Below are 115,343 nucleotides of genomic sequence, written 5' to 3'. Positions count from 1 at the left end.
TGTATTCGCCGGTCACTACAACGATCGTGATCGGGTCGCCGGTCAGGTTGTGCAGCACCTCCTGCAGAGGAGCGATAAATTTGGATTCGATAAATTCTTTCTTAAAGGGCACCGGAGAGTGCAGCACCAGCCGATTATCCCCAAAGGAAACGACCGTTACGTCGTCAAACCAAGCGGAAATGGTGGAAGGAGGGAAGTCCAGCTGTTCGAGCGCCATCTCCAATATATTGTTTGCCATAGGGCGCCTCCTGTCGATAATGATTCTATTTTATAATAGCATATTTTATCCACAAGTTCAATGCGTCGATGTGGATAACTGTCCGGCGGCGTGCCGCGCGGCAGCATGATTTTGAACAGCCGAACCGGTTTATTTACTTCGCAGAATTTAAAAAAATCGGCGTTTTTTGCGTCGAAATCATCGAAAATTAAGCCGGCTGGAAAAAATGCACGGCGTTTTTTATGAAAACTGCGGAATTTATGCAAAAATTCATCGAAAATTGGCGGCTTTTCCGCGGAAATCCGAAAATCCGCAGATTGCCGAAAACCGTGATTACGCAAGACATTGAGCAGATGCTTCTATTTATCCACAACATGTTGACAACCTGTGCAAACTGCTGAAATTCGTTTCGAGGGTCGGAAAAAATGCTTGACAAAATCGAACCTATATAGGATAATAAATATCGTATCCTATCATGCAGACAGGCAGCGGCATATGCCCGCGTCTTGCGCCGGACCTATGCCGGTGCCCATCTGTAAATTTTAGAACAGGGAGGTGCACAAAGTTATGAAGAGAACGTTCCAGCCGAAGAAGCGTCAGCGCTCCAAGGAGCACGGCTTCCGTAAGCGTATGTCCACGTCCAACGGCCGCAAGGTACTTGCACGCCGTCGCGCTAAGGGTCGCGCTAAGCTGTCTGCTTAATGACAGCCTATAAAGGAAGTATTCAGACTTCCCGAAAATTCGCGCCAGCGGCGCAAAAGAGTTCGTAACGAGCCGCATTCGTGCGGCTCGTTTTTTCGTTTACGGGCAATACCACTCAAGCAATCGTTGTCTGGAGCGGTGTCACTCTGTTTAGGGTGCAGTCCATGCAGCGAAAATACGGTATTCAGGTTTGGATTTTACTGACCGAAACGAACGAAATAGTAAAATCAGCTTTGCAAACCATCAGATGCAAAGAAAAAATACGTTTTTTTCGAGGGCATCAGGAAAAAACGGGAGCATCAGAAGATGAAAAAAACAGTATCCTTAAAGGAAAACCACGAATTCCGCCGATTGTATCATCGTGGTGTGTCCACGGCAGGAAAACACGTTGTGATCTACTGCCGCAGGAACAAGCTCGGCTACAACCGGCTGGGACTCACCGTCAGTGCCAAGCTGGCGTGTGCGGTGAAAAGAAACCGCATCAAGCGTTTGTTTCGTGAGGCGTACCGTCTCAACGAGGACAAATTTGCCGACGGCATCGACCTTGTGCTGGTCGCACGGGTACGGGCCGTAGGCGCAAGCTATCAGGAAATCGAAAAATCGCTGCTGCGCGCCTTGAAGGACAACAAGGTTGCGGCAGCTCGGACATGAAGCGGCTGCTGCTGGCGATGATCCGGTTTTATCGCCGGTATATTTCTCCAAACAAACCGCCCTGCTGCCGGTATATCCCGACCTGCTCGCAGTACGCGATCGAGGCCATCGAGAAATACGGCGCGATCAAGGGCGGCTGGCTGGCGTTTAAGCGCATCTGCCGCTGCAATCCTTTCTCTAAGAGAGGACCCTATGATCCGGTTCCATAATAGGAACGGGATCATGTTTTATACTGCCTTACGGCGGTAAAGTGAGGATTTTGCTTTGCAAAATCCTTTTCACTGTGTCGTTTTACAATTTAACATGGAGGTTTTTATGACCCTGGATCAACTTTCTAACCTGGTCAAAGATCCGAAACTGTTCGGTATTTTGATCGTTCGACCGTTCGGCCTGCTGCTGCAGTGGCTGTACAGCATCGTGCAGAACTACGGTATTGCCGTTATCCTGTTCGCGCTGCTGGTAAAGCTGGTCTGCATCCCGCTGACCATCAAGAGCAAGAAGAGTATGCTCGCCATGAGCGCGATGAACGCCGAGCTCCAGCAGCTGCAGAAGAAGTACGCGAACAACCGCGTCAAGCTGAACGAAGAGATGCAGAAGCTGTACGAAAAGCACGGCGTCAGCCCGATGAGCGGATGTCTGCCCAACCTTATCCCGCTGCCGATCATGATGGGCCTGTACTACGCGGTTCAGCAGCCGCTGCAGTACATCGTCGGCCTGAGCCGCGAGACAGTTATCGCATTGGCGCAGATGATCGGTCTGGATCAGCTCGCAGGCGCGAACTACACGGTTCAGATTCTGATCGCAGAGAAGCTGAACGCATTTGTTGATGCAGCAGGCAATTTCTCTTCTGACGTAATGAACTGCCTGCAGAGCGGCGAGACCATTTTCCCGCTGGATTTCCACTTCTTTGGTCTGAATCTGGCTGATACGCCGTCTATCTCTCATCCGAGCATTATCTGGATCATCCCGATCCTGTCCGGTCTGACCGCATTCCTGTCCTCCTACATCATGCAGAAGATGCAGGGCACGCAGAACTCTGCGGCAGCAGGTCAGATGAAGATGCTCAACTTTATGATGCCGCTGATGTCGCTGTACTTTGCGTTCATCCTTCCGGGTGCAATCGGCATCTACTGGATCTTCAACAACGTATTTACCTGCGTACAGGAGATCATCCTCACCAAGACGCTCCGCGGCAAGCAGGAGGCCAAGCAGGCTGCTGAGGCTGCCCGCATCGAGGCAGAGAAGCAGGCTAAGCGTGAAGCACACAAGGCTGCACAGAAGCAGCAGTCCCAGAACGCAAAGAACAAAAAGGGGGACAAGTAAATCATGCAGAAGTTTTTAGAGGCTACCGGTGAAAACCGTGACGCAGCAGTCGAGAATGCCCTCGAGCAGCTCGGTCTGGAGCGCGACGATGTATCGGTAGAGGTACTCGAGATCGGCAAAAAGGGCTTTCTGGGTATCGGCGCAACGCCGGCACGCGTGCGCGTGACCTATGAAGCACCGGATATTCCGGCGGCAAAGCCGGAGGTAAAGCGTGAGGAGCGCAAGCCCGCTCCCAAGGCTGAGCCGAAGCAGGAGAAGCCTGCTGTCAAGGCAGAAAAGCCGGCTCCGAAGCAAGAGAAACCCGCTGAGAAGCCGCAGAAGCTGTCCATCACCACGGATGATAACACGCCTCGTCTGGTAAAGGCTGCTCCGGCAGACTTTGTACCGGAAAAGCTGGAGTTTGAGCGTCCGCCGCGCCGTGAGCGCAGCGACCGTCCGCGCCGTGACCGCGGCGACCGCAATGGCCGTGACCGCCGTCCGCGCCGCCCGCGTGAGGACCGTCCGATCACGCCGTCCGTTCCTAAGGAGCGTGAGCTGATCCCGGTTTCCGAAGCAGGCATGCAGCAGGCGGAAAAGCTGGCTACCGATTTTGTAACCGGTCTGCTGGCAAAGATGGGCGTTGAGGGTCAGGTTAAGACCCTGCCGCAGGTAGAGTGCGACCAGCTCCGTCTGGAGATTTCCGGTCCGGATATGGGCCCGATCATCGGCCGCCGCGGCGACACGCTGGATGCCATCCAGTACCTCGGCTCTCTGGTGCTGAATAATGCACTGGATGAGCACGTTCGTTTGTCTGTCGATACCGAAAACTACCGCGAGAAGCGCGCGGAAAGCCTGGAGCGTCTGGCCCGCAAGATGGCGATGAAGGTTGTTAAGGCGCATCGCTCCATGACGCTTGAGCCGATGAACCCGTATGAGCGCCGCATCATCCATGCCGCGCTGCAGGACTTCAACGGTGTGACCACCTATTCGACCGGCACCGAGCCGGGTCGCCGCGTTGTTATTGCGCCGGATAACAGCTATCGCAACCGCGACCGCGGTTAAATCGGGGTATTCGTTATGAACGATACGATTGCCGCAATTTCCTCCTCCGGCGGACCGATCGGTTTGATCCGCGTGTCGGGTGAACGCGCAATCGAAGCGATAAATGCCGTTTTTCAGGCGAAGAACGGCAAGCCGCTTACGGAAGCACCCTCGCAGAAGCTGGTTTACGGCACACTGACGGACAAGTCCGGCAATGTGATTGACTGCTGCTACGCTGTCGCGCTGCACGCACCGCACACCTATACGGGTGAAACGATGGCGGAGCTGCAGTGCCACGGCTCGACAGCCGTGCTGTGTGCCGGCCTGGACGCTCTGTTCGCGCAGGGCGTGCGGCAGGCAGAGGCAGGTGAGTTTACTCGCCGCGCCTTCTTAAACGGCAAAATGGGCCTTTCTGAGGCTGAAGCCGTGCATGATCTGATCACCGCGCGCACCGCAGAGGCGGCGCAGAATGCGGCGGCACAGGTCATGGGCGCGGTCGGCTCTCCCGTGCAGCAGATGCGCGATGAGCTGCTCGGCATGGTGGCGCATTTCCACGCGGTCGTGGATTTCCCGGACGAGGACATTGATCCGGTGCTGTTCGAGGATGCCGCGGCGCTGCTGCACCGCACGACAAGCCGTCTGTACAGCATGGCAGAAAGCTATGAGCGCGGCCGTATTCTTAGAGAAGGCGTACCGTGCGTTATCCTCGGAAGGCCGAATGCCGGCAAGTCCACACTGCTGAACACGCTGCTCGGCCGCGAGCGGGCGATCGTGACCGATATTCCGGGCACGACCCGCGATCTCATCGAGGAGAATGTCAAGGTCGGACAGATTCTGCTTCGCGTGACCGACACCGCCGGTCTGCGCAACACGGACGATCCGGTGGAGCAGGCGGGCATTGATCGGGCGATGGCGGAGGCTTCGGCTTCCTCACTCATCCTGGCTGTGTTCGACGGCTCCAAGCCCATCAGCGACGAGGATATGCTCGTGCTGGCACGCTCGGCAGGCCACCGCGCGATCGCGGTTGTGAACAAGGTCGATCTGCCGCAGCAGCTGGATGAAAAGCTGCTGAAAAAGCACTTCCTGCATATCGTGCCGCTTTCTGCGAAAACCGGTGACGGACTGGATAAGCTGCTCAATCTTATCCCGCGAACCGTGGGTCTGGGCGACGGTGCGTTTGACGGTGCGCTCATCACTAACGCAAGACAGGCGGCGGCGCTGGCGCGTGCTGCCGAACGCTGTGAAGCAGCGCTGTATGCGGCGCAATCCGGTATGACGCCGGACGCGGTCGTGATGGACGCCGAGGGCGCGATTACCGCACTGGGCGAGATCACCGGCGAAACCGTGACCGATGCCGTTGTCACCCGCATTTTCAGCGACTTCTGCGTCGGAAAGTGACGCTGCTGCAGCTGTTATTAAGAGAAATTGCACTTAAAATTCAGAGAGGACGTTTGCAATCTGTGCAAACGTCCTCTTTTATTTTGCGCTGAAATCGTGTATGATATATACTGTATGTCCGCAGGTAAAAATGAGGTAAAAACCACTTGTGCACAACTTCTATCCGGCGATATACGAGATATAGTGGATAACCCGGAAAATTGCCCTATATTCAACTACTTATTGTAATAATAAAACGGAAATAAAACCGTGCGTATAAAAATATGGTCAAAAACTCACAAGTTATCAACAGTATCCACAGAGTTATCAACAGTTACGCACAGGTTTCACACAACCGAAATCACAGGAATTTTTTGAAAGGGGAGAGAGCGCCAATGACGGTTTTTTCGGCAGAGAGCTTTGATGTAGCGGTGATCGGCGCCGGTCATGCCGGTATTGAGGCGGCGCTGGCTGCAGCACGTTTGGGTGCAAAAACAGCGTGTTTTTCGATCAATTTGGACGCCGTAGGCAATATGCCGTGCAATCCGGCGATCGGCGGTACAGCTAAGGGACACCTTGTACGCGAGATAGATGCGCTCGGCGGTGAGATGGCGCGTGCGGCTGACGCGGCCTGTATCCAGTACCGCATGCTCAACCGCGGCAAGGGTCCGGCAGTGCACTCGCTGCGTGCACAGGCCGACCGCATTAAATACAGAGAGTATATGAAGCACACGCTTGAGCGGCAGGAAAACCTGTTTCTCATGCAGGACGAGATCGTGTCCGTTGAGGTGGAGAACGGTGCCGTTTCCGCGGTTGTTACCGCCATCGGCGCGCGCCATCCGGTCAAGGCGGCTGTCATTGCGTCCGGCACATTCCTCGGCGGACGTGTGATCATCGGCGAGTACACCCGTGAATCCGGTCCGGACGGCATGGCGGCAGCCAAGCCGCTCACTGAGTCGCTGCGCGGTCTGGGACTGAGGCTGCAGCGGTTTAAGACAGGTACGCCGCCGCGTATCAATCGCCGTTCAATCAATTATACCGATCTGGCGGAGCAGGCCGGTGAGGATGAGATCATCCCGTTTTCGTTCGAGACCGACCACCCGCCGGACAACCGCGCGGTGTGTTATCTGACCTACACGACCGCGAAAACACATGAAATCATCCGCGCAAATCTGAGCCGTTCGCCGCTGTATGGCGGCCAGATTGAGGGCGTGGGACCGCGCTATTGTCCGTCTATCGAGGACAAAGTGGTGCGCTTTGCGGATAAGCCGCGCCATCAGCTGTTCCTTGAGCCGATGGGTCTGGACACCGAGGAGGTCTATGTGCAGGGCTTCTCGTCGTCCATGCCGTTCGACGTGCAGCGCGAGATGCTGCGCTCGGTCAAGGGATTGGAGAACGCGGAGATTATGCGGCCGGCGTACGCCATCGAGTATGACTGCATCGACCCGCTGGAGCTGCGGCCGACGCTCGAGACTAAAAAGGTGCCCGGACTGTACGGCGCAGGCCAGTTCTGCGGCTCGTCCGGCTATGAGGAGGCGGCGGCGCAGGGACTGGTTGCGGGCATCAATGCTGCGCTCAAAATCAAGGGGGAGGAGCCGCTTGTACTCGACCGTGCGGACGGCTACATCGGTACGCTGATCGACGATCTGGTGACGCGCGGCACGAGCGAACCCTATCGCATGATGACCTCACGCTCGGAATACCGCCTGCTTCTGCGGCAGGATAACGCAGATGAACGTCTGGTGCCGATCGGTGTTCGAGTTGGCTTGAATTCGCCGGAACGCGGCGAAAAGGTGCGTAAAAAGTACGAAGCAGTGCAGGCAGAGATCGACCGCATAGCCTCGGTCGGCGTGGCGCCGAGCGATAAATTGAACGGCTTTCTTGCGGGTAAAAACTCTACACCGCTCAAGGCGGGCTGCAAGCTGATCGACTTGCTGCGCCGCCCGGAACTCAGCTATGCGGACCTTGCAATGTTCGATCCTGAGCGTCCGGAGCTGCCCGCTGTTATCCGTGAACAGGTGGAAATCCGCGTCAAATACGCGGGTTATATCGAGCGCCAGATGCGCGATGTGGAGCAGTACCGCAAGCTGCAGAGCCGCCCGCTGCCGCTCGATCTGGACTACAACGAGGTGGACTCGCTGCGACTGGAGGCACGTCAGAAACTGAACGCCGTCAAGCCGCTGAATTTCGGTCAGGCGGCTCGTATTTCGGGCGTTTCACCGGCGGATATCACGGCACTGATGATCTACATCGAGACCCATAAAAAGGAGGAAAAGGCATGACAGAACGCGAGCTTTTGATCGCCGGTCTACGCGAGCTGGGCGTCGCAGAGTGTCCGTCTGCAGCGGACAACTTACTGCGTTATTCCGAGATTCTGCGCGAGAAAAACAAGGTTATGAATCTGACTGCCATTACCGATCCGACCGAAATCGTGACCCGGCATTTCCTCGATTGCGCGGCACTTGCACCGTATATGCCGCAGGATGGACGCGTGCTCGATGTGGGAACGGGAGCCGGTTTTCCGGGCATGCCGCTGGCGATTCTGTGCCCGCAGACCGAGTTTGTGCTGCTCGATGCACTGCGCAAGCGCATTGATTTTCTAAATGAAGTCATCGCCGAACTGGGCCTGACCAACGTTACGGCGGTGCATGCCCGTGCGGAGGATTACGCCAGAGACAACCGCGGCACGTTTGATCTGGCGGTGTCGCGTGCGGTAGCCGATCTGCGCGTGTTGAGTGAACTGGCGCTGCCAATGGTCAAGGTCGGCGGTGCGTTCCTCGCCATGAAGGCCGAGGACTGCACAGAGGAAGTTGAAACAGCGGCAAACGCCCGAACGGTTCTCGGTGCGCCGGACGCTGAAGTGCTGCACTACACTGTGCCGTTTGATGAGGTTTCCCGCGCCATCGTGCGCCTGCAGAAAACGCAGGAAACACCGGAAAAGTATCCGCGCCGCTTCAAGAAAATACAGACTTCGCCGCTGTAAATCAGGCGAGAAATATACGGAAAGTACCCCTCTGTACGGAAAATTACAGAGGGTATTTTTTGTCCGAAAATAGGGGAAAATATAGATATCAGGTAGAATTTGTCATGTTTTCGTCGAATTTTGCAGATTGTGCGGTCGATTTTACTTGTCAATATGTAATTATATGGTAATCTATTACCAAGGGCGACATTTCTGCTGGTGGTGCGGCAGAGATAAGCGCGAATGAAATGAACGAATAAGACGAATTGGAGAGTGGTTGACCATGATGTCTGTATTAACACTGGTTTCCGGCAAAGAGGATCGCACGCTGCGGCGTATTCGCGTGAGTGAGATTGCGCGCAATCCCAATCAGCCGAGAAAATACTTTGATCCGGAGGCAATCGCGCAGCTGGCAGAGAGTATCCGGCAGTACGGCGTGCTCAATCCGCTGACCGTACGGCGTGCTCCCGGAGGCGGTTACGAGCTTGTGGCAGGGGAGAGAAGGCTGCGCGCGGCGCGTGTTGCGGGGCTTAACGATGTACCGTGTCTGCTGATTGCGGCGGATAACGAGGATTCCTCGGCGATTGCGCTCGTGGAGAACCTGCAAAGGCGTGATCTGGATTTTTTCGAGGAAGCCTACGGCTTCAAGCGTCTGATCGATCAGTACGGACTAACGCAGGAGGAAGCCGCGCGCAAAGTGGGGAAAACACAGTCTGCGGTGGCGAATAAGCTGCGTCTGCTGCGGCTTTCTCCGCAAAATATGGAATTGATCCGCAGTGCGAACCTTACAGAGCGGCACGCGCGCTGTCTGCTGCGTCTGCGTGATGACGAGGAACGGATGAACGCCACACACTATATTATCGAGAACGAATTAAACGTCAGCCGATCGGAGGAGTATATCGAGAACCTGCTGGAGCAGAAAAAGCATCCGGAGTTGACCGAGCCGCCGCATAAGGATAATGTTGTGCGGCTTATTAAGGATGTGCGTTTTTTCCTGAATACGCTCAATCGGGCGGTCGGCGTGATGGTGGACGCCGGAATCGGTGCAACCGTAGACCGGCAGGAAAACGAGGATGGGATTACGCTGACAATCAATATTCCGCACGCAAAAAGCTGATGTTTCACGTGAAACACTTTTGTTCCACAGGAGGGCGGATTTTGTTTCACGTGAAACATGGGATAGTTGCTTGCGAAGCAAACGGAATCTGCGCTGACGCCGCGCGGGCGCACAAGAGGGTAGACACCAAGGTTTGCCCGTAGGCCACTAAACCTTTTTTCCGCGCCGTGCGCGGATTAAATGAGTACCACCCTCTTGTGAATTACCCCTTTCCCTTTAGGAAGCACGGCGAAAATCGGAGAGCGGCGACCGCTGCGAAAAGGAGAACGGCAGTCGGGTTACTCTTGCGTGACTTTCGTAGACTATCGCAGTTTACAGATATATGTACTGCTACACATGTCGGCTACTCTACGCAGGGTCGGCATAACAGTGCCGACCAACGGTTTTACTGTGTATGATGCACGGCAATTCTGGGTAGGGCGGGAGCAGATTGGAGAGCGTGTAAATGTATATATAATAAGGTAAGAGAGCCGAACGGCTCTCTTTTGTTTCACGTGAAACAAAAGTCAATGAATTTACCAGTTGTATCCTGCAAAACGGCAAAATACTTGATGTTTCACGTGAAACAGCTGTAAAAATACTGTGATTGCTTTGCAATTAAAAGTGCAATGTGATATAATGAAATCCGTAGAAAAAACCATGGACGAGAGGAAATGACTATGGGGAAGATTATCGCGTTTGCCAATCAAAAGGGCGGCGTGGGAAAAACTACAACCGCCATCAACCTCGCGGCAGCGTTGTCAGAGCGCGAAAAGCGCGTTCTGCTGTGTGATTTCGATCCGCAGGGCAATGCAACCTCCGGTTTTGGCGTGGATCCGCGCTCACTGGGAACCTCGATTTACGATTTGATTGTAGCCGATCAGCCGGATGTCAAGAGCGCAATCGTATCGACCAAGTGGGTTGATCTGCTGGGCGCGAACGTCAATCTGGCGGGTGCTGAGTTGGATTTGATTGGAATGTCCGACCGCGAGTACCGTCTGAAAAACGTACTCGATCAGGTGAAGGACGATTACGACTATGTATTTATCGACTGTCCGCCGTCACTCGGTCTGCTGACGCTCAACTGCCTGTGTGCGGCCGACAGCTTTCTGGTGCCGCTGCAGTGCGAGTATTACGCGCTTGAAGGTCTGAGTCAGCTGATGACGACCGTGCGTATGGTAAAGAAGGCGCTCAACCGCAAGCTGGTGATGGAAGGCGTGCTGCTGACCATGTTTGACGGACGCACCAATCTGTCGATTCAGGTGGTTGAGGAAGTGAAAAAGCACTTCCCGGGCGAGGTGTTTTCGGCTGTTGTGCCGCGCAACGTGCGTCTGAGTGAAGCGCCGAGCCACGGCAAGCCCATAACGGCATACGACAGAATGTGCCGCGGCGCAGAGGCTTATCTGGCTCTCGCGGACGAGATTCTGAAGAAAAATGACCGAAAGGGGAGAAGCTGATGGCAGGCGCAAAAATGGGTCTGGGCGGCGGCTTGTCCAACCTTTTCGGCAGTGATACCAGCGATTTAATGGAAGAAAGTCTGGATAACGGCACAAAAAACCTGCCTTTGGCAAAAATCGAGCCGAATCCCGATCAGCCGAGGAAGGTCTTTGATCAGGTATCTCTGGACGAGCTGGCAGAGAGCATTCGCCTGCACGGCGTCATCACACCAATCACGGTACGCAAGGGCGAGAAGAACGGCTACTACCAGATCATTGCAGGTGAGCGCCGCTGGCGTGCAGCACGTCAGGCAGGTTTGGAAGACATTCCTGCGATGGTGCTTGAGGCTGAGGAAAACGAGGTCATGGAGCTGGCACTGATCGAAAATCTGCAGCGGCAGGACCTGAACCCGATCGAAGAAGCCGAAGGCTATGAGCGTCTGATGAAGCAGTTCGGACTGACGCAGGAGCAGGTGGCCAAGCGCGTGGTCAAGTCCCGTTCGGCGGTAGCGAACGCACTGCGTCTGCTGGCTTTGCCGACCGAGGTGCGGACGATGGTCAGCGAAGGCGAAATCTCCGGCGGTCACGCGCGGGCAGTCCTTGCAGTAAACGAAGCGGATAAGCGCGTAGAGGCAGCCAGACAGATGGTCGGCCTGTCGGTCCGTCAGTCGGAGGCGCTGGCCAAGCGCATGAACAAAAAACCGGTCGAGAAGCCTGAGCAGTCGCCCGAGGTTTCCGTGGACTATATTGCCGAGCTGGAGAAGGAGCTGGAGGGCGCCCTCGGACGCAAGATCAGCATCCAGCAGGGCAAGCACAGCGGCCAGCTGACGCTGGAATATTACGGCGCAGAAGATTTGGAGCGGCTCAGTGAAGCACTCCGAAACCTGCGTGTATAAAGGAGGCAAGCAATGGACGAGCAGAATAAGCAGCCGGAACAGAACAAGCCGGAGAAAAAGCTCAGCCGCACCACGCTGACCTTTTATATCGTCGGACTGTTTTCTGTAGCGATTGCGCTGATCCTGATCAGCTATGTGGCACAGTCGCGTGCGGACAAGCAGGTCGAAAATCTAAGCTCGCAGCTGACACAGCAGCAGACCGTGGCACAGGGCGCAACCCAGAAAGTGGAAGATTTGCAGAAGCAGTATGACATACAGAACACTGCACTGGATAAGGTCCGCAAGACGCTGGACAGCGAGCAGGCGGCAACCGATGTAGTCGGTGCGACCGAGCAGCGTATGGAGGAGCGTGAGGTGTATCAGTACCTTGCGCAGATCGGCGTTTCCCTGGCGGCAAAGCAGACCGCAGATGCCCGCAAGACCTGCGACGAAATGCTGACGAAATACAGCGAGGAGCGTTTGCTGGGCAGCAGCGAGGATGGCTTTGATGAGAACATCAGCAAACTGTTCCAGTCGGTCAAAGCTGCACTGGAGCAGGCTGAGCAAGCGCAGGATGCAGAGCCGAACGACACGGAAGAATAACACGTATATAATGTAAAAGGAGATATAGACACAATGCTGGATATCAAATTTGTCCGCACCAATCCGGATGCGGTAAAGGAAAACATCAAGAAGAAGTTCCAGGACGAGAAGATCCCGATGGTTGACGAGGTCATCGAGTTTGACGCGAAGTACCGTGCAGCCAAGACCCGCTGTGATGAGCTGCGTGCACAGCGCAACAAGAAGTCCAAGGAAATCGGCGGTCTGATGGCCAAGGGCCAGAAGGAAGAGGCCGAGAAGATCAAGGCCGAGGTTAAGGCAATGGCCGATGAGATGACCAAGCTCGAGGAGGATGAAAAGACCTTCGCTGAGGAAGTCAAGAACCGTATGATGGTCATCCCGAACATCATTGACCCGTCCGTTCCGATCGGCAAGGACGACTCCGAGAATGTTGAGATTGAGAAGTTTGGCGATCCGGTCGTTCCGGATTTCGAGGTTCCGTATCACGTTGATATTATGGAGTCCTTCGACGGCATCGACCTCGATGCTGCACGCCGCACCTCCGGCAACGGCTTCTACTACCTGAAGGGCGATATTGCCCGTCTGCATTCCTCCATCCTGTCCTACGCACGCGACTTCATGATCGACCGCGGCTTTACCTACTATATTCCGCCGTTCATGATCCACGGTGATGTCGTTAAGGGCGTTATGTCCTTTAAGGAAATGGAGAACATGATGTACAAGATCGAGGGCGAGGACCTGTACTTGATCGGTACCTCCGAGCACTCCATGATCGGCAAGTTCATCGACACCATCAACGATGAGGAAACCCTTCCGCAGACCCTGACCAGCTACTCTCCGTGCTTCCGTAAGGAAGTCGGCGCACACGGCATCGAGGAGCGCGGTGTATACCGTATTCACCAGTTCGAGAAGCAGGAAATGGTTGTTGTCTGCAAGCCGGAAGAGAGCAAGATGTGGTATGACAAGCTGTGGCAGAACACGGTTGACTTCTTCCGTTCGATGGACATTCCGGTTCGCACGCTCGAGTGCTGCTCCGGTGACCTGGCTGACCTGAAGGTTAAGTCCTGCGACGTAGAGGCATGGTCTCCGCGTCAGAAGAAGTACTTCGAGGTCGGCTCCTGCTCCAACCTTGGCGACGCACAGGCTCGCCGTCTGGGCATCCGTGTCCGCGGCAAGGAGAATCCGAAGGAGCTGTACTTCGCACATACGCTGAACAACACCGTTGTTGCACCTCCGCGTATGCTGATCGCATTCCTCGAGAACAACCTGCGTGAGGACGGCTCGGTTGCAATTCCGAAGCCGCTGCAGCCGTATATGGGCGGCATGACTGAGATCCGCAGAAAGTAATTTACCTTACTATAGAAAAAAGGAGAGATTCCAATGCAGGTTGGTATTAAGGGCGAGAAGAAGTTCACCGTAACCAAAGATCAGCTGGCATGCAATGTCGGCAGCGGTCTGGTATCCGTGTTTGCAACCCCGATGATGATCGCAGCCATCGAGAACACCGCTGCAGGCAGTGTAGCCGGTGAGCTGGAAGAGGGCAAGACCACGGTCGGCACGCTGGTAAACGTAAGCCACGTTGCCGCTACGCCGGAGGGCATGGAAGTCCGCATCGAGACCGAGCTGACCGAGATCGCGCCGAACGGCAAGATGCTTACCTTCAAGGTTGCCGCATACGATGAGGCAGGTCTGATCGGTGAGGGCACGCACCAGCGCGCCATCGTAGCCAAGGAGCGCTTTGAGCAGAAGGCACAGAGCAAGCTGTCCAAGTAAAAATCGGCAAAAGAAAAACGCTGTGGAGAGATTCCACAGCGTTTTTTGCTGGTGCGGGTAACAGGACTTGAACCTGCACGTCGAGGACACCAGAACCTAAATCTGGCGCGTCTGCCAATTCCGCCATACCCGCGGGTGAGATTAGTATACCCTTTTTGCGGGTATTTGTCAATCTTGATGATGGTGCTCATCGGGAGTGGGGCGCTTGCGAAGCGAGCGGAATCTGCGCTGACGCCGCGCGGGCGCACAAGAGGGTAGACACCTGCGGTTTCCACCCACATGAGAATCACCCCTTACCCTTGGATAGCCTGGCGCAGACCAGAGACCGGCGACCGCTGCGAAATAAGGGGAACGGCAGTCGGGGTACCGTTGCGTGGCTTCCTCCGCCTTTTCGCAGTTCACAGATACACATACGGGCAACTCACCTTGTGCCGCTCCTGCGTAAAGCAGCCGGTCTGTGTAGCAGCAAAGTATCTGGCACTGCGTAGAGGTAAAGAAATGGGAGCACACTGTGCTCCCCTACGGTAGAAAAAAACCTCTGCCGTTCCCTATTTTCGAAGCGGTCGCCGGTCTCCGGTCTGCGCCAGACTAAGAAATAAAGGGAAACGGGAGTTAAGAGGGTAGAAACCGTAGGTGTCTACCCTCTTGCCCCTGCCGCGGGTGCGGCGAATCCTGCATGAGCAAACTCCTACGCAAAACTAAGGATTCCCCCTTGCAATCTGCGCTATTTCGTGATATATTGTTAGTTAGTAAAAGCTAACCAGCTCGGGTACAAAAGGAGCATTACACCCATGTTGAAAATCACTCTCGGCGTTGACGGCATGATGTGTGGCATGTGCGAAAGCCATGTCAACGATGCGGTTCGCAAGGCATTTCCCGTGAAGAAGGTCACTTCCTCTCACGGCAAGGGGCAGACGGTTATCCTCACTGAGCAGGATCTCGATGAGCAGGCTGTCCGCGATGCGGTAAACGCTACCGGCTACACCGTTACGTCCTTTTCCAAGGAGCGATATGAGAAAAAGGGACTGTTCTCCTTTCTGCATAAATGAACAGAGTAAGGCCGCCTTGCAGCGGCTTTGCTTTTCAACATAGGTTAGCAAAATCTAACCTAATAAACCGATATATACCAACGGAGGAAATCGCAGTGCTGGAAACTCTGCTCAAACCGAATACCGGCGCATCGCTGTCCGGCTGCGTACGCTGGACCCAGCCGATGGATGGTGTGCGCGTGTGCGATTTTGACTGCGCGCTGACTGTGCCGCCGGCCATGCCTGCGGAGCCATCCGAGGTGCCGTGCGAGGTGCTGTTCTGCCGGCAGGGCGGTCTGCGGCTGACCATGACCGATGGGCGGCAAGTGTTCCTGCATGAGCACGAGGTACTGCTGCTGCTCGGCGCAAGTGTGCAGAGCCTTTCGGTCGCGGACGGATTGTTCAGCGGTGAGCTGGTGCTCATCGAGCAGAGCGCAGCGGCACCGTGCCGTCTGACGGTCAACGCAGCACGAATCAAAGCACGAGTCACTCCGCATCTGGGCTGCGTAGTGCTGCGCAGCGCGGTGTGGATTGATAATCTGGCTGCGGCACTGCAGTCCGTTCCGGAGCGGGACAGAGCCGCCTACAGTGCAATCAAAGCCATTGAGCTGCTGTACCTCATCAGTACAGACAGTCCGCTGCTGACGATACCGCCGGAATCCGTCTCCCGCGATCACTATCTGACCGATACAGTGAGGCAGGTACAGGAGTATATGGTATCGCACCTGTCCGACCCGCTTACAATCGACCAGCTGTCTGCACGGTTCCGCATTTCGCCGACCGCCTTGAAGGATATATTTCGGCAGACCTACGGTCGGCCGATTCACCAGTATCTGCTTGAAAAGCGGGTGCAGCATGCTGCCGAATTGCTGCATCGGAGTCCGCTCTCCATCGTGGATATTGCGGCGGCGGTCGGCTATAACAGCGCCAGTCAGTTCGGTGTGGCGTTCAAGCGCCGCTATCAGCTGACGCCCTCGCAGTACCGCCGACAAGCTCGAAAAAGTTAGCAAAATGCAACTATTTTGATGATAAAACTAAAAATTAGCGGCAACAAACTGCGAAAATGTCCGATTCCGTGCGTTTCATGTCTAAAGCTGTGCGACAAGCAGGGAAAATTGTGATATGATAATCGCAAACAAAAAAACACACCATGTTTGGAGGTGTACTGTATGAAGCAGCATCGTTTTTGGGCATGGGCCGCACTGTTCTGCATGGTAATGACGATGATTACCGGCTGTAAGCGCAAGTGAGATTAATAGGAGGAACATATTATGAAGAAGATTTACAAGGACATCGCCGTATTTGTTGGTGGCACTCTGTTCGGTTCCGCAGGTATCAAGCTGCTGAGCAGCAAGGATGCTAAGAACGTATATACCCATGCTACCGCAGCGGTTCTTCGCATGAAGGATACCGTTATGAACACCGTTGACTGCGTTAAGGAGAACGTCGGCGACATCCTCGCTTCCGCAGAGGAGATCAACGAGAAGCGCGCTGCTGAGGCAGAGGCTGCTGCTGTTGAGGATGCAGACATTGAGGTTGAGCTGACCGATGAGGACCCGACTGCTGCTCCGGTTGAGGCATAAGAACCTGTCGCCAAACCGTGGTTTGGCGGACAGGAAGAACGGACTGTGAGCCGTTCCAAAGTCATCCGAAAGTTCCCATTCGGAAGCTTTCTCCCTCTTAGGGAATGAAAACCGAGGCACATGTTCCCGGTTTTCATGGGACGAATATCAAAGAGGGGCAGAGCCCCTCTTTTCCTATCTACCGGAAGTAAGCTGGAGGTAATTTTACTATGAAAGCATTCATTGAACACGAAAGCCGCGGACGGCTTCGCGTGCGCATGAAGCAGTACCGCATGACGCTGGAGCAGGCTGATCTGCTGGAGGCGTATCTGCAGAATCAGCCGGGTGTACTCAACGCAGCCGTGCACGAGCGCACCTGCTGTGCTGTCATCCGCTACATCGGTGACCGCGAGAATATCATCCGCGCGATCGCTCAGTTTAACTATACTGCACCGTCTGTTACGGCGCTGACGCCGACCCACAGCGGCCGTGCGCTCAACCGTGAGTATCAGGAAAAGCTGGTCGGCAAGGTTATTACGAAGTTTGCCTGCACGCTGTTCCTGCCAACGCCGCTGCAGATAGCACGCACGATCTGGCTGTCGCTGCCGTTCCTCGGCCGCGGTCTCAAGCGCCTGATTCACAGAGAACTGAAGGTTGAGCTGCTCGATGCGCTGTCCATCGGTGTTTCGATGGTACGCCGGGACTTCTCCACGGCAGGCTCGGTTATGTTCCTGCTCGATATCGGTGAGCTGCTCGAGGAGTGGACGCACAAAAAGTCGGTTGACGATCTGGCACGCTGTATGTCGCTCAACGTAAAACGCGTATGGCTCAAAACCGATGACGCAGAGGTACTTGTACCGCTGTCAAACATCGCTGTCGGTGATCACATTCTGGTTCGCATGGGCAGCGTCATCCCGCTGGACGGTGAGGTTGTTGAAGGCGAAGTCATGGTTAATCAGGCATCGCTTACCGGAGAATCCATGCCGGTTGCAAAGCGTCCGGGTACGCAGGTTTACGCCGGCACGGTCATCGAGGAAGGCGACTGCGTGATCGAGGTCACCCAGTCCTCCGGCGAGAGCCGCTATGACAAGATCGTTTCTATGATCGAGCAGTCCGAGCAGCTCAAGAGTGCTGCTGAGAGCCATGCCGCCAATCTGGCGGACAAGCTGGTGCCGTACACGCTGGTCGGCAGTGCGCTCAGCTACGCACTGACCCGCAATGTCACCCGTGCACTGTCCGTGCTGATGGTTGATTTCTCCTGTGCGCTCAAGCTGGCTATGCCGCTGGCGGTTCTGTCCGCCATGCGTGAGGCAAGCATGTATCATATCACGGTCAAGGGCGGCAAGTTCCTCGAGGCTGTCGCACAGGCGGATACCATTGTATTCGACAAGACCGGCACGCTGACGCACGCCTGCCCGGTGGTTGCCAGGGTTATTCCGTTCGGTGGTCGTTCCGAAGACGACATGCTGCGCGTTGCAGCCTGCCTGGAGGAGCATTTCCCACACTCCATGGCGAACGCCGTTGTCCGCGCTGCGCGTGAGCGCAATCTGGCGCACGAGGAAATGCACTCGCAGGTTGAGTATATCGTAGCGCACGGCATTTCCAGCATGGTTGAAAACAAGAAGGTCGTTATCGGCAGTGCACACTTTATCTTCGAGGATGAAAAGTGTACGGTTCCGGCCGGTGAGCAGGAGAAGTATGATGCACTCCCGCCCGAGTTCTCGCATCTGTATCTGGCCATCGGCGGTGAGCTGGCGGCCGTTATCTGCATCGCAGACCCGCTCCGTCCGGAAGCCCGCGATGTGATGAAGGCGCTGCGCGCCCTCGGCATCAAGCGCACAGTCATGCTGACCGGCGACAGTGAGCGCACGGCAGCGGCTATCGCGGCTGAGGTCGGCGTGGACGACTACCGCGCTGAGGTTCTGCCGGAGGACAAGGCAAACTTTGTCGAGCAGGAACGCGCGGCAGGCCATACGGTTATCATGCTCGGCGACGGTATCAACGATTCTCCGGCGCTGTCGGCGGCTAACGTTGGCGTAGCCATCAGCGACGGCGCTGCCATCGCCCGTGAGATTGCGGACATCACTATCGCAGCGGAGAATCTGTTTGAGCTGGTTGCGCTGCGCCGTATCGCACAGGGTCTGATGAGCCGCATCAACTCCAATTACCGCTTTGTAATCGGCTTTAACGGTTCGCTGATCGGTCTGGGCGTTGCCGGCGTGCTGGCTCCCGCAACCTCTGCGATGATGCACAACCTGTCTACGTTGGGCATCAGCCTGCGCAGCATGACCAATCTGATCGATTCTTCCGAGACGACCCGCCTGCTGGAGAGCAAGTAATTTTAATAGAGTTAAGAGTGGAGAGTGAAGCGCTTTCCACTCTTTCTTTTCAGGCATAGAAAAACCCCGCCTTTGACGGGGTTTTGTGTTTCTATAACTGTTTGAAAAACTGTATTTTTACTTCTGCTGCCACGCCATTCCATAATCTTTTTCCCCGGTAGCTTCATCCAGGCCGCTGTACTGAATTTCAAATCCTTCTCTTTGATAAAAAGATATTGCTGGTGTGTTTTTTTGATATACATTCAAAATCAGTTTGCTTCTTGTATTCTTTACATAATTCAGCAGTATTTTACCGATACTCTGCGACTGCATTGCCTCAGAAACAAAAATGCCTTCAATATATTCGCCATTCAGCCCGATAAATCCTTGTATCTTCTGATTGTCCTCATAGACATAGACAGTTGCCTGCAGCAGCAGTTCTTTCACAAGCTCCAAATTACTTTTCCAATATTGGGCAGAGATAAAATAATGTGCCTTTATATTGGTGTCCAGCCATATATCGGCAACTTGATTGATATCTGCTTTTCGTAATTCTCTAATCATAGCGGGGGACTCTCCTGCAAATTTGATTGTTACACAATAGAAGGTAATGTCAGATACGTTACCGGATGCGGAAACGTAAACAGCGGGCGCTGTTCGCCGCTGGCGTTGATCAACGTGAGGGACAGCGTGCGCAGGTCATTCGTCGGCAGCGGCACAAGCTGTGTCCACTCGGTGCGGATAAACCGGTCCGGATCGGTCTCGGTCAGCGTGTAAGTTCCGTTATGGTATGCAAAGAACAGGGGCTGTCCCAGAGCAGGCTGCATTTCCAGAGAAATGGCAGCATTCCGATCTCGATGGATTGCAAAAAAGCGCGTCAGCAGCGCATACGGCGGCTTGAGTTTGTTCTGTCCGGTCAGGCGCAGTGTACCGCAGTCGCGCCAGCGCGGCATGGAACAGATATGCCGGGCGTCCCACTCGGTCACCGGATCAAAAATGTGCTGCCCGATGTCGGAATTGGACATAAACCATTCGGTGTAGGGGAGACCATAGGCGTTTTCGCCGTCTGCGGAAAACAAAACCGGATAGGTGAATTCGTCGGTCTGTCCGCACGGCTGCAGGTGATACTCTGTGCCGTCAAATGTCAGAGAACCGGTTTCACCGTCCGGTGTGCGCAAGGTGAGCGTGCTGGGTTCGTCCGCTTCGGCAAGCTCATACAGTACAGAATCATCTATGACCTCGCGGTCAGAGGAGATTGTCAGCGTGCCGAAATCAGCCGCCATAGCGGGATAAGCACACAGAACCAGCGCTAAAACGGCAGATAACAGGCGTTTCTTCATATAATTGCCTCCTTGGATGCTGCTTTATCTGCAATCGCTTTCTTTTCGTTTTCCAATTCCTTTTCTGTAATCTTCCATGAGTCTAATACAATGACCTGCTATATCGTGCATTCCAAGTTCCTGAAAAAAGGTAATTTGCAGTTTCATCAGTTCTTCGCAAACCGTCAACTTCTGTTCATCCATATTGCCGATAGCAAGCCATGGGAAAGCCTTATATTTCCTCGTGTCACCAATGAGAAAATTGTACCCTATTAACTGATTTTCACGGAGAACGAAATAGAATTGTGGACCCGAATTCGGAACTGACTTTTCCATAATCCGCTGCATTGTTTTCACACCGCCGTATGCCGGGAAAAAACCGATTTGCGCAAGAGCATTTAATATGTCAAGCCGTTGATCCGTGGGTATATCTCTGTAATTGAAAATCTGTTCCATTTGCTTTGCCCTCATTAAATTCCGATTTGCCATTCTGTTATGGCTTCACTATACCATGAATACCCCTGAAACACAATCACCCATTGACACCACCGATATTCCGATAGATAATATAGGCAATAGGAAAACTTTACGCAAGAAGGGAAGTGCTTCAACGAATGAAACGCAGCTACGAGATGGACCTGTGCAGCGGTCCGCTGCTGAGCAAAATCCTGCTGTTTTCGCTGCCGCTGATTCTTTCGGGTGTGCTGCAGCTGCTGTTCAACGCGACCGACATTGTCGTAGTCGGCAAATTTGCGGGCAGCAATGCAATGGCGGCGGTCGGCTCGACCACCTCGCTGTTCAACCTGCTGGTCAACTCATTCATCGGTATTTCGGTCGGCGCGAACGTACTTGTCGCGCGGCATTACGGCGAGCGGGATTACGACGGCGTGCAGCAGACCATCCAGACGGCGCTGCTCACCGGCTTAATCGGCGGCGCGATACTGATCGTGCTCGGCGTTGTGCTCGCACGTCCCATGCTGACGCTGATGGCCACACCGGATGAGGTTATCGACCAGGCTGTGCTGTACATGCAGGTGTATTTCATCGGTATGCCGGCAACCATGATCTACAACTTCGGTGCCGCCGTGCTGCGTGCCGTGGGCGATACCCGGCGTCCGCTGTACTTCCTGATGGCGGCAGGCGTGATGAACGTCCTCGGTGACCTGCTGTTTGTGTGCCTGCTCGGCATGGGCGTTGCCGGAACTGCGATCGCCACCGTGCTCAGCCAGTGTGTCTCTGCGGCGCTGACCGTGCTGTGCCTTGTAAAATCGGACGGCATGTGCCATCTCGACTTGCGCCGTCTGCACTTCCACATGGATAAGTTCCTGAGAATCATGCAGGTCGGTCTGCCTGCCGGTATGCAGAGCGTTATCTTCAATATCTCGAACGTACTCATTCAGTCTTCGGTCAACAGCTTCGGCGCAGTAACGGTTGCGGGCAACACGGCAGCCGCCAACATTGAGGGGTTTGTGTACATTTCGATGAACGCGCTCTATCAGACCTCCATCAGCTTCACCAGCCAGAATCTCGGTGCAAAGAATTATCACCGCATCGACCAGACACTCGTGCGCTGCATGTGCATCGTCACACTGATCGGTCTGGTGCTCGGCAACGGCGCACATCTGCTCGGCAATCATCTGCTGCACATCTACTCGGATGATCTGGAGGTCATCTCGTTCGGTATGCAGCGCCTGTCGGTCATCAGCGTCACCTACTGCCTGTGCGGCATGATGGATGTGCTCGCGGGCACAATACGCGGTCTGGGCTATTCCATGCTGCCAATGATCGTCTCGCTGATTGGCGCATGTGTGTTCCGTATCATCTGGATTTTTACGGTCTTTCGCGTGCAGCATACGCTGTTCATCCTGTATGCGTCCTACCCAATCTCGTGGATACTGACCATCCTGGCGCACTTTGTGTGTTACCTGATCGTGCGGAAAAAGGTTTTCCGGCCGCAGGAGATATAAGCGCGCGTTTTTCTCCGGAAAACGGTTGTAATTGACGGTTAAATATAGTATAATACTCGTGCAATGCGGGAATTTCCCGCGTAATAAGTAAATAAGCGAACAGTCGGTGCCGCTGTATGTTTTCGAACAGGACAGCGGGTAAAAGGGAAGCAGGTGCAAATCCTGCACGATCTCGTCACTGTAAGCGGGGAATGGACTGCCATTTACGTCACTGATATTGCAGTATCGGGAAGGCGGCAGTTCTAAGGCAACATCGCATGATGAAAGCTGCGGCGCTTTGCGGAAACTTTGTGTCCTGACTTCGTTGTGATTTCACGGTCATACATCAAGTATTACCGCAAAACCACGCCTCGTCAGTACGCGAGAATTGACTCGCAAATCGCTCTTGTGCAATTATGCGGTATTGCCTTAAGAGCCGCAAGTCAGGAAACCTGCCGGTCTGTTGGTACGGGAAGCTGCTTCCGGGTCACGAGTTATTGATTGTACTGATACCGCATGATTTTTGATTCAGGCAGTCCCTTTCATCATATATTGATGGGGGACTGTGTGTTTTCCGTACCCTTTTTCTTTCAAAGTGTGCGCTTTCGCTTTGCAGGCAAAATGAAGGAGGAAAACCATGAGCAAAGTAAGCAAACTGAAGAAGCTTGGCATTATGCTGATCGTTTCCGGCATGCTGATGTCCATGCTGACCGCTTGCGGCGGCAGCAAGACCGCAGCTGCGGATGACACGAAGGACAATAACACCACTGCACAGACTGATGCGCAGGATCAGACCGATCCGGACGAAAACTATGAAACGGGTGACGCTTCCTTGGACGATCCGCTGAATCAGGATGAAATTGGCGATACCGAGCTGCTCGTAGTCAGCTTCGGCACCAGCTATAACGACAGCCGCCGTGAGACCATCGGCGCCATCGAGAAGGCGATGCAGAAGGCGTTCCCGGATTACGCGGTACGCCGCGGCTTCACCAGCCAGATCATCATCGACCATGTAAACAAGCGTGACGGCGAGAAGATCGACAACGTAACCGAGGCACTGGACCGCGCCGTAGACAACAAGGTAAAGACCCTGGTTGTTCAGCCGACCCATCTGATGAACGGTCTGGAGTACAACGACCTCAAGGATGAGCTGGCAGGCTATTCGGATTCCTTCGAGAAGATCGTGCTCGGTGATCCGTTGCTGACCTCTGACGATGACTTCCAGAAGGTTATGAATGCCATCGTAGACGCAACCAAGGAGTACGACGACGGCGAGACCGCAATCTGCTTCATGGGTCACGGCACCGAGGCAGAGTCCAATCAGGTTTACACCAAGATGCAGGAGACCCTCAAGGCCGCAGGCCACGACAATTACTTTGTCGGCACTGTTGAGGCAACTCCGTCCCTCGATGACGTAATCGCAGCCGTTAAGGCAAGCGGCTATAAGAAGGTTGTTCTGCGTCCGCTGATGATCGTTGCAGGCGACCACGCCAATAACGATATGGCAGGTGACGAGGACGGCTCCTGGAAGACCGAGTTTGAGAAGGCAGGCTTCGAGGTAACCACCGTAGTTGAGGGCCTTGGCTCTGTGCAGGCAATCCAGGATCTGTTTGTTGCACACGCACAGGCAGCGATTGATTCCCTGAAGTAAATCAAGTAAACAGCAGGGTCCGAACCGTGGAATGCGGACGGACCCTGTTTTTGTGGAAATTTTGATTTGTTTAATCGGTTTGATAAGTGAACTTGGCGCTTGAGAAGCGAACGGAACTCGCTTACGCGGCGGAGCGCATAAGAGGGTAGACAACCTGCGGTTTTCCACCCTCTTATGAATCTTCCCTTTTCCCTTAGAAAGCACGGCGGCAATCAGAGAGCTGAGACTATAAAGGAACGGCAGTCGGGTTACCACAGCGTTTATTGCGCAAAATATGCGCAGTTCACAGACAGCGTACTGCTACACATATCGGAAAGCCTACGCAGAGGGCGGCACGGCTATGCCGCCCAAAGGATTACGCCTGCGATAACGGTGTGGCACGCACTGTCTGACGCAGAAGAGACCCTTGTCAGCGTGTAAGGGTAGGCTGACTGCCGTGGTGCCTATCCTTTTGGACCTCCCAGCCAAAGGTTGGCTCCTGTTCCTGCTGCTTTAGCAAATAGATAAATCAAAATCCCGTTTTTATATCGCAAAACAAAGGAGAAGCCACAATGAAGAACAAAAAAGCACTGTTAAGCGCCGTATTTGCGGCATTCATGCTCCTGTCCGCCTGCGGCGGCAGCACCCAGAAGGACACCTCCGCGCAGGACAGCAGCACCACCTCTCAGGTCGCTTCTGCGTCCGATATGGCCGATGTCGAGGACGTTGTTGAGGACGGCATGACGCCGATCACCGGCGACAAAGTGAAGGACGGCACCTACGATGTAACCGTCGATTCCAGCTCCAACATGTTCAACGTTACCGCATGCGAGCTGACCGTCAAGAACGGCGAAATGACCGCTAAGATGCACATGGGCGGTACCGGTTATCTGTACGTCTACATGGGCACCGGCGAGGAGGCTGCCGCTGCCAAGGAGGCCGATTACATTCCGTTTACCGAGGAAGCCGACGGCACACACAGCTTTACCGTTCCGGTTAAGGCGCTCGATGAGGGAATTGATTGCGCAGCCTTCAGCAAGAAGAAGGAGAAGTGGTACGACCGCACCCTGGTGTTCCGCGCGGACTCTTTGCCGGCAGACGCACTGGCAGACGGCGTAATGACCACCGCTGAGAGCCTGTCTCTCGCAGACGGCACCTACACCGCTGACGTAACGCTTTCCGGCGGCTCCGGCCGTGCAAGCGTGGAATCTCCTGCAGCGCTGACCGTTTCGGGCGGCAAGGTGACGGCTAAGATCATCTGGAGCAGCAAAAACTACGATTACATGAAGGTGAACGACGAAAAGTACGATGCTGTGATCGAAAATGAGCACTCCACGTTTGAAATTCCGGTTGCGGGCTTTGACTGGGCGATGCCGGTCGTAGCCGACACTACCGCAATGAGTGAGCCGCACGAGATCGAGTACACGCTGCGTTTTGACTCTGCGTCCATCGCTCCGGCAGCAAAATGAGAAGAATTACAGCATGGTGCCTGAGTGCGGCACTGCTGCTCGGCGGTCTGTCTGGCTGCGGAACTGCCCGGCAATCGACCGCACAGACGCAGGCGGCGGTCTCGTGGAGCGACATGCAGCCGACCGACAGCGTGGATTTGGAGTATGCCGAGTGCTTCTCGGTCGATCACTATGACGGCGGCTATTCGCTCATTACCGTGAAGGACGACGCACGTTATCTGGTCGTTCCGGAAACTGCGTCCGTGCCGGACGGTCTGGACGCGGATATTACGGTGCTGCAGCAGCCGCTGGACAGCATTTATCTGGTCTCCTCGAGTGTCATGGACCAGTTCGTTGCACTGGATGCGCTGGACAGTATTTCACTGTCCGGCACCAAGCAGGACGGCTGGTACATCGACGAAGCCAAGCAGGCGATGGCGGACGGAAAAATCGTCTACGCGGGCAAGTACAGCGCGCCGGATTACGAGACCATCTACTCCGCTGACTGCAATCTTGCTATTGAGAATACCATGATCTACCATACGCCTGAGGTCAAGGAGCAGCTCGAAAAGCTGGGTATCCCGGTGTTTGTCGAGCGTTCCAGCTACGAGCCGCACGCACTCGGCCGCATGGAGTGGATCAAGGTGTACGGCACGCTGCTCGGCTGCGAGGACAAGGCGGAAAAGCTGTTTGCGGATAAGGTGGACGGCATTGTGGACATCCTGCAGAAGCCGGCAGCCGGAAAGACGGTTTCGTTCTTTTACATCACGTCGAACGGTGCGGCAAATGTTCGCAAATCCACGGATTATATCGCGGAAATGATTAGTCTGGCAGGAGGAAAATACATTTTTGACGATCTGACAGACGATACGGCAAAGTCCACCGTCAACATGCAGATGGAGAGCTTTTACGCCGGAGCCAAGGACGCGGACGTGATGATCTACAACGCCACCATCGACAGTGAGCTGCAGACGCTTGACCAGCTGCTGGAAAAAAGCCCGCTGCTTGCGGACTTCAAGGCCGTGAAAACCGGCAATGTGTGGTGTACGGAGAAGAACCTGTACCAGTCCACAATGGAGCTGGACGAGCTGATCCGCGACTTCCATACCGTCATTGCAGACGGCGACCCGTCCACACTGAAATACTTACACAAGCTGTCCTGAAAGGAGAGGATTTCCCATGAAACCGCAGCCTAAAATGCGTTATGCGGGCGCGTTTGCCGTGCTTCTGGCACTGCTGGCCGTGCTGTTCGTGTGGAATGTCAACTCGGGCAGCCTGCACCTGTCCGTCCGAGAGGTCGCGCAGATTCTGCTGACGCACAGCGGCGACAATGCGGTCATCGTGTGGGAGATTCGCCTGCCGCGTATCTTCGCGGCCATCCTGCTCGGCGGTGCGCTGTCTGTCTCCGGCTTTCTGCTGCAGACCTTTTTCGCCAACCCGATCGCGGGACCGTTCGTGCTGGGTATTTCCTCGGGGGCTAAGCTGACGGTCGCGCTGACGATGATAGGCGCACTGTCCTGCGGGCGCGTGCTCGGCTCTGCCGTCATGATAACAGCCGCCTTTGCGGGAGCCATGCTCTCGATGGGCTTTGTGCTGCTCATCGCGCAGCGCGTGCGGCAGATGCCGCTGCTGGTCGTGAGCGGCGTGATGATCGGCTACATCTGCTCGGCGGTGACGGATTTCGTCATTACCTTTGCTGAGGATTCCAATATTGTCAACCTGCATAACTGGTCTATGGGCAGCTTTTCGGGCATTTCCTGGGACAATATCCGCGTGATGACGCCGGTCGTGCTCGCGGCGCTCGTGTGCGTGTTCCTGCTGTCCAAGCCGATCGGCGCGTACCAGCTCGGAGAGGGGTATGCCCGCAGTATGGGCGTCAACATCACCGCGTTCCGCGTGGTGCTGATCCTGCTGTCGAGCGTGCTCTCGGCGTGTGTAGCGGCGTTTGCCGGACCGATTTCGTTCGTTGGCATCGCGGTTCCGCATCTTGCGAAAAGCCTGTTCGGCACGGCAAAGCCGATCCTGATGATACCGGCGTGCTTTCTCGGCGGTGCGGGATTCTGCCTGCTGTGCGATCTCATCGCGCGGACGGTGTTTGCACCGACGGAGCTGAGTATCAGCACCGTGACCGCCCTGTTTGGTGCACCGGTCGTTATTTATATTATGGTTCACCGGAAGTCCTCCCGATGGTGAGTCTGCGTCCTCACGCAGAGGGAGTGGGAGCCAACCCTTGGCTTGGAAACCAAAAGGATAGACACCAAGGTTTCTATCCTCTTGAAACTCCAGTTTCCTATTGTTAGATAGTCTGGCGCATACCAGAGACCGGCGACCGCTTCGAAAAGGGGGAACGGCAGACGATTTTTCCTATCGTAGGGGAGCGCAGTGTGCTCCCATGTCGTAACATATTCGCAGTGCCAGATTCCTTGCTGCTACACAGGCGGTTCAATCAGCGCAGGCGCGGCATGACAGTGCCGCGCAAGTCGTTAGCCTGGAGTATATAGACAGCACCTGCGGATTTATCGGTTTGATATAATCTATCTGCGCAGGTGTTGTCTGGAATAACGCGTAAAAGAGTTGCGCGACACGGTTATGTCGCGCCTATCGTAGAGTAACCCGCATGTGTAGCAGTATGTTATCTGTGAACTGCGAAAAGGCGGAGAAAGGCACGAAAGAGTAACCCGACTGTCGTTCCTTGGCGAGTCTCAGCTATGCAAATTTCGCCGTGCTATCCCAAAAGGAAACGGGATTCATAAGGGTGGAAACCTTGGTGTCCACCCTTATGCCCCTCGCCGTGGGCACGGCGCCCCTGCCGGGAAGGCAAGATTCTCTTGCTTCGTAAGCAATCATGTTAAAGAAGAAGGTACAAAATGTCCCATCCTTTCGTCGAAACAAAAGAAATGACCGTCGGCTACCGTGGTGTGCCGCTCATCCGCGACATCGCCCTGCGTGTTCACCGCGGTGAGATTTTAACGCTCATCGGTCCGAACGGCTCGGGTAAATCGACCATCCTCAAAAGCCTCATCCGTCAGCTGGCGCTCATCGGCGGTACGGTATATCTGGATGGCAAATCGCTGCAGACTCTGCCTGAACGTGACCTTGCGCGCACGATGTCCGTGCTGCTCACCGAGCATGTGCGGCCGGAGCTGATGACCTGCTGGGATGTGGCGGCTGCAGGCCGCTATCCGTACACCGGACGGCTTGGTCTGCTCAGCGACGAGGACCGCGCCAAGGTGGACGAGGCGCTGGCGCTTGTCGGCGCGGATGAACTTGCCGACCGCGATTTTTCCTGCATCAGCGATGGACAGCGGCAGCGTGTGCTGCTGGCCCGCGCCATCTGCCAGGAGCCGGAGGTCATTGTGCTCGATGAACCCACCTCCTTCCTCGACATTCGCTACAAGCTGGAACTGCTGACCGTGCTCAAGCAGCTGGTGCGCGAAAAGCAGGTGGCGGTCATTCTCTCGCTGCACGAGATTGATCTGGCGCAGAAGCTGTCCGACCGGCTCATCTGCGTTCACAACGGCAGAATTGAGCGCTGCGGCACGCCGGAGCAGGTATTCACCGGCGACTACATCCGCACCCTGTATGACCTCGAGCGCGGCACTTATAACGAGCAGTTCGGCAGTCTGGAACTCGAGCGGGTGACAGGCGAGCCGCGCGTGTTCGTTATCGGCGGCGGCGGAAGCGGAACGGCACTGTACCGCAGACTGCAGCGGCGCGGCATTCCGTTCGCGGCAGGCATTCTGCCGGAGAACGATGTAGAGCTGCCGACGGCTCGTGCTCTGGCGGTCGAGACCGTCACCGAGCGGGCGTACCAGCCGATCGGTGAGGACGCTTACGCGCGTGCGCAGGCGCTTGTACGGCAGTGCGGAAATGCGGTCTGCTGTCTGGATTTGTTCGGTCCGGTCAACGAAAAAAACCGCGTGCTGCGCGACTGGGCACAGCAGGAGGGGCTGCTGCGGAGCAAATCAGAGTTGGAAAATATTACATGATGATCGCCTGAAATGTTGCTCAAAACGCAATGTTGTGGTAAAATAGCCAATAATGCCAATGGTGACAGGGAAGGTTCCGCCCGGTCACCGGTGAGAGCAACCACTTTGTCACAGGAAAGTGATAACATGGCAAGAAAGCAACAAAAACGACATAACAGAGGCAGCGATCGGCGGAAAACCGCCCATGCACATCGCAGTACGCGGCATATGCAGCCGGTAAGAACGCAGAAAACGGTCAGACGCCGTCTGCCCGAGGCGGAAGTGCGCCGCAGACAGCGGGCACGCCGTCGGCAGTTTGCGCTGCTCGGGCTGGCAGTCCTGCTCATTGTGCTTATTTTTGCCTTTCGGCATTTGATCAGCACACCGCAGCAGAGCGGTGCGGACGGTGATACCGGCAATTCCGGCACGAGCGCGACCGAGGAGGTCAAGCAGGTAGCCAAGGCAGTGAATGTCTATCAGTCGGTTATGTATTATCAGCCGGTGGTGCAGAAATATGCCGAGCAGAACGGCATTCCGGAGTACACGGATGTACTGCTGGCCATTATGCAGGTGGAGAGCGGCGGCAAGCTGACCGACATCATGCAGTCCTCCGGCAGCGCCGGACTGCCGAACGATTCACTCGAGGAGGAGAGCTCGATCCGGCAGGGCTGCACCTATTTTGCACACCTGCTGAGCAAGGGCAAATCGCTGGACTGTGATCTGGACTGCATCATTCAGGCGTATAATTACGGCAGCGGTTTCCTCGATTACGCGGCTAAGTTCAACGGTGTGTACAGCACCGAGCTGGCTGAGAAATTCGCGGAGAAGCAGTCCGGCGGCAATACCATCCAGTATGATAACCCGATGGCAGTCCAGGAAAACGGCGGCTGGCGGTATGCCTACGGCAATATGTTCTATGCCCGTCTGGTTAAGCAGTATTTGATCGAGTGATCGTATTTTACGCTCTGTTTGGACAAAACTACTTGACAAACCGCCTGTAAAAAGCTATACTTATCCCACAGCTTAGAGTATTTAAACCGCAGGAAAAGGAGGAAATCACCGTGCGTGCAGTTCGAATGGAAATGTGCATGATGTGTGGTTCTGCTCGTTTTTCTGCGAAGCAGCCGTAAGGCTGAAACGCATAGGCGGGCCGCTTTTCATGCGGCTGATACAGAAAACGGGCGGAAAGCAGAAACCTGCTTTCCGCTTTTCTTTTGAAAATGTAAGGAGGAATGAATGTGGCACAGGATGTGATCGTCCGGATTCAGGGTCTGAACAAGACCTTTCGCGGCAGAGCCGGAACGGTAGTTGCGCTGAACGGTATCGACCTTGATATCTATCGCGGCGAGATTTTCGGCATTATCGGTCTTTCGGGCGCAGGCAAGTCCACACTGGTACGCTGTATCAACTTTTTGGAGAAGCCCACCGAGGGCACGGTAACGGTGGATGGACAGGAGCTCGGCAGACTGAGCAAAAAACAGCTGCTCGAGGCTCGCCGGTCGATGGGTATGATCTTCCAGCAGTTCAACCTGCTGCAGCAGAGAACCGCACTGCAGAATATCTGTTTTCCGCTCGAGATTGCGGGAACGAGCAAAGCCGATGCGGAAAAGCGGGCGCGTGAGCTGCTTGAGATCGTCGGTCTGTCAGACCGTGCGGATAACTATCCGAGCCAGCTGTCCGGCGGTCAGCAGCAGCGTGTGGCGATTGCACGAGCACTTGCGACCAACCCGAAAATCCTGCTGTGCGACGAGGCGACAAGCGCACTCGACCCGACGACAACGCGGTCGATCCTCGCACTGCTTAAGGAGATCAACAAGACGCTCGGCATCACCATCATCGTTATCACGCATGAGATGGCAGTCATCGAGGAAATCTGCCAGAGAGTTGCGATCATTGATTCCAGCCGTATTGCCGAGGTCGGCACGGTGGACGAGGTGTTCACCCGACCGAAATCCGCAATGGCCAAGCAGCTTATCTATCCGGACGGCAAGCGCAATTCTCTTGCGACCGGCAAGCGGTACTGCCGCATTGTATTCGACGGCAATTCGTCGTTTGAGCCGGTGGTATCCAACATGGTGCTCGAGTGCAAGGCGCCGGTCAATATTATGTTCGCGGACACCAAGAACATCGATGGCAAGGCTTACGGTCAGATGATCCTGCAGCTTCCCGAGGACGAACGCGCAGCAAAACGCGCACTGGCGTACCTCGAAACCCAGAACGTACACGCAGAGGAGGTAGCCGATTATGCTTCCGTTTAATGTTTGGGCGCAGAGCCTTTGGGAAACCCTGTATATGGTCATTGTTTCGACCGTTATCTCGTATGCGATCGGTCTGCCGCTCGGTCTGACGCTGGTTGTTACCGATAAGGGCGGCATCCGTCCGATGCCGATCGTCAACACGGTTCTGGGCGTGGTTGTCAATATCCTGCGCTCTATCCCGTTCCTGATTCTTGCCGTTATGATTACGCCGATTACGCGCGCGATCGTCGGCAAGGCCATCGGCACCACTGCGATGATCGTTCCGCTGACCTTTGCGGCAGCACCGTATGTAGCCCGCATGGTCGAGTCCTCCATCAAGGAGGTGCCGTTCGGTGTGATCGAAGCCGCACAGTCCATGGGTGCAAGTCCGTGGCAGATCGTGTGGAAGGTGCTCGTGCCGGAGGCAAAGCCGTCCCTGATGGTCGGCGGCGCGATTTCGGTCGTTACCATCCTCGGCTATTCCGCAATGGCAGGCTTTATCGGCGGCGGCGGTCTGGGTACCGTAGCCGTAAACTACGGCTATAACCGCTATAATTTCCCGATTATGCTGGTAGCGGTTATCATTATCGTTATCGTTGTTCAGATTTTCCAGGAGGTCGGCATGCGTCTTGCACACCATCTGGATAAGAGAAACAGATAATCGTTTTTCATTCTCAATTTTATTTTGTTATCATTAAAAATGATATATATCAGAAAAGGAGCGAATTCCCATGAAGAAGACAATCGCAGCAATCCTGGCAGGCGCCCTGTGCCTGACCGCCCTGACCGCTTGCGGCGGCAGCAAGACCGACAGCGCTGCAGCTGACAGCAGCAGCGCAGCAGCAGGCGACGACAAGACGATTACCGTTGGCGCTACCCCGACTCCGCACGCAGAGATCCTGAATGCGGCAAAGGACGCACTCAAGGCTGAGGGCTACACCCTGAATGTAGTCGAGTTCACCGACTATGTGCAGCCGAACACCGCACTGGTTGACGGTGATCTGGATGCAAACTACTTCCAGCACACTCCGTACCTGAACAACTTCAACAAGGAGAACGGCACGGATCTGGCTGCTGCATTCGATATGCACTACGAGCCGTTTGGCATTTACGCCGGTAAGACCGCTTCCATCGAGGAGCTGAAGGACGGCGCTTCCATTGCCATCCCGAACGACGGCTCCAACGAGACCCGCGCACTGCTTCTGCTGCAGGATGCCGGTCTAATCAAGCTGAAGGACGGCATTGACCCGACCTCCGACGCTACCAAGCTGGATATCACCGAGAACCCGAAGAACCTGGACATCCAGGAGATCGCTGCAGAGCAGCTGCCGCGTTCTCTGGCAGACGTTGACCTTGCTGTTATCAACGGCAACTATGCGCTGCAGGCAGACCTGAACGCCGCTGAGGACTCCCTCATCACCGAGAACCCGGACTACGCTAAGGTCTATGTAAACGTAGTTGCTTGCCGTTCCGGTGAGGAGAACAGCGATAAGATTCAGGCGCTGAAGAAGGCGCTGCAGAGCGACGACGTTAAGAAGTACGTTGACGAGACCTATAAGGGTGCAGTCGTAACCGTATTCTAACTTCGATCACGACCACGCTCGTGATCGAGGAGGACATGCCGAGCAATAGCTCGGACATGTCTGGGGCGGGATTCTGCGCGTCCGCTTTGCGGGCACACAGAATCCCTTACTTGTATAAAATCCCACGCACATGTCGCGGGATTTTATGAAAAGAGGCGGCATAGACCGCCTTTTTCTATTATATGCGCGCTTACGCGCTGTCCGCTGCGGCGGAGCCAATGGCTCGGATTTCTGGACGAAATCCTGCCATGCGGGTGCGGCTTGCAAGCAAGCCGGAATAAAAAGAAAACCGAGGCACATGCCTCGGTTTTTGTTTTGCCTGTTACTGTACATTCAGCGTAAACGCCGGATTTTCGGCGGCCGCGTCCGCCAGCACGCGGAGCACCAGCTCGCCGTAATTGCCGAGATGCGCGACCAGCATCTCCGGGTGCCGCAGCGTGAGCCGCGCCGCCGGATAGGCGGTCAGCAGGTCGTACAGCGCGTCCAGATTGCGGCCGTAGTCGGCAGGAAAGCCACACACCTTGGCCAGCACATCGTGCAGCTGCTCGCGCGTGTACAGCGTTTCCGCGTCCAAAAGCAGTTCTTTCATTCTCATTTCCCCCGAAATTGAATTATTGTAAAAGCTATTCTGTGATTTCCTCAAAACTTTCGTAATGGTCGGCGGTGTAGTAGATTCGGCCGTCGTCCGCGTAGACCAGCCGTTCCGCGCCGCGCTTGTCGGCTCCGCGGGTGTTGAGGTCGCACTCGTGATAGCTGCCGTCCGGCAGGGTGCCCTCGTAGTTGCCGAACCGGTCGCCGCCGATCGAGCAGCCGGGTGCATACGGCTCGAGCGAGCCGCCCTGCCAGCCGAGTGCCTGCGCCTGCTTTTTCGTGATGTAGTTGGAGGGTAAGTGCCCGTATTCAGTCAGATAGGCGGAAACCTCGTCCTTGCTGTCGTACTGCCCATCCTCGGTGACGGAAACAGCGGAAGCGCTGTCTGAGGTGATGATGGCGGTCGGTCCGTCCTCACCGCCGATGATGCCGATTTGACCGGCACAGCCGGTCAGCGTGCCGAACGCCAACAGCAGAGACAGCCATAAAGCGGTTAATTTTTTCATATTCTGTTACTCCTTCGCCGTAGGATAGAACAGAACGAACAGATCGTGGTACAGATTGCGTCCGTCACCGCTCTTGATGGCGCGCAGCTTGCCGTTGACGAATACATAGCCGTCCGTATTCACGCCGATCGAGTTGCCGTTCTGGAAGGTCACGGTCAGGCGGTTGGCAGTCAGCTTGTTCTGGCTGGGCTTGATAAAGTGCGGATAGGCGGTGTAGGTCTGCTCACTGAGAAGCTGTATGATAGCGGTTTTCTGGTTGTCGTCGGTTTGCGGTACCTCCACGTCATTCTCGGTGAGGGTGATGGTGGATTGCGGTCCGGTCTCCGCGATGTCGGAAAAGTCCTGGCTGTAAACGTGGGTATAGATCAAACGTCCGGTGGCGAACAGCAGCAGAAGCAGCAGCGTGCCGCAGATGGCCAACATGAGCGAAACGGTTTTTCGCATGGGAAATTAACTCCTTTGGGTTTTATATAAAACAGGTTTTTGATTGTGAAGATAGGTTTTTGCCTGAAATCAAGCGGAGAGCTGCGCTCTGCGGAGCGCGGAAGTTCGCCGCGTCCCGCGGCGGGGGGAGTGCGCTGACGCCGCGCGGGCGCACAAGAGGGTAGACACCTGCGGTTTCCACCCTCTTGTGAATCACCCCTTTCCCTTGGATAGTCTGGCGCAGATTGCCGACATGTGACCGCTGCGAAAAGGGGAACGGCAGAGGATTTCTTCTACCGTGTTTTTTTAACCTATTCGCAGTGCCAGATACTGTTCTGCTACACAGGCGGTTTACTCTGAGCAGGCGCAACATAACAGTGTTGCGCAACTCGTTAGTCTGGAGTTTACGGACAGCACCTGCGAATGTAGGCGTTTGGTACAATTTATCTTCGTAGGTGCTGTCTATCATAACGCGCTATCGAATTGTGCGGCACTGTTATCCCCCAGGGGACCCTCTCTTGCCCTTCGGGCAATTCACCTTGTGCCGCACCCAGCGTAGAGTAGCCCGTATGTGTAGCAGTAATCTATCTGTGAACTGCGAATATGTTGCGAAACAAACGCTGAGGTAACCCGACTGCCGTTCCCCTATTTTCGAAGCGGTCACATGTAGGCAATCTGCGCCAGATTAGGAAGCAAGGGAAAGGTAGGAGTTCAAAGAGGAAGGGAAACCGCAGGTGTCCCTTCCTTTTTGCCCCCGCGGCGGGTGCCGCAACGTTCCCGCCGCAGCGGCGGCGAATCCCCCGCTGAGGTTCAGCGAAAAACCTCCCGCCCGTTAGGGGCGAACCCGCCTGCGGCAGTTCGCGTGCCCCACTCAGCCGGTGCAGAAAAATCCGTGCCGAATTGATAAATCAAACTCATCTAATTAAAGCATATCCTAAAAAAACAGCACTGTCAACGCAATAAAAATTACAAAATGTAAACAATTTGTATATGTCAGCGCACTTTGCGGGAATTTGTGAAATAAGGATTGACAATCATCTTCTACTATTGTAGAATATAAGCAATAAAAGGTGTTTTACATTTGTAGAATAAAAGGAGGGTTAGACTATGCGAAACGACAAGCGATTGCCCGATGCGGAGCTGGAGGTCATGCAGACCATCTGGTCTCTGGGCACACAGGTCACGGCGGCCGAGGTGCAGCAGCACGCGGATAAGGACTGGAAAATGACCAGCGTGCTCACGTTCCTGTCCCGCTTGTGCGACAAGGGATTTCTTTCCTGCACGAAGGAGGGACGGCAAAACCTGTACACGCCGCTCGTCAGCGAGAAGGACTACCGTCAGCGTGAGAGCGTCGGCTTTCTGCGCCGGCTGTGCGGCGGCTCGGTGAAGAATCTGGTCGCGAGCCTGTCGGATGCGGGCGCGCTGACCGAGCAGGACATCGACGAGCTGCGCGCGTTCCTCGACAGGCAGACGCACTAAGGAGGGGATCTTATGCTGCAATTCTCGGAAAAACTGCTCAACAACCTGATGCAGATCGGTCTGACCGTATCGCTGGCGGCGCTCGTGCCGCTCATTCTGCGGCGGCTGATGAAAAAGCGTTATCCGGCCCGTATGGTATGTGTGGTGTGGGCGATTCTCGCGCTGCGGCTGCTCATTCCGGTGCAGTTGACACTGCCGCAGGCGCCGGTGCAGGTCATGCCGCGCACTAGCTATGTGGTGCAGAGCGACCAGACGGCGTTTCGGCAGGCCGGACTTCCGGTTGGGCAGAACCCAACCCGATGGGTGACGGGCACGCAGGCGCAAACGCTCAGCGCGGCAGACACCGGCACGGTCAAGACCGTGGATATTACCGACATTCTGCTGACGCTGTGGCTGGCAGGCGTGATTGCCTGCGTACTCTGGCAGGGGATTGGCTATTACCGGCTGATACACAGCCTGAAAGGTACGTCCCGTTCGGTCGAACGCGCGGATCTGCACACGATTTTGCAGGAGCAGTGCGCCGACCTGGTTATTGACCGGGAAATCCCGTTGCGGGTATCCTCGGCGGCGGACTGCCCGATGCTGGCCGGATTTATCCATCCGACGCTGTATTTGCCGGATGAGCGCATTTCCCGGACGGATGCGGCGTTCATTTTCCGCCACGAGCTGACGCATTACAAGCATGGCGATCTGTGGCTCAAGCTGCTGCTTCTGGCGGCACGCTGCCTGCACTGGTTCAATCCGCTGGTGCATCTGATCGAGCGATTCGCGCAGGAGGATATTGAGGCGGCGTGCGACGACGCGGTTGTTCGCGGACACGACGGCGCGTACCGCAGAGCCTATGGCGAGACCATCCTGCGGTCGGCTATTGCGCAGGTGCAAAAGAGAAAGGCTTTGGTGTCCTGCTTCGGCGATGACAAAAAGACGCTCATGCGTCGGTTTGAGGGACTGTTTGACAAGTCGGTCAAAAAACGCGGTGTCGCGCTCGTTGTGATGATCGCGCTGCTGGTCGGCTCGCTTAGCTGCACGATCGCGGTCGGTGATAACGATAAGGGTTTAACGAAAGAGCTGCGTATACAGCTGGCACAAAAACAGGCGAATGAGGCGGAAAACCTCGGCTATACGGTCAAACTGGATGGGAAAGACACCTATTTGATCACGGATAGAGAGTTCAGCGATAATCCGGGCGAAACCATTCCCGGACGTGTGGTACAAAAGCTGACCTTTGCAAAACAGGATGGAGAGTGGGCCGTATCGAACAGCGAAATTGTGCCGGAAAACGGCCGCGTGACTTCTCTGGATGAATTTAAGCTGTTGTATGAGAATGACCTCGGTCTGCCGGATTTTCTCTCGGACAGCAACCAGTGGAAAATCACAAACGGCTACAATATCAGCGACCCGACCGAGGCGGCAGAAGTGCTGCTCGGCATTGCTCCGGCGGTCAGTCAGGTGGAAGGCAGCAACCAAGATGCCGCACCGTACAACGACATCCGCAAGGTGACATTCACGTTTAAGGATAACAGCAAGGTTGTTGTCACCATGATAAACCAGTTCGGTCAGGGCTGGCTGCCGCAGGACTGGACGGACGGCAGCGGCGTTCGTTCCCGCACGGCGGCGGATCTCGCGCAGCAGTACGCACGCGGCGTGCTGCACAAGAGCGCACAGTATATCTTCCCGATCTTGACGCCGGACGGTCAGAAAGACCTTATCGCGCAGCAGATGGCTATGACTGGCGGCGAGCAGTGGACGTGGAAATACGGTCCGTCCTCGCCGTCTGCAACGGATTTCGTGCTTGTACCCACCGATGACGAAAACAGCTGCCGCGTTGTATTCCGTCTGTCGGGCAGCGGCGTGAATGATGCGCGCTCGGCGTACATCGTGCAGACCATCCGCGAGAACAAAAACAGCTCGGTGATCGGCTATATCCGCGAACTCAGTACGGACAGCATGACGCAGAGCGAATTGTTCCGGACGTACTATGCGACCGGTCTGTCGTGGCCGGATTTGCCCGATGAGGTCGGCAATTTCAGCGGCAAGGATCGCCTGAACGCGGAAGAAGCCGCTAAGGACGCATTTTACTATTTCGGCAGCAATCTGGAGCAGGACATGAGCGACTGGGAAACCCCGTGGATCAGCAGCACGGAACTCGACTGGCAGGTCACCTCTACGGACGGCTATCAGAGCAAAATCGTGCAGCTGAACTTTGCGGACGGCAGTACACCGGTTAAAATCCAGATGGTGCAGAATGATTCTGGTTACTGGAAACCGATCGGCATGGTGGATTCCGTCACCGCCAAGAGCGGAGACCGGGAACTGGGTATCGGCGCGGATGCGCGTTCTGCGATGGCACGCGGAAAAATGCCGAATCTGGCTGTCGGTGACAAAATTACCCTTACGTTTGAGACCGAGCCGGTCGGCGGTGTGCAGATCACCAATCGGTTGGTGAACTGGGAGGACGGCTCGCAGTTTGGTGTGATTGATGAGCAGATCACGCTGCAGAAATCCGGCGATGGCTGGGTCTATACCGTGCCGACGAGCCTTGGCGAAATGCTCTCGAGCACCATCAGCTATCCGTATTACCACGCTATCATGCTGGAATACACAGACGCAAGCCATATTCAGCATAAGGCGACTGCGGTGTATACAAGCGGTAGCGACAGTGCGGACGAGAACGAGGACAGCGATATTACCTCAACGGATTACTACAACGATTCGCTGAATTACAGTCTCAAGCTGCCGCAGTCCTTCGTTGATAACGGCTACGCCAAGCGCAATCCGGAAGACGACAGTATCCTGTTCGGCATGAAGAACGCCATGGGCGATGCCAGCCGCGACCCGACCGAGGACGGCGCAATTATGACAGTATGCGTGGATGCAACCGCCGTTTTGCACAGCGAATACGGCGAAAACTGGACGAAAAACTATCCGTCTCCGGTCAAGCAGCTTGCCGAAAAGGACGGTTTGACCTATTATCTGGCGTATGTGTCCGATGTGCAGTATGACCCGGCCAATCAGGAGATTGCCGCCAAGTACAAGGAAATGTTCACTGCCGCGCAGAATATCACTGCGGATGATTTTGTACTCGACGACCTGACGGATAAGGACGGTACCGTTCGCCGTGCGCAGCTGCTGACAAGTCTTGGTGCACATTATGCGGTACTGCATATGGGCGCACAGCATGACCAGCCGTATCAGGTTGCTGTTAATACGGATAATAATTCCTGTGAGGTCTATGTCAGCCGTATGGTTTTCCCGGTGAACGTAAAAGAATACGCCGTGGATCGTGTAACTTTCGAGGATATAACAAACACAGAGCCGATAAAGGTAGAGCATCTGGCGGATTCGACCGATGGCGCCACAGCGGAGCAGTTCGACCTGCTGTATGGCAAACTCGATTTGCCGGTTTATACTGATGATGAACTGAAAAATCTGCAAAACGACTGGAAGGACCATCCGGAGACCCTCGGCAATCCGCACTGGTGTGCATCGACGATACTTGCACTGGGCGGCATGTACAGTAAACCGGATGAGAAATCCGAGTATTATTTCGGCGATAATAATGAGTATGCTGCGCTTTTGTACCGGTTTACCGACCCGAATACCGGTAAAGAGAACGGCAAATACGTCAAGCTGACCATGCACAAGGCAACAGCCGACAGCAGTCTGCCCGCACTGTGGATTCCGTATAGCTACGAGTTGTTCACGGCTTAATCCAACGGTGCCGTGCACAATAACGTGCAAACGAGTTGCGCGACACGGGTATCCCCCAGGGGACCTTCTCTTGCCCTTCGGGCAATTCACCTTGTGTCGCGCCTGCGTAGACTAAACCGTATGTGTAGCAGCAGAGTATCTGACACTGCGTAAAGGTAGAGAAATGGGCGGACATATTGGTCGCCCCTACGGAAGATAAACAATATGGCCGTTTCTCTGGCGAGTCTCAGTTCTATGACAGGCAGACGCTAAGAGGAAGCGGGGAGATTCACAAGAGGGGTGGAAACCATAGGTGTCCATCCCTCTTGTGCCCCTCGCCGTGGGTACGGCGCCCCTGCCGGGCAGGCAAGACCCGTTCGCTTCTCAAGCAGCAACCTCCCGTTCAACAAAAATTGAAAACCCATGATTTTGTTCACACAACGAACAAACACCGGCGGTATACTTGCGGTATTATAAGAATGTAAGGTGGAATTATATTGTCTACTATTTTAATCGCAGACGATGAGGCGCGTATCCGTCGTCTGGTCAGCGACTTTCTCAAGCGGGACGGTCATATCATCGTCGAGGCCGCCGATGGCAAGGAAGCGCTGAATATTCTGGAGAACCGCCGTCCGGGACTGGATATGGCCATTCTGGACGTGATGATGCCGGGAATGGACGGCTTTGAAGTCCTGCGGGAGCTGCGCGAGCAGGAGCACGGCGAAACCCACCTGCCGGTTATGCTGCTCACCGCCCGTGCCGAGGACGCAGATCAGGTGCGCGGTCTGGAAGGCGGTGCGGACGATTACGTCACCAAGCCGTTCTCGCCGATCGTGCTGGCGGCCCGCGTGCGCACACTACTCAAAAGAGAAGGCCGTGCCGGTGCACCGCTCGAACAGCTTGGCAAGCTGTCGGTCAATGAGCTGCGCCGTGAGGTCATGGTGGAGAACAAGCCGATCGACCTGACCCCCAAGGAGTACGAGTTGCTCATCTACTTTAAGAACAACCGCGCGATTGCGCTGTCGCGCGAGAGCATCCTCAATGCTGTCTGGGGTTACGACTACTTCGGCGACCTGCGTACCGTGGATACGCACGTCAAAAAGCTGCGCGCCAAGCTCGGGGAGTGCGGCACCATGATCGAAACCGTGCGCGGCTACGGTTACCGCTTTGAGGTATGAAGCTGAAGCATCGGTCAATCCGGTTTAAGTTTTTTGCCGCGATCAGCATTATCGCGCTGGTGTTTATCGGTATTCTGGTGCTGCTCAACGTGTTTTTTTATCAGGATTACTATATGATGACACGCCGAAGCGAGCTGCGTGATGCCTACGGCAGCATCTGCACCAGCTACGCGAGTGATTCCTCGGATGTTGCCGCGCTGCTGGACAGCTATGAGAGCCGCAGTGCCATTCGTCTGGCGGTGGTGACCGATAACGGCGATGTGATGACCTCGTCTGCCATGCAGGAGGGCGACGTAGGGTTTGATTTTGGGCACATGGAGCAAAAGTTCCGCAGCTTTGCGGTGCTGGCGTCCGTGGTCCAGAATCGTGACTGGGTAGATTTGGGTAAAAACGAATACCGCTTTATGACGATCAGTCTGCGCGATAATGACCAGTATCTGTGTCTGATCGGCGTGCTGAATGCGGAACACGGTGAATATCTGATCGCATATATGCCCTATGCGTATATCGAACAGAATTCTTCGCTGAATCTGGTGTTTCTGCTGATTGCCGGCGGCTGTGCGCTGCTGATTTGTCTGGGGTGCGGCTATGTTATCTCGCGTCAGTTTACGCGCCCGCTTATTCAAATGGCGGGACTGGCCGACCGAATGAGTGAGCTGGATTTCTCTATGCAGTACACCGGCAAGGAGGACGGCGATGAGATTGACCAGCTGGGACAGTCGCTCAACCGTCTGTCTGCGTATTTGGAGCAGGCGATCGGTGAGCTGAAGGAGTCCAATGATCAGCTGGCGCAGGAGATCGAGGAGAAGGAGCGTATCGACAATATGCGGCAGGAGTTTATCGTCAACGTGTCGCATGAGCTGAAAACGCCGATTGCGCTCATTCAGGGCTATGCCGAGGGCCTGACGGCTGGCGTGGCCGATGACCCCGAGGACCGCAAGTTCTACTGCGACACCATCGCCGATGAGGCCGACCACATGAACAAACTGGTCATGCAGCTGCTCAGTCTTTCACGGCTGGAGCTGGGTGCAGAGCAGACGTTCGACGAGGATATTGATCTGCATGCACTTTGTGCGGAAGCGGTGCGCAAAACCGCTGTTTTGTGTGAAAACCGAGGTTTGACCGTGGAATATGAGAACACGCATATTACGGTCCGCACGGACGGTGATCTGCTCGATCAGGTGCTGATGAATTACCTGTCCAACGCCATCCGCTACACGCCCGAGGGCAAGCACATTGAGATTTCGGCGGCAAGAACCGGAAACAGCGTGCGCCTGTCCGTGTTCAATGAAGGTGAAGGTCTGCCGGAGGAGGAGCTGCCGAAGATCTGGGAGAAATTCTACCGCACCGATCGCGCCCGCACCCGAGAGGCCGGCGGCACCGGCATCGGTCTGTCGCTTGTCCGCGCCATCGCGGATACCCTGCACGGCGCCTGCGGCGCGGAGAACGTCGAAGGCGGTATCTGCTTCTGGTTTGAACTGCCGGATCTGCTGCCCGCAGAGGACAGCGAGATAAAAGACTGAATTTGTCGAATAGAAAATTGAAAATCATGCTTGACAACTGCTCTATCCTATGGTATAGTATATAAGCACTCTGAGAGAGAGTTGCGATAAAATCTATATCGCGGGGTAGAGCAGTTGGTAGCTCGTCGGGCTCATAACCCGGAGGCCGCAGGTTCAAGTCCTGTCCCCGCAACCATGTTTAACCGCTGATTTCGTAAGAAATCAGCGGTTTTTTTGTATTTTTCGGAGCACTTAGAAAACCTCCGGGTAGGAGACCCCGAAATTGGAAAGTCGTATGGAAAGGCAGTGGTATCAAAAAAATGCACGACGTGAAGGTGCTTTTTTTGATACCTGAAATCAAAATTCTGAGTATACTTCGAGCAGCAGGCGAAAGGGGAATGCATCAACACCTACATAACTTTCGATTCCAACAGCAGTAGTGAGGTAACGTCAAAGACCAGACTGTCATCTATGAGGCGCTTGCTCTGAACCTTATGCCGACACGGTGAGGCAGCGTCTTTGTCGGTTGGTATGATGCCGGTGATGGCGACAGCAATGAAAAAAGCACCAACGATTATAACAAGGCGGAGAATTGTACACTGTATGCATAGGTGGCGCGAATGCGATCATGGCAGTAGCACTGCTCGATTGCGCACGGCACAGCAGGTCCAGCGGATGCAGGCTGGGCAGCCCAGAAGAAAACGCCCCCGTAAAGCCCTGGCTCAAATGCAGGAACTTTTCAGAGGCGTCAAGGCCGGGCGCAAGGCGCACCGCCTGGCAGAGCTTGTCAAAGAGATAGACAAACAGAAGATACTGGAGGTTGGGGAGCAGCTTTTTCTTCCAGTCAACCGTCATAATTCCACACCCCGGTCTTTGGTCTTGACCTTCTCCCGCTGGCGATGCTGTGCTTTGGTCTGCTGCTTCGCCTGCTCCAGCTCCTTGCGGATGGAGGGCTTTTTCTCTTTCTCCAGGTTCTTTGCGGAGAACTCCCGGAAGGCCGTCGTGATGACATCGGCATCCCGGCCCTTGAAGAACACCAGGTAGCGGGGTATCTCGCCACTGGTATCCTTTTTCAGTGCGAAGTCAATGCCGTACTTCTTGGCGGTGGCGGAAAAGGCCCGGATGTTCTGATTGGTAATCTCGATGTTGGAAACGCCGGTGTTGTGCTTCATCAGCTGCCGGAGGGTCTGCTTGCCGTGGTGCAGCTTGGTCTTGTGGCCGGTCACGCCTTTCTGCATTTCGTCCAGCACTTTTTTCATGGCCTGCTGCAGCATCCCGGCGGAGAGCTTGGTGGCCTCCACGCAGAGGGCAACGGTGCGCTGGGTGACTTCTTCCTGCATAAGTCATCATCTCCTTTCTCCGCTGCCGTACAGGTCGTGGTTCACCAGGGACGCATAGTAACTGTCGATGGTGGCCGAGGCGTTATGCAGGGCAGCCAGCAGGTATTTCTTGATGTTGCGGACATAGGTGGTGTTCTCCCGCATCCGGTCCAGCACATACTCGATGTGGGAACTGTTCAGCTTCAGGAACCGGGATTTGACCACTTCCGCCGGATAGTCGTCCCCGGCAATGCGGATCGTCTCTCTGCGGGAACAGACGGTATCCACCATGAGCTCCACCAGCTCATTCAGCATATCCCGATCCAGCCGGTCATCCCGGCATAGATAGTCATACTCGATATTCTCCAAAATCAGCTCCCGATAACTCTCTCGCTCCCGCATCCAGTCCCGTCCGGTCCGTTTGCCCCCTGCGGGGGCTTGGGGGCTTGATTGGATAGGATTTGATTCTTCCGTACTTGGTGAATTAGTTTTTTGTTCTTCAGGATTTCTTTTCTCTTTATTTAATTGCCGCCGGTTTTCCAGACATGGGTTATCCATATCCGGGTTTTCCGTATCTGGACAAGCCGTATCCGGCGCGTCCTCACACGGCTGGCCCGTGTCCGGGGGATGGGGCGTCTCGTAGATGACATACTCCACATCCACGATCTTGCCCTTGCTGTCCCGGAGCCGATTGCGGACTATGTACCCGGCTCGCTCCAGCTCTTTTAGGGTGGAGCCAATGCTGTCCGTGCCCTCCTTGCAGATTTTCGCCAGGCCCCTGGTGGTGTAGTTCCAGTCCTCCGGCAAGGACAGCATCATGGAGAGCAGCCCTTTGGATTTCAGGGACAGCCCCGTGTTGCGCAGGTGGTGGTTAGACATCACCGTGTAGTCGCGGGTTTTCTCAATGCGAAATACCGCCATGGTATCACCTCCTTTCGGCGGTTTGAAAAAGTGTTCGTTTTGAGGAAAAAGACGGCCTCTATGCTGCACAGATGCCTCGGAGGGGAAAAACTATGAGCGACGGTCTCTCGGTTGATTGCGGAAGAAAAATCATTGGATTTTCCACTCCTTTCGGGACAGTTTTGACCATAAAAATGTCCCCGTGGCGTGACATAGCAAGGAAATTTCATATCGTCTTATTGCTACAAAAAACCGATAGTGGTATACTTAAAATACAAGTTTATAATAAAATATTACATCTATAGTGGTTTTACAGAAAATCATGTATATACCTAAAAGGCCGAAAGAAATTGATACCTAATACGCTGAAATACAAGGAGGTATATTTATGGGCATCCACTTTACTGAAGAGCAACTTCAGAAATTAGGATATTACAATCCACAACCCAAACTAGAATTCACCGAAGATACTATTCGTGAAATTTTTGGACACGAAGCAGCAGAAGATGAGACTATTGAACGTCTAAAAGCGTATTATTTAAAAACCAGTATTTACAACAGCATGAAAAGCCAAATTCCTTTGTTGATTCTGGTTGGGCACAAAGGAGTTGGCAAGTCTGCATTACTGAAAGTTTTATCATCAGAAGATAACGATGAGGAGAAAATACCTATATCTGTCCAACCAAACGATATTTTTAATTTGGATGTGTCCTCCACAAATTTTTTAGAAAAAATTGAAACCTGGAAAAATGGACTGTCCTCAATAATTTTTAACAAACTAGTACTTTCAATTAACACATCTCTACTTGACAAAGTTCCTAGCACATCTTTTAAAGATTGGATAGGGCGTTTTAATGAATTGCTGTTAAACGCACTTGGTAAAAAACTTGAAGATTTTCAAAAAGAAAAAATACAGTTGTCAAGTTCTGATTTTACAGCCTTGTTTAAAAATTCACTTTTTGAAGAAAAGCAAATTACAATTTACTTGGATGATTTAGATCGAGGTTGGGAAAACACCAAAAATGATGTGAAGAATTTGTCTGCGATGTTAAATGCCGTGCGGGATTTGAGTCGTGATATTCGAAATCTAAAATTCCGTATTGCATTAAGAAGCGATGTGTACTATGCAGTGCGAACTTCTGATGAAACAACGGATAAAATTGATGGAAGCGTAATATGGCAAAGTTGGACAAACCACGAAATTTTGGTTATGCTGATTAAGCGTATTGAAACCTACTTTGGACGCAATATCAATGAGGAACATTTGCTTACCCAGCGTCAAAGGGATATTGGAGATTATCTTAATAGCGTGTTCGAGGAACGATTCCAGGGAAATGGTCACTGGGAAAATGCACCTATGTACCGCGTTCTTATGTCTCTGATAAGAAAACGACCGCGTGATTTGGTTAAACTGTGCACATTAGCTGCTAGAAAAGCTTATACAAATAAGCATAGTTTGATTTTAACTAACGACCTTGAAAGCGTTTTTAAAAACTATTCAAATGATCGTTTAACAGATACGAGTACAGAATATAAATCTGAGTTGCCGCAAGTACAGGAATTGTTGCTTAAAATGAAGCCGTCACAAAAAGAACTGGCATCGGGGACACCTTGTCTCTTTTCTCGCCAACAGCTTATCAAAAAACTGGAAGATATATTATCAATGAGCCATTTTACGTTTAAAGATGGTAAAGAGGTTACAGCTCAAAGCTTAGCTGCTTTTCTGTATAAGATCAATTTCATTACAGCAAGAAAAACTGTTGGTGACGAAATTTTGCGAGTGTATTATGATGAAAATCAGTACATCTATAATGACTTTGCTGATTTCGGCTACTCATATGAGATTCATCCAGCTTATCGTTGGGCTCTACAACCAAGCAACATTGGCACTTTGTTTAATGAGATTGAACTTCTTGAAAGCGAATGATTTCAGCCTAGTACATATTGAAATGCCATCCATCTATTTTGGGCAAAAGACACCGTAGGTTTTAAACCTACGGTGTCTCCATGGGTTTTATTCAGTTTTGTCCTCTAAATCCTCCATAGCCAACCAGTCCTCAAACGACTTCCTGGAATGCGGATCGCATAACCGATGCGAATTGTTTTAAACTCTCCAGAGTTCACCAAGCGGTATGCGGTGGATTTTGCAATACCGAGGATTGCTGCAATATCATCCACGGTGTAGGTTCTGTTGCTCGGCAGCTTCTTCTCCTGCGATGTACTCATAATTTTGCCTCCCATTTTTCGTAGGCATTTTGACTATGCCTATCTAATTTTCCTTGTGGCGAAGGGGCTTTCTGCCATTATCCGTGCTAAGAATTTGCTAATTTGACATTCTGAACAGGCCATAATGAGGCGGCATTTTACGGATTTTTGTGCAGATTGACCAGTAACCACACAATGCCATAACGAATCAAAAATAATGGAAAGTTATGATGGGTATATCGTACCAAAAGAAACGCCAAACTCCCGGAGCACAGTTTGTTGAGTCTGTGCTCCGGGATTGTTTTGCTGCAAAGCGGTTCGGAGTTAATCGTTTTTAGGATCGGTTTGGGATACTGGTATGCATAAAGGTGGCAGAATAAGAGTAGAACAAAGTGGAACACAGGTAGAATCACTTGGAACCAAAGAGGGATTGTCAAGAGAATCTTACGGGTGTATAATAATAGTATCGAAAAGTGGGTAAAGTAGCTCTGCTGTCGCAAAAAGATGCGATAGTGGAGCTTTTTGTATATCAAAAAAGTTAAGAGAAAGACCAATAAGTAAATTTCTTATTGGTCTTTTTTTATACCTATTTTTCGAGAGTATATACGAAAAGAGTGGGAATCGTGGGAAGAAAATGCAAAAATTCGCCTAATATGAAGGTATATGGAGTGCCATTCCGTGTGACAGAAATGGAGATGACAGCTAAAGGGCAGGATAGATGCTACATCAGTATGAGGCAGCCAGATGGGAGTATACTGCACGATAAAGGTGTAAATAAACTGATCACAGCAAAAGGTATAAAAGATGCGGCCGTCATAAAAGCAGCGGAAAACATTATACGAAAGCATAGCGGACAGGTGCTCGGATGGTTACGAGCCGGTCAGATGAAAGAAGCGACACCAGAGCTGCTGTTGCTAGTGCTGCCGGAAGAAAGCATAGAGCGCGTATACGGAAAGAGTGATGAAGAGCATCGAGAGCTGGTGCGGCAGGTAGTAAGAATTCTCCCACCATTGCCTGAGCTACAGGAAAAGATGGAGACCATGACTTTACGCGCGGTAAAAGAAGTAGCCGCGAATAAAGAGAAAGGCGATGTACTAAAGCGTGCATTGAATCGATTGTATGATGAAGCTGCAATCTGGGGAGTAATTAAAGAAAATACGGCGAAAAATGTACTGATTACTGTGCGCAGTGAGGGAGAAAAGGCAGACAAAAATCTTAACCAACGTGCCCTTAGTCTGGAAGAGATGCGGATGCTGACGGCCTTATGCATAGAGGGGATGCAGACCGATATACGGTATGCAACCGTACTGCTTCATCTGACCACGGGTGTAAAGACGGGAGAGCTATGTGGATTAAATATTGACAATTTAATGCGGTATAAAGATGCGGTATATATCGAAATTGGCGCAAAATCCGTACAAAATCGAGGTAAAGTTGCAGAGTGGAAGCCATATGAGCGTGAAAGCGGAAAGCTGCGGCGCATACCGTGTACCCCTTTAGCGCAGGCGGCGCTAAGTGTGCTTTTGAAGCCGCGATTGGAAGCAGGAGCAAAGGTAGATGCTCCGCTGATTGTAGGTGAGGGCGGACGCCGATGGGATGTCTTGAAGCTGCGCGCTTTTGAAAAAGAGGTGTTTCAAAAAGTAGTGCCGGAGTATGCGAAAATTTCACGAACGGATGTAATCCGCACAAGTTTTGAACATTATTGTCGCGCCGTATGCGGTATGTCGGATGGCCAGACTCAGAAAATCTTAGGATGTAAAGCAGCGCAGACATACGAAGAATGGTATGCGGACTACAGCGCTCGAATCGCGCTGATGACACTGGATGCACAACTTAGAAGATACCATAATTTGTTAACGGAAAAGGAAGATAGATGGAAAGTGGCCATGCACCTACATCTGCGGGTGAAGCGTGGGGCAAGTGTCAAAATTCAAACTGAACATGGTGTCAAAATTGAAAAAATATAGTAATGTGTGAGCCGAAAGGCTCTTTTTTAATGCCTGTAGATAAGGACTTATTGTATCTTGCAATAGGTCCTTATGTTGCATAATGAAATTTGAGTTAATTATATTGACGTTTATTTACTAAAATGTCATTATATAAATATAAAGCAGCAGAATAAGGAGTGAAATAAATGGCATTTTTCACAACTCAGCGCAAAGAAACCGGTAGCTATAATGACAAGCGAACTAAGCCATGCCGTAGCAGACGCAAAGGCAAAATATATAATGAGAAAACGAAAAATGGCAAACTAACCGTTTGGGGTGCTTACGAGCGGGTAATTTTGGCTATACAGAATGCGCGCAAATGGGCTGACAGCACATGCAGGGCATATGATAGTGTTTTCTACCATTACATTGCTGAGATTTATAATGACATTGAGTATGCTTCGCTGACAGAAGAAACGGCGGAGCAGATTTGGTCGTCTAAAATTGACATTTTTGAAGGCAGTGATGCCCAGGATCAAAGAGCACGGAGTATTTTCGTGAGCTTTGTAGAGCAGGCGTGTCGAGCGGGACTGTCTCTGATGCGGTTCAGAGACACGGTCCCATTTGTGATTCCGGAAGATCTTAGTCAGCTGACTACGGAGCAGCTGTTGGAGGTACGTAGAGCTGCTGATCGTTGCCAGTGGCGGCCGAAGTCGCTGACAATTGAAGCGGAAATTAAAATTTATAACGAGTTGATAAAGCGAGCATCGACACAGGGCGAGTGCATTGCTTTGCTGGTCATGCTTCTGCTGGGCTGCCGTACATCAGAAGCAGCGGGTTTGTCATTTGGAAATATTCGCAAAATGGCGGATGGTTTGTACTCTATAGAGCGACGGGAAGTGGAAGAGCAAAGCTCGAGGACCGTCAAAACCGGCAGTAAAACCGCAAGCGGTTATAGACTTTTGCCGCTGCTGCCGCAGTTTTATGAGCTGCTGGAAGAGCGCAAGCGTATGGTGCAGGAGTACATGGAGAAAAACGGCTATACCGACTTAGATATTAATGACATGCCGCTTGCTTGTCAGGGTACGAATTTGCTGACACGGTGTACAGCAAAGGAAATGAACCGTATTTTTAAGGATATTTGCATTGATGCAGGTGTCGAAGAAGGCTTTTTCTTTGAAGCTGAGGCAATGATGGCTATTGATAAAGAGGCAGGAGCAGAGTACGAGAATGTGGTAGTAGCCTATATTCTGCGGCATCAAGCTGCAACGGAGCTGGTAGCGACTGATGCTTCTCGGGCTGCAATTTCTGTGCTGATGGGTCATAAAATTGAAGACCCTAATGTAAAAGCATTTGACTATGCCAATGCAGATGGTCAGCGTGAACTGCTGCATATTTTAATGCAGCGTCCGTTATATCGGTACATTTGTGGTGCGACAGATATGGAGCAGATTACTCTTGAAAAAGGGCAATCGGCAGTATGCGGAGGATCGGCTCGTCTGGTCGCACAAGAGGACGAGGAGTTCGATCTTTATATCGACACACTGGAGCCATATGACACGATAAAGATTCAGCTTGAGGGCGGTGCCCGGTTGCTGAAGAAGAATGTAAGAAAAACAATCGCGTTGCCGTATCAAAGACCGAGCGGGCTTAGTATGGTGAATGCAGTGACTCAGGTTGTGACAGAGGCCGAAGAGAATGTAAAAGCTGGAAAGCTGGCGGATAAGCCAGTTATGATCGCGCAGTGTGATGATCCTCTGAGCGAATTGATGACCATTGACGATCTGCAGATCAATTGGAAGCCTCAAATCACCAATGGGGATGGAGAGCCGATTGCAGATTCTTCGGAAGAAGTGAAGAAGGCGGTTTGCGAAGATGCATTGATTGCAGTTTTGCCAGGCGGTGTCTTAAAAGAAGTGCCGAAAAAGGAATTCGTTTATAACGGGACAAAGAGGGCACGCCGTGATGAGAAGATTTTTGCGGATAAGACCATAGACCGCGTTAAAACGATATGGCCGTTTTCACAATCTGCGGATAAAATTGTAATTAGCAGAGAAGGAACGGCGTGGTATTTACTGGTCGAGGTCAGCGCAGAAGAATTTTTACAGGCAGATGAGTGGGAAGAATGCCGCAGAGCGTTGGCAGCGGACGGTCTCATGATTTCACGTGAAAAGGATGCGGATTCGCTGATTTGTGGAGCGCAGAATGGCGATATGGTACGATTACCAGCAGAAAAACTGCATGCATGGCAAGGACAGCAGCAGATCGTACGTATAGGCGAGGCACCTCTGGCAGCAGCTTGCTTCTGTAAGGCTACTGATGATATTCTGCTGATTAGCGAAAAGGGACAGGCACTACGTACGCATGTTTCGGATTTGTACAAGCGCGTAGACATTGGCGGTGGACTGACCAAAGGTATGCGTATGAAAACAGGTACAGACGATAGATTATGCTGCTGTTTGGTTTATCAGCCAAAGCGTAGTTTAACAGCTGTTTCTCAACAGAGGAAGCTGCTTGTGCTGCGTGCGGACAGTGAAGAAAAGGCGCAGCTCAGAGCGCAAGGACATGTCGGAGAAGGCGTTTGCCTGGTGTATGTGGAAGGTTCGGATCGCTTGGCGGAGGTGTTGTATACAGATCAGGCAGTGTTACTGTTGTCAGACTCCGGATATGCGCAATGCCGTGACATTAGTGTGCTGAGAGAGAAGGGACGCCGTGCAAAAGGCATTGAGGGCATGAAGCGCGGTCGGATTATAAGAGCGGTATGCGCGAAAGTTAAATAAATAGTAAAGGCGCAGCTTTTGAGCAGATATCTCAAAAGCTGCGCCTTTTGGCTTGTATGAATGTAGTTAGACTTGCTATTTTAAAGGAGATATAAAAATAAAGCGAAGAAAAAGTTTATAAAAACCTTTTCTTCGTTTTTAATACCCTGCTGATGCAGGGAGAAATTGATGTGGAGACAACTGTTTAGGATCAGCATAAGGATCACCCCCGCTTACGCGGGGAAATAAGTTGTCTACACTCCCCGATACTTACGATAAATGCATTGTGAAAATAACAACTTATCGCTGCCGGGTCACCCCCGCTTATGCGGGGAACATATTTATTAATGATAGTATAGCAGAAATTTTATATCTTTGCAACTTTAAATTGCAAAGATATAAATTAGATTCTGGATTTAATAATTAATGTTATGGTAACCAGGGAGTGATAAGTCATTTTAGGTGAAATTCCATACGCTTTTCAGGTTTCGTGATTTTTCGGATTGTTCCAAGCGGATCAACTTCACATTTATATAGTTTGGACAAGCTGAAAAATGGAATAGATGTACGCATATACTGCTTATCCAACGTGGAGATTTCAAATGTGCCGCTTTTACTTCGAACCTTACCTCTGAGAAAATATCCATGGTCTACTTCAATAGAATCGGAAGAAGTTGTGCTTTTCAAAGTAATTGCTTCCGGCAGTTCAATATAAATTACGTCATTTTGATAGAGAGAAAAGATAAAATCATGTTCATTCATCAGCAACATGCGGTCCGGATTTTTGGTTGCCGCTCGTAATGGCAGAGCATCTTGCAACGTATCCTTAACATAGATAGGCACGAAGTAATAGGCCTGATCAGCTGTACGGAATACATCAATGCGAATCATGTCGCCATTAATGCCGATACCACCGCGAACGCGTACGAAGCTGCGCGGACGCTGTATAATAGGAACCGATTTAACCAAAGGACCACGCAGACCATTGGATTTAGGCTTATAAAAAGGTTCTGCAAAAGCCTCCGATGCATTTCCGCCAAATGCAATAAGACGCTTGCGCAGTGCAGTATACAGCAGACGATCACGTTCCAGCTGAAAATAGTCAGCAATTTCCCTATCATTATTCAGCTTTAATTTGGTAAGTGGAACTTTGGCCACGATTTGGTCACCGCGACTGCGTAATATGGTATCACGATGAGCGGCACCGCGAACTCGATGCTGTGACATATGAGAAAAACACTGCGTGTTGGATGCACAAAGTGAAGCGAATTCTGTCTGCAAGGAATTCCACGGTCGAAATAGAGTGTTTTCATAATTCCCCATAAAGAAGTTGGACAACTGCTCACATGTATGTGTGTCAATGATTGCCGTAAGGATAGCATTTGCAGCAGGTTCCATTTCAATAGGTACATTATCAAATACGCGTTCCGTGCGCAGACCGGTTATTCGTGTCTTTAACGACGATACAGTCACATCTGTATTACTGGATGCAGATAGCGCACGATGCAGGAAAACAGAAAAAGAACTAAGGAGCGACGAAGGATTATACAATGAACGCTGTTTCCGATCAATACTATCCTGTTCATTCCACTTGGTCGTCAAAAGATTTGTTCGAGTTTTGCGATGGTTACTTTTACGAGCTCGTTGACGAAAATCTTCATTCATACCAAACAATGCTCCAGGCAGCTCCGTGCGCTTGTCGGAAGCAGAACGAAGAACTAATACAAGGTTCTGTGGACTATGATCAAAGCTATCAGCATAAGGAATGATATGATCTACAGAAGTTTCTGACGGCGATAAAACCTGGTTTAATGTCAGTGGAGTACCCGTATAGATGCACTGGTGATCTTGCCTATGCCATAATAGAATACGATTTCTTTCATCATTTATTAGCGAAGGAACAGATAAAAGCGTAAAAAGCGGAGCATATGAATGTGCTCCGCTTTTTACATATACTTACCAATTTAATCTTTGACCGCATCTACTACAAAATGCCATATATTCACGTTCTATAGTAATTTTACAACGTGGACAAATTGAATATGATGAATACCGTCCGAACGAATAGAACGACATAGATTTTGTTACGTTCATGGGTATGCGATACTTTAACTCAAATATAAGCAAAAATATATTGAGACGGTTTACTCTCAGCCATAATATCTAAATTCGCTGGCAGAAGAGCCCGTTTCAAGTAAAGTACTACCATGGTAAGCATTCAGTTCTACATAGATGCGATACGAATATCCGCGGTCAACCGCCCAATGTTTAGTATCTACTGCTGCATAATGGGTATTTGAAGTAGCCGTCCATGTTTTGATAGTGGTCCATTTCTGGTTTTTCAACTGCTGAAGATGTAGTTTACAAACAGTTTTAGTTACTTGGGGTGATGCTGCACTGCCTGTACCATATACGGTTGCAATTCCCAAAGTCGAAATGCTGATGTCACCGCTTATAGATGAAACATATTTCCAACGTGGCTGCATGGCAGCATTGGAACAAGTAAATACTGCAATCATTACAAGAATGATTGCGATTGCCGATTTCATAAATCTTTTTTTCATAAGCTATCTCCTGTGTGTCGTTCTATATAAATAAACGAGTGCTTTATAGAAGGACTGACAAAATCTCAAAAATAATTCCCGCAGTATCAACTGCAGGAATTAACGGCTATATTTTAGGGATACTTTCAAATATCTGCACAACAACATCTTTGGAAATGTTACCCATAATCCAAAAAGTAATGTCATCGATTACATATGTGGCTATAATACGATCTTGACGTTCGGATATAGTAACATCAGCACCATTGATTTGCAATTTTGTTACTTGTCCACCTTCGGTGTCTATTGATAGTAAGGAAGGATGCAAATCACATTGCATATCATAATAGCTTCCGGTTCCATCTACAAATTGTATATAAATACTAGTATCGGATAGTTCCTGTATAGATTCCACACCAAATTCTTTAGGAGTATATGTTGGTAGATATTTGGTGAATTTCGATGATATCGATGAGGTTCCTTTATTAAATGCAAAGCTTGAGTTATCTTTATCTGAATAGAAGATGAAATTAATAATTGAAGTTCTGAATGCGTTAACGCTGAACATCATAGCAGCACAAACCAAAACAGCAACGAGAATCGCGATACGAATCCTGGAGCGCAATCCTCTTGAGAGGTATGGAGTAGATTGAGGTTTTTGATTCTTTCGAATCAATTTCTTCATTTGCTTTTCAAAAGTAGGGGAGAATTTATGGGCAGGGCTCCCTTCTGAACGTAGTTCTTCATCGGTTTTGAGTTCGACGTTATCGTCATCAGAAATTTGCGATATTGCAACACTAATGAGTTTATCGAAATCCTTATCGGATATTTTCACTGTAAGACACCTTCTTTCGTTAGAATTACTTTAAGTAACTTTTTGGCACGACTGATGCGCTTGTGAACAGTATTAGTAGAAAGATTTAGAGCAATGCCAATTTCTTCAGTGGTGTGATCATATAGGTAGCTTAATTTCAAGACATCTCTATACTTATCCGGTAACTCGCTGATAGCTTGCACAATTGCTTCAACGGTAATCCTGTCGATGATGATATCTTCGGGTCCAGATGAATTATCTGATAAATCCAGTGGTATTTCATAGATGGTATCGGTTGGATGTATACTCCGGTAATAATCGATGCAGATATTTCGAATAATCATTTTCAGATAGCTACGATGTTTATCTGCAGGTATTTCAGCAATTCGATTGATATTCTTGGCTACTCGGATGTAGGTTTCAGCAACCATATCTTCGGCGTGCTGAACATCATGAAGAATGCCGTAAGCTATTTGGAACATACCTTGAGAATAGGTTCTGTAAAGAAATTCGAATAAGCATAATTGGGATTGGCGTTCGACTAATGCGAATGAAATCATGTGTAGGACTCCGTAAATTGTATTGGTATATATATTGTATCAGAAAATCGACAATTTGTCGAAAAGGCTTTGTGCCTGTGAAGTTGGGTATTAAGATAAGAGTGTATAAAGAAGATAAGCCAAGTTGATTGCATGACCTATGTTCAGGATTATATCTCTTGTACGTTAAAGATTGATTTGTTTTCACAATTTGTGGATTATCACCAAATATGTCATATTATATTGGAACAGGCACGCTTTTGTGGTAAAATATTATGAAGGCTTTTACAAAGGAACATTATAGATGCGTGAGATACCATGAAATGTTCGTCAAAGGCATTTGCAATAAGAAAAATACTGATATTAATACCAGACTTGCATATGATTTCAGATGCTTGAGCAGACTTCTAAACTGTATTTTATAGACATATTGCATATTGAATGTCTAAATCGGAGATTAACATTAAAGATAAGGTAGAATAAATTCATGTCAAAAACACAGCAGGGGTTCTCTACCAGAGAACTAAAGAAGATTTTTTCGATTGTTTTCGTCGCGTACATTGTGCTTGCGGTAGCGTTTTATTTTCTCGCCGGAGAGCAGCTTCGTTATCGCGACTCGCGTGGCAATATTGAAATGCCGGTGGCGAATGCCGCAACCGTAGAGCTGACAGCTGGCTCGGTCGTGGAACAACAGTTCACACCGAAAATCCAGATTTTTGAGCATATTTCCGTGCAATGGAGCGTGTTTAACCGCGTCAATCACGGCACAGTAAATGTGCAACTTGTGAATACGGCGACGCAGGAGGCACTGCTTGACCAGAATTTGCAGGCGGACCAGATTACCGAGGGACAAGTCACAACGTTCGATTTCCCGGCACTGGAAACGGTTTACAATGAGCCGCTTGCGCTGCGTATTACCTCACCCGACGCAGTGGCCGGCGACGCGCTCACACCGATGATGAAAACGGATGCTTCGCTGGAAAATGGTCAGCTGTACATCAACGGACAGGCTGTAGACGGTGAACTGGCGTTCTCGGCTACCGGTCGTGACTACATCTGGACCGGCTTGCATTACTGGCAGTTTGCAGCTGCTGGCGCGGTAATTCTTGCGGCGCTACTGCTCCTGCTGCTGCACAAGCACAAGACCGGTAAGAAAAGCTTTATTCTCAATGCGATGATCGCGCTAAGGCGATATCGTTTTCTTATCAAGCAGTTGGTTGACCGTGATTTCAAGGCAAAGTATAAGCGTTCAATTCTTGGCGTGTTCTGGAGCTTTCTCAATCCTCTTCTGAACATGATCGTGCAGTATGTTGTGTTCTCCAATATGTTTAAGTTTGATATTCCATACTTTCCGGTTTATCTGCTTTGCGGTAACGTTGTCTTCAATTACTTCTCTGAGGCATGCGGCATGGCGCTTACATCTATTGTAGGTAACGCTGACCTCATTAAAAAAGTATATGTGCCGAAGTATATTTATCCGCTGACGCGCATTATGTCGTCGCTTATCAATATGCTAATTTCGCTCATCCCGCTCGCAGCGGTGGCGATTTTTTCGGGTCTGCTGCCGAATAAAACGTATTTTCTTTTGCCGTTTCCACTGTTCTGCCTGGCACTGTTCTGCCTTGGATTGGGCATGCTGCTTGCATCGGCGATGGTGTTCTTCCGGGATATTCAGTTCCTTTGGGGTGTATTGACGACGATTTGGATGTATTTGACTCCGATTTTTTATCCGATCACAGCACTTCCCGAAACAATTCAGTCGGTTGTTAAAATGAATCCGCTGTATTTTTATGTGACATTCCTGCGCTCGTGCGTCATTGACGGTCTTTCGCCTGAACCGTTCATGTATGTGCAGTGTGCGCTTATTGCGCTAGGAATGCTTGCTGTGGGTGCATTCACGTTCAAAAAATCGCAGGACAATTTTGTTCTCTATTTATAAGGTGTGAAAATGAGCAAAAATGAAAAGCTGCTCCATGAGCAGAAGGAAAAAGTTGCAGAGCTTCAAAAGCGAAAAATTATTGAGGTACAAAATGTTTCGATGCGCTTTCGGCTGACGGACGATAAAATCATGTCGCTGAAGGAGTTCGTAACACGCAAGCTGAGCGGCAAATACAAGACCTCAGAATTCTGGGCGCTGAAGGATGTATCGTTCGATGTGTATCGCGGCGAGGTTGTTGGCATTATTGGCCACAACGGCGCAGGCAAAAGCACGATTCTAAAAGTCATTTCGGGCATTCTTAAGCCGACAGAAGGCTCTGTGACCTGCAGTGGCAATATTGTTCCGATGCTGGAGCTTGGCTCGGGTTTCGATCACGATTTGACCGGTCGAGAAAACATTTTTCTTAACGGTGCGATTCTCGGGTATACAGAAGATTTCTTGAAGTCGAAATACGACGAAATTGTTGCGTTTTCCGAGCTCGGCGAATTTATTGATGTGCCGATTCGCAACTACTCATCCGGTATGCTGATGCGTTTGGCGTTTTCAATCGCAACGGTAGTAAATCCGCAGATTTTGATTGTAGACGAGATTCTTGCTGTCGGCGATGCGAATTTCCAGGAGAAAAGCCGCAAGCGAATGCTGGAGCTCATGAGCGGCGGCACGACCGTGCTGTTTGTATCGCACAGCCTTGAGCAGATCCGCGAGATGTGCGACCGCGTTGTCTGGATTGAGCACGGGCAGGTGCAGACTGTTGGAGAGACGAAAGAGGTGTGCGATGCGTATGAATCCTGAAAAAGTGCTGACGATTGCAATACCCGCGTATAATGCGTCAAAATTCTTGCCAAAATGTTTGCAATCTCTTGTCGATTCAAATGAGCTGGAACGTATGGAAGTCCTTGTCATCGATGACGGCTCCAAAGAGAGCCAAGATGAGGTCGTTCGTCCCTATATTGATCGTTTTCCGCAATCTATTCAAATGATTCACAAGGAAAATGGTGGACATGGTTCAGTTATTAACAAGGCTGCTGAGATAGCAACCGGAAAATATTTAAAAATTCTCGACGCTGACGATTGGGTCGTATCTAAGAATATGAAATTACTTTTAGATTCGCTCGAGCGACTGAATGCTGATGTAGTTATCACCCACTTCGACATGGTCGATGCCGAAGAACGATTCCGTCAGCCTTTTACAACTGAAAATGTGGAATTCGGGAAAATATATACCATGGATGATCTTGCGCAACTTCCCCAGTCTGCATATGCATGCAGTACCTTCCATGGTATATTTTATCGCCTTGCATTTTATAGATCAACACAGATTCAAATGTCCGAAAAGGTGTTCTACGAGGATCAGGAATATGCAACGCTGCCATTTTGTTTTGCTTCTGGCGTTGTATTTCTGAATCTGACGATTTATCAGTACTTGGTCGGTCGTCCCGGCCAAAGTGTATCGCATGAAAATCAAGTAAAGCGACTGCCGGAGATCAAGTTTATTTTGGATAGCCTGATTTGTTTCTATCAAACACATTATGACATGTCTGAATCTCGAAAACGATATTTTCAATACAAAATAGGTGCTGTGATTTTGAGCTATTATGTCGCGGCACTGCTTAAAAATCCGGATCGACGTAAAGGTCGGCATGATGCTGATGCGCTCCGTCGGGAACTTCACCAAAACAGTTTTGATCTGATGAAGACAACGGAAAAGAAATATTGGATTACAAAAGGATTACATTTCGTTCATATGACACCAGATGGGTTGGAAAGAATAAAAAGAACGCATTTTTATTACATATTGAAGAAATTTATTTGATAATGGGGATGGAGATTTGAAAGGTCTAATCTTAGCCGCCGGCAAAGGCACGCGCCTTTACCCGATGACAAAACCGATGAGCAAGCCGTTGCTTCCGGTTTACGACAAGCCCATGATTTACTACCCGCTTGCAATTCTTATGCAAGCGGGCATTTCCGATGTCATGGTGATCGTGCCACCGAACGAAACGGATACCTTCCGCGCACTGCTCGGCAATGGAAGTCAGTTCGGTATTCATATCCGCTATGCAGAACAGCCTGTCGCGCGTGGTATCGCGGACGCACTGCTGATCGGCCGTGAGTTCGTGGGCGATGACTCGGTATGCCTTGTGTTGGGAGATAACATTTTCCACAGCGACACGCTGGCGGAGGTTCTGCGTAAGGGCGCGCAGCAGCAGAACGGTGCAACGGTGTTCGGCTACTGGGTCGAAAATCCGCGGCCGTTCGGCGTGGTAGAGTTTGACGAGGATGGACGGGCTATTTCGATTGAAGAGAAGCCGCGACATCCGAAAAGCAATTACATAATCCCCGGCATTTACTTTTATGACAACCAGGCGATGGAGATTGCGGCAAATCTTACGCCATCGCAGCGCGGTGAGCTTGAAATCACTGACGTAAATCTGGAGTACCTACGCCGGGATCAATTGCAGGTGCTCCCGCTCGAGCGGGACGTTGTGTGGCTGGATGCCGGTACAGCAGACAGCCTGATGGATGCAGGACAGACTATTCGAACCATTCAAGCCGAGACCGGACGCTATGTTGGCTGCCTGGAAGAGCTGGCCTTTAACCAAGGCTGGCTGACAGAAGAGCAGGTACATGAAGCCGGACAAGAGCTCGGCATGACACTTTACGGACAGTACTTACAGTGCTTATAACGGAGGACATAAAATGATAGTTTTGTTAGCAGGCGGCGCAGGCTATATCGGCTCGCACACCGCTGTACAGCTTTTAATGAGCGGACATGACGTAGTAATCGCAGATGATTACAGCAACAGCTGTCCGGAGGTTATCAATCGTATCGAAGAAATCACCGGAAAGCAGGTTCGCGCCTACGAGACTGACGTGAAGGACAAAGCCAAAGTACAGCAGATTTTCGCAGAAAACGGGATCGACTGCGTGATTCACTTTGCTGGTCTGAAGGCAGTCGGTGAGTCGGTACAGCAGCCGCTGAAGTATTACCGCAACAACATTGACACCACGCTGACGCTGCTCGAGTGCATGCAGGAGGCAGGTGTCAAGCAGTTTGTTTTCTCGTCCTCCGCGACGGTTTACGGCGAGGAGAATGCGATTCCGTACATCGAAACGATGAAGCGCGGCAGCTGCTCCAACCCGTATGGCTGGACCAAGGTCATGATGGAAGAAATTCTTGAGGACGCGGCAAAGGCTGACCCGGAACTGACTGTCGTTCTTCTGCGCTATTTCAATCCAATCGGCGCACATGAGTCCGGTCGTATTGGCGAGGATCCGCAGGGTATTCCGAACAATTTGATGCCGTATATCGCGCAGGTTGCCGTCGGCCGCCGCGATCATCTCACGATTTTCGGTAACGATTACCCGACACCGGACGGCACCTGCCGCCGCGATTACATCCATGTGATGGATCTTGCGGACGGCCATGTGAAGGCTGTTGAGTACGCTGCACATCACAAGGGCGTTGAGGTGTTCAATCTTGGTACCGGCACGCCGTACAGCGTACTTGAAATTGTGCACGCATTCGAGGATGCAACTGGTGTTGCAATCAAGCATGAGTTCGGCGCACGCCGTGCAGGCGACCTACCGGAATTCTGGGCGAATGCTGATAAGGCCTCCAAGGTGCTCAGCTGGAAGGCGAAGCGTGACCTGACCGCGATGTGCAGAGATACGTGGAATTGGCAGAGCAAAAACCCGCAGGGATATCGAAAATAAGAAGGGATAGGAGTATAAAAGTGAAAGAATATGACTACCTAATCGTTGGTGCAGGCCTGTACGGTGCTGTATTTGCGCATGAGATGACAAAGCAGGGCATAAAATGTCTTGTGATCGATAAACGGCCGAATATCGCTGGCAATGTCTACACAGAAGAAATCGAAGGAATTAACGTACACGTATACGGTGCGCATATTTTCCATACCAATAATCGCAAGGTTTGGGAATATGTTAACCAGTTTGCGGAATTCAATCGCTTTACTAACAGTCCGGTTGCGAATTTCCATGGGGAGCTTTACAGCCTGCCGTTTAATATGTACACCTTCAACAAGATGTGGGGAGTGGTTACACCGGAAGAAGCGGCTGAAAAAATCGAAGAGCAGCGCAAGGCAGCCGGTATTACTGAACCGAAAAATCTGGAGGAACAGGCAATCAGCCTGGTAGGCACGGATATTTACGAAAAGCTGATTAAAGGTTACACCGAAAAACAGTGGGGACGTCCCTGCACGGAACTGCCGAGCTTCATTATCAAACGCCTGCCGGTTCGTCTGACATTCGATAACAACTACTTTAATGCGCTTTACCAGGGTATTCCGATGGGTGGCTACACGAAAATGGTAGCCAATATGCTAGATGGTATTGATGTACGCCTGAATACAGATTATCTTCAGAACAAAGAAGAAATGGATGCTATGGCTGATAAGGTGCTGTATACAGGCCCGATTGATGCTTATTTCGGCTATTCGCTTGGCAATCTGGAATATCGCAGTGTGCGTTTTGAAACGGAAGTGCTGGATAAGCCCAACTTCCAGGGCAATGCGGCGGTCAATTACACCGATCGTGAAACGCCGTGGACTCGTATTATTGAGCATAAGTGGTTTGAGTTTGGTACGCAGCCCAAGACTGTTATCAGCCGCGAGTATTCTAGCGAGTGGAAACCCGGCGACGAGCCATACTATCCGGTTAATGATGAGAAGAACAGCAAGTTGTACAACGCGTACAAAGAACTTGCAGCCAAGGAGAAGAACGCTATCTTTGGCGGCCGGTTAGGTGAGTACAAGTATTACGATATGGATGCGGTTATTGAGGCGGCCATAAAAAAATCGAAAGGTTTTTGAAATAGAAAACTCAAAGGAGATTCTAGTATGTCATCAGCAGATAAAGAAATCTTACTAACGATAGTTGTGCCAATATATAATGTTGAGAAATATTTGAGACAATGTTTAGATAGTTTGGTGTATCAAACGGTTCAAAATTTTAATGTTATATTGGTAAATGATGGTTCAACAGATCATAGTGCTGAAATTGCGCAAGAATATGCGACGGACCATGGGTATACATATATTTATCAAGAAAATGCGGGATTAGGTGCAGCTCGCAATACGGGTTTGAAAAACGTGAACACACCATATGTTGAGTTTTTAGATAGTGACGATTGGCTTATGCCGAGTAGCGTCGAAAACATACTGAAAGTCGCCAAAAATGAGGATGATTTGGTTGATATCATGTTTACTACACCTGTTGTTTACAATATGGCGAACAAGCAGTATGAGGATTGGATGGATAAATATGCAGTAGAGAGCATATTTGCGCAAAAACACAATACTAATCCAAGAAATCTCATTGAGATGTATGCTCTTGAACCAAATGTTAATAGATCAATTTGGAGCGTCGCATTTCTGAAAAAATACGATTTTGAATTTCCGGTCGGTGTAAAGTGGGAGGATGTATACCCTCATTTTTACTTATTTTATCATGCTCGTAGTTGTGTTTATGTAAAAAACGCTGGATTCGTTTATCGAATCAATTCAGGCGGACAGATAACATCAATGTCGGGATCGGCAAGACTTGATATCATTCCAGCCTTTGAAAATTCACTGCGATTTGCGTTCGAAAATCATTGGAACGAGCATGAAATTGCATACATTATTCGAATGATGGAGTCTTTCGTTCGGTGGTCCATGGGGATGTCAACGAAACCGGTTCGAAGAGCGTTGTGTGCTAAAGTTCATGTGTTATTTAATATGATTCCACATGGATATTTGAAGGCTTACTATCGTGAATTTGGGTTTGGACGGGCTGTAAAACTATATTTTTATATTCTTCGCTCCCCCTTATTCTATCGGCTACTGTCTAATCGACATATGCAAGAAATTGGCTTTGGATGCATACAAAAAGTAAAACGGTTGCAGGTGTGGAGGAAACGTTAATGGATCAGTTAGCACGACATATAATTGAAGTTCCAGAGATTAAGAATATCTTATTTGTCTGTGGAGTGGAATCAAGTGCGGATTTAATATGTGAAATATGCAAAGAGTTAAAACTCGACAGAATTATGGTAATCGCCAGTACATTGGATATAAAACATGCAATTCGAAATAAGCTCAGAAATGCCGCTTATGAAACAGAGAGTCGTATGTGTTCGGTGAGTTATCTTAAAGCTGAAGATGTTCTGTCAGGAACGAGTGAGAAATTGAATGAATTCGCGGTTTGCTTTGACGGAATAAATACTCCTGATAAAATCATCCGGTATGCGAAATTGAAACCTAAGTATGTTTTTGGAGCAGCGAATAAGGATGATGTAAACGCTTTTTTGGTATGGGAAGTATTTCGAAAATGTTCAGAAAAAATATGTCTTATATCACATAAAGAGAAAAATGAAGTCTTAGATTGGAACGCTAGCAAAAATGGTGTTGAGTTAAGCGTTATTTTCCCAATGTATAATGTTGCAGCATATTTGCCGGAGTGCATAGAATCTATTATACAATGGAAAGCCGATTATGTAGAGTATTTGTTTATAGACGATGGGTCTCCAGATAACAGTTCAGAAATCGTCGAAAAATATGCACAGGATGACCAGAGAATTAAATTGTTGAAGAAAGAGAATGGCGGGTGTGCCTCTGCACGGCAGTATGGCCTGGACCATGCTCAAGGGAAGTATATTGGATTCATTGATCCAGATGACTATATTGACCCGACCATGTTTAAAAAATTATATAAACGAGCGTTGCTTGGAAGTTATGAGATTGCCTACTGTGGGTATAACGAATTATATGAAAATGATGGTTCGACAAGAGAAATAGAGGATTGCTATTATGAGCCATACAGCAGTGGTACTACGAACCAGAATGCAATCAACGATTTGATCCATACATTGCGCGTAGCTATTTGGAGAGGAATATATTCAAAAGAACTGATTGAAAGAAACTCAATTCATTTTTATACCGATCTTCGAAGATTTGATGACTTGCCGTTTAAGGTTGAAGTGTTTTCGAAGGCCAGATCGGTAGTTGCAATCCCAGAGCATCTCTACTATTATCGCTTGGCGCGTCCAGGGCAAGATGTTTCGGCAGACGATGATCGTTTATATGTACATTTCCCAATATTTAACTATCTGAATCAGTTCATTCGGAAATCCTCTGACCAGCGGCAACTTGATAATCTTCAAATCGTAAAAATACACACCCACCAGTATGCGCTAAAAAAAATAAGACCCGAGTTTATTGCGGAATATGTGAAGATGGCAAGCACAGATCTCCGATCGAATTTTGGCTTTTTTGAGGGATGGTACATTCTGAGAAAACTAAGTAGAGGAGATTTGATGTGGTATTATGCAATCTACTTTGGAATGCCTAATTTGGTGAAGGTTCTGATTGGACGGAAATGAGAGCCGCATTTAGTTGGAGTTTGGACGGAGTATTTGAAATGAAGAAAATATGCGGTTGGCGTGGCAATGTTTTGATATGGTTACTAATATTCAGTATACAAGCGTTGGTTTGCTTGTATATTGCAGAAAATAAGGAATACCTTTTTACAGATGAGGTATATAGCTATGGACTCTCTAATTCAGAAACGACTTCGTTCATCGATCCAAGTTCGTCACCAGCCTTGCTAGAAGCGTGGCAGAATGGTTCATATTTTTCGGACTACATAAGGTATGATGCGAACGATGAGTTTTCATTTCGTGCAGCCTTTGTCAACCAAGCCAATGATGTGCATCCGCCACTGTACTATTGTTTTTTACATTTAATGTGTGTCTTTTTTTCAGATACAGTATACAGTGCAGTGCCTGGTATATTACTGAACCTAATCTTTCTGGCGGTTGCAGATGCGTTGCTTTACTACGTTGCAAAATCATTAACGGCTTCAAAGCTGATTGCAACCGGCGTTCTAGTTTGTTGGGGACTGTCGGCATCTTGTTTCAGTAATGCTGTTTTGATTCGAATGTATATGTTACAAACGACCCAAATATTAGCATTAACTGCCTATCACATATACCAAAAGAATAAGAAAAAACACACTGTAGCTGATGGGTTGGTGCTAGTTTTACTAATCGCCACAGGTGGGCTCACACAATATTACTTCTATATGTTTGCAGCTGCTTTGGGAATGTGCGTTTGCCTCTATTTGATTTTGCGGAGGAAGTATAAAACATTTTTTGAGTATGCTGTTGCGATGTGGTCTGGGGTTGTTCTTGCGCTTGTTATTTTTCCAGCAACGCTCACAAAACATTTAAATGGATATCGCGGTAGCTATGCAACAGATTCTATAGGTTCATTTTCCATGGACAAGTTTAAACTATATCTTTCGATGATTGATGATGAACTGTTTGCAGGGCTGTTAAAGATATTCTGCATTGTCGGTGTAATATATCTCTTCTGTCGCTTTTTTGCTTGCATAGTAGATTTGAAAGTAGAAAGGGACGAAAAGAAACATAGCTTTTTGTTGTCTTTTAATCTGAAAAAAAATAGTTTGAAAATAACACACGGAACAATTCGAGTTACTGATGATGTTTTGATGCTGTTAAGCATAGTATTTGCAACTCTAGTTTTTTTCTATGTTGCAGTACAAGGCTCTGAAATCATTAATGTTCGATACATTTATCCGATTTATCCAATCATTGCATTGATAGCAATGTATATAATTGCACTAATTTTTAAAAAGAAGATGCACAGGAGTATCTCCATTCTCATTGTATTAGGAGTGTCCTTACTTAGTGTATGTACGAATGGAATTGATTGGTCCTATTTAGACTATAAAAATCATGAAACTGATGCTGAGAGCTTAAAACATGAAGATTGTATCATAATTAATAGACAAGGATACTGGTGGAATGTGCTACAGGCAATCAATATTTATTCGGATATGAGTGAGATCCGTGCGCTGTATGACACGGATTTAAATCAATTCCAAGCACTGCTGGATGAGCGCACTAGTATGGACGATCCTGTGTGTATAGCGTTTCCGGAAGATAATAACTATTCGGAAGATGAAAAAAATGAAATACTAAACAGAATATTAGAGGAGACCGCTTACACAAACTATACATTAGCCTATGATTACTATACAGTAATATATACATTGCAATAAGATGAGGAGAACGAAAAAATGCTACAAAGAATCTCCTGTATCATCCCCTGCTACAACGAAGAAGCGGCGTTGCCGTATTTCCTGCAGGAGATACGGAAGGTGGCGGACAACATGTCCACCACCTTCCAATTGGACTTTGAGATCCTTTTTATAAACGACGGTTCGCGTGACAAGACTTTACAGATTCTGCGTCAAGCGGCACAGGAGGACAAGCGTATCCGTTACATATCCTTTGCTCGAAACTTCGGTAAAGAGGCTGCGATGTACGCAGGTTTCCAGAATTGTACAGGCGACTATGCCGCAGTTATGGACGCAGACATGCAGGATCCGCCGTCTCTGCTGCCGGAGATGTATCAGGCATTACAGAGTGGAGAATACGACAGCGTTGCGACACGCCGTGTTACCCGCAAGGGTGAGCCGCCAATCCGCAGCTTTTTCGCGCGGTGCTTTTATAAGCTGATTAACCGCATTTCGGACGCAGACATCGTAGATGGCGCTCGAGATTTCAGGCTGATGACGCGCCAAATGGTGGACGCGATTCTGTCTATGACGGAGTATAACCGTTTCTCCAAAGGTATTTTCGGCTGGGTTGGTTTTCGTACAAAATGGCTGCCGTATGAAAATGTCGAGCGGGTTGCTGGTGAAACAAAATGGTCGTTCTGGAAGTTGTTTCTGTATTCGCTGGAAGGCATTACAGCCTTTTCGACCGCACCATTGGCAATCGCCTCGATTGCTGGTATTCTGCTTTGCATAGTTGCATTGTTGTTCGTATGCGTCGTCCTCGTCAAAACGCTTGCATTCGGCGATGCAGTAGGCGGTTGGCCGAGTATGATGTGCGTTATTCTGTTTCTGGGCGGTGTGCAGTTGTTCTGCATGGGTATTCTGGGACAATATCTCGCAAAAACGTATCTGGAAACAAAGAAACGCCCGATTTATATCGTGCAGGAAACGAATGAGGATCGAGTATGAAAGAGAAAATTATTCAAAATACAGTCCTCCGTTTCATCCTGGTAGGTGTTATAAATACGCTGGTAGGCACGGCAATCATGTTCGGCTTGTATAATCTAGCGCATTGCAGCTATTGGGTCTCCTCGGCATCGAATTATATTCTGACAAGTATTTTGAGCTTTTTCCTGAACAAATTCTTCACTTTTCAGAACAAGGAAAAGAGCATTGGGCAGGTTGTACGATTTGCGGTGAATATTGCAGTATGCTATCTGCTGGCATATGGTATCGCAAAACCGTTGTGTCTCTATTTGTTGAGCGGTGCAGCAGCTTCGGTGAGTGATAATATTTCGATGCTCGTAGGCATGTGTTTGTTCACAGCGTTTAACTACTGCGGTCAGCGATTTTTTGCATTCAAAAATAAAGAGTAATATGTAGGATGAGTTTATGAAAGGTCTGATCTTAGCCGCCGGCAAAGGCACACGCCTTTACCCGATGACAAAACCGATGAGCAAGCCTTTGCTGCCGGTTTACGACAAGCCCATGATTTACCACAATACGCTGCGTGAAGTGCTCCGCAAGAGTGCACAGCAGCAGAGCGGTGCAACGGTATTCGGATACTGGGTTGAAAATTCGCGGCCGTTTGGCGTGGTGGAGTTCGACGAGGATGGACGGGACTTCTTTCAAACCGAGCCGATGACCGGCACGCGCCGCAGCGCTTATCTTGAGGAAGAACAGGCGTATATGCTGCCGCTGCCTATTGCACCGTTTGAAGCCGCTGTCTGGTCTGCCGCTAAGGTGCCGAACGACTATCTCGTGAGTGACAGTCGGAACAAATATTCCGTTCCATACAACCTGATCGGCGAAAAAGTGGACATTCGCGTAACAAAAACTATTGTTGAGGTGTATTTTCATGGCAACCGCGTTGCGAGCCACCGCCGTTTGCAGACAAAGCAGCGTGAACCGCTGATGAAGCTGGAGCATATGCCGCGGGAGCATCAGCGGTATCTGGCGTACAATGCAGAAGATTTCAAAACCTGGGCAATGTCCGTTGGGCCGATGACAGAAAAGACGGTACAGCATTTTCTCGACTCTGGAAAGGCTCCGCAGCAGGGATACAAGGCCTGTGCAAGCTTGAAAAAGCTCGGTGACCATTACGGCAGGAAACGTCTTGAAAACGCTTGCGGACGGGTTCTTGCGTTTACAACTACGCCCTCTGTTCGTAATATCAGCAGTCTTTTGAAGAATGAGAGGACCTTGCCTGACAATCCACAGCCGGAACAGCCGAAAAACATCAATCATTACGGCATTACGCGCGGCGCTGCCTACTTCAAGAAGGGCGGTGAGCAGGAATGAACCAGCAGACGATTGATATGCTCACTGAGATGAAAATGACTGCCATGGCAGCTGAATTTGCAAACCAGATTCAAGACGCTTCATTCAATTCGATTGGCTTTGAAGAGCGGCTGAGCATGCTTGTGACCGCAGAATGGAACCGCCGCCAGAATAATAAAGTGGCCCGGTTAATGGGGAATGCCGAGTTCGGTATTCCTTCTGCCGTCATGGAAGAAATCGAGTACCATGAGGATCGCAAACTGGACAAGGCACAGCTTCTGCGGCTTGCTGCCTGCAACTACATTGATGAAGGCCATCACGTTGTGCTGGAAGGCGCCTCCGGTAATGGCAAGACTTACATCGCCTGCGCGCTGGGTAATGCTGCATGCAGGCGGATGAAGACGGTTCGCTATATCCGTATGCCTGAGTTGCTGGATGAGTTGAATATCGCCCGTAGTAACGGCAGTCTGAAAAAGCTGATGAAGGCGTATAAGAAAGTGGAGCTGCTTATTCTTGACGAATGGCTGATCCGTCCCCTTACCTCACAGGAGTCTTATGATCTGTTTGAGATTGCGGAGGCCTGCAGCAGCCGTTCTACGATCTTTTGTACGCAGTACCAACCCGAAGGCTGGTATACCCGGATTGATCCGGACTCGGAATCTCAGAGCCCGATTTCTGAAGCAATCATGGACCGAATTATTCATAATTCGTATGAGATCATGGTTGAAGGACGTGTCTCGATGCGCGAACGTAAAGGATTGAAGGCTTCTGTGAAGAAAGGTAGCGGCGAAGACTAAAATTCGAGGATTGTTATTGCGTTTTGCATGTTGCGAAGAAACACCGCACGAATGTGGATCAATATTAGAAAATTGACACCTGCTCAGCCAGTGCTTGAACTGGCTGAGCTTTTAGTGGCAAGGTGCTCCGGTAAGGTGGCAGAAAATCTCCGGCACGGTGGCGGAAAAAGTCCGTGCAGGTGGCAAAGTTGATCCGATTTATGCAATAAGCCATGAATCCATTGCGGCCACACTGACCACCGCAGCTTAACTTCATTTTTCAGGAGCCTTTTTGCGAACTTTACTTGACGCGGTCGGTCCGTCCGTATTGAGTCCATATTCGCAACAGACCGTTTTATATGCGACGGCAAAATTATTTTTATAAATAAAATAATCGCTGTATGCGGATTGATTTCCACATACAGCGATTGCTTTATTTGTAGGGAGAAGTATCTTGAAACGAGTAATGTTAGAAGACTTCGGAAATGAGCAATGATTATTCCATAGTGTATATTACACGCTCGACCGTAGTGCCTGCCGGAACGTGCAGGGTAATGGTCGTTGTGCTGTCTGCATCGCCGAGCTGATGCACCGGAGTGGTGCCCTTTCCAGCCGCATCAAACGTCACGGTGGTGCCGCCTGCCTCGGCGGTGATACCGGCGGCGTTGCTGCTCTGTACGGTCAGAGCATAGTCACCGTCGTTCTTGATGACTGCGGTGAAGGAAATAGTGCAGTCGGTATCTGCGGTGAATGCGCCGCCCTCGTTCCACGATGCGCTGCCCTCGGTGACTTCGGCGAAGTCGGGCTGGTTATCAGCGTTGACATCGGGTGCGGAAGCGGTATCCAGCACCAGATTGGAGAACGTGTTCATTGCGGTGCGCATATCGTAGGAATCGGTTGCCGAGATGGTTAGCACCTTGTTGAGGAAGGTGTTGTTGCGCTCGGTCAGCGTAACATCATCGAGTTGCTGTGCGTTTGTCTCGCACAGCTTGTTATAGGAGTTTACAACACGCTTGATATAGGTATCGTCTTTGATGCGCTCTACCGCGGACAGGCTTCCGACCGGATCGACGATGGCTTCCTCCAGACGAAAGATCTTCTGCCACTGCTCGGCGTTGGCACGGGTGTATTCCGCACCGCGGTCGAGAATATCAAATGCACGGCTGAAATCGCCGGTGTTGGCGTAATACTGCGCCAGCAGTACAGTGATTGTGTTGGACTGTACGCGGGAGAGCGATGCGGCGTACTTGGCGGCAAGCGTCTCGTCGTCGTAGTTGCTCATCAGATAGGACATCTTGTAGTCGTTTGCCTCAAACAGGTCGATTTTTGCGCCCAGCTTGAGGTCATCAAGGGTCAGATTGTCGCTGTTCAGCTTGCTCTGCGCGATCAGGTTGAGGCCAATCAGCACAGTGAATACCGCGCAGACGACGGTTACCGGCCAGCGCACCGCACCGCCCTTGTTCTTTTCGGGCAGCTTAAGGCGGAGCGAATCCGCGCAGAATACGGTGATAGCTGCCAGCACGGCGAAGAACATCGGCAGGCAGGAGCCGGACGACCACGTTACGTCGGTAACGGCCTGACCGAACATCTGCAGCACGCAGGCCGCGAGCAGCATGACGATGAGCGGCTTCTCCTTGCGGCTCTTGACGAGCGCCCAGACAGCCGTGCCCAGCATGGACAGGAACGCCAGCAGACCCAGCACACCGAGGTCGCAGAGTGCTTCAACGTAGTGGTTGTGGGCGTATTTGGTCTCGTAGTAGTAATCCTGCACCGAGGCAACGCCGTTCTCAAAGCCACCCAGACCGCGGCCGAACACTGGTGCGGTTTTCCACAGCTTGATGGCGTCCTGACGGTATACGCCGCGCTGTACGACGTTGCCGTTTGCGGTCAGGTCCTGAATACGGTCTGCAATGAAGGCGGGCAGCAGCTTATAGCCCAGCTTGACACTGCCGTCCTTTGCACCGGTGTAGGTGGCGGTATTGACCGTCACGCCCGGCTGATCGCAGGAGACGTAGAAGAACACGAGCTTGCTGTCCTCGGGCACGGTGAAGGTAATATCGTTATCCGTGGAGGCGTTTGCAAGGTCGGTTTCGTTATTCTGCACCAGATTGTTGGTGTTTTTGTACGCAACACGCACGTTTACCGGCGCGGAGGCATCCACACTCAGCGTGTAGTCGCCGGCGGGCAGGTCCGCGGTACGGCGGAAATCGCCCTCGGTGCCGAAGGTGTACGCACCGGTGACGTTGAGTGCCGCGATCAGATAGATGGTGATCACGACCACGATACCGGCAACCGCACCGATCAGCAGCTTGCCCTTATCCGCGAGACGCTCGGCCAGCTTGCCGCGCACGCCGATCTCGAGCAGACAGGCAGCGACGCAGCCGACTACGAGCATGATCATCGGCAGGGGGGAGCCGGTGACCGTGTCACCGAAGCCCTTGACCGATACCGCGCCGACGATTAGCGCGATGACCGCGGTCTGGAGCAACAGCAGGAACAGACCGGAGCGGGTCTCCTTGGGCGAAAGCACGAGCATGAGCACGCATGCTGCGACAAATACGCCGAGCGAGCCCATCGAGAACGCCAGCAGGTAGGAAACTGCATTCACCATCAGCAGAACCGTGCACAGGATACGCTGTCTGCGGCTCTCAGAGGTGAGCACCAGCCACAGGGACATCAGACACGCGACGGACATCAGACCTGCGTAGATGTTCGGGTTGCCGAGAATGGTGTTCAGACGGGAGTAGAAGTACGCGCCGGTGTTGTCGTAGCCGCGGCCGACAAACTCGAGCAGCGGACGCACGGGGCGCATAAGAATGTTGCAGGATGCCGCGTCAATAGACAGCAGGCCGACTGGTGCGGCTGCCGTTGCGAGCACGGCTGCAATGCGGCGGAAAGACTGCTTGCCATCATCCGAGAAAAGCACGATGGCCATGAACACCGCAAAGGCAATCAGGTTGCAGGAGAATTCCGCGATGGCAAACTTGCCCGAACGGGCATAGAACGTCGATAAAGCCTCCAGCAGCAGATAGGCCAGCAGTGCAAACGACGGTGGACTCATCAGGCGCTTGATGCGTGCTTTGTCTGCGAACAGCATCATGCCGATGATGCCGACCGCACCGAGCAGACCGAGCACCTTTTTGGTCGTGTAGGTGCCGTTCTGTGCAAAGCAGCTGATCACGCACAGGGCGATGATCGCCGCACAGCACAGCCAGCCTTTTCCGGCGTTGGATTTTGCTGTTTTTTCAGTCATTCTGAAACCTCCTTAGGTTGATTAGGAATTGCTTGAGAATAAATTGCGGTGAGCGTGGGGAATACCGCGTCAATACCGTATGGAACGGCGGTCTGTACCGCGGCGGCGCTCATCTGTGCCTGCAGGACAGGCTCGGCGGCCTGCTTTACGGCACGGATAAAGGCGTTTTGGTCGTCATAGGGGAATAAAAGGCCGTTCTCGCCCGAACGCACTAAATCTTCGTGCCCCTTGACATCGGAGAGTACCGCGGGCAGACCGCAGGCCATGGCCTCCATTACATTAAAGGGAAGTCCTTCGCTGCGGCTGGAGGACACGCAAAGGTCGGCAGCACGGTAGTACTGCTCGATGTTGGACGTAAATCCGGGGAAGCGAACGCGGTCGGCAACGCCCTTTTGCTGCGCGAGTGTGCGGCAATCATCGAGCAGTGCACCGCGGCCGGGCAGAAGGAGTACGGCGTTCGGCAGCTCAGGCATGGCGCTGATAAGCATTTTCTGGTTCTTGCGGCCGGAAAACTCCGCCGCGTAGATGAGCACGAGTGCGTTTTCGGGCAGTTCCATCGCACGGCGCAGGGCGCGTTTTTCCTCCGGTGAGGGAGGGGAGAACCGCGTGAGTGCAATACCCATACCCGGCGTCGGGACGATGTGCCGTCCGAGCCGATAGCGCCTGGCGATCTGCTCGTCCTGCCGGTTCATGGTCAGCAGCCAGTCGGTGACAGGCGCGGTCATGCGCTCGGCGCCGAGCAGCAGCGTGCGCTTGAGAAAGGGAGTGCTGTCATCAAACAGATAGCCGTGTGCGGTGTTCATCACCACGGGACGCTGCCTTTTCGGCAAAAGCTGCACCGCCAGACGCGCAAAGAACGCGGCAAGCGAGGTGTGCAGGCTGATCATGGCGTAATTTTCACGCCGCAGCAGGGAGCGGAGCTGCAGGACCGCCGCAAAGTTGCGCGGCGAGAACATGCTTTTTTCAAACGGCACTGGGATGTATCGGCTGACACCGCGCAATGCGCGCTGCTCGCCGCCGGCCGCCGCATGAACATCATAACCCTGTTGTGCCAGCCACTCGGTATAAGGTTGATGAAAGGATGCTAGATGCCCAAACGATGAGGCAATATATAGTAGCTTTTTGTTACCGTTCACAGTGTGACCTGCTTTCAAAGAAAAACGCAGGCAACTTACGCCGCCTGCGCACGTATTTATAGCAAAATATTACTCCGAAACACCTGTTTTGTCAAGGTTTGGTGAGATATTATCGCTCTGTTGGAGAAAATTTATTTGGCGGGAAAAGTCGTTTACAGGTGGTAAAATTATGCCGGATGTGATAAACTTATAAAATTAGTATCGACATACATTATAATAGGAGGAACCGAGGTTGATCAAAGAAAACCAGCGGACACTCAATCAAATCAACGGATTGACTGACGTGTTGATTCTTTTTCCCTGCATGATCCTTGCATATTTTATTCGTTTTACGCTGTTTCATGGCATGCCTGGTCATATTGGCTTGCCGTATTATCTGATGACGGTGCTATGCGTTTCACCGCTGTTCTGGCTGCTATATGGTCTGATGGGACTGTACGATTCCTTCCGCGCCAAAAACTTTTTGCAGGAGTTCAGTCTGCTGCTGCGGAGCAATACCATCATTTTCGGCATTCTGCTGGCGTTTTTTTTCGCGTTTAAGCAGTTTCACCTGTCGCGCTGGACGCTGTTTGTGTTCTTTGCGCTGGCGACAATCGCGGTAGCGGTCAAGCGATGGTTTCTGCGACGGCTGCTGCGCTCGTTCCGCGAGCACGGCTACAATCTGAAGCATGTGCTGCTGATCGGCTGCGGGGAGCAGGCGCAGGCGTACTGCTGTGCGGTACAGAATGACCGCACGCTGGGCTTCTGCGTGGACAGCTATCTTGCGCCGCGCGACTGCCTGCCGGGCATTGCCTATCGCGGTACATATGATGCGCTGGCACATGTGCTGGAGCATAGCTCGCCAGATGAGGTGGTCATCGCGCTGGAGGCGGACGAGTATCCGTATCTGCAGAGCATTATCGCGAGCAGCGAGAAAAACGGCGTGAAAATGTCGCTGATCCCGTTTTATAATAAGTATATGCCGTCGCGCCCGTCGATCGACGAGGTGGGTGACGTGTCGCTGGTCAACCTGCGGCACATTCCGCTGGATAATATCGGCAACGCGTTCCTCAAGCGGGCGGTGGATATTGTCGGCTCACTGCTGCTGATCCTGTGTACTTCGCCCATTATGCTGTTCGCGGCGATCGGTGTGAAGTTGTCCTCACCCGGCCCAATCCTGTTCAAACAGGAGCGCGTAGGATTGAACAAGACGCCGTTCTATATGTACAAATTTCGCTCTATGCGCGTAAACGATAAGCAAAATACCGGCTGGAGCACCAACAGTGACCCGCGCAAGACCAAGTTCGGCTCATTTATCCGTAAGTTTTCGATTGACGAGCTGCCGCAGTTTTTCAACGTCCTGATGGGGGATATGAGTCTGGTCGGGCCGCGGCCGGAGCTGCCGTATTTTGTAAACCAGTTTAAGGAAAGCGTGCCGCTGTATATGGTCAAGCACCAGGTGCGGCCGGGCATTACCGGCTGGGCGCAGGTGAATGGCTTCCGCGGCGATACGTCGATTCAGGGCCGAATCGAGCACGATATTTATTATATTGAGAATTGGACGCTGCTGTTTGATATAAAAATTTTGTTTATGACGGTGTTTAAGTTCAGCAATGACGAAACCCTCGGCAAGTGAGTCGAGGGTTTGCACTTTCAGTTATTATAGCACTATAATGTTGCAAGAGCAGGAGAGTATACTTGCAAACATAGGATATTTTATGTTATACTATAGACATAAAATTTTTTAAGACTGTGGCTCCCCTGCTTTTTTAGTTGCGTTAATGATAAAGAAATGGGAAATTCCAGAGTTCTTGAATCGGAAAAGACCTGTACGTTGTGTACAGGTCTTTTTCTGTGTGGATTATTTGAGATGAAAGGTCATGCGTTTTTCAGGACTTGTGATTTTGCGTATCTTTCCAAGGGGATCGACTTCACACTTATATAGTGAGCGAAGACTATAGAAAGGAATCGATGTACGAATATACTGCTTATCGAGTGTAGAGACCTCAAAGGTTCCACTCTTTATTTTGACATTGCCTCTAAGAAAATAACCATGATTGACATTAATAGTATCATTGGAAGACACACTCTTCAGAGTTATTGTGTCTGGTAGCTCGATATAGATCACATCATTGGAATAAAGAGAAAAGATAAAATCGGACTCTGACATGAGTAACATGCGATTTGGATTTTTGGTTACTGCACGGAGTGAAAGTGTTGGCTGAAGCGTATCCTTGACGTAGATAGGCACATAATAATATTCATTATTGGAAGTGCGGAATACATCGATTCGAATCATATCACCATGGGTGCCAATACCCCCTCGGACGGATACAAAAGCACGAGGATGCTGGATGATAGGAACAGATTTGACCAAAGGACCAATATCGCCGTTAGCTTTCGGTTTGTAAAAAGGTTCTGCAAAGGCTTCAGCAGCATTTCCGTTGTGTGCGATAAGCTGATTGCGCAAAGCAGAATACAGTAAACGATCACGTTCTGGCTGGAAATAATCAGCGATTTCATTATTGGCATCCAGTTTCAACTGTATAAGCGCCCGTTTAGCTACAATCTCATCACCACGACGACGCATTAATGTATCACGATGTGCAGCACCACGTACTTTATGCTGTGCCATATGAGAGAAACAGGATGACTCTGGTGAACAGAGAGCCGAAAATTCCTCATGGAATGAGGGCCAGGGTTGGAATAGGGTTCCTTCGTAGTCGTTTGCGAAAAAGTCAGATAGTTGTTCACAGGTATGGGGCTCGCTGAGAGCGGTAAGGATTGCTTGGCCAGCAGAGTCCATAGCAGGTGGAACTTGCTCAAACACGCGTGACAAACGTAAGCCAATTGTGCCGGTATTAACAGGCGTAACCGAAGAAAGTATGTTATCCTGTGCAGATAATGTGCGCTGCAGAAAGAGTGCAAAGCCGGTGAGTAAAGGGGAAGGATTGCTTAGCGAGCGCTGGCGCTGATTGATGCTATCCTGTTCAGTCCACTGGGATGCTAATAGATTTATACGGCATTTTCGATTGGAACGTTCGGATGCGCGGTTTCGGTAACGAATATCACGGCCAAATGTAACACCTGGCAGATGATTCCGATGGTTAGAAGCAGAGCGCAATACTAAAACGAGATTATTATAACTATGATCATAGCAATCGGAGTAAGGGATAATGTGGTCGACTGCTGTATCAGTTGATGATAATGCTTGTGCAAAAGTAAGCATCGTACCGGTATACATACATGCATGATTCTGCAGAGACCACAAAATAATTCGAGTACATTCGTCCGACGTTAGAGAACGCTGGAGAAAGCCGGATGCAGTTTGGAAAAGCGGTGCAAGCTTTTTATCTCGATTTTCCTGAATCTTTTTGTGTTTTTTACGGAGAGACAATGGCTTTCCCATTTCGTATGATGTGCTGATTCGAATATGCGTAGGCATACCATATTCGCGGAGTAATGCTTTGATAAGAACAATAGCTTGCGATAGCGTACGATCAGTGGCAGGACGTGCAACGTGATAGAAATTTTTGAAATTTAATTTGGTTGAAGTATTCGATACAGGACTGTCGGGATAACATTTATCGCGTGCTTCCTCCATAGACATACCCTTTTCCATAAGTGGCACTATACGCCCCAACGCTTTGCGAGAGTAGCGCGCTCGCTGTACAAGATGAGCTTTCGCTAACAAATCACACAGTTCTTTGGAGAAGTGAAATTCCTTTAACCGCTGCTTCCAGTATTTTTCGGGAGTAGAGACGAAGAGAAGCAAAAGGTCCTCCCAATGTTTGTGTAGAATACCCTGTTCATCCGGAAATTTCTTGGAAAGTGCAGAAAGCAATCTGCGGCCGTGGGGGATGATCCAATTATTCATGGAGGCAGCCGAATAGGGGATTCCATCAAGATACAGCGTCAAGGGCGTTTTAGGATCCAAATTTAACACATTGTTTGTAGCCGCATAAAGCTGAGCAGGATTTTTAGTAGCGGCAGCACGGATTTGTCGTTTCTGTTCTTCGGTTTTTGCGATTGGCTGCGTGTGAGGTGGAATAGAATAAGGTGCGTTGACCATACACAAAAATCGAAAACGTTCTGCGAGAGGAGTAGCATCAGGACAGCGTTCTCTTCGAGGTTCTAGGGGGCAGTAGATACCACCAAAACGTCGTTTATGGCCGGCATAAGGACTATTAGGACCGGGACCGCTTAAGATAAAGCGCTGACGACAGAGAATTTCGGTATATTTCTGTTCAAAGACTTCAGTCGCAAATGGATTTCCTAAAATACGCTGTGTATAGAACAGCAATACCACTTCTTCGCGAATCATATCACGAGAGACACTGGTTATATAAGGAATGCCGGTTTTAAAGGGCGAAAACAGACCATTGGGTCGAAAACGAGAATCTCGATAGAAGAGCTCACCTACAGTGCGATAGTTTTGCTCATCCATACGTTGCTGATTTTTATGAATTGCCTTACGGATTTTTGCATTATTGGAAAAGGTTTCAGAGAGTTGTTCACCGGTTCCAGGTTGGAAACCTCGATGGTGAGCAATATGATATAGCACACGAACCCATTCTTCGGCGGACAATTGACGATCTAGTCCGTCTGTGCGTAACTGCCACAAATAATCCACAGGCTTGTGGACAAGTGTGTTCATAGGAGGCAAACCAACTTCACTGAATAATTCGCGCAGTTTGGCAAAGCGATATTTTTGGCGGGTGTAGCGTCGGCGAGCCAGTCGATACATGCGTCGTTCCGAACCGGGAGTAGAGCCGTTGAAAGAATTTTCGGCGATAGGGAAGAAGCGCACACCTACACGTTCAATGTGTTCAGCATGACCTTCTTCGTTCTCACGGATTGCAGCCCAACCGATTTTATCATTGTCCAGATATAAACCAATTCGATAATTCATAGAAAATTCTCCTATAATACAAAGATATCCCGACACACGGCCGGGATAGAGCTTTGTGGTGCCAAACCTGAGTGTGGCAACGCTGCTTTTTAATTGCGTTATAAAGCATATTTAGTATAAGCGGAAACAGGAAAATTTGCAATAGAAAAATTTACAACATCAGTTGATAGGGAAGAACGGAATACCTTGTTATATGAAGAGGTTTGCCTGGTGGAGAGAAAGTGTAACACACATGAATGTAACATTACCTGTAATGTTACATTCATGTTACGGATGGCAAACTGCGCTTGACCCCTGTGTTTGACTATGGTAATATATTTATCGAACGAGTGAAAACTCGAAATATTATTTTAAGGAGGAATTCCCCTATGAAGAATCTCAAAAAGGTTCTCGCACTGGTGCTGGCGTTCGCTTGCGCGTTCACCATGTTCGCTGGTGCGGCGTTCACGGATCAGGCGGACATCAAGGTCGCCGATGAAGTCGTGGACACTCTGACAGAGTTGGGCATCATCGAGGGCTTTGAAGACGGCTCTTTCCAGCCCGACGCAACTGTAACTCGTGCGCAGATGGCGAAGATGATCTACGTTCTGCGTACCGGCAACTCTGACGCTTCGGCGTACAACAACGACAAGACTTCTTTCACCGACATTGGTACCCACTGGGCACGCGGCTACATCAAGTACTGCCAGTCCGTTGGTATCATTGCTGGTAAGTCTTCTACCATCTTTGCTCCGAATGCAACTGTAACTGCTCAGGAAGCTGCTAAGATGCTGCTCGTAACCCTCGGCTACGACGCTAACAAGGCAGGCCTGGTAGGTGCTGGCTGGGCTGCTAAGACCAACGCACTGGCAGACGAGAATGGCCTGCTGGAGGACGTTAACACTTCCTTTACCGGTCCGTGCCCGCGTCAGTACGCTGCACAGCTGATCTACAACGCAATCGATACTCCGACCGTTGTATGGCGTGACGATGCTTACACCAACGTAACTCTGCTTGGCGATGACAACAAGACCATCGGCGAGAAGTTCATGAACCTGAAGAAGACCACCGCTGTTCTGACCAAGGTTACCAAGACCTCCGGCAAGGAGACCTTTGAGCTGACCCTGAACAAGGATACCGTTGATCTGAACAAGACCACTGATGACAAGGACAAGGCCCTGTACAACTTCACTGAAGTGAAGAAGGACTACTCCAACCTGAAGTATCAGATGGTTACCGTTCTGTACAAGAACAACGACAAGTCCAAGGTTTACGGCGTTTACGCTACCAAGGACAACACTGAACAGACTGGCATCCTGAAGGATCTCAAGATGGACAGCGCTAAGAAGGTTAAGCTGGACGGCACCAAGTATGATCTGGCTGACACCACTTCTGTTTACGTAAATGGTGAGGACACCAACTATACCATCAAGTCTTTTGTTGATGCGTATGGTGATGATTCTTCCTCTAAGTACACCGATTCTAAGTACTATCAGTCGACCGAGGTTAAGCTGCTTGCTACCGACGGCTCCACCAAGTACTCCATCCTGAATGTTAAGACCTTTGCAGTTGGTAAGGTTACCGCTGTTGGTTCTGACTATGTTAATGTTTCCTACAAGGGCGGCGACAAGGACATCCTTTCCAAGACCAAGCTCGAGTCCGATGACTGGGATTGGTACGACGGTATCAAGAAGGACGACTATGTTGTTGTAACTGCTGCTGGCAACTACGGCACCAACCATGGTCTGGTTGAGAAGGCTACCGTTGTTACTGGTAAGGTAAACGGCACTAAGGCTGATGACGGCGTATCTATCTCTGACGAGTGGTACACCATGGCTGGCAATGCTGACGTAGCCGGCAAGCTCGTTAAGCGCCCGAACACTGGTTCCAACGTTGAGATGGTAGTTGTAAACGGCTATGTTTACTACACTGATACCACCACTGGTTCTATTGACGACATCGCACTGCTGGTTGAGGCTGCTCCTAAGGGCGGCGTAAACTCCAAGTGGGAAGCTCGCATGATCTTCTCTGACGGCACCGACAAGGTTGTTGAGATCGAGAAGAAGTGGGACGACAAGGACGATGGCAAGAACATCATCGCATTCCACGAAGGCAACGCTGCTAACAAGAATATGAGAGATTCTGATCTGGCTAACAACAATGTAACTGGCGATCAGCCGAGCAACAAGTTCCAGCCGATTCTCGTTTCTTACGAGGTATCCAAGGACGTTTACACCCTGACCCGTCTGGGCGCTGTAAACACTGATGTTGCCAACGCTACCGACATTGAGACCAATGGTTACGATTCTTATGTAACTGTAACTGGTGCTAACAACACTACGGTCAAGACCGATGGTTCCATCAAGACTGGTACCTTCACCTCTTCTGATAACGCTTCTATCTCTCGCCTGTACTACGAATCCACTGGCGTTGTATTCGTTAAGTCCAAGGCTGATGCTACTGGCGAAGACGGCGACTACAAGGTAGTAACCGGTAAGACTGCTTCTGGCTACGATCGTACCATCCTGCGTGCAACCGCAGTTGCTAACAAGTCTGGCAACGGCTACTATGCACAGGCTGCATTTATCGACCTGGGCACCGATTCTACCGGCGGCTCTTCCGACAACTACGCAGTAGTTCTGAAGAATGTTGAGAAGAAGACCGGCACTGCTAACGGCACTGTATATGTAATCACCGCTTGGAACGGCACTGAGCAGATCACCGTTACCACCGATGATTCCGCTGCTAACAGCATGAGCAAGGGTGATATCTTCACCTACACTGCTACCGGCGACACCCTGTCTGATATCGAGTACAAGTCTGGTAAGCAGGCTGATGCATTCGTAGCTTCCTTCGATGAAGGCTCCGGCGACATCTCCCTGTACACCTACAAGCTCGGCAACGACACTGGTTGGCGTGCAGCAGGCAACAACAGCCTGGGTGCAGCTACCGACGCTTCTACTGCTGATGCATTCACCAAGGTTGACAGCAAGAATACCGTAATCCTGTTCGTTGATTCTGACGCAGGCAAGGGCGAGACCGGCTACACCATGTCCGACATCGACCTGGCTCGTACCTTCGACTCCGACTTCTGGAGCAAGGGCAAGCTGCCGGCTCTGAACGATATTCAGATCACCAACAAGGTTGCAACCGATGCTTCCGATTCTGCTAACAAGCTGACTGAGGATGCAGTACCGAACGCTCGCGTATTCGTTGACAGCGCTTCTGACGATCAGATCACTGTTATCGTAATTGACGTTCAGCACGACATCACTGCTTGGTAATTTCACGGCTTGATCCGTTGAATTTGCAGTAAAGCAATCGAACCCCTGAGGGAAACCTCAGGGGTTCTTTTGTGTAATGGCGGTAAATAGGAGAAATCCCCGAGGACTTCCTCGGGGATTTCAGTTAGACAATTTTAATTCTCAATTAGAAAATCTTGTTGCCCTTCAGACGGTTGTTATCTGCATCATAGATGATAGCCAGAATGTCACCGTAGGTGCCGTCGTCATTCTTCTCCAGAACGATCCAAGCATTTGCATAGTACTGACCAGCAGTGGAGGTCTCTTCAGCCAGAGAAATCTGATCCAGAGAAGAACCTTCCATACCTTCCTGCTTGTCGTCGTTGACTGCGATGTATACGCAATCCTCGTCCATAGAATAGGTGTCGCTGCCGCCGTTAAACTTAACAGCTACATCGCCTTCCTTAACCTTCTGAATACCGGTGATTGCAACTCGCATGGTCTTGGTATCCTTAGCTGCCTCAACATTGATGAAATCAGCACCGTCATCGGTGTAGATAAGGATATTACCAGCAGACTTCGGGGTGCCGTCGCCGCCATCATACTTCAGGGTTACGTTCTCAGAACCAGTCCAAGCCTCGTATACGGTGGTCTCATCGTTGTCCTCGCCGTTGGTGCCCTTGTAAGAATCAGAGGTCATATATGCATACTTGTAGTCAGAGCCAGCACCGTTGTACTTAGCCTTAGCAACTACAACTGCAACGCTAACAGTTTCAATACCGTTAGACTTCTTGGTTGCGTAGTAAACAGTAGAACCGTACTTAGTAGACCAATCATTTACGGTCTTACCAGACAGAACCTTTACGTCCTTCTGAATGTTGGTAGCACCGGAAACGGTATTATACAGTGCGAATACTACTGCACTATCATTGATAGAATACTTACCAATCTTGTTCTTTGCAGTAATTTCAGTATCCTGGCCTACGTTTTCGTAACCAGCCTTATTAGACAGCGTGGTACCATCAGCAGCAGTGCTAGTACCCAGAGCCTTCAGGGTGTAAGTGCCGTTGCTGCGAGTAGAGTAGGTGAACAGGTGGTTAACAGACTTGTTGTCATCTGCAAAGCAGTTCTTAGAAGTTACATCTTCTGCATCTTCACCCGCGGTCAGCGCCAGCTTCTCAACCTCGATGGTCTTGGAAGAGCCGTCCAGGAAGTAAGCCTTTACCTTCTGAGTGGTGCTGCTCTGCATGCCGTTCTTTGCGGACTCAAAGTCAGTTACAACCAGAATGTCGTTGGAAGAAGACTCGGTCTCCTTGGCATTTACAATGTAATTGCCAACGATAGCAAAGTCATAGGTGCTGCCAGACTTGATGGAAGCAGTATCGTCTGCTACGTTGGAAGCACCGTTGGTAGCAACCTTGTACCAAGTATCGTTTACCTTAAGCTGTCCAAGTACGACGGCAAGAAGCTGGTAACTAGCGCTACTACTCCGGATGCAAATCAGGTTAAGGCTGATGATGTTCTGATTACCTCCGGTGCATCTGCTAAGGGTCTTGTAACCTTCACCAAGCTGTCTGATGATACTTACGACATCGAGTTCGTAAGCACGACCAACAAGGCTGGTTGCGATGATTATATCACCACTGGCTCTGTTAAGGTTGATGACAAGAAGATTGACAACAAGCCGGTTAACGACGATGCAGTTATCTATGTTGAGGCTTCTACCGAGATTAAGGTTATCTCTGGTAAGTCTATCAAGAACTGGGACAACAAGACTGCTGACAGCACTGTTCTGCTGACCAACGAGAAGAATGGTCTGGACTACGTTGCTGCTGGTTACGTCGAAGTTAGTGGCGCTAAGGTTCCGGGCGCAACCGCTGATACCAAGTACGGCTACCTGACCCGTGATGGTTATACTGTAACCGTAAACGGTGAGAAGAAGGCTGCTTACGAGGTATGGACCAACGAGGGCGCTAAGACTCTGGTTGAGGATGCTTCTGCTCCGATTGCTGGCGCTACCACCGGTAAGGTAATCTCCTACACCATCGATGGCGACTACATCAATGATGTATCGCTTGAGGGTCTGGACGCTGCTATTATCGGTACCGATCGTACTGAGAAGGGCACTGCTAAGATTGCTACCGGCGGAGCTGCAACTACTGGCACCTATACCTTCGACGATGACTGCGTATTTGTTGCAGTTGATGACTCTGAGAATGAGGGCGCTGAGGGCGGTATCGAGGCTATCCCGACCGCACAGAAGTGCGTTGGCTCTAACTATGTTGCAAACGCAATCGTAGTTCTGAAGAACGACGGTACTGTTGCTACTCCGGATTACAAGATTGTTGCAGTATTCTACGATGTAGATAACATGCTGGATCGTAACACCGATACTGACACTGTTGTAACCGATTCTCACGTTCACTTTGCAGGCTAATTAGCTTAGCTTAAAAGGAAACACAAACCCCCGCTCAAATGAGCGGGGGTTTCTCACCCTTTGGGAAAGGAGTATTGACATGCGATTTACATCAAACGATTTGAGTGACGCATATGTAACACAGCAAGAAGTTAATGCATCTGAAGGAAGCTATACGTTCAATGATTTGTGCACGAATGAGCACTGTTTGGAAGCAATTAATTCTTTAAGTACGGCAAAGAAGAAAAAATTCTTCAAAATACTTAAGCAGGCGGTCGAAAAAATTCCATTTCCCGATGATTGTAGTGAATATATTCTTGAAGATGACTATAATGAAGCCAAGAATGCATTCTATGCTCGCTTAGAAGACTACTTTGCTGAATTTATGTAAAAAAAGTCCGCTCAATTGAGCGGACTTTTCGATTGGCTTAGGTTAAACCTTAGCGGGGCAGCAGAACTGCGTTATCAGTATCAGCAGCAGCGCGGATCTCATTGTCCTCGGTGCCGATTACCAGCAGCTCAATCTCGTCATCGTCGTTAACGATAGCGAATACGTTAGCCTTAACATTGGTGTCAGCCTTGTTCATCTCAGCTTCCATCCAATCCTGAGCGTCGCCAGCCTCCCAATCAACTGCATTCAGATAAATGATTACAGTGTCAGAAACCTTAGCACCGTACTTGGCACTGCCAGAGATAGCGGTTACAGCCTTCCATATGTACAAAAAGAACCCCTGAGGAAAACCTCAGGGGTTCGATTGTTTAGATCAGAAATCCAACAACTGAAGCAATTGGTAGATTACTTAACCTTGGAGTTCAGTTCGCCAGTGATATCAACAACGATAATGTTCTTGCCAGTCTCAGCGTTGTTCTCATCCTTAGATACATAGTAAACTGCGTTTACCTTGTAGCTGCCACCATTGTCCTGAACGAAGGAGGACAGATCCATGTCAGCGGACAGCGTCAGGCCAGTATCAGTCTTGCCATCATCGGAGGTATCAACGAACAGGATGATAGCATCATCATCATTGTCCAGCTTGATAGCCTTGGTATTGCCGGTTACATCCTTAACTGCAACATCAGTGTTGGTATCGTAAACATATGCGGTACCATCCTTATCGGTACCGTAGTCACCGCCAACAACAACCGCCTTGGTCCAAGCATTGTTGCCCTTACCAGTGCCGTAAACATTGTCGATGGAAACTTCCGTCTTGGAGCCGTTAGCAGTCTCAAGAGTACCATCGATAGAGTACTCAACTACATTGCTAGTAGCTACGTTGACATCATCATCAGTCCACAGCTCAACAGTCTCCGTGCCGTTCCAAGCATAGATTACAGTGTACTCGTCCTCATCGTTGGTCAGACCAGACTCAACGGTGTAGACATAACCGTAGTTAACGTCAGAACCGCCAGCCATGCTGTCATCCTTCAGATCAGCCAGTACTACCTTAGCATAGTTGACACTGCTGGAGGTATCGGCCAGAATATAAGCATCGAAGTTTACAGTGTTCTTCCAGTTCTTCAGATCCTTGCCGGTAACAACCTTGTAAGAATCGGTCTTGTAACGAACGAATACAGTTGCGTTATCCTCGATTGCAGAAACATCGCCCGAGGTAAAGCGCTTGTTGTCGACAGAGGTCTTATTAGACTCGGTATATACGTCGTAGCCAGCCTTTTCATTCGTCTTATCAAGCAGCTTAATCTTGTAGTCATCGCCGGACTTGCTATAAGAAACAAGCTTCGGAGCAACGCCTGCACCCTTGACAGCACTGTCAAACTCAACAGCCGTGGTAGACGTACCATTTACATAGTAACCATCAGTCTTCTTCAGGGTCATCTTCTCAGAGGAACCATCAGCCTTGATCACGGTTGCAACATAACGGTTGCCTTCCTTGTACAGCTCGGTCATCATGCCGATGTCCTTAGCCTCTGCGTTAGCATCATCAACGTACAGGAAGTAGTTGCCCTTGACAACAACAGCCACAGTGGCGTTCAGCTTCAGATCCTTAGCCTTATCATCAGCTACGCCAGCCTTTTCATAAGTAGTGCCGCCGATGGTGATTTCGTAAGCATCGTCAGTAGAAGCCTTCTTGGTGGTGGTGATCTTGCCGGTAACAACGTCCAGCTTGGTTACACCGATGTTGCCATCAGAAGTGTTAACTGCTGCAGTAACTGCAACGTAGTCATCCTTCTTGATATCGGACGGATAGGTAACGTCATCAGACTCCAGCTTAGTGGAGAAGTTGGTCTTACCGTTTACGCCAGCAACATTGTTTGCCTTGTAAGAAACGTTGATGTAGTCAGAACCAACATAGGTAACCTGACCTACTGCAAAAGAAGCAACGTCCAGACGGCTGATCTTAGAGCTATCGTCATTGGAGATAGCAGTTGCGTCGTAAGCCTTAACGATACCCGTTGCCTTATCAGCGTAGTCTGCAACGCTGGTAGCCTTGGCATCTTCATCGTTAACGTATACGCTGTTCTTAGCAGCCAGGGTGTACTTCTTACCATCGTACTTCAGCTTGCCGCTGTCCTCACCAAAATCACCAACAACGCCAGTCAGAACGGTGTTGGAATCGGTCAGAGCAAATACACCGTAAACCTTATCGGTCTCCTTGTACAGAACCTTAACCTTCTGATGCTTCAGAGCGTAGTAGTCCTTAGCAATCTTGGAGAAGTTCTGCTCGTCGATGATGTCCTTGCCAGACAGAGCAGTGCCGTCCTTCTTAGTGATGGAAGAAACAGTAGCATTGTAGGTGTCCTTGCCATCTTCCTTCTGGAAGTAAGTCAGGATGCCTTCAACAGAGTGCAGGCCCATGTACTTCTCGCCGATGGTCGGGTTGTCACCATTGCCATAGTTGTTGGTGGTGTAAGCATCGTCACGCCATACAACAGTAGGAGCGTCGATTGCATTGTAGATCAACTGTGCAGCGTACTGACGCGGGCACGGACCAGTGAAGGAAGTATTAACATCCTCAAGCAGGCCATTCTCGTCAGCCAGTGCGTTGGTCTTTGCAGCCCAGCTAGTACCTACCAGGCCAGCCTTCTGAGCGTCGTAGCCAAGGGTTACGAGCAACATCTTAGCAGCTTCCTGTGCAGTTACAGTTGCATTCGGAGCAAATACGGTTGCAGACTTGCCGGCAATAATGCCAACGGACTGGCAGTACTTGATGTAGCCAGCAGCCCAGTGGCCGTTGATGTCGGTGAAAGAAGTCTTGTCATTGTTGTACGCAGAAGCGTCAGAGTTACCAGTGCGCAGAACGTAAATCATCTTTGCCATCTGAGCACGGGTTACGGTAGCGTTAGGCTGGAAGGAGCCGTCTTCGAAACCTTCGATTACGCCCAGCGATACCAGAGTGTCCACTACATCAGAGTCAACCTTAATGTCGGCCTGATCCGTGAACGCCGCACCAGCGAACATGGTGAATGCACAAGCAAACGCCAGCACCAGTGCGAGAACCTTTTTCAGATTGCAGGTGAAAAAACTTACATTATGAAAAATGACAATAAAAATTTAAAAATATAGAGTTTTTATAACTTTATCTAGAAAATAGACAGAAGAAAAATATCCCAAAACAAAGACATAAATAGTGAAATAAGAAGTGGGTGAAAAAAGTAAATAAATTTGAAAGATTTTAGCGCCTATTAACAATAATAAGAGCTTGTAGATTTGGGATATTTGAATACTCTCATCTATTTAATGTGACTAAGAACGGAGAAGATACAATCTCGAAAAATCTTGCATATATAATGTCGATATCCTAGGAATACCGTTGAGATTAAAAAATAATTATGATATTCTAATAAATAATAAGTATGTTCACAGAGTAGTATTGTAAAGGAGAATATCCGTGTTTGCAGGTTTTAATCTAAAGATTCCAGAGTACTATTTTGGTAGAGCCAATGAACATTATTATAAGGCGGGTGAAAAATGTTTAGCTGAACAGAAGCAGCGAATAAGAGAAAAGTTAACTGATTACATTTTGAATGAAAAGACTGTAGATAACTATATTTTAGATAAAAGAGACTTGCTTATTAAGACTTCCACAAAACATGCTTTAGATGGTACTGCAATTCAAAATGATTGGTTTGGGCAGGTTAAAGCAGACATCTTTCTATCTCATGCACACAGGGATGAAAAACTAGTTGTAAGTTTAGCTGGTTGGTTTAAAGAAGAATGTAATGTGCAAGCATTTGTTGATTCCCATATTTGGGGGTATGCAAATGATCTTTTGAAAAAGATTGATAATAAGTATAGTAGGCTGCAGTATAATGACGAGGATACTGCTGCCTATAGTTATAAAAAACGTAATGAATCCACAAGTCATGTTCATATTATGCTTAATACTGCATTAGAACAAATGATTGACAAATGTGAATGCTTATTTTTTTGTAAATACGCCGAATTCGTTATCTATTGATGAAATACCTGGTGAAAGTGCAACTTTATCACCTTGGATTTATTCGGAGTTATCGATATCACAAATTGTCTGTCATAAATTGCTCGCAGAATATCGAGATATTCCAAGCGATGAATATATTGCTGAAAATGGTACAGACATGGAATGGGACTACCAAATGCAATATAGAGTTCGAACGAATCACCTGAGAAGATTATCTATGGATAATCTGGTGGAGTGGGCAAATGAATTGTCACTGAAATGCCACATGTATCCAATGGATAAGCTCTATGAGCAGCAAGGCATATTTGAAGAAAATAACAATTTTATGAATGAGTGATTAAACATGGATACGAATAAAATTCAACATTTGCAAATGATTCTGGGTATTATTAACCGTATGGCCAGTAATTCCTTTGCATTAAAAGGTTGGACAGTAACACTTGTTGTTGGAGTATATGCTTTTTGGGGACAACAAAGCAATAAAAAGTTATTCCTTATTGCATATATTCCAATCATAGCGTTTTGGCTATTGGACTCATTTTATCTTTTGCAAGAACGTCAATTCCGAAAGTTGTATAATGCTGTTCACCAGCTGGAGGGATATGGGATTAATTTTAATATAGAAAGGAAACCGGGGACATTAGTTGCATATTATAGAAGTGTTATATCTCTTACGGAGATTCTGTTTTATATCCCATTGATAGGCATTGCAACTATAATTCTTTCTTGTCTGTAATATGCTAAACAGCCGCTTTTATGCGGCTGTTTGTGTTATAATAATGTGCTATATATTAAATAAAACTATAGATTCTGATAACATGATATGAGCTACAAGCATTATACTTCTTTGCAGAGTTTGTATTCATCAATATGATTTTGACGATCGATGGCGAAATCTACATATTTATTGTAGTTGGCTATGAAATCGCTCCATTTTACAGCTTCAATATAGCTACAAGTTCCAGACCAGATTGTTCGCTCATCGTTGCATATGTGTGTTGAAGCATTTTTGATTTTATTAAATTTATTCTGTTTGATAATTGAAAAGAGTTTATTTGTATGGTGAGTAGTGCAGCTTGTATCGCAGCAATTTTGCGTTTCGAGATAATAGGAGTACGAACCATCTATATCTGGAAGGACAACAGCTAAGATTGCATTGCTGTGGCTCGTAATAGCATCTCCATTTTTATTTTTTCTAGAGGTTTCTTTAAGCGAATATGATATCTCCCATGGTATCCATTGATCGCGATCTTTTTTGTCTGCTTCCTTCATACCTGGTGAAATAAATACGATGGTCACAGAACTGTCATAGATTCGATCTTTGAGTTTTTCCCATATTGTCTCATCAGAAAGTTTGCTTAAATCTTCACCATTACTTTCACCTTTAAAGATATGATCAGAAGAATCTATCTTTTTCTCAAACTCATCAATATAATCACGAACTGTTGATGTTGTGTCTGATGTCAAGTTTTGAACTTGATCATCTGCGTATTTATACGAAACAAAAATTTTCTTTCCCACAAATTTAACCTTCCTTATTGTTTGGTTTGACGAATATCAAACTGATCTTTGGTTTTTAGCAATGGATATAACAGCATTTACAAGGTTGTCTAGATTGGTTTCCGTACGGAGTATTTCCCAATACGATTCGAGGTAAGGATAGTTCGGTTTAGCTGCTTTAACTGTATCATAAATTGATGCGGCAGCGTCTCCGGTTGTGCCCAAGGGGATGATTATGCACTTGTTCTCTTCAGCGATTTGATATTCCTGTAAACAACCATCAGCGATGACTTTTTCGCCTTGCATATTTTTTTTGTTTCCAATCATAAAGATGGCTACGCCATTATTATAGAGGATTTCTTCTCTATATTTTTTCCATTTTGCTTTCCGTTCATTAGGATCTGCAATCCCTTGAGGAAACGGTCGGAGGCACAGATGTTCATCAATATGTTTAAACTTTTTAGTGTAGATTGCATCAAGTGCACCATTAATGACTGACGAACCAATACCTAATCCAAAGCCAGAAGTTACCTTGAAGCCTTCTTGTATGAGCTGATTTGCAAGTTGATATGCCAAATCTTCGATTTTCGCGTTAGGCCACTCGTCATTATAGAAATCCGCACTACCGGAAATGAAGACGTTGTTGGAAAGAACTGCTCTTTCAAGAGTCCTTAATATATCTGTAATTTCTGAGTAGTCATTGACGAAAATTGTCTGAACGCCATAACGTTTTAAATCATCCTCTCGTAGATCTTGTCGAGCCTTTTGGTATCCAAACTCCTCATCGGTCATGGAAGCTGTTTGTATGACTTTTTTCATAAAGCAATAATGAGTTCTGATATTTTCGTCTAACAAAAGTTTAATTTGCCCAAGAATACTATCAAGGTTAGGATCTTCAAAGCTAAAACCTATAAAAAGGAATGTTTTTGATATCAGGTCGCTTTGTAATACTTTTCTAAAAAGCGGATAATGCCTATCATACTGGATATAATCATCTTTGGTTAAAACGGCATCAGAAGCGTGGTCTGCATCACCGTGCATCTTATAAACAATAGCGTCTCGATCTCTTTTGGTAGTAGATAATTGTTTATATTCAATTTTCACATCTGAATTCCTATTAGCCTCTTGGAGACCGGTTTCGATGAGATGATCATAATTGGTTGTCCAATATGTGTGTATTGGAAGACGAGTAAGAATTGATACATTCTCATTCGGGGAGACATCTTTGCTAAATGCATCGAGAAGTGAAGAATTTATGGTTGCGCGGTTCCCTGCTTTGTTTCGTACATATTGTGCGACGGCTGCAAGATCATGCTCCTCATCAATATTTAAATCAATATCATCAGCTAGTGGACGGAGCAGTTCTTTCCAATCGACAAATCCTGAAGGACGAGACAAACCGGCTCCGGCAAATACAGCAGCATTTCCGTCTCTGATAGCTTTTACATACTCGCGAAGAAATTGTTTTGGTGTTGCCATATAAATACCTCACAATACTATTTGCTATTAACCTATTTTACCATAAAATAGGTTAAATTGCAATATATAGATGCTGAAACGGAATCCATACTGAAATAAATTAAGAAATAAATGCGCACCTTTAAAAATTTTCAGAAAGGGGAATTATGAATAAAATTTGTAATTACTATATTTATAAGAAGATGTGTGATTGGTACCACGATGCGCAAGAGTTCCATTTACTTATTATGTTACAAAATCATTAGAAGTATATTCGCTGATTTGACAAATGTGGGCTATATAAACACTTAACTGGATGTAAAGATTTATTCACTTTGCGGCGTTATCCCGCTCCATAGCCTCTCGAATGGCGCGCTTGATAAAAGCAGTAGCGGACTCGCCCTGTTGTTCAGCGTGTGCCTGAATGCGGGCACGTTCACCCTTTGGGACGCGAAAACGTACTTCATCTGTTTTTTCTTTTTGCCATTTTAAAGTGGCTCGCTTTTGCGCTTCGCTGACTGACATTTTCTCACCCCCGATATCATATAAAAGACCACTTTTGAAAAATATAGTAAAACTGCAACATGTAGTGCACCTATATTTGTGAGAAATGACTATTGAATAGGTGCGCTATATATGCTATTATTCTATCAGAAAATAAAAAACGGCAGTGCAAAAGGACGGCAATCCTTTTGCACCTGCGCAGGTGAACCGACCACCTACACAACGGAAAACTCCGCACCGCAGTATTAGTATACCCTTTTTTTAAGGGTTGCACAAGACCTTTGTTAGTGCTATATTTATACTTCTTTCTGCTGTATGATTTTGACACCGTGTAGGCTCTATATTGCCTGCACGGTTTTATTTTCGCTCAAAATCACATATAGAAAGAGGCGAAATTACGATGAAGAAGTATTCCTTCGCAGATATGCAAAGGCTGCACTGGAAAGACTACGAGTTCGAGTGTCAGCGGCTGACCTTTCCGAACGGCAGACAAATCCGTTTGACGGACAGCCAGAGCAAGCAGGTACAGACGCAGTACACACAGTATATCGATCAACATCATCACGCACCGCGCATGGGAGATTATATTTTCCCGAGCAAGGAGGCGAGGTCATGGGTATAACTTTACGGGAATGGTCGCAGCAGTGGCTGGAGGTTTACGTTAAGCCGGTAGCCAAGCCGAGCGGCTACGAGCACTACTATGATAACCTGCACAAACATATCCTGCCGAAATTAGGTGATATGCCCTTGAAAAGTCTGACTACTGCCGTGGTACAGCACTTTCTCAACGAGGAATCCCTGCATGGCAATCTGCGGACCGGCAGCGCGCTGAGCGCAAAAAGCATCAAAAATATGCGCGTTGTGCTGGATGTTTGCTGTAAGCGTGCTGTTGCGGACGGTATGATGCCCGCAAATCCGGTTGCTGCGACCGTATATACGCATTGCCGCTCGAAGAAACACAATATTATGAGTGATAGCGATCAAAAAGTGCTCGAAAAGTGGCTGTTTTCTGATCTGTCGCTTAATAATGCAGGTATTATCTTAGCATTGTACAGCGGTATGCGTCTGGGTGAAGTCTGTGCTGCACGTTGGGGTAATTACGACGCGATGAGCGGCACGCTGCACATTACACAAACAGTACGCCGGGTGATGGTTGATCCTGAGGCAGAGTACGGCAAGCGGACGGAACTTATCTTCAGCTCTGCGAAAAGCGATGCTTCTGAGCGAGATTTGTATCTGCCGGAAGTACTGCAGGGTTTGCTTACCGTACAGTATCAGCGGTTCGAATCTCTTTTTAAGCGCACGCCGAATGCTGATGATTTCATCATCTATAATACAGTCGGTGGTGTAATGGATCCGGACCATCTGAGCAGTTACTGGGGCGATGTACTGGATGGTCTTGGCCTGCCGCACGTTCGTTTTCACGACATTCGGCATACATTTGCCACCCGTGCGATCGAGCAGGGGATCGATGTTGCAACGGTTGCGGGTCTGCTTGGACACGCGGATGTAACCACGACCACGCACTACTACGTTCACCCGCGCGATGCTTCGATGCGAAAAGCAATGGCGGCTGTCGCACCGGTCGGAGCAGTTACACACGCATGGCAGAATACCCGATTATTTGCACCGAAAAGCGCTGAAGAGAAAGTACCTGAAGCGGCAAGGCGTGTGCATCGCCGTCGCAAGCACATCGCAGAATGTGGATGAGTAAATGTTGCGGAAATATATGAGGAGAATCAATATGAGAGAATATAAATATGTATGTAAAGACTGTAAGGAACACCTCACAAATTCTGAGGATCGATTGTGTGAATGGTGCCGGGACAAGAACAGGGTTAATTCTGCACAGATTTGCATTATCTGTGGGAAAAGACGTACTCCTGCACGGGATGGTATGTGCTACAACTGTCGTCCAAAGGTGCCTAAGGAGCCCTATAAACCTGACGTGCCTTGGAAGGAAGCTCTTGAATGGGTTGAGCTTGAATATGTTATTTTGCAGGCTCGTTATGACGGTTTGTCCTTTCAAGAAATTGCAGAGCTGACAGAATTGTCAGCTGAGGAATGTGCCGATATCGCCGTCAAAACGCTTAATAGACGCCGATTTGGGTATTACTTAAAATATTAGTAACTCTCGAAAAAGGAATGGAAGACACGCAAAGTGTCTTACAATTCTTCCCCGCATTTGCGGGGGTCACCCCAATTTGATGTAAGCGCTTAGATTTGAAAATCGGCAAATTATCCCCGCATAAGCGGGGGACAGAACAATCCCCAAAGCAAAGGATCATAAACCTTTTGCTTTGGGGATTGCTTCTTGGGGTAAGAAGCGTACGCCTTGCGGAATAGTAGATATTATGTTATGTGATTGCCGTCAAAAAGCAGCGGTTTCGTGCCTCTAACTTCTCAAAACGTCAGCCGCATCTGGTGCCACTGTACATTTCCGTGCGTGGATTTCTCGGACACGCCTTCGTCGACAAAGCCGAATTTTGCGTAGTACGCAAGGAGTCTGTCCTTGCAGGTCAGCACAAGTCCCTTGCGGCCCTGCTGTCTGGCATCGGAGATGGCACGGCGGATCAGCTCACCGGCATAGCCGCGTTTGCGGTACTCCGGCAGGGTATTGACACCGAAAATCATCTGCCATGCACCGTTTTCGTTGTGCATACAGGCGTTTTCGTACATTGCATCGGTCAAATCCGGCTCGTCCGTGACAAACCCATCGACAAACGCGATCAGCTTGTCGGCGTCGTACAGCAGCCAGAAGTGGTTGCCGTAATACTTGATCCGCTCGACAAATTCCTGCTCGGTTGCCGCTTCGGCAGGTGGAAAGCATGCGGCTTCTACTGCGGCGATGGCGGCAATATCTTTTTCTTCTGCATAGGTGATTGTCATTCTGTATTCCTCCTGAGCGGCTATGGAGACTATCCGCTGTGTTTTGCGTTTCTCTCAGCATACCACGTCTTTGAGCACGAGACAAGAAAAAGCCGCGATAAATCCTATCACGACAAACAAATAGACCGCGCTTCAAATTTTTGCTTGAAGCGCGGTCTATTGTCAATGAGGGATAATTATTTCGAGCGATAATAGTAATACACAGTCGTACTGCTTTGCTTTTTCGTCGTTGTGGTCGTAGTCTGGGTTTTAAGCTGGTTGATCATGGTTTTGATATCGGAAATCGGGATTGCGTAACCCATGCCTTCCACGCCGGAGGAGGACAGCTTAGCGGTATTGATGCCGATGACCTCGCCGTTCATATTGAGCAGTGCGCCGCCGCTGTTGCCTGGATTGATTGCCGCATCGGTCTGCAGATAGGTTGCCGTGACAGCCTTGCCGGTGCTGTCTGTTCCGGTCTGTACCGAGCGGTTGAGTGCGCTGACAATGCCGGTCGTTACCGACTGTCCGTAGCCGAGCGCATTACCGATGGCCACTACCTGTTCGCCGACCCGCAGCTTGGACGAATCACCGAGTGTGGCTACTGTAATCTTACTGCGCGTGCTGGCCGAAAGTGAGCTGAGCGATACCTTGATCACGACAATGTCCTTGGTCGAGTTGACGCCGCACAGCTGTGCTTTATACACCTCATCGTCAACAAAACCGACCGAAAGCGTCGATGCACCCTCTACCACATGGTAGTTGGTGACGATATACAGGGCATCCGAGGTTTTCTCGAAGATAATGCCGGAGCCGACGCTGGTCGTTTCCTTGAGTTCGGTGCTGTTGTGTCCGTAGCGGTCGAAGCGGTCAAAATACCGCTGGGCCTCCTGCACCGAAATATTGGTGATGGAGACAACGCTCGGCAGAGCGGTTTCAGCAATATCCGCAACGTCGGTGATATGATGGACACTGCCGCAGGTCGAGCAGGTGTAGTCAGCCGCGCCCGCCCATACTCCGCCAAACAGCGCGGTGCACAGCATCAGGCATACGGCCCGCTTGCTAATGTGATGTTTTCCGGTGTGCGATTTTTTCATAACGGTATGCTCCTTTTTCTGTGCACCGCGGTTGCGGCTGATTGTAATTTCTATATTTATTATAGCACTTTTCAGCGTTTTGAGACGATGTTGCAGGAATCTACATACATTCTTCATGGTTTGGACACAGAAACCGCAGGTAAGATTAAAATAAGATTTGTATTGCCAACAGGCATCTGATAGAATGAGAGCAGGACCATACCGTAAAGGGGACTAGAGCATAGAAACGAAACAAAAATATATTGCCATGATCGTACTGCAGAGCATTCTGTACGGTGCGATGGACGTTATATCCAAACTGGTTTATCACATTATGCCGGTGTACAGCTTTCTGTTTCTGCGATATGTACTGGCGGCAGCAATCATGCTGCTGATATGGCATAAAACCATTCTGCGGGAGTTGAAAACAGCACGCGTGAGGATTACATTGTTCCGGGATTATGTATGTCGTGCGCCTTCATTTTCAGCAATCTGGCGCTGCAGCGGACTACCGCCACCAACGTATCCTTTTTGCGTTCGCTGTCGGCGATTATGGTGCCGGTTTTGCTGCTTGCGGTTTTTCATCAAAAATACCGGCGCAAGGACATAATCATTCAAATTTTGATGATCGTCGGTCTGTATCTGCTGTGCATGAAGGGCGGTTTCCATGGCATCGGATTGGGTGAACTGCTTGCGCTTGTAGCCGCGCTGCTGGTAGCAGGTTCGCTGGTGTTCGGAAAGTCGGCGCTGCAGTCGATCAGCGCGGTCAGCCTGTCTTTTGTACAGACGATTCTGTCGGTATTTGTGTGCGGAGCGATGTGTGTGCTGACCGATTCGGCTGGCTATCTTTCACGGGCGTTGGACTGGAAAATCGTTCTGGCGCTGCTCTATGCCGCAGTCGGCTGCACGATAGGCGGCTATATGCTGCAGAATACGGCACTCAGGCATATTTCGTCCAGGATAACCGGCATGGTGCAGTGCCTTTATCCGGTCGCAACGGCAGCGATCGCATATTTTGTGTTGAGTGAACGGCTGGCGCTGCCGGGAATGGTCGGCGCGGCTGTTATTATTGTGGCTATCCTGCTGGAAAGCGCGTGGGATGGCGGACGAAGTGCGTAAAAGGGGAGAAAAGAAGGTTTGATATATGATTTTCTTCACGAACGATCTGCATTTTGGACACAGCAACATTGTCCGCATGTGTGATCGTCCGTTCGCGACGATTGAGGAAATGGACGAACAGCTGATCCGAAACTGGAATCGCAAAGTCCATAAGTGTGATACGGTGTATATTCTGGGAGACTTCATATTCCGGAACGAAAAGCCACCGGAGTATTATCTGGACAGACTGAAAGGGAAAAAGCATTTGATCGTCGGCAATCATGACCTCCACTGGATGCGTCAGGGCGATTACACGCATTATTTTGAGAGCATCAGCAACCTGTTGGAGTTTTCAGATGGACAGAGAAAAATAGCAGCGTGTCACTATCCAATGATGGCATGGCCGGGCGGGATGAAGGCATTTATGCTGTTTGGACACATTCATGGTGATACTGATATGGCATGGTGGCCGATTATACAGCAGTCGGAAAAGATGCTGAATGTCGGAGTGGCTGTCAATGGATATGAGTCGGTGACGTTTGATGAATTGGTTGAGAATAATAGAAGGTATAAAAATAAAGATCTGATTTGATCAGATCTTTATTTTGTGCCTGTTAGATTTTTATGAAGCTATGGAAGTGTAAAAGATAAATAACTTAGATACCTTTAATTATTGGCTTGGGATGTTTCAGCATCTATGAGCGGTAACTCGATTCCAAAATTACTATACCGTTCCAGAGAATGCAATCCTGTTTTGATAAATGCCCATGAACCACGGTAATCGTCACATACGGAGAACGAGGATTCTTTCATAAACAGCGTAAATCCATCTGGGTCATCGCCGTACTTCAAGTCAAATTCCTCGGCACACTGAATCTTCTCCCGGTTGGAAAGGTTCGTTCTCCCATGAAGAATATGCTCTAAGTTCAAAGAGAAATAGTACATACTGCAGTAGTTTTATAATTTCAGTGTGTCAAATGTGATTAGAAGCTTTGGATATATTTTACCTCTGCAATTCCAGGTCTTTGCAATAAATCAAAAAATTCATTAATCGCGTTATGTCTTTGCGTAGGGAATCTCATGCCAGTTCGTTTTTTGCAAAATGTAAATGTAACAGATGTCTTGGCACGTGATAGTGCCACAAAAAATGCACATCGATCTTCATCGGGTTGATTTCTAAAATTCCAAAAAGCAGAATCCTCTAATCCAACAAAATATACAGCATTGTATTCTAATCCCTTACTTTTATGAATTGTCATGATAGGAACGGAATGATCTCCACGAAAGTTTTCAATCGCTAAATTCCATACTCCGTGTGCGGCTACATATTCCTCAAAAAAGAGATTTTCAAATTGGTTGATTAAATCCATAAAGTAAGCACCTTGCTTATACGCCGGGAATTTCGCCTTTATATTTCCAATGCCCAAAAAATCAATGATACTATTCAAAGTACGGTGCCATTGTTCTGTATCAAACTTTTGCTGAATGTTATTCTTTATAATGTTCACTACAGCAGACAGTTTTCTCTGCATTTCATCAAAGGTATCACTTCCCTGTATCCCGCTAATTCCCCAAAGCTCAACCAGTAACTCTTCTATAAAAGTCCATTCATTTGGGTGTTTTCTGCTGTCAGCGCATATCATGAATTTGATAAACAAATCTACTATTGGTTCTTTGATAAGATCCTGATAGCCAGTTTCAATGCGCGCCCGTACACCGTGTTTCTCCAACTCCTCAATAATCGCCGAAGCGTAGTCCTGCGGCTTTTGCTTGCAGAGAATACAAATATCGTGTGGTTCTACACCATTTGAGATTTTCAATAGTATATCCTTCGATACAGCAGCAGCCTCCAGTTGTTCATTGTCTGCAATAAAAAGTGCAATGTTCCCATCATCCTCGGCCCAGTTGCCAGAAGCACATACTTCTGTTGCCTTTTCTTTTAAAGATTCATACATTGCCTTTTGCAATGCAACTAATCTGGGTGCAGAACGATGATTCATTATCAAGCGTATACATTTCGGATTCAGTTCTCTATAAAAGTCATTAAATATCGTTTTTACTGCCCCGGCCCATACCATGATTCTCTGCTTGTTATCTCCCACAGATGTTACCTTGGTACCAGAATTCCAAAAACACTCCTTTACAAACGCATACTGAATTGCCGTTGTGTCCTGAAATTCATCAAGGAACACAAATGAATACGTCATCTGTAAGGCTTGCTTAATATACGGGTTCGTTTCAATAATATACATGGCAAGCATCATGATCATCTTAAATGTCAAAGTCGCTTTATTTCCGTTGAATCCCTTTAACAATAGTGGCCACACTTTATGCCCTAATCCATCTCCTGTTAAAGGAAGACTAATTCGTGACAGAATATCATCATATTCAGTTTTCAGCCTAGACTGCGTGAAGCCATTAGGGTTTTTGAATCCCGCACAATGAAACGCTGCATCAATTATATCGGGATCATTCACCAGATAATCGGTGGCCGGGCGAAGTTCATCAGGCAGTGCATATAGAAAGTGGTCAAGAATATTTTTGGCAAATGCATCGTATGTCATTGATACAAATCTACCTTTTATATCTGTGCCACATCGCTTTTCCACGCGTTCTTTCAAATTCTGTGCAGCATCCGTCTTGAAACTGATAGCAAGTATCTTTTGAGGCTCTCTGCACTGATTTGTCTGAAATAGAAATGCTGCTTTTTGCGCCAACAATTCCGTTTTTCCTGCGCCTGGTCCCGCAACAACCAGTACATGTCTGTCACTGCAGCGAACGGCTGTATCCGCAGCTTCCTCTAACGAGATCCCGTCGCAAGGCAACCATTTATCAGGATGCACAATTTTCATTCTTATCACCTTTTAGAATGTGATCAGCAGTTTCAATTAAACGTTGCAAAACCGGCGGTACATTTTCTTTTAACTCCTCGTCACTTAATTGAGATAGTGCCGCAATATGTGTAGACGGTTTTCCCCTGTTCAAAAAGAAATATGTGTACCATACCATGAGCTTTTGCTGTTCGGACGAGTAGGTATGTCCATCGCCGCCTTCTTCTTTTAGTGTGTTTCTTATGTCTTTTAAGATTCGAGTTTCATACTCCGAGTGTATTTCGCCATTATTTTCGATTTTTGTAATACGTTCTTTCTTTCCACTCTGAGCAATATCAATACGAGGTCCTTCTCTCGTATCCAAAGTTGCCTTATACGTATCTCCCATCTGCTCCAGCATCATAAAATCAATATCCAGCGGTGCAGAAAAGAAAACATTATATTTTTCAAGCGAATCTATCCAAGTCTGCATTGTTGCAATATCAGATACATCCCAGCCCGCCATTCCTTCGAACTCGGCATCAGTTAGAATCCCGCTATCAGTGGTGTTGAGTAGTACATTTCTGTCGTATCCATTTGCAATGAGCTGCTTAAGCACATATTGGATACGTCCCCAACCACCACCATCTCGTTCCCGATCCAAATCGAGCAATGTAATATATGGGATTTCCAAATCATTCAGCAATCTCCAGAAGTGGTTGACATGCCGACCTCCAAGTGGAACTATCGATATTCCACTAACATCTGTGTTCCCATGTATGGCTTCCCAATACTTCGGCAGGATAATTTCTTCACTATCTCCTTCTCCTAAAATAACAAGCTTTGCAAAGTACAGTTCAGGATAGGCTCTCACCGCTTCCTTGATATATTTATATTGATCCTGCATACGTTCTTCATCCGGCAGAGTAATGCATCTTACTTTTGATGCCAGCAACTCCCTGTCTAATCTAAAGTATCTGAGATTCTCTGGATCAATCCGCTTAACAATCGCAGGAGAATGGGATGTCATAATTGCTTGCGCATTGTTTTTGCCTGCAATATCTTTCAAATTCCCCACCAATTTCCCCAGCAGATGTGGAGCGATGTGATTTTCAGGCTCTTCAATGGCTACAATCGTCAAAATAGGTGGTTTTCTATTGAAAGAGGTATGTTCTGGATCTATCTCTATTTCTCTCACCATTTGACCTTCAACATCCAATATGCTGTCAACCAAAGATATATAAAACAAAGATCGCAGACCATCTCCCATCTGGTCTATCGTATACTCTTTTCCCGTTTCTGTCGGTTCAAAAACAACCTCTGTTTTTCTGATAGATGTTTCAATATCAGCGCTGTTGAATCTTAAGCTGGCTGTCGAATATCGCTCATCAGAATCATAGGTTTTCCACTGCTTTCCCAGCGACGTGCCAAACATGGAAACGCCTTTTTCTTCTTCAAATTGTTCATTTAATTCCTTAATTTTGGCTTTAACGTTTCCTTTTGTCTCCTCACTCCAGTTGATGCTGCTCATGATCTGATACATCATCGTACCAGATGCATTTTTCAGCTGCTTAGAAGGATCTCTGACTGCCGGGACATAAATCACTCGAATCTTGTCCAGATCCCGTCGAGACGCATTTGTTCGATTGCCCTCTTCAATTTCAGCAAACTCCGGACAAGTAATATAACTTATCTTGCTATCAATCGAGCCGTCAATAGTATTGCTTTTTTCCCATGTGGCCTCAAGACGGATCCGTAGATACGGCAGCCTACCTGGATTATCAACAACAAAGTGTTGAAAAAAGATAGGTATAGCATATTCTCCACCATTGCTTCCTGACTGCAATTCTTCAAATTCAAATACTGCTTCTATATAAAGACTTTGCTGTTCCATTTCATCTGGAAGTATATCTTTGGGCAGATGAAAATCACTTCTGTGTAGAATACGATCATTACTGTTTTCAGAAAACATACAATTAAGGGCTGACAGTGCAGCAGTTTTCCCCGCACTGTTATTTCCAATAAATGTCGTTAGTTGATCAATTAAGATGACCTGCTCTTCTGAGCCAAAGCACCTATAATTCCACAATTTCAGTTTAGATAGCTTCATTCTTATCTACCCACCTTAGTAAATCATTCCCTAGGATATACCACGAGCATATTTTCAATCATCGAGTTTCTTAATCAAAAAATTTTATGCCGATGATTGTCTACCTTGCTTAATTATACCTCTATTTTTTCTTTTTGTCCATATTATACAAAAATGTTTAAAATATACTGATTGTATTTGTCTATATGTCTTCTGACTACTATTTAATTTGTTAGCGATGTTACCTGTTATAAAATGGAGGATCATTACTTTATCTTTGCGTAATCATTGACTTTTTCTCACGCAAAGTGATTGTGCATTAGATTTCCCCAGAAAAACAGTCTACAACTTATCACCGCTATATAAAAAAGCGCATGAAGAGTGTCATCCTTCATCTGGTCCTATTTTTCATAGCGACCGGAGCGCACATATATCTCTTATTGCGTCCAACAGTTTACGTATGAACACGATACGAAACCATCTTGTTTGCAGTCCGGCAAGCCGCATGATAACGCGGTCGCAGAATCCTTTTCTACCTCGTTGAAAAGGAGAACTATACCGAAAGGATTATTCTTCTGATAGAGCGTTTTAAGATGGAGTAGCTTCCTATATTGAATTTTATAATACTAAACGAGCTCATCGTGCATTGAAAAATCTGACACCGTGCCAGCCGGAAGAGAGTGGACGCGCGGCTGTTAAATGAGACATCCTCGTTCGAATCGCCCAATTTGCGTGTTTGCTACTACGCTTTAAGGCAGCTTGTATTTTGACGGCTTATATTAGATTCAACGTGACAACCTATGAAACCGCAGTCATATTAAGTTTTTTTAGGCGGTTCCCCTTTCTCCGTTCTGGTTACCGTCATGGCACTCTCGAAGCAGGCGCGATACACTCGGTTATTTAGTTATTTTATCCGGTAGCCGTATTCTCCTAAATGTATGGCTGAATCTTCAGTGAAGTCTGTCACACCCTTTTTAACTCTTTTCAGCTCTTCTGTAGTTCCGCTTTAGCGGTTTCTTGCCTTATTCGTTTCAAACTCTGCTTGTATCTTTTGAGAATAGACAGATTCCACAGAACATAGAGTATCGCAGGTAGCTTAATGTGGAGATCTATTTCGATTTGTCCTGATTTTAAGAAAACTCTCTGCAACAGTATGAATTTGATTTGCACCGAGTGTGTGCTGAAAAGCACATCATTGACCGCCTAATAGTTCAATATATTCTAAAGTTGGAGAATGAGGGTTGATTTTCAGACTGAGGGTATATAATAGTTACAGCATCAAAAAACGATTTATAGTTTTTGTACGGGGCGGCGTTGCGACGGCGTCCTAGTTTTTTATAATAAAAAAAGGTGCCTAATGATGGATCAGAAGAGACTTGAATATCTCCGTCAGGTGGAGAGGCATGCAGATGAAACCGGCTGGGTTGCTCCGCTGACCCAAGAAGATAAGGACCATTTTGCTTATTTGAGAAAGGTTTTCAAACGCTATAATATCGTTCCTTCTAAAGCAACCCCAACGGAGTATGACTTTGTGGTCAGAGTGACAGAAAGTGAGTTCTATTCGCGATAGGGTAAAACGAAAACAGATACAATAAAAATAAGGAATTATTTTAATCAGTGAGGACAGAAATTGAAGTGCCCCCAAAAAGTTGGACAAAAATTCAACGCAAAAATTGTTCAAGCAGCTGAAAGGGTTTGCTGGCAGTTGGCAAGAGGTATTTATTCTAAATATGCGAGTGCTGCAAACTTGCTGTTGAATTTTACAGCAGAATGGGATATATTATGTTTGAAAGGAGCTGATAGATATGCCGAATATTAAACCCATTTCTGACCTGCGAAATTACAGCGAGGTACTGCGTGATGTGGCTGTGGGCGCTCCTGTCTTTTTGACGAAGAATGGGCGCGGACGGTACGCCATCGTGGATATGCAGGACTATGAGAAAACACAGGCAACTATCCGCCTGATGAACGAGCTTGCAAAAGGCCGTCACTCTGGCGAAACGGAAGGCTGGCTGACAACGGACGATATGAGGGCGCACTTCCGCGCAAAAGCGAATGAAGAATAAAATTCATTATTCGCCTGAGTCCCGTCGTGATTTGGATGATATTTGGGATTATATCGTATCGGAGCTTCAAAACCGTTCTGCTGCGGAGCATGTGGTCGATCGCATTATGGATGCGGTTGACCAGTTGAAAAACTTCGCAGAGATGGAAACTCTATTATCCGCTATTGCAGACGTCGGTACGGACTATCGTTTTCTTGTCAGCGGCAATTATATGGTGTTTTACCGTGTGCAAGACAGCGATGTCTACATTGACCGTGTTCTGTATGGCCGCAGCGATTACATGAGTGCCTTGTTCAAAGACCTACTACGTGAAAAACAACCGAATAAAATTAAAATCGGCAAGTTTTACCAGAAACTTGCCGATTTTTCCCTCTGTAACATTTTCTTCTTCAGAAATTAAAATGATGTATTCACCATCCCTGGGATGGCTACTATCATTATAAGGATTGAATTACATAGGCAGGTAGCAAATCGGCTGTTCAAAAACGGAATGCGGCCGGTTTGCTCCGCAAACTCGGCCGTTTAGCTTTGCAATATACAGCAAGACCTGCTGCACTCGCTTGCACAGTAAAAAAGGACGCTTGAAGCGTCCTTTTACTATTTCTGTTTATGTCGAATTTTGTTATACTCGTAGCAAGGTACTGTTCCAGATAGCAGGCGGTTAGTCACTCCCTTGTAAAGGGGGGGTTGTGCCTAGGCAAGAAACTTTTGCGGCACAGCAGTTTTGCTCTACATACTCACTATATATGCGAAATGACCGCCTTTCCCTGACAAGTAAAGCGGTCATTTCTTGATACGATTTTCTTAAAGGGCTAACCGTCTGTGGACAGTACCCTTTTATTGCGTCTAGTATAACTGTTTTGCATGGCGCTGTCAAGCCATTTGTTGCCAGGGAAAGAGCTGATTATAGTCGCGCGGATATTGTTCTTTATTGCTTTTTACGGTATAGATATAGTATCTGATAGACAACAGCACATACAACATATAGCACTCACAAAGTGATTACATATACACTATATTGCGCTCTGGACGGCTGCAATACACTTGCAATCACTCATAACTCGGAGGCCGCAGGTTCAAGTCCTGTCCCTGCAACCGTGTTTAACCGCTGATTTCGTAAGAAATCAGCGGTTTTTTGTATTTTTCAGAGGATTTAGAGAAACGAGGATAGGCACGCTTGCCCCAACTGTACCCCAACGGGGTGTCAAATCGGAGGAATGGATTTTGTGGAGATTGCAGAATGTGTGCAGATATTTTGTATTTAAATGGTTTATGAGATATAATATTTGCAGGTGATATATATGACTTATATGTGATAAGTGTGCATCGGAAGTACAGAGATATGAGAGGTAGTTAGTTTGAGAACATACTAGCCTCAGTAGATAAAACAATTTCAAGGAGAAATGATTATGCCTGAGTATAAAGAGTATTGTATTCGGGGGGAAGAATTAAATATCAAAGCATTACGGGATTTTCAAATGCTCGATTTTCCTCTGCAAAAGTAGAATGGCGCATTTAAGCCGCCACCGCGGGGAAGTTATGACGATACTGTTTTAGAAGCGAAGCGGCAAAACCGGTCTTAAAAGTCCGTTTTTTCGTACAGGCACGCTGCTACACTGTAACCAAACAGTCATATATAGCGGATGCAGGAGTAAAAAATATAGCAATCCATAGCAGAAAGGGTACAAAACAACAGCATAGGATCACACAAAAATATAAAAAGCGGGGTAATGTCAATGGACGATAACTTGAATCTGTTTTCTTTGGTAGACGAAGAAGAAAAATCGGCACCCAACAAAAAGCGAGGCAGCAAACTTGACGTAGTGGAGATGGAGTACAAGCAGGCGCACGCTGTCACATGGCAGGAATTGTTTGAGGGATTTGATACCATTCACGCCATTACATTTTCCTCTGGCCTGAATTTTGTGTATCAGCTGCTGGATATGTTCGACCATGCGGAGATTATCTTTGGCTGTGAGCATATCCTTTCCTCGTCCATGAACCAGATTATTGCTTATCAAGATAAGCTGATCGAGCGAATGCGCGAGCAGTCAAGTGACAAAATGAATGATCTGCTTACTCGTATGGATAAGGGAGAAGTTCGGTTTTATGTATCCCGCGGTACGGTTTCTCACGAAAAACTGTATCTGCTGGAGGCGGCAGATGGCCGAAAGCGCGTTATCACGGGTTCGGCTAATATGTCCTATCATGCGTTCGGCGGTATGCAGCGAGAAAATATCTGCTTTGTTGATGGCGATGAAGCGTATGACTGGTATTACAGTGTGTTTCAAAGTCTGCTCGAGGAAAGCTCGGATGAGATCACCACGAAAGCGCTGCAATATGCAGATGCGGGCGAAAATATTGATGAACTGCCCATTGCCGGCACAATCAAGGCGAATAAAGTCTTTGTGATCGAGCCGACAGAGGCAACTGCGGATGATGCGTCAGAAGTCAAATTTATTCTGGATGTACATAATCTGGCGGATAAACTGAAGCCGTATATGCCTAAGCAGGATAAGAAAACAAGTAAACAGGGCAAAACAATCATTTCGGCGGCTCAGATCGTCAAGCTGCGGCGGCAAATCCAAAATGAGAAGATTAAAGAAAAAGAACTGAGAAGTGAATACCCGCAGTTGATAATCGATGCGGATAAGCAAAGTGCCACTCTGAATGGCGAGGCGCTGAATCTGCATCCGACAGAAGAGGAGATTCGCCATGATGTAGGATTATTCCGCGATTATATGGACGGATACAGCCGTTTTCATGGTGATTATGAGGGGATGCAGTATCGGTATTTTGAGTTTGCGAACTGGTTCTTCTGTTCGCCGCTGATGGCAACGATGCGCGATATGGCGGCGAGGTTCGATCAGCAGCGTTTGCCGTATCCGGTATTTGGCTTGGTTTATGGACAGAGCAAGGCCGGAAAGACCAGCTTTCTGGAAACACTGCTCAAAATGATGATCGGCCAGAAACCTAAGATTTCAGCACCGGATTTTACCCGATCTGGCATTGAAAACCTGAAACGAACCGTGCAAGGTGCCCCGATCATTGTAGATGACTTGACGAATACACGCTTTAACCAGCACGCGATCGAAACCATCAAGAATGATGATTTTGGTGTGAGCGACCATTTGACACATTATTCTGCGGTTGTCATCAGTGCTAACGAGGACGTAAAAGCGGTTGCACCGGAGGTCATTCGCCGAACAGTTATCTGTCGTGTAGAAGCGGGTCTGACCAATACCGAAGTGATGCGCAGCAACGTGGTACGCTCGGTGCAGCAGAAGATCGGCACAGCATTTTATCGGGAATACCTGCGCAGAATGCTGGAACAAATGCCGGATCTACTCGATCAGCTAAAGGATGATGAAACCGAGGCGCCGGATATTTTGCAGGTTTCCTCGGAGGTTATCGTTGCTATCATGCGGCAGTTTGGCAGTGATGTGCTGCCGGACTATATCAGAACGCTTTCGCTGGAGAATTATTTCAGTGAGCACGTTACTGGTAAATACGCGATCAAGCTGATTCAAAATGCATGGCGGACGAGCAAAAAGTCGTTTGTTGTGAATAAGCACAGCAATGAACTGCGTTACAATGCGGGCGTACCGTATGAAGCGGATCGCCTGATGAAAGAATTGCCGGAAACACTGGAGGCCCATAAATCTCGCGAATGGGTTGTGATGAACCTGCAGGCCGCACGGGAATTTTTCGATGTGAATTTCAGAAAGGGTTTGTGGCGGTTTTGAGGGCGGCAATGAGGCACCTTGTAGCTTGTTAGTATGCGGCGGGCAGTGGATTGCAGGCGGCTCGAATAAGGGAAGTCTGGAGTCGGATCAGTAATTTAGTGTACAAACCGGAGAATACTCAGGCAGAACTGTGAAAAGTTCTACTTCTATATAAGCGCAATAGGCTGTGATTTCAAGGTGTAATTATTGAAAACACAGCCTGTTTGCTATATAATTAATTAAACTGGAACCGATTTACAGAGCAAAATGATAAATTTTGCAAAGGATGGAAAATATGCGAATTCATTATAAAAAAGAGTTGTACTCTCGGAATATATTATTCAGAACCTGCTATGCATTTACAGATCAGGCGTACATTCACTTGGATGCCGATGCAGATAGCTATATTGTTACGATCAGTCCGAAGGAGGAGGGTGACCAGACGGATTATGCAAGGCTGTTCTCTAATCGGATGATTGAAGAAGAAAATCGTGAAATCGTGGCAGAGCAGACGCAGAACCTCCGGCAGATTCTGTTTGCCCGTGCAATGGCATCGACGGTGATCTACGATGAAGAAATAGCGGATATTGATACCGATGTTTCCGACAAATCTGCGATGAAAGACTGGTTTGCCGAATGAATACATTACAATTAGCAAAAGAGCTTTATGCAGAAGCCTTGGTCCATCAAACCATTCAGGTTTTTTCGGGTCTGTGCGAAGTCGAATTGAGCGAGGATGAGCGGTACTATACCTGCGCCTTTCACAGAACGAAATATGAACCGATTGAAACGATGCACGAATTTGAAAATTATCTGATTGACCTGCACAATCAGCGAGGGAAGCGATGAGCGTTATCTGCAAGAGTTTTCTGTCGGCGATTATGTTGATGGAAATTGTTTTTTGTTCCGTAAGCGATGTGCGCAAGGGAATTATACCGAATCATACAATCATTCTGGGACTGATCGGTGCATTGGCGGGAGAAACTGCATATTTTACGTTTAATGGCAGTGGACGGCTTGGTATGTTTGCAGTTTGGATAGCATTATCAGCAGTGGTTTCACTCGTTTTATATAGCCTGCGTATATGGGCTGGCGGAGATGCGAAACTTTATATCCTGCTGTCACTGCTCATACCGGCCGAATACCTGCAGAAAAATGCAGCTGTTTCCACTGCATGGGTCTTTGTTCTTATATTTTCGATTGCTTTTGTGTATTTAATCGGAGAAACGATAGTATTGCTTGCTCATCGTGAACAGCGCTATCGGATGTCGCTGACCGGTTTTTCCATAAGAACCGTATTTGCATATATGGTGGCAGTAACGACTTTTCAAGTCATCATGCAGCTGGTTTTTCGCAATTGGTATGCGGAAAATCAAGCAGCATTTCTGCTTTTGAACGTGCTGTTTGTACTGACTTTAGGAAAAATTCCTTATGCGAAATGTAAAGCGGCAGTAATTTTATGTACAATCGTAAGCATATGCGCAGTTGTCCACAGCGGATTGCAGGTGGATTGGAAACTGATGGGAGCGTCGCTGCTGGTACTGGCCTTTCGTGTTTTTGCAGAGCAGTATAATTATCAGGAGATACAAACGACAGATGTCAAACAGGGTATGATTTTATCCTATGCAACCGTTATGAAATTTGCCAATTCCCGTGTAAAGGGATTGCCAAAATCCACGACAGAGGATTTGGCATCACGTCTGACAACAGAGGAAGCCGACAGTGTAATCCGCTGGGCAGACAGCAAGTACGGGCAGCCGACCATCACGATTTTGCGTAAGATTCCGTTTGCATCGTTTATTTCTATGGGATTTTTGATCTATTTTATCTTGGGTGTTGTAGTATGGTAAGATATTTGAGCCATTATAAAGGACCGTATCGTATTTTTACGGTTTCCAAAAGCAAAGAAATGACTGAGCAACTGTTAGCCGCTGGGTTGACAGTTGGAGAAATATCGGAAGATACGCTGACGATCCTGCCGGATAATATTGCGGTGACTATCGCGTCAGAGGAGAAAGCACGTTTTTCGGTTTTCGCTGAAGGCGACGTTGTCGAAATCAATGAACGGGGTATCTTATATCGTTGGTATTCGGTGGTCGAAGGTGATGCCGGCATCGCAACGACTTCCCACTGCAACTCGAACTGCATTATGTGTCCGGCCAGCGAGAGCGAACGACGGTTGGCGAATAATATTTCTCTGCCGCAGTTGGATACCGTTTTGAAGCACATGCCAAAGGATCTGTGGTATTTTACGGTGACGGGCGGCGAACCGACGCTGATCGGTGAAGACAAATTCCTGCATGTGATGCGCTCGGTCAAGCGGGAATTGCCGCATACCCGTATCCTTCTGCTTACCAACGGACGAACTCTGGGTGACAGGGATTTCTTTGCAAAGTTTGCGCAGACACGGCCAAACCATTTACGAATTGCAATTCCGATTCATGGCAGTACGGCGCAGAAGCACGATTATATTACACAGGCGCCCGGTGGATTTCGGCAGACAATGCGCGGAATATCCAATATCCTGCATGCACATATCGAACTTGAACTGCGCATCGTAGTCAGCAAGCTGAACTGTGATGATGTTACGAATATTGCTAAGCTGATCATTCGACATTTCCCGACAACGACTGTAGTCAATTTTGTCGGATTGGAGATGCGCGGAAATTGTGTGGCGAATGCAGATCAGGTGCTGATTTCCTATCAGGATGCCTTTCAAAAGTCCAAGGAAGCGATTCGACTGCTGATTCATCACGGTATTGATGTGGGTTTATATAATTTCCCGTACTGTATGATCGACGAGGAATACTGGCCGATTGCGCAGAAAAGCATTTCGGCGTATAAGTCCATGTTCTATGATGCGTGTGAACAATGCCGCTTGCGGCATGAATGTTGCGGCATATTCCTTGCAACGATGAACTTTTATAAGCCCAAGGTATATCCGATCACTTCGGGAGATCAATATGATAAATTACTTTAATTTTGAAAAACGAGATGGAAAATATCTACTGACAAACGATTTTGGCAAGTATGCGTTTGTCAATGAGGATACATTTCACGCACTGGTGCAGGATAAAGTGTCGGACGATAATCCGGCCAAACAGGAACTTTTAGATAAAGGATTCCTGATAAAAGGCTCAATGGAGGGCTTTATTCAGAAAAACATCCCGTGGCTGCAGGGAATGAAAGGCTACTGCCTATGCGGTACAGCACTGCATATTTTCGCAGTTACGAATAAGTGCAATCTGGATTGTATCTACTGCCAGGCGCACAGTAAATCCTCGGTGCTGGAGCACTCCATGACGAAAGAAATCGGCAGGCGTGCGATTGAATTTGCAATGCAGACACCGAACAAGAGTATCACGTTTGAATTTCAGGGCGGTGAGCCGCTGCTCAATTTTCCAGTCATTCGGGAAATGATCGACTACAGCAAGCAAATCAATACAGACAAGGAAATCGTCTATACTATCGTTACCAATCTGCTCGGTTTAACCGAGGAAATGCTGGCGTATCTGGTGGAGAACGATGTACACATTTGTACTTCGCTGGATGGTCCGGCGTGCGTGCACAACCATAACCGTCCACGCCGCGGCGGTGGAGAAAGCTATGCGGGTGTTATGGATAAGATTCACGGACTGCAAAAACGCGGCATTAAGGTCAACGCGATTGAAACGACAACGAATTTCAGTTTGAAATACCCCAAGGAGATTATTGACCAGTATCTCGAAGCGGGCATGAACGGAATCTTTTTGCGGCCGTTGACACCGCTGGGCATGGCGGATGCAGACTGGCAGAAGGTTGGTTATACACCGGCGGAGTTTATGGCGTTTTATCAGCAGGCTTTCGATTACATTGTGAAATTGAATCTGTCAGGAACGTACTTCCCGGAGCTGCACGCTTCGTATTTCCTGAAAAAGATATTGGGCAGTTATGCAGATAACTACATGGAACTGCGTTCTCCCTGCGGTGCAGGCGTTGGACAGATGAGCTATTACCATGACGGAAACGTCTATACTTGTGATGAGGGCCGTATGCTGTCGGAAATGGGCGATCAGTCTTTTCTGTTAGGCAATGTGATGGACAACAGCTTTAATGATGCGGTGACTTCTCCAGTTTGTGCGGCAGTCTGCAAGGCGTCGATTGTGGAGGCACTGCCCAAGTGTGCGCAGTGTGTGTATCAGCCGTACTGCGGTGTTTGTCCGGTCGTGAACTATGCCTCTACCAATAGCCTGTATGAATCCAACAGCAGAGATTTCAGATGCACGGTATATAAGGGCATCATGCAGATATTATTTGATATTCTGGAAAACGGTGATCCGAAGAAGATAGAAGTTCTCAAATCGTGGATAGATTGAAGGTGAATCTGTGAATAGCGGTGTAAAGCGTGCTCTGATAACAGCTGGCTGTTTTATGGTGGCGTTTGGTGTTTCTTTTGCGTTTTTTCATACTTATGATGGGAAAAATCAATATGAAAATGGCGATTTCCCTGTTGGAGAGAAAACGACATTCAATGCATATATGGAAACAATCGACGGTGCATATATTGGCGAACTGGATGACGAAAAGTTTTGGGGCTCGGGTGAGTTCGACTTTTTAAGCGGTGAGATATATTGTGGGCAATGGAAAGACTCTAAGATGTCCGGCACTGGCACGATGGTGTTTGACGGTGTAGGAACGTATACGGGAGAATATTCGGATTCCGAGCGGGCAGGACAAGGCACATTCACATGGGATAACGGCGATCAGTACGCCGGCGGCTGGCAGGAGGATATGATGTCCGGTCAGGGTACCTATACCTTCGCCAATGGTGATTATGCGGAAGGTCAGTTTGCAGGAAATCGCATACAGAATGGTACATTGTATACAAAAAATGCGAAATGGGAGTGTCAGCGGGAAATTGAGGACGGTGAGTTATCCAGCACGATCTCTATTAAGATGACATCGGGTGAATCGTATTCCGGTGCGATTGAGGATGGCAAATTAAATGGCCAGGGCACATTAGTTTATAAAGATGGCTCCACCTATATCGGTAACTTTGAGAACAACCAGCGCAGTGGACAGGGGTGCTATTCGTGGAAATCGGGTGCGTACTACGATGGTGCATGGGCCAATGACCAGATGTCCGGAGAGGGAACCTATTACTATAAGGCAAAGGATTCTGCGCCAAAGCTGGAAGGTTCATTTGTGAACGGGAAACCCAATGGAGTATGCAGATATTATGAAACGGCAGATACCTACTATAAAACAACATGGGAAAATGGGCAGTGCGTGTGCGTTGAGGAGGTGAAATGATGAACGATAAATTTCCGAAGATACAGAAATCTATACAGGATTTTTTCGATGACGAAGATGGCAGCATTACGCGTAACAAAATGCTGATGATCGGAGGTATGGTGATTCTGCTGGGTATCCTGTTGGGTGAGGATGCGTTTGCGTCACATCGAACGCATTCTACGCATCGGACACACTCGACACATCGTTCCTCAAACAGTACGCATGGCAGTCACTCTACACATTCCACCCATTACACAAGTTACGATACTTATAATACGCATGGAACACATAATTCTCATTCTTCTCATGCATCTCATGTATCGTATACGGACAGTAGAAGCTATGGTTCAACACCTACATCAGATGGGCATCCGTGGCCGTCGTTGTCAAATATTCAATCAGTGGCTGCACCGTCAGGCGGTAGCGAAACGGCATCGGTAGTGAGTGCACTGAATGCACCTGCAGCGGTTGATACACCCGCGGATACAGCACAGCTTTCGATTGCAGATAAACGGCCGGATATGCAGGTACCGCCGAATACGCCGCAGTTTACACCGGATAAGGATTGACTATGGAGAATAAAAAGAAGCATACAGGAACATTGTTAGTGACAATCGGATGCATTATTGCTGCAATTATTGCAGGCGTGGGTATTTCGTTCTTAGTGGTTCAAGAATATTCTCATTCGCATGAGGTAAAAGCCATTCAGAAATATTGCGCACTTACAGAGAATGAAACGGATGCGTTGTTTACAATTTCTGATACACCGGCAGTTCGGTTTGATGTCAATGCGTATAGGCTGTTTGAAAATGCTTGCTTAGGAAATGCTTCGGTTAACCTGCTTGCTTATGGCAGTTATTGCGAAAAAGATGATATGGTTTGTGAATCGGTCGAAAAGACGGTATTGCACAAAAACAATGAAGATGTGGTATTGTATGATGGACCGTCATCCTATATCAATATCATGGATGGGTATGTATATTATCGGCCGGATGACAATAGACAGGTATATCAGTATACTATCAGCAGTGGCAAAACAGATTGTATAATTGATACTTCATGCAGCGAAATGGTTGTTAGCACCAAAGGAATATCTTATATTGATTACGGTTCTGGACAGCTCAAGTTCTATTCCTTGGAAAATCAGAAGACACAAAGTTTAACAGATTTTGCAGTATCTGCTTTCGCGGTAATTGGTGAGGACTATTTCTGCCTGAAAGCAAATAAAACATTCGGTTTGTTGCGAAATACGGGTGAATTTGAGGAATTGCTTACCGATGTGGATCGGTTTTGTAATGCTGGAAAGGTGATTGTTCAGAAAAAGTCGAATCTGTATATGGTTGATGCATCTGGTATTATATCAGTTCCATGCGAACAGGAAATCGGGAAATTAGTCGGATTTGATGGACAGAACAGCTATGTTCTGGTTGATGAAGTAGTTTATCTTCTGAATTGTGATGCTGATAATACAGCAGGACCTGCACGGGTGCTGCGCTTGAACCAATCAGAGGTACTGAAAGCACTTTGTTATTCGGATAAATATGAAATGAAGAAGGCAATGGTATATTCGATGGAATCTGAACCGTACCAGATCACTGAAAAACAGCCTATATCTGCAAATGATGGGCATTTACAAATTTCATAACTACGCAAGTAGACAGCTCTTTCTTCACACGTTTCGTTGACTTTTCCACTGGAAATGCATATAATGAAAATGGACAGAGGGCGTCATCCCTCTGGTGCGGCTGGCACCTAAAATCCGAAATTGATGCCGGACTTTGGGCCGGAATGTTGGCGGGCAACGGAAAAACCCGATAGCGATGCAGTAGAATGGTCTTTGATCAGATGGAACTGTATGTCGGCGGACGACAGAAAAACCAGTTATGAAGAGAAGACATGCGGCATGAAGTGCCCCCAAAAAGTTAGACAATATTTTGAAGTAAAAATTGTTCAAGCAGCCGAAAGGGCTTGCTGTCTGTGAATTGCAGGCGGCAAGCCCTTTAGCTTTGCCTTGATCCTGCGGTTGTTGTAGTAATCCAGATATTCA

At 48.9% G+C, this 115,343-nt stretch carries 100 protein-coding genes, 2 tRNA genes, 1 pseudogene and 1 riboswitch (1 of these 104 running past the window's edge); of the genes and pseudogenes, 73 read left to right on the top strand and 30 right to left on the bottom strand.

Going from position 1 to position 115,343, the window contains the following annotated elements; translation table 11 throughout:
* Positions 1-238, bottom strand: the start of a protein-coding gene (dnaA, locus tag C7386_RS06205) for a chromosomal replication initiator protein DnaA (protein ID WP_227110081.1). 1,040 nt of this gene lie to the left of the window's left edge; the window shows 238 of its 1,278 coding nt (coding positions 1-238); the start codon lies at positions 236-238; its stop codon lies beyond the left edge, outside the window.
* Between the two features lie 546 nt (positions 239-784).
* Here dnaA and rpmH point away from each other — a divergent pair.
* The 14 genes from rpmH to C7386_RS06135 all read left to right on the top strand — a co-directional run bounded on the left by rpmH (position 785) and on the right by C7386_RS06135 (position 14,014).
* Positions 785-919 (top strand): 50S ribosomal protein L34, encoded by a 135-nt coding sequence (rpmH, locus tag C7386_RS06200; protein WP_110435757.1) that lies wholly within the window; start codon positions 785-787, stop codon positions 917-919.
* A gap of 306 nt (positions 920-1,225) precedes the next feature.
* Positions 1,226-1,570 carry a ribonuclease P protein component gene (rnpA, locus tag C7386_RS06195; RefSeq protein WP_110435756.1) on the top strand — a complete coding sequence of 115 codons (345 nt, stop codon included), beginning with the start codon at positions 1,226-1,228 and terminating at the stop codon, positions 1,568-1,570.
* Positions 1,567-1,779, top strand: coding sequence for a membrane protein insertion efficiency factor YidD (yidD, locus tag C7386_RS06190; RefSeq protein WP_110435755.1), 213 nt, complete (start codon positions 1,567-1,569; stop codon positions 1,777-1,779). The genes rnpA and yidD overlap by 4 nt, the downstream gene beginning before the upstream one ends.
* A gap of 106 nt (positions 1,780-1,885) precedes the next feature.
* Entirely contained in the window at positions 1,886-2,893 is a 1,008-nt protein-coding gene (locus C7386_RS06185) for a YidC/Oxa1 family membrane protein insertase (protein ID WP_165815485.1), read from the top strand.
* Between the two features lie 3 nt (positions 2,894-2,896).
* Positions 2,897-3,934, top strand: a complete 1,038-nt coding sequence (gene jag, locus C7386_RS06180; RefSeq protein ID WP_110435753.1) for an RNA-binding cell elongation regulator Jag/EloR — start codon at positions 2,897-2,899, stop codon at positions 3,932-3,934.
* 15 nt (positions 3,935-3,949) lie between these two features.
* The gene (mnmE, locus tag C7386_RS06175; RefSeq protein WP_110435752.1) at positions 3,950-5,311 is read left to right on the top strand and encodes a tRNA uridine-5-carboxymethylaminomethyl(34) synthesis GTPase MnmE; all 1,362 of its coding nucleotides are present in this window, start codon (positions 3,950-3,952) and stop codon (positions 5,309-5,311) included.
* A 374-nt stretch (positions 5,312-5,685) separates the two neighbouring features.
* Positions 5,686-7,572: a tRNA uridine-5-carboxymethylaminomethyl(34) synthesis enzyme MnmG gene (gene mnmG, locus C7386_RS06170; RefSeq protein WP_110435751.1), complete on the top strand. Its 1,887-nt coding sequence runs from the start codon at positions 5,686-5,688 to the stop codon at positions 7,570-7,572.
* Complete coding sequence (gene rsmG / locus C7386_RS06165) at positions 7,569-8,273, top strand: 16S rRNA (guanine(527)-N(7))-methyltransferase RsmG (protein ID WP_110435750.1); 705 nt, start codon at positions 7,569-7,571, stop codon at positions 8,271-8,273. The genes mnmG and rsmG overlap by 4 nt, the downstream gene beginning before the upstream one ends.
* A gap of 262 nt (positions 8,274-8,535) precedes the next feature.
* Entirely contained in the window at positions 8,536-9,369 is an 834-nt protein-coding gene (locus tag C7386_RS06160) for a ParB/RepB/Spo0J family partition protein (RefSeq protein ID WP_243022631.1), read from the top strand.
* A 659-nt stretch (positions 9,370-10,028) separates the two neighbouring features.
* A complete protein-coding gene (locus C7386_RS06155; protein ID WP_116705075.1) occupies positions 10,029-10,805 on the top strand; it encodes a ParA family protein in 777 nt (258 codons plus the stop codon).
* Positions 10,805-11,680: a ParB/RepB/Spo0J family partition protein gene (locus tag C7386_RS06150; protein ID WP_116705074.1), complete on the top strand. Its 876-nt coding sequence runs from the start codon at positions 10,805-10,807 to the stop codon at positions 11,678-11,680. The genes C7386_RS06155 and C7386_RS06150 overlap by 1 nt, the downstream gene beginning before the upstream one ends.
* Positions 11,681-11,692: 12 nt before the next feature.
* On the top strand, positions 11,693-12,262 hold the full coding sequence (locus C7386_RS06145; RefSeq protein ID WP_110435747.1) for a hypothetical protein: 570 nt from the start codon (positions 11,693-11,695) through the stop codon (positions 12,260-12,262).
* 33 nt (positions 12,263-12,295) lie between these two features.
* Positions 12,296-13,588, top strand: a complete 1,293-nt coding sequence (gene serS, locus C7386_RS06140) for a serine--tRNA ligase (protein ID WP_116705073.1) — start codon at positions 12,296-12,298, stop codon at positions 13,586-13,588.
* Positions 13,589-13,621: 33 nt separating this feature from the next.
* Positions 13,622-14,014 (top strand): thioesterase family protein, encoded by a 393-nt coding sequence (locus C7386_RS06135; protein ID WP_110435745.1) that lies wholly within the window; start codon positions 13,622-13,624, stop codon positions 14,012-14,014.
* 49 nt (positions 14,015-14,063) lie between these two features.
* Here C7386_RS06135 and C7386_RS06130 read toward each other — a convergent pair.
* Positions 14,064-14,147: transfer RNA gene (locus C7386_RS06130), tRNA-Leu, on the bottom strand.
* 658 nt (positions 14,148-14,805) lie between these two features.
* Between C7386_RS06130 and C7386_RS06125 the strand changes: the two genes are divergently transcribed.
* The 4 genes from C7386_RS06125 to C7386_RS06110 all read left to right on the top strand — a co-directional run bounded on the left by C7386_RS06125 (position 14,806) and on the right by C7386_RS06110 (position 18,943).
* A complete protein-coding gene (locus C7386_RS06125) occupies positions 14,806-15,063 on the top strand; it encodes a heavy-metal-associated domain-containing protein (RefSeq protein WP_116705072.1) in 258 nt (85 codons plus the stop codon).
* 95 nt (positions 15,064-15,158) lie between these two features.
* On the top strand, positions 15,159-16,049 hold the full coding sequence (locus tag C7386_RS06120) for a helix-turn-helix domain-containing protein (protein ID WP_165815484.1): 891 nt from the start codon (positions 15,159-15,161) through the stop codon (positions 16,047-16,049).
* 264 nt (positions 16,050-16,313) lie between these two features.
* Positions 16,314-16,625 carry a DUF6110 family protein gene (locus tag C7386_RS06115; RefSeq protein WP_116705070.1) on the top strand — a complete coding sequence of 104 codons (312 nt, stop codon included), beginning with the start codon at positions 16,314-16,316 and terminating at the stop codon, positions 16,623-16,625.
* A gap of 209 nt (positions 16,626-16,834) precedes the next feature.
* Positions 16,835-18,943, top strand: coding sequence for a heavy metal translocating P-type ATPase (locus C7386_RS06110; RefSeq protein WP_116705069.1), 2,109 nt, complete (start codon positions 16,835-16,837; stop codon positions 18,941-18,943).
* A gap of 117 nt (positions 18,944-19,060) precedes the next feature.
* Here C7386_RS06110 and C7386_RS06105 read toward each other — a convergent pair whose 3' ends face one another.
* From C7386_RS06105 to C7386_RS06095, 3 genes are read right to left on the bottom strand one after another with little or no spacing between them, the layout of a single operon-like run.
* Positions 19,061-19,486 carry a GNAT family N-acetyltransferase gene (locus C7386_RS06105; RefSeq protein ID WP_116705068.1) on the bottom strand — a complete coding sequence of 142 codons (426 nt, stop codon included), beginning with the start codon at positions 19,484-19,486 and terminating at the stop codon, positions 19,061-19,063.
* Positions 19,487-19,515: 29 nt separating this feature from the next.
* Positions 19,516-20,262, bottom strand: coding sequence for a hypothetical protein (locus C7386_RS06100; protein ID WP_110435739.1), 747 nt, complete (start codon positions 20,260-20,262; stop codon positions 19,516-19,518).
* Positions 20,263-20,286: 24 nt separating this feature from the next.
* Complete coding sequence (locus C7386_RS06095) at positions 20,287-20,697, bottom strand: hypothetical protein (protein ID WP_227109651.1); 411 nt, start codon at positions 20,695-20,697, stop codon at positions 20,287-20,289.
* Positions 20,698-20,855: 158 nt separating this feature from the next.
* On the opposite strand from C7386_RS06095, the gene C7386_RS06090 reads away from it, so the two are divergent.
* The 10 genes from C7386_RS06090 (at position 20,856) to C7386_RS06040 (ending at position 33,053) form a co-directional block, all read left to right on the top strand.
* On the top strand, positions 20,856-22,208 hold the full coding sequence (locus C7386_RS06090) for an MATE family efflux transporter (protein WP_110435738.1): 1,353 nt from the start codon (positions 20,856-20,858) through the stop codon (positions 22,206-22,208).
* A gap of 87 nt (positions 22,209-22,295) precedes the next feature.
* A riboswitch (cobalamin riboswitch) is annotated at positions 22,296-22,661 on the top strand.
* A gap of 163 nt (positions 22,662-22,824) precedes the next feature.
* Entirely contained in the window at positions 22,825-23,838 is a 1,014-nt protein-coding gene (locus C7386_RS06085; protein WP_337534339.1) for a sirohydrochlorin cobaltochelatase, read from the top strand.
* A 551-nt stretch (positions 23,839-24,389) separates the two neighbouring features.
* A complete protein-coding gene (locus C7386_RS06075) occupies positions 24,390-25,286 on the top strand; it encodes a hypothetical protein (protein WP_116705067.1) in 897 nt (298 codons plus the stop codon).
* Positions 25,283-26,428, top strand: a complete 1,146-nt coding sequence (locus C7386_RS06070) for an ABC transporter substrate-binding protein (protein WP_116705066.1) — start codon at positions 25,283-25,285, stop codon at positions 26,426-26,428. Before C7386_RS06075 ends, C7386_RS06070 begins: the two co-directional genes overlap by 4 nt.
* A gap of 16 nt (positions 26,429-26,444) precedes the next feature.
* The gene (locus C7386_RS06065; protein WP_116705065.1) at positions 26,445-27,458 is read left to right on the top strand and encodes a FecCD family ABC transporter permease; all 1,014 of its coding nucleotides are present in this window, start codon (positions 26,445-26,447) and stop codon (positions 27,456-27,458) included.
* A gap of 674 nt (positions 27,459-28,132) precedes the next feature.
* Entirely contained in the window at positions 28,133-29,254 is a 1,122-nt protein-coding gene (locus tag C7386_RS06060) for an ABC transporter ATP-binding protein (protein ID WP_110435733.1), read from the top strand.
* A gap of 207 nt (positions 29,255-29,461) precedes the next feature.
* A complete protein-coding gene (locus C7386_RS13695; RefSeq protein WP_227600490.1) occupies positions 29,462-30,184 on the top strand; it encodes a lysozyme family protein in 723 nt (240 codons plus the stop codon).
* Between the two features lie 281 nt (positions 30,185-30,465).
* Positions 30,466-31,491, top strand: coding sequence for a methionine ABC transporter ATP-binding protein (locus tag C7386_RS06050; protein ID WP_110435732.1), 1,026 nt, complete (start codon positions 30,466-30,468; stop codon positions 31,489-31,491).
* Positions 31,478-32,131 carry a methionine ABC transporter permease gene (locus C7386_RS06045; protein ID WP_110435731.1) on the top strand — a complete coding sequence of 218 codons (654 nt, stop codon included), beginning with the start codon at positions 31,478-31,480 and terminating at the stop codon, positions 32,129-32,131. The genes C7386_RS06050 and C7386_RS06045 overlap by 14 nt, the downstream gene beginning before the upstream one ends.
* A gap of 70 nt (positions 32,132-32,201) precedes the next feature.
* A complete protein-coding gene (locus C7386_RS06040; protein WP_110435730.1) occupies positions 32,202-33,053 on the top strand; it encodes a MetQ/NlpA family ABC transporter substrate-binding protein in 852 nt (283 codons plus the stop codon).
* Between the two features lie 322 nt (positions 33,054-33,375).
* On the opposite strand, the gene C7386_RS06035 is transcribed toward C7386_RS06040, so the two are convergent.
* Genes C7386_RS06035 through C7386_RS06025 form a run of 3 tightly spaced genes read right to left on the bottom strand, consistent with a single transcriptional unit; the run spans position 33,376 to position 34,594 of the window.
* Positions 33,376-33,642, bottom strand: coding sequence for a barstar family protein (locus C7386_RS06035; RefSeq protein ID WP_158580273.1), 267 nt, complete (start codon positions 33,640-33,642; stop codon positions 33,376-33,378).
* A gap of 34 nt (positions 33,643-33,676) precedes the next feature.
* Positions 33,677-34,150, bottom strand: a complete 474-nt coding sequence (locus C7386_RS06030) for a ribonuclease domain-containing protein (protein WP_110435728.1) — start codon at positions 34,148-34,150, stop codon at positions 33,677-33,679.
* A gap of 6 nt (positions 34,151-34,156) precedes the next feature.
* Positions 34,157-34,594, bottom strand: coding sequence for a hypothetical protein (locus C7386_RS06025; protein ID WP_110435727.1), 438 nt, complete (start codon positions 34,592-34,594; stop codon positions 34,157-34,159).
* A 1,086-nt stretch (positions 34,595-35,680) separates the two neighbouring features.
* Between C7386_RS06025 and C7386_RS06020 the strand changes: the two genes are divergently transcribed.
* The 5 genes from C7386_RS06020 (at position 35,681) to C7386_RS06000 (ending at position 42,618) form a co-directional block, all read left to right on the top strand.
* Entirely contained in the window at positions 35,681-36,052 is a 372-nt protein-coding gene (locus tag C7386_RS06020; protein ID WP_116705064.1) for a BlaI/MecI/CopY family transcriptional regulator, read from the top strand.
* 12 nt (positions 36,053-36,064) lie between these two features.
* Positions 36,065-39,763, top strand: a complete 3,699-nt coding sequence (locus C7386_RS06015; RefSeq protein ID WP_116705063.1) for a M56 family metallopeptidase — start codon at positions 36,065-36,067, stop codon at positions 39,761-39,763.
* A 476-nt stretch (positions 39,764-40,239) separates the two neighbouring features.
* A complete protein-coding gene (locus tag C7386_RS06010; protein WP_116705062.1) occupies positions 40,240-40,920 on the top strand; it encodes a response regulator transcription factor in 681 nt (226 codons plus the stop codon).
* Positions 40,917-42,443 carry a sensor histidine kinase gene (locus tag C7386_RS06005; RefSeq protein ID WP_110435723.1) on the top strand — a complete coding sequence of 509 codons (1,527 nt, stop codon included), beginning with the start codon at positions 40,917-40,919 and terminating at the stop codon, positions 42,441-42,443. Before C7386_RS06010 ends, C7386_RS06005 begins: the two co-directional genes overlap by 4 nt.
* A 99-nt stretch (positions 42,444-42,542) precedes the next feature.
* Positions 42,543-42,618, top strand: a tRNA-Met gene (locus C7386_RS06000).
* A gap of 296 nt (positions 42,619-42,914) precedes the next feature.
* Here C7386_RS06000 and C7386_RS13960 read toward each other — a convergent pair.
* The 3 genes from C7386_RS13960 to C7386_RS05985 are packed head-to-tail and all read right to left on the bottom strand — an operon-like array spanning position 42,915 to position 44,662.
* Entirely contained in the window at positions 42,915-43,277 is a 363-nt protein-coding gene (locus C7386_RS13960) for a hypothetical protein (RefSeq protein ID WP_202188921.1), read from the bottom strand.
* On the bottom strand, positions 43,274-43,762 hold the full coding sequence (locus C7386_RS05990) for a PcfB family protein (RefSeq protein ID WP_116705061.1): 489 nt from the start codon (positions 43,760-43,762) through the stop codon (positions 43,274-43,276). Before C7386_RS05990 ends, C7386_RS13960 begins: the two co-directional genes overlap by 4 nt.
* 6 nt (positions 43,763-43,768) lie before the next feature.
* A complete protein-coding gene (locus C7386_RS05985; RefSeq protein ID WP_116705060.1) occupies positions 43,769-44,662 on the bottom strand; it encodes a DUF6017 domain-containing protein in 894 nt (297 codons plus the stop codon).
* A gap of 367 nt (positions 44,663-45,029) precedes the next feature.
* Between C7386_RS05985 and C7386_RS05975 the strand changes: the two genes are divergently transcribed.
* On the top strand, positions 45,030-46,568 hold the full coding sequence (locus C7386_RS05975) for a P-loop ATPase, Sll1717 family (protein WP_202188920.1): 1,539 nt from the start codon (positions 45,030-45,032) through the stop codon (positions 46,566-46,568).
* Between the two features lie 104 nt (positions 46,569-46,672).
* Here C7386_RS05975 and C7386_RS05970 read toward each other — a convergent pair whose 3' ends face one another.
* Positions 46,673-46,867, bottom strand: coding sequence for a helix-turn-helix domain-containing protein (locus C7386_RS05970; RefSeq protein WP_318261199.1), 195 nt, complete (start codon positions 46,865-46,867; stop codon positions 46,673-46,675).
* A gap of 632 nt (positions 46,868-47,499) precedes the next feature.
* Between C7386_RS05970 and C7386_RS05965 the strand changes: the two genes are divergently transcribed.
* A complete protein-coding gene (locus tag C7386_RS05965; RefSeq protein WP_116705058.1) occupies positions 47,500-48,813 on the top strand; it encodes a hypothetical protein in 1,314 nt (437 codons plus the stop codon).
* Between the two features lie 167 nt (positions 48,814-48,980).
* Positions 48,981-51,554: a site-specific integrase gene (locus C7386_RS05960; RefSeq protein WP_116705057.1), complete on the top strand. Its 2,574-nt coding sequence runs from the start codon at positions 48,981-48,983 to the stop codon at positions 51,552-51,554.
* 432 nt (positions 51,555-51,986) lie between these two features.
* Here the strand turns inward: C7386_RS05960 and cas9 (C7386_RS05955) are convergent, their stop codons facing one another.
* From cas9 (C7386_RS05955) to C7386_RS05945, 4 genes are all read right to left on the bottom strand, one after another.
* Positions 51,987-53,402: a type II CRISPR RNA-guided endonuclease Cas9 gene (cas9, locus tag C7386_RS05955; protein WP_367575341.1), complete on the bottom strand. Its 1,416-nt coding sequence runs from the start codon at positions 53,400-53,402 to the stop codon at positions 51,987-51,989.
* Positions 53,403-53,683: 281 nt separating this feature from the next.
* The gene (locus C7386_RS13295; RefSeq protein WP_133241582.1) at positions 53,684-54,097 is read right to left on the bottom strand and encodes a hypothetical protein; all 414 of its coding nucleotides are present in this window, start codon (positions 54,095-54,097) and stop codon (positions 53,684-53,686) included.
* A 106-nt stretch (positions 54,098-54,203) separates the two neighbouring features.
* Positions 54,204-54,911 carry a DUF4367 domain-containing protein gene (locus C7386_RS05950; RefSeq protein ID WP_116705056.1) on the bottom strand — a complete coding sequence of 236 codons (708 nt, stop codon included), beginning with the start codon at positions 54,909-54,911 and terminating at the stop codon, positions 54,204-54,206.
* Positions 54,908-55,450 carry an RNA polymerase sigma factor gene (locus tag C7386_RS05945; RefSeq protein ID WP_116705055.1) on the bottom strand — a complete coding sequence of 181 codons (543 nt, stop codon included), beginning with the start codon at positions 55,448-55,450 and terminating at the stop codon, positions 54,908-54,910. The genes C7386_RS05950 and C7386_RS05945 overlap by 4 nt, the downstream gene beginning before the upstream one ends.
* Before the next feature lie 466 nt (positions 55,451-55,916).
* Here C7386_RS05945 and C7386_RS05940 point away from each other — a divergent pair, with 466 nt between their 5' ends.
* Genes C7386_RS05940 through C7386_RS05880 form a run of 13 tightly spaced genes read left to right on the top strand, consistent with a single transcriptional unit; the run spans position 55,917 to position 69,532 of the window.
* On the top strand, positions 55,917-57,368 hold the full coding sequence (locus C7386_RS05940; RefSeq protein WP_116705054.1) for an ABC transporter permease: 1,452 nt from the start codon (positions 55,917-55,919) through the stop codon (positions 57,366-57,368).
* Between the two features lie 9 nt (positions 57,369-57,377).
* Positions 57,378-58,160, top strand: a complete 783-nt coding sequence (locus tag C7386_RS05935) for an ABC transporter ATP-binding protein (RefSeq protein WP_207655854.1) — start codon at positions 57,378-57,380, stop codon at positions 58,158-58,160.
* The gene (locus tag C7386_RS05930; protein ID WP_165815483.1) at positions 58,150-59,181 is read left to right on the top strand and encodes a glycosyltransferase family 2 protein; all 1,032 of its coding nucleotides are present in this window, start codon (positions 58,150-58,152) and stop codon (positions 59,179-59,181) included. Before C7386_RS05935 ends, C7386_RS05930 begins: the two co-directional genes overlap by 11 nt.
* A 16-nt stretch (positions 59,182-59,197) precedes the next feature.
* Positions 59,198-60,055, top strand: a complete 858-nt coding sequence (gene rfbA, locus C7386_RS05925) for a glucose-1-phosphate thymidylyltransferase RfbA (protein ID WP_116705052.1) — start codon at positions 59,198-59,200, stop codon at positions 60,053-60,055.
* Positions 60,056-60,068: 13 nt separating this feature from the next.
* The gene (gene galE / locus C7386_RS05920) at positions 60,069-61,085 is read left to right on the top strand and encodes a UDP-glucose 4-epimerase GalE (RefSeq protein ID WP_116705051.1); all 1,017 of its coding nucleotides are present in this window, start codon (positions 60,069-60,071) and stop codon (positions 61,083-61,085) included.
* Positions 61,086-61,105: 20 nt separating this feature from the next.
* Entirely contained in the window at positions 61,106-62,203 is a 1,098-nt protein-coding gene (gene glf / locus C7386_RS05915; protein ID WP_116705050.1) for a UDP-galactopyranose mutase, read from the top strand.
* A gap of 27 nt (positions 62,204-62,230) precedes the next feature.
* The gene (locus tag C7386_RS05910; RefSeq protein WP_116705049.1) at positions 62,231-63,295 is read left to right on the top strand and encodes a glycosyltransferase family A protein; all 1,065 of its coding nucleotides are present in this window, start codon (positions 62,231-62,233) and stop codon (positions 63,293-63,295) included.
* Positions 63,295-64,752 carry a glycosyltransferase gene (locus C7386_RS05905; protein ID WP_165815482.1) on the top strand — a complete coding sequence of 486 codons (1,458 nt, stop codon included), beginning with the start codon at positions 63,295-63,297 and terminating at the stop codon, positions 64,750-64,752. The genes C7386_RS05910 and C7386_RS05905 overlap by 1 nt, the downstream gene beginning before the upstream one ends.
* A gap of 38 nt (positions 64,753-64,790) precedes the next feature.
* Positions 64,791-66,455, top strand: coding sequence for a hypothetical protein (locus C7386_RS05900; RefSeq protein WP_116705047.1), 1,665 nt, complete (start codon positions 64,791-64,793; stop codon positions 66,453-66,455).
* An 18-nt stretch (positions 66,456-66,473) separates the two neighbouring features.
* Positions 66,474-67,424, top strand: a complete 951-nt coding sequence (locus tag C7386_RS05895; RefSeq protein ID WP_116705046.1) for a glycosyltransferase family 2 protein — start codon at positions 66,474-66,476, stop codon at positions 67,422-67,424.
* Complete coding sequence (locus tag C7386_RS05890) at positions 67,421-67,831, top strand: GtrA family protein (RefSeq protein ID WP_116705045.1); 411 nt, start codon at positions 67,421-67,423, stop codon at positions 67,829-67,831. Before C7386_RS05895 ends, C7386_RS05890 begins: the two co-directional genes overlap by 4 nt.
* Positions 67,832-67,847: 16 nt before the next feature.
* On the top strand, positions 67,848-68,756 hold the full coding sequence (locus C7386_RS13955) for a Mu transposase domain-containing protein (RefSeq protein ID WP_116705044.1): 909 nt from the start codon (positions 67,848-67,850) through the stop codon (positions 68,754-68,756).
* Positions 68,753-69,532, top strand: a complete 780-nt coding sequence (locus tag C7386_RS05880; RefSeq protein WP_116705043.1) for an ATP-binding protein — start codon at positions 68,753-68,755, stop codon at positions 69,530-69,532. The genes C7386_RS13955 and C7386_RS05880 overlap by 4 nt, the downstream gene beginning before the upstream one ends.
* A 64-nt stretch (positions 69,533-69,596) precedes the next feature.
* Here the strand turns inward: C7386_RS05880 and C7386_RS13435 are convergent, their stop codons facing one another.
* The 3 genes from C7386_RS13435 to C7386_RS05870 all read right to left on the bottom strand — a co-directional run bounded on the left by C7386_RS13435 (position 69,597) and on the right by C7386_RS05870 (position 73,900).
* Positions 69,597-69,788, bottom strand: a complete 192-nt coding sequence (locus tag C7386_RS13435) for a hypothetical protein (protein ID WP_165815481.1) — start codon at positions 69,786-69,788, stop codon at positions 69,597-69,599.
* A 219-nt stretch (positions 69,789-70,007) separates the two neighbouring features.
* A complete protein-coding gene (locus C7386_RS05875) occupies positions 70,008-72,764 on the bottom strand; it encodes an O-antigen ligase family protein (RefSeq protein ID WP_116705042.1) in 2,757 nt (918 codons plus the stop codon).
* Entirely contained in the window at positions 72,761-73,900 is a 1,140-nt protein-coding gene (locus C7386_RS05870; RefSeq protein ID WP_133241581.1) for a glycosyltransferase, read from the bottom strand. Before C7386_RS05870 ends, C7386_RS05875 begins: the two co-directional genes overlap by 4 nt.
* A gap of 283 nt (positions 73,901-74,183) precedes the next feature.
* Here C7386_RS05870 and C7386_RS05865 point away from each other — a divergent pair, with 283 nt between their 5' ends.
* A complete protein-coding gene (locus tag C7386_RS05865) occupies positions 74,184-75,515 on the top strand; it encodes an undecaprenyl-phosphate glucose phosphotransferase (protein ID WP_318261205.1) in 1,332 nt (443 codons plus the stop codon).
* Between the two features lie 225 nt (positions 75,516-75,740).
* Here C7386_RS05865 and cas9 (C7386_RS05860) read toward each other — a convergent pair whose 3' ends face one another.
* Positions 75,741-78,791 carry a type II CRISPR RNA-guided endonuclease Cas9 gene (gene cas9 / locus C7386_RS05860; protein WP_110435698.1) on the bottom strand — a complete coding sequence of 1,017 codons (3,051 nt, stop codon included), beginning with the start codon at positions 78,789-78,791 and terminating at the stop codon, positions 75,741-75,743.
* A gap of 368 nt (positions 78,792-79,159) precedes the next feature.
* Between cas9 (C7386_RS05860) and C7386_RS05855 the strand changes: the two genes are divergently transcribed.
* From C7386_RS05855 to C7386_RS05840, 3 genes are all read left to right on the top strand, one after another.
* Positions 79,160-82,054 carry an S-layer homology domain-containing protein gene (locus C7386_RS05855; RefSeq protein ID WP_116705040.1) on the top strand — a complete coding sequence of 965 codons (2,895 nt, stop codon included), beginning with the start codon at positions 79,160-79,162 and terminating at the stop codon, positions 82,052-82,054.
* Between the two features lie 1,051 nt (positions 82,055-83,105).
* Positions 83,106-84,449: a hypothetical protein gene (locus C7386_RS05845; RefSeq protein ID WP_116705038.1), complete on the top strand. Its 1,344-nt coding sequence runs from the start codon at positions 83,106-83,108 to the stop codon at positions 84,447-84,449.
* A gap of 79 nt (positions 84,450-84,528) precedes the next feature.
* A complete protein-coding gene (locus tag C7386_RS05840; protein ID WP_116705037.1) occupies positions 84,529-84,819 on the top strand; it encodes a hypothetical protein in 291 nt (96 codons plus the stop codon).
* Positions 84,820-84,868: 49 nt separating this feature from the next.
* Here the strand turns inward: C7386_RS05840 and C7386_RS05835 are convergent, their stop codons facing one another.
* Entirely contained in the window at positions 84,869-85,150 is a 282-nt protein-coding gene (locus C7386_RS05835) for a hypothetical protein (RefSeq protein ID WP_116705036.1), read from the bottom strand.
* Positions 85,151-85,224: 74 nt separating this feature from the next.
* A complete protein-coding gene (locus C7386_RS05830) occupies positions 85,225-87,873 on the bottom strand; it encodes an S-layer homology domain-containing protein (RefSeq protein WP_116705035.1) in 2,649 nt (882 codons plus the stop codon).
* 403 nt (positions 87,874-88,276) lie between these two features.
* Between C7386_RS05830 and C7386_RS05825 the strand changes: the two genes are divergently transcribed.
* Complete coding sequence (locus tag C7386_RS05825; RefSeq protein ID WP_116705034.1) at positions 88,277-88,846, top strand: hypothetical protein; 570 nt, start codon at positions 88,277-88,279, stop codon at positions 88,844-88,846.
* A gap of 325 nt (positions 88,847-89,171) precedes the next feature.
* Positions 89,172-89,564, top strand: a complete 393-nt coding sequence (locus tag C7386_RS05820; RefSeq protein WP_116705033.1) for a hypothetical protein — start codon at positions 89,172-89,174, stop codon at positions 89,562-89,564.
* Positions 89,565-89,665: 101 nt separating this feature from the next.
* On the opposite strand, the gene C7386_RS05815 is transcribed toward C7386_RS05820, so the two are convergent.
* The 3 genes from C7386_RS05815 to C7386_RS05805 all read right to left on the bottom strand — a co-directional run bounded on the left by C7386_RS05815 (position 89,666) and on the right by C7386_RS05805 (position 92,311).
* Positions 89,666-90,349, bottom strand: coding sequence for a TIR domain-containing protein (locus C7386_RS05815; protein WP_116705032.1), 684 nt, complete (start codon positions 90,347-90,349; stop codon positions 89,666-89,668).
* A 36-nt stretch (positions 90,350-90,385) separates the two neighbouring features.
* On the bottom strand, positions 90,386-91,807 hold the full coding sequence (locus tag C7386_RS05810) for an SIR2 family protein (RefSeq protein ID WP_116705031.1): 1,422 nt from the start codon (positions 91,805-91,807) through the stop codon (positions 90,386-90,388).
* 309 nt (positions 91,808-92,116) lie between these two features.
* On the bottom strand, positions 92,117-92,311 hold the full coding sequence (locus tag C7386_RS05805) for a hypothetical protein (RefSeq protein WP_116705030.1): 195 nt from the start codon (positions 92,309-92,311) through the stop codon (positions 92,117-92,119).
* A 379-nt stretch (positions 92,312-92,690) separates the two neighbouring features.
* Here C7386_RS05805 and C7386_RS13430 point away from each other — a divergent pair, with 379 nt between their 5' ends.
* The 3 genes from C7386_RS13430 to C7386_RS05795 are packed head-to-tail and all read left to right on the top strand — an operon-like array spanning position 92,691 to position 94,418.
* A complete protein-coding gene (locus C7386_RS13430) occupies positions 92,691-92,912 on the top strand; it encodes a hypothetical protein (RefSeq protein ID WP_165815480.1) in 222 nt (73 codons plus the stop codon).
* Complete coding sequence (locus C7386_RS05800) at positions 92,903-94,000, top strand: tyrosine-type recombinase/integrase (protein ID WP_165815479.1); 1,098 nt, start codon at positions 92,903-92,905, stop codon at positions 93,998-94,000. Before C7386_RS13430 ends, C7386_RS05800 begins: the two co-directional genes overlap by 10 nt.
* Positions 94,001-94,034: 34 nt before the next feature.
* Positions 94,035-94,418, top strand: coding sequence for a hypothetical protein (locus C7386_RS05795; protein ID WP_116705028.1), 384 nt, complete (start codon positions 94,035-94,037; stop codon positions 94,416-94,418).
* Between the two features lie 275 nt (positions 94,419-94,693).
* Here C7386_RS05795 and C7386_RS05790 read toward each other — a convergent pair whose 3' ends face one another.
* Positions 94,694-95,179: a GNAT family N-acetyltransferase gene (locus C7386_RS05790; protein ID WP_116705027.1), complete on the bottom strand. Its 486-nt coding sequence runs from the start codon at positions 95,177-95,179 to the stop codon at positions 94,694-94,696.
* Between the two features lie 176 nt (positions 95,180-95,355).
* A complete protein-coding gene (locus C7386_RS05785; protein ID WP_318261197.1) occupies positions 95,356-96,255 on the bottom strand; it encodes a S1C family serine protease in 900 nt (299 codons plus the stop codon).
* 444 nt (positions 96,256-96,699) lie between these two features.
* Between C7386_RS05785 and C7386_RS05780 the strand changes: the two genes are divergently transcribed.
* Complete coding sequence (locus tag C7386_RS05780) at positions 96,700-97,353, top strand: DMT family transporter (RefSeq protein WP_116705025.1); 654 nt, start codon at positions 96,700-96,702, stop codon at positions 97,351-97,353.
* A gap of 25 nt (positions 97,354-97,378) precedes the next feature.
* Complete coding sequence (locus C7386_RS05775) at positions 97,379-97,924, top strand: metallophosphoesterase (protein WP_116705024.1); 546 nt, start codon at positions 97,379-97,381, stop codon at positions 97,922-97,924.
* Positions 97,925-98,315: 391 nt separating this feature from the next.
* Here the strand turns inward: C7386_RS05775 and C7386_RS05770 are convergent, their stop codons facing one another.
* Entirely contained in the window at positions 98,316-100,184 is a 1,869-nt protein-coding gene (locus C7386_RS05770) for a UvrD-helicase domain-containing protein (RefSeq protein ID WP_116705023.1), read from the bottom strand.
* The gene (locus C7386_RS05765; RefSeq protein ID WP_116705022.1) at positions 100,165-102,252 is read right to left on the bottom strand and encodes an ATP-dependent nuclease; all 2,088 of its coding nucleotides are present in this window, start codon (positions 102,250-102,252) and stop codon (positions 100,165-100,167) included. Before C7386_RS05765 ends, C7386_RS05770 begins: the two co-directional genes overlap by 20 nt.
* Positions 102,253-102,832: 580 nt before the next feature.
* Between C7386_RS05765 and C7386_RS13905 the strand changes: the two are divergent.
* From C7386_RS13905 to C7386_RS05700, 13 genes and pseudogenes are all read left to right on the top strand, one after another.
* Positions 102,833-102,934, top strand: a pseudogene (locus C7386_RS13905) (IS3 family transposase); the annotation flags it as partial.
* Positions 102,935-103,588: 654 nt separating this feature from the next.
* Positions 103,589-103,801 (top strand): hypothetical protein, encoded by a 213-nt coding sequence (locus C7386_RS05750; protein ID WP_116705020.1) that lies wholly within the window; start codon positions 103,589-103,591, stop codon positions 103,799-103,801.
* 235 nt (positions 103,802-104,036) lie between these two features.
* On the top strand, positions 104,037-104,297 hold the full coding sequence (locus tag C7386_RS05745; protein ID WP_116705019.1) for a type II toxin-antitoxin system prevent-host-death family antitoxin: 261 nt from the start codon (positions 104,037-104,039) through the stop codon (positions 104,295-104,297).
* Positions 104,287-104,697 carry a type II toxin-antitoxin system RelE/ParE family toxin gene (locus C7386_RS05740; RefSeq protein WP_116705018.1) on the top strand — a complete coding sequence of 137 codons (411 nt, stop codon included), beginning with the start codon at positions 104,287-104,289 and terminating at the stop codon, positions 104,695-104,697. Before C7386_RS05745 ends, C7386_RS05740 begins: the two co-directional genes overlap by 11 nt.
* A 1,330-nt stretch (positions 104,698-106,027) precedes the next feature.
* Positions 106,028-108,043 carry a phospholipase D family protein gene (locus tag C7386_RS05735; RefSeq protein ID WP_116705017.1) on the top strand — a complete coding sequence of 672 codons (2,016 nt, stop codon included), beginning with the start codon at positions 106,028-106,030 and terminating at the stop codon, positions 108,041-108,043.
* 265 nt (positions 108,044-108,308) lie between these two features.
* Positions 108,309-108,662: a His-Xaa-Ser system protein HxsD gene (hxsD, locus tag C7386_RS05730; RefSeq protein WP_116705016.1), complete on the top strand. Its 354-nt coding sequence runs from the start codon at positions 108,309-108,311 to the stop codon at positions 108,660-108,662.
* Positions 108,659-108,871 carry an HxsD-like protein gene (locus tag C7386_RS13425; RefSeq protein ID WP_116705015.1) on the top strand — a complete coding sequence of 71 codons (213 nt, stop codon included), beginning with the start codon at positions 108,659-108,661 and terminating at the stop codon, positions 108,869-108,871. The genes hxsD and C7386_RS13425 overlap by 4 nt, the downstream gene beginning before the upstream one ends.
* A 32-nt stretch (positions 108,872-108,903) precedes the next feature.
* On the top strand, positions 108,904-109,872 hold the full coding sequence (locus tag C7386_RS05720; protein WP_165815478.1) for a prepilin peptidase: 969 nt from the start codon (positions 108,904-108,906) through the stop codon (positions 109,870-109,872).
* 59 nt (positions 109,873-109,931) lie between these two features.
* Entirely contained in the window at positions 109,932-111,002 is a 1,071-nt protein-coding gene (gene hxsC, locus C7386_RS05715; RefSeq protein ID WP_165815477.1) for a His-Xaa-Ser system radical SAM maturase HxsC, read from the top strand.
* On the top strand, positions 110,986-112,377 hold the full coding sequence (hxsB, locus tag C7386_RS05710; RefSeq protein ID WP_116705012.1) for a His-Xaa-Ser system radical SAM maturase HxsB: 1,392 nt from the start codon (positions 110,986-110,988) through the stop codon (positions 112,375-112,377). The genes hxsC and hxsB overlap by 17 nt, the downstream gene beginning before the upstream one ends.
* A 10-nt stretch (positions 112,378-112,387) precedes the next feature.
* Entirely contained in the window at positions 112,388-113,314 is a 927-nt protein-coding gene (locus tag C7386_RS05705; RefSeq protein ID WP_116705011.1) for an MORN repeat-containing protein, read from the top strand.
* On the top strand, positions 113,311-113,865 hold the full coding sequence (hxsA3, locus tag C7386_RS13285; protein WP_165815476.1) for a His-Xaa-Ser repeat protein HxsA3: 555 nt from the start codon (positions 113,311-113,313) through the stop codon (positions 113,863-113,865). The genes C7386_RS05705 and hxsA3 overlap by 4 nt, the downstream gene beginning before the upstream one ends.
* A gap of 2 nt (positions 113,866-113,867) precedes the next feature.
* Complete coding sequence (locus C7386_RS05700) at positions 113,868-114,941, top strand: DUF5050 domain-containing protein (RefSeq protein WP_116705010.1); 1,074 nt, start codon at positions 113,868-113,870, stop codon at positions 114,939-114,941.
* 305 nt (positions 114,942-115,246) lie between these two features.
* Here C7386_RS05700 and C7386_RS05695 read toward each other — a convergent pair.
* Positions 115,247-115,343, bottom strand: a 97-nt coding sequence (locus tag C7386_RS05695) for an IS3 family transposase (protein WP_133241578.1), incomplete at its 5' end; no start/stop codon positions are given.

This window comes from Agathobaculum butyriciproducens (assembly GCA_003096535.1).
Classification (GTDB): Bacteria; Bacillota; Clostridia; order Oscillospirales; family Butyricicoccaceae; genus Agathobaculum; species Agathobaculum butyriciproducens.
The sequence above is the reverse complement of the archived record's forward strand: the minus strand, read 5'-3'. Positions and strand labels throughout refer to the sequence as shown.

What these genes read in the sequence shown, in the direction of transcription:
- C7386_RS05750 (WP_116705020.1), top strand. Translation starts at nt 103,589, where the DNA reads ATGATGGATCAGAAGAGACTTGAATATCTCCGTCAGGTGGAGAGGCAT.
- C7386_RS06150 (WP_116705074.1), top strand. Translation starts at nt 10,805, where the DNA reads ATGGCAGGCGCAAAAATGGGTCTGGGCGGCGGCTTGTCCAACCTTTTC.
- C7386_RS13435 (WP_165815481.1), bottom strand. Translation starts at nt 69,788, where the DNA reads ATGAAGTTAAGCTGCGGTGGTCAGTGTGGCCGCAATGGATTCATGGCT.
- C7386_RS13955 (WP_116705044.1), top strand. Translation starts at nt 67,848, where the DNA reads ATGAAAGGTCTGATCTTAGCCGCCGGCAAAGGCACACGCCTTTACCCG.
- C7386_RS06070 (WP_116705066.1), top strand. Translation starts at nt 25,283, where the DNA reads ATGAGAAGAATTACAGCATGGTGCCTGAGTGCGGCACTGCTGCTCGGC.
- C7386_RS06160 (WP_243022631.1), top strand. Translation starts at nt 8,536, where the DNA reads ATGATGTCTGTATTAACACTGGTTTCCGGCAAAGAGGATCGCACGCTG.
- C7386_RS05900 (WP_116705047.1), top strand. Translation starts at nt 64,791, where the DNA reads ATGAAGAAAATATGCGGTTGGCGTGGCAATGTTTTGATATGGTTACTA.
- C7386_RS05975 (WP_202188920.1), top strand. Translation starts at nt 45,030, where the DNA reads ATGGGCATCCACTTTACTGAAGAGCAACTTCAGAAATTAGGATATTAC.
- C7386_RS05990 (WP_116705061.1), bottom strand. Translation starts at nt 43,762, where the DNA reads ATGCAGGAAGAAGTCACCCAGCGCACCGTTGCCCTCTGCGTGGAGGCC.
- C7386_RS05785 (WP_318261197.1), bottom strand. Translation starts at nt 96,255, where the DNA reads ATGAAAAAATCGCACACCGGAAAACATCACATTAGCAAGCGGGCCGTA.
- galE (WP_116705051.1), top strand. Translation starts at nt 60,069, where the DNA reads ATGATAGTTTTGTTAGCAGGCGGCGCAGGCTATATCGGCTCGCACACC.
- C7386_RS05880 (WP_116705043.1), top strand. Translation starts at nt 68,753, where the DNA reads ATGAACCAGCAGACGATTGATATGCTCACTGAGATGAAAATGACTGCC.
- C7386_RS06045 (WP_110435731.1), top strand. Translation starts at nt 31,478, where the DNA reads ATGCTTCCGTTTAATGTTTGGGCGCAGAGCCTTTGGGAAACCCTGTAT.
- C7386_RS06050 (WP_110435732.1), top strand. Translation starts at nt 30,466, where the DNA reads ATGAATGTGGCACAGGATGTGATCGTCCGGATTCAGGGTCTGAACAAG.
- C7386_RS05780 (WP_116705025.1), top strand. Translation starts at nt 96,700, where the DNA reads ATGTCGTGCGCCTTCATTTTCAGCAATCTGGCGCTGCAGCGGACTACC.
- C7386_RS06035 (WP_158580273.1), bottom strand. Translation starts at nt 33,642, where the DNA reads ATGAAAGAACTGCTTTTGGACGCGGAAACGCTGTACACGCGCGAGCAG.
- C7386_RS06005 (WP_110435723.1), top strand. Translation starts at nt 40,917, where the DNA reads ATGAAGCTGAAGCATCGGTCAATCCGGTTTAAGTTTTTTGCCGCGATC.
- C7386_RS06025 (WP_110435727.1), bottom strand. Translation starts at nt 34,594, where the DNA reads ATGCGAAAAACCGTTTCGCTCATGTTGGCCATCTGCGGCACGCTGCTG.
- C7386_RS05700 (WP_116705010.1), top strand. Translation starts at nt 113,868, where the DNA reads ATGGAGAATAAAAAGAAGCATACAGGAACATTGTTAGTGACAATCGGA.
- C7386_RS06125 (WP_116705072.1), top strand. Translation starts at nt 14,806, where the DNA reads ATGTTGAAAATCACTCTCGGCGTTGACGGCATGATGTGTGGCATGTGC.
- C7386_RS13295 (WP_133241582.1), bottom strand. Translation starts at nt 54,097, where the DNA reads ATGAAAAAAAGATTTATGAAATCGGCAATCGCAATCATTCTTGTAATG.
- mnmG (WP_110435751.1), top strand. Translation starts at nt 5,686, where the DNA reads ATGACGGTTTTTTCGGCAGAGAGCTTTGATGTAGCGGTGATCGGCGCC.
- C7386_RS05905 (WP_165815482.1), top strand. Translation starts at nt 63,295, where the DNA reads ATGGATCAGTTAGCACGACATATAATTGAAGTTCCAGAGATTAAGAAT.
- C7386_RS05770 (WP_116705023.1), bottom strand. Translation starts at nt 100,184, where the DNA reads ATGAAAATTGTGCATCCTGATAAATGGTTGCCTTGCGACGGGATCTCG.
- C7386_RS05965 (WP_116705058.1), top strand. Translation starts at nt 47,500, where the DNA reads ATGAAGGTATATGGAGTGCCATTCCGTGTGACAGAAATGGAGATGACA.
- rnpA (WP_110435756.1), top strand. Translation starts at nt 1,226, where the DNA reads ATGAAAAAAACAGTATCCTTAAAGGAAAACCACGAATTCCGCCGATTG.
- rpmH (WP_110435757.1), top strand. Translation starts at nt 785, where the DNA reads ATGAAGAGAACGTTCCAGCCGAAGAAGCGTCAGCGCTCCAAGGAGCAC.
- hxsB (WP_116705012.1), top strand. Translation starts at nt 110,986, where the DNA reads ATGATAAATTACTTTAATTTTGAAAAACGAGATGGAAAATATCTACTG.
- C7386_RS06115 (WP_116705070.1), top strand. Translation starts at nt 16,314, where the DNA reads ATGAAGAAGATTTACAAGGACATCGCCGTATTTGTTGGTGGCACTCTG.
- C7386_RS13960 (WP_202188921.1), bottom strand. Translation starts at nt 43,277, where the DNA reads ATGACGGTTGACTGGAAGAAAAAGCTGCTCCCCAACCTCCAGTATCTT.
- C7386_RS05895 (WP_116705046.1), top strand. Translation starts at nt 66,474, where the DNA reads ATGCTACAAAGAATCTCCTGTATCATCCCCTGCTACAACGAAGAAGCG.
- C7386_RS05745 (WP_116705019.1), top strand. Translation starts at nt 104,037, where the DNA reads ATGCCGAATATTAAACCCATTTCTGACCTGCGAAATTACAGCGAGGTA.
- C7386_RS05775 (WP_116705024.1), top strand. Translation starts at nt 97,379, where the DNA reads ATGATTTTCTTCACGAACGATCTGCATTTTGGACACAGCAACATTGTC.
- C7386_RS06060 (WP_110435733.1), top strand. Translation starts at nt 28,133, where the DNA reads ATGTCCCATCCTTTCGTCGAAACAAAAGAAATGACCGTCGGCTACCGT.
- C7386_RS06015 (WP_116705063.1), top strand. Translation starts at nt 36,065, where the DNA reads ATGCTGCAATTCTCGGAAAAACTGCTCAACAACCTGATGCAGATCGGT.
- yidD (WP_110435755.1), top strand. Translation starts at nt 1,567, where the DNA reads ATGAAGCGGCTGCTGCTGGCGATGATCCGGTTTTATCGCCGGTATATT.
- C7386_RS06020 (WP_116705064.1), top strand. Translation starts at nt 35,681, where the DNA reads ATGCGAAACGACAAGCGATTGCCCGATGCGGAGCTGGAGGTCATGCAG.
- C7386_RS05795 (WP_116705028.1), top strand. Translation starts at nt 94,035, where the DNA reads ATGAGAGAATATAAATATGTATGTAAAGACTGTAAGGAACACCTCACA.
- C7386_RS05735 (WP_116705017.1), top strand. Translation starts at nt 106,028, where the DNA reads ATGTCAATGGACGATAACTTGAATCTGTTTTCTTTGGTAGACGAAGAA.
- C7386_RS06040 (WP_110435730.1), top strand. Translation starts at nt 32,202, where the DNA reads ATGAAGAAGACAATCGCAGCAATCCTGGCAGGCGCCCTGTGCCTGACC.
- C7386_RS05940 (WP_116705054.1), top strand. Translation starts at nt 55,917, where the DNA reads ATGTCAAAAACACAGCAGGGGTTCTCTACCAGAGAACTAAAGAAGATT.
- serS (WP_116705073.1), top strand. Translation starts at nt 12,296, where the DNA reads ATGCTGGATATCAAATTTGTCCGCACCAATCCGGATGCGGTAAAGGAA.
- C7386_RS06135 (WP_110435745.1), top strand. Translation starts at nt 13,622, where the DNA reads ATGCAGGTTGGTATTAAGGGCGAGAAGAAGTTCACCGTAACCAAAGAT.
- C7386_RS05810 (WP_116705031.1), bottom strand. Translation starts at nt 91,807, where the DNA reads ATGGCAACACCAAAACAATTTCTTCGCGAGTATGTAAAAGCTATCAGA.
- C7386_RS06100 (WP_110435739.1), bottom strand. Translation starts at nt 20,262, where the DNA reads ATGAAGAAACGCCTGTTATCTGCCGTTTTAGCGCTGGTTCTGTGTGCT.
- C7386_RS06085 (WP_337534339.1), top strand. Translation starts at nt 22,825, where the DNA reads ATGAGCAAAGTAAGCAAACTGAAGAAGCTTGGCATTATGCTGATCGTT.
- C7386_RS06095 (WP_227109651.1), bottom strand. Translation starts at nt 20,697, where the DNA reads ATGGAACAGATTTTCAATTACAGAGATATACCCACGGATCAACGGCTT.
- C7386_RS06075 (WP_116705067.1), top strand. Translation starts at nt 24,390, where the DNA reads ATGAAGAACAAAAAAGCACTGTTAAGCGCCGTATTTGCGGCATTCATG.
- rsmG (WP_110435750.1), top strand. Translation starts at nt 7,569, where the DNA reads ATGACAGAACGCGAGCTTTTGATCGCCGGTCTACGCGAGCTGGGCGTC.
- C7386_RS05945 (WP_116705055.1), bottom strand. Translation starts at nt 55,450, where the DNA reads ATGATTTCATTCGCATTAGTCGAACGCCAATCCCAATTATGCTTATTC.
- C7386_RS05970 (WP_318261199.1), bottom strand. Translation starts at nt 46,867, where the DNA reads ATGAGTACATCGCAGGAGAAGAAGCTGCCGAGCAACAGAACCTACACC.
- C7386_RS05960 (WP_116705057.1), top strand. Translation starts at nt 48,981, where the DNA reads ATGGCATTTTTCACAACTCAGCGCAAAGAAACCGGTAGCTATAATGAC.
- hxsC (WP_165815477.1), top strand. Translation starts at nt 109,932, where the DNA reads ATGACTGAGCAACTGTTAGCCGCTGGGTTGACAGTTGGAGAAATATCG.
- C7386_RS06185 (WP_165815485.1), top strand. Translation starts at nt 1,886, where the DNA reads ATGACCCTGGATCAACTTTCTAACCTGGTCAAAGATCCGAAACTGTTC.
- C7386_RS05740 (WP_116705018.1), top strand. Translation starts at nt 104,287, where the DNA reads ATGAAGAATAAAATTCATTATTCGCCTGAGTCCCGTCGTGATTTGGAT.
- C7386_RS05790 (WP_116705027.1), bottom strand. Translation starts at nt 95,179, where the DNA reads ATGACAATCACCTATGCAGAAGAAAAAGATATTGCCGCCATCGCCGCA.
- mnmE (WP_110435752.1), top strand. Translation starts at nt 3,950, where the DNA reads ATGAACGATACGATTGCCGCAATTTCCTCCTCCGGCGGACCGATCGGT.
- C7386_RS05875 (WP_116705042.1), bottom strand. Translation starts at nt 72,764, where the DNA reads ATGACTGAAAAAACAGCAAAATCCAACGCCGGAAAAGGCTGGCTGTGC.
- hxsD (WP_116705016.1), top strand. Translation starts at nt 108,309, where the DNA reads ATGGAAAATATGCGAATTCATTATAAAAAAGAGTTGTACTCTCGGAAT.
- jag (WP_110435753.1), top strand. Translation starts at nt 2,897, where the DNA reads ATGCAGAAGTTTTTAGAGGCTACCGGTGAAAACCGTGACGCAGCAGTC.
- C7386_RS06145 (WP_110435747.1), top strand. Translation starts at nt 11,693, where the DNA reads ATGGACGAGCAGAATAAGCAGCCGGAACAGAACAAGCCGGAGAAAAAG.
- C7386_RS06065 (WP_116705065.1), top strand. Translation starts at nt 26,445, where the DNA reads ATGAAACCGCAGCCTAAAATGCGTTATGCGGGCGCGTTTGCCGTGCTT.
- C7386_RS05720 (WP_165815478.1), top strand. Translation starts at nt 108,904, where the DNA reads ATGTTGATGGAAATTGTTTTTTGTTCCGTAAGCGATGTGCGCAAGGGA.
- C7386_RS06030 (WP_110435728.1), bottom strand. Translation starts at nt 34,150, where the DNA reads ATGAAAAAATTAACCGCTTTATGGCTGTCTCTGCTGTTGGCGTTCGGC.
- C7386_RS13695 (WP_227600490.1), top strand. Translation starts at nt 29,462, where the DNA reads ATGCAGCCGGTAAGAACGCAGAAAACGGTCAGACGCCGTCTGCCCGAG.
- C7386_RS05855 (WP_116705040.1), top strand. Translation starts at nt 79,160, where the DNA reads ATGAAGAATCTCAAAAAGGTTCTCGCACTGGTGCTGGCGTTCGCTTGC.
- C7386_RS06155 (WP_116705075.1), top strand. Translation starts at nt 10,029, where the DNA reads ATGGGGAAGATTATCGCGTTTGCCAATCAAAAGGGCGGCGTGGGAAAA.
- C7386_RS05985 (WP_116705060.1), bottom strand. Translation starts at nt 44,662, where the DNA reads ATGGCGGTATTTCGCATTGAGAAAACCCGCGACTACACGGTGATGTCT.
- C7386_RS13425 (WP_116705015.1), top strand. Translation starts at nt 108,659, where the DNA reads ATGAATACATTACAATTAGCAAAAGAGCTTTATGCAGAAGCCTTGGTC.
- C7386_RS05765 (WP_116705022.1), bottom strand. Translation starts at nt 102,252, where the DNA reads ATGAAGCTATCTAAACTGAAATTGTGGAATTATAGGTGCTTTGGCTCA.
- C7386_RS06105 (WP_116705068.1), bottom strand. Translation starts at nt 19,486, where the DNA reads ATGATTAGAGAATTACGAAAAGCAGATATCAATCAAGTTGCCGATATA.
- C7386_RS05890 (WP_116705045.1), top strand. Translation starts at nt 67,421, where the DNA reads ATGAAAGAGAAAATTATTCAAAATACAGTCCTCCGTTTCATCCTGGTA.
- C7386_RS05820 (WP_116705033.1), top strand. Translation starts at nt 89,172, where the DNA reads ATGGATACGAATAAAATTCAACATTTGCAAATGATTCTGGGTATTATT.
- C7386_RS05930 (WP_165815483.1), top strand. Translation starts at nt 58,150, where the DNA reads ATGAATCCTGAAAAAGTGCTGACGATTGCAATACCCGCGTATAATGCG.
- C7386_RS05840 (WP_116705037.1), top strand. Translation starts at nt 84,529, where the DNA reads ATGCGATTTACATCAAACGATTTGAGTGACGCATATGTAACACAGCAA.
- C7386_RS13430 (WP_165815480.1), top strand. Translation starts at nt 92,691, where the DNA reads ATGAAGAAGTATTCCTTCGCAGATATGCAAAGGCTGCACTGGAAAGAC.
- C7386_RS05805 (WP_116705030.1), bottom strand. Translation starts at nt 92,311, where the DNA reads ATGTCAGTCAGCGAAGCGCAAAAGCGAGCCACTTTAAAATGGCAAAAA.
- C7386_RS05910 (WP_116705049.1), top strand. Translation starts at nt 62,231, where the DNA reads ATGTCATCAGCAGATAAAGAAATCTTACTAACGATAGTTGTGCCAATA.
- C7386_RS05800 (WP_165815479.1), top strand. Translation starts at nt 92,903, where the DNA reads ATGGGTATAACTTTACGGGAATGGTCGCAGCAGTGGCTGGAGGTTTAC.
- C7386_RS06110 (WP_116705069.1), top strand. Translation starts at nt 16,835, where the DNA reads ATGAAAGCATTCATTGAACACGAAAGCCGCGGACGGCTTCGCGTGCGC.
- C7386_RS05935 (WP_207655854.1), top strand. Translation starts at nt 57,378, where the DNA reads ATGAGCAAAAATGAAAAGCTGCTCCATGAGCAGAAGGAAAAAGTTGCA.
- hxsA3 (WP_165815476.1), top strand. Translation starts at nt 113,311, where the DNA reads ATGATGAACGATAAATTTCCGAAGATACAGAAATCTATACAGGATTTT.
- C7386_RS06090 (WP_110435738.1), top strand. Translation starts at nt 20,856, where the DNA reads ATGAAACGCAGCTACGAGATGGACCTGTGCAGCGGTCCGCTGCTGAGC.
- cas9 (WP_110435698.1), bottom strand. Translation starts at nt 78,791, where the DNA reads ATGAATTATCGAATTGGTTTATATCTGGACAATGATAAAATCGGTTGG.